Consider the following 105,454-nt stretch of genomic DNA (forward strand, 5'->3'; position numbering starts at 1 on the left):
AACTAAAAAACAAATAGTGGGTAAGGTCACCCGTCGATGACCTTACCCACTAATCTTAGTATGTTTTTTATTTAACCGGTCATTCTCCAATAAAAATCGTAAAATGCCAGGAGAAATGGAAAAATCTATGAACAAATTCCCTTTTCCACTTTACATTATGTTCCAGATATCCGATATAGTTAGCAGAAGGTCATAGCAAAGAGAAAAGTTAACGAATGGATGACGCACTCGAAAGAAAATGGATGTTGGGGGATTATGATGGATAAGACATCGGTTATTGGTATTATATTGGGAATCATCGCTGTTGGAGTAGGAATGGTCCTGAAGGGGGCTGATATTGCAGCGTTGTTGAATCCTGCCGCCATGCTGATCATTTTTGTTGGAACAGCAGCAGCGGTATTGATTTCTTTTCCAGGACGGACGATCAAGAAGATACCTGCATTATTCAAAATCATTTTTACGAATCAGAAACAAACGGAAATACCTGAATTGATTGTATTATTCACAGAAATGGCTGAGCAGACAAGAAGAGAAGGACTGCTTTCGCTGGAGAAACAAGTGAATGAAATAGATGATTCTTTCCTAAGGCCTGGTATCCAAATGGTTGTGGATGGGCAGGCGCCTGAGTTTATCAAAGAGGTCATGCTTGAGAAAATTGATGCGATGGAACGGCGGCATCAGGAAGGTGCGGCTGTATTTTCCCAAGCAGGTACCTACGCACCGACACTAGGGGTACTAGGTGCTGTTGTCGGGTTGGTGGCAGCATTAAAAGATATGTCAGATATGGCAACGCTTGGGCATGCAATTTCCGCTGCTTTTATCGCAACATTATTCGGTATCTTCACGGGGTATGTGTTATGGCACCCATTTGCCAGCAAACTGAAGGAGAAATCCAAAAATGAGGTATTGATCAAGGAGGTCATGCTTGAAGGGATTCTCTCTATCACCAATGGAGATTCCGCAATTGTGGTACGGGACAAGTTGAGTTCATTTCTATCTGAAAAAGAATTAGTCAGGTTGGAGGGAAACAGGGATGCGACGGAAGAAGAAGCAATCTGAACAACACACAGATGAATCCTGGCTCCTTCCTTATTCAGATCTGTTGACTTTGCTTTTGGCGCTGTTTATTGTACTTTTTGCCATGAGTGAAGTGGACGTACAAAAATACAAGGAACTTTCTGCTGTCTTTAAGAGCGAGTTTTCCGGCGGAGGACAGGGGATATTGGACAAAAGTGCCAATAACCATGAGATTGAAGTGCCTATACAAGAAAAAGAGGAAAAAGACAAGGATGAGAACATCGATAAAAATAAAGAAAAACATGAGGATAAACAAACTCGTAAGCAGTTGGAAATGGAAGAACTGGGCCGTATCCAAAAGCAAATTGACACTTACATACACAAAAATGATTTATCCCGCTCCATTGGCACTGAATTGACAGATGAGGGACTGCTCGTGACGATATTGAATGACATCACATTCCATTCTGGAAGTGCGGTTGTCAACAAAGAAGGCAGAAAAGTAGCCAACGAAGTATCCTCTTTTCTGGATACGGATCCGCCGCACCAGATTGTTATTAGCGGCCATGCCGATGACCGGCCGGTACATAATTCGCAATATAGATCCAATTGGGAGCTGAGTGTCATGCGGGCTGTCAATTTTATGCAATTGGTACTGGATAATGATTCACTTGATCCGGCTAAATTCAGTGCGAAGGGGTACGGTGACCAGCACCCGATCGTACCAAATAACTCTGAAATGAATATGGCGAAAAACCGTCGTGTTGAAGTAATGATCTTACCGAATTATGACGATGCAGAAAAATGAAATAATAAATGTTGAAAATGGCTTCCTGTCTTTAAACAGGAAGTTTTTTTATTAGAAAAACATAATATTTTCCTGATGGATGAACCTCACTGATGTACGCATGATGATATGGAGGGGTTTTCAATTGGCGGCAGGTTAGAATGAGATTTCCCTATTCTGACCCGCCGCATCAATGAATGAAAGCAATTGTTGTTACCGGTTGGCTGATTTTTCAGATCAATCTGTTTACATCTTTTTCATATAGGCAGTCTCTATGATATATTGAGTTCATACAAAGAGAAGGCAGGAGAGCTTATGAGAGAAAAATTGAAATGGGATCATGCGGATAAATTATATCGTGCTGCAGTATTTTTGGGCATTATCGTGCTAGCGTTGAATTTACGTCCTGCCATTACTTCAGTGGGCCCATTAATTGGTATTATCAGGGATGATATCGGTCTGTCCAATTGGAGTGCAGGGATGCTGACAAGTCTGCCATTAATCGCCTTTGCCGTCATGTCTCCTATCGTACCGTGGCTTCGACATCGTTTGTCAAATGAATGGGCTATGTTAGTTGGGCTATTTTTACTTTCTGGCGGAATCGGGATTCGTTCCATGCCGCTCGCATGGCTTTTATTTGCCGGTACATTGCTGATAGGATTCGGCATCGCTGTGCTGAACGTGCTTATCCCGAGTGTCATCAAGGAGAAATTTCCATTAAGGGTTGGCTTGATGACAAGTATATATTCGACAGCCATGGGAGTTTTGGCTGCTTTGGCTTCCGGGCTGAGTGTGCCGATTGCCAGTAACTTGCATTTGGGATGGGAGGCGGCGCTTTTCGTTTGGATTTTACCAGCGGTGGTTGGGGTCGGCATATGGGTGTATTTAGCTTTGAAAAGAGACAAGAACAATTCTGTTGCGATAGCAGGGCATCATTCGCAAGCAAATGCGGGGAATCAGCAGATAATGCGTTCGCCTCTTGCTTGGCAGGTTGCATTATTTATGGGGATGCAATCGATGCTTTTCTATGTAAGTATTGCCTGGCTGCCAGAGATACTACTTGATTATGGCGTCAGCAAGGCAACTGCTGGGTGGATGCTTTCTTTCACACAGTTTATCGGATTGCCAGCAAGCTTCCTTGTGCCAGTGATCGCAGAAAAATCTTCATCACAGCGGAGAATCGTATTTGTCTTGACGATATGTGCTATTGGCGGATATAGCGGACTATTGCTGGGAAGTTCTTATACCACCATGGTGGTCAGTGTCATTTTCATCGGCATTAGTCTAGCTGGTAATTTCGCATTGGCATTGACATTTCTCAGTATGCGGGCAAGGAACGCGAAGCAAGCGGCTGAATTATCAGGTATGGCGCAATCGCTTGGTTATATACTTGCAGCTGTGGGCCCCATTTTAATTGGTTACATGTTTGATTTCACTGAAGCATGGACAGTGCCACTGCTGACAATTATGGGTGTATCCTTACTTGTTTTATTTTTTGGTATTGGAGCTGGCCGGAATAAACATGTGCTGGATTAGTATGGCTTTTTGAAATGCCAGGCGGCAAGATTTCCTCCTCTGTGAAAGTAAGTTGGAGGTGAACCGCCTGGGAATCTGGATTACATACTAATAAATAACCGACAGATACGTAGTGTCCTGGAATTCCCTCGCTTCATATTCCGCAAGACTTGTTAAGTGGGGGAGTGAGTGCATTCGCTGATAGGAAGGGGATTATATGAAACAGCCCTATGGAATAAAGGATATTCATTTTTGGAGGATAACACTCTCATTAGCACTGGCTTCATTTTTCATTTTCGCTACGATGTATGGAACCCAGCCTTTATTGACAGTGTTTGTTGGCGAATTTGGTGTTACTGTTTCTACAGCAAGTTTGTCCATGTCTTTGACAATCATTGGTTTGATTGTCGGATTACTTCTCTTTGGATTTCTTTCCGATAGATATGGCAGGACATCGTTTATTAAGTTATCATTGCTAGGTTCAACGATTCCTTTTTTGATCATGCCATGGTTTTCTCCGTTTCCAGTTCTGCTTGTTCTGCGTTTTTTGCAGGGCATTGCATTGGCAGGCCTGCCTGCGGCTGCACTTGCTTATTTGAGCGAGGAGATTAATTCACGCAGTATAGGTACTGCAACAGCACTTTACATTTCCAGCAATGCACTCGGAGGAATGGCCGGACGTGTGGCAGCAGGGTATATCACAGACATGTTTTCGTGGGAGACTACGTTTTATGCACTGGCTGTGCTGGGCATCATCGTGTTCATTTTGGTGTTGGTTCTGTTGCCGCAATCCCGTTTATTTTATCCTAGCAATCTTTCGTTTAAAAAAGATATTGCTGCGTTTTTGTATCACTTGAAAAATCCGGCGTTATTACTTGTCTTCGGTCTCGGAATCATTCTCCAATTTTCTTTTACCGGGATATGGACATATTTACCGTTTCATTTACAGGGTCATCCTTATTCTCTTTCATTACAGACCATTTCAAATACATATTTTGCATATGGATTAGGCGTAGTTGGTTCTCCAGTTGCTGGTTGGTTCGCTGGAAAATTTGGATGGCAGAAACTTCGGCTGCTCGGGATCATTATTCTGGCAGCGGGAATTTGGATGACGCTGTCGACTTCCTTCATCATAATTGTCATCGGACTGTGTATTACTTGTCTCGGTTTTTTCACAGCACATGCTTTGACAGCTACATCTGTCAGTGAAACTGCCACGCATCATAAAGGCAGTGCCTCCAGTCTGTATTTGGTTTCGTATTATATAGGTGTTTCTTTTGGCAGTACAGCGGCTGCTCCAATATGGGGAAAGGGTGGTTGGACCGGATTAGTTATGTTTGCTGCTTTGCTGCCTGTAATGTACATTTTGCTGGTAGAGTGGCTGGCCAGAAAATAATAAGATTCGCTCAGGGTTTCCATTTCTTCTGGCTGGCATAAAGATGAAGAACAGCATGTGGATTTGAGTAACACATGCTGTTCTGTTAAACCTTTGCATATATCTTTATTTAAAATCTGCTGGCATATGCATGATATCTATTCCCCATACGAGTGGAATGAAGAAATATACGGCAGCTGTGACTAAGATGATTCCAACGATGTTCAAGGCGAATCCCGCTTTGGCCATATCTGGTATACGTAAATAGCCGGAACCGAAGACAACTGCGTTGGGTGGTGTGGCTACTGGAAGCATGAAAGCACAGGATGCTGCCACTCCTGCCGCAATCATCACGGAAAACGGATGTATACCTAAAGCTGCAGCAAGTGCGGCCATAATCGGATACATCATATTTGCAGTTGCTGTATTAGATGTGATTTCCGTCAAGAAAATAACAAGCCCCGTAACAATGAGCAATACGAAAATGATATTCATGCCCTGGAGTGATGCCAACTGTTTTCCAATCCACTCGGATAACCCAGAATCTGTAAAACCAGCTGCGATGGCAAGCCCGCCTCCGAACAAAAGTAAAATGCCCCAAGGCAGCTTAACCGCGGTATTCCAGTCGAGCAAGAAGTCACCTTTTTTATTTTTGGCCGGGATGATAAATAAAATGATCGCAGCTGTCATAGCGATAATCGCATCATCAATGTTCGGATTTATTTTGACAAGGATGAATGAACGTGTGATCCATGCCATGGCCGTAAGAGCGAAAATGATAAACACCGCTTTTTCTTCGTAGGATGAAGAGCCAAGCTTCTTTTGCTCCGATTGAATAATCTGCTTGCCGCCTGGCAGTTTTTTCACCTTTTGCGGGTAAGCGATCTTGACCAAATAAAACCAAGCGATCAAGATGAAGATCCATGCGACAGGTACACCAAATAACATCCAGCCGGCGAATGACAGATCGACATGATACATTTTTTTGATTACGCCAGCTAGTGCTGCGTTCGGAGGTGTACCTATCAAAGTCGCTATCCCTCCCAACGATGCAGAGTAGGCGATTCCAAGCATGAGTGATTTTCCGAAACCGAAATTTCCTTCTGACGTATCAATTGAAGGGTCGCTTTTTAACGCATCAGCCACTTGATAGGTAATGGCAAGCCCAATTGGAACCATCATCATCGCAGTGGCAGTATTAGATATCCACATGGAAAGAAACCCGGTGGCGACCATGAACCCCAGAACGATAAGATTCATGTTTGTTCCAATAAAAGAGATGATGGCAAGAGCGATGCGTTTATGTAAATTCCATTTTTCCATAGCGAGCGCTACCATGAAACCTCCCATAAATAAAAAAATGGTGTCACTGCCATAGGATGATGTGGTCGCGCCCAAGTCAAGCCCGTTTGTCAACGGAAACAGGATGATGGGCATCAATGAGGTAGCTGGAATAGGAATTGCCTCTGTCATCCACCAGATGGCAATCCATATCGTGCTCGCCAAAACAGCCAGACCCGGTTTTGAAAGCCCTTCCGGTGAAAAAAATAAAAGTGTGATGATAAAGAATACCGGTCCAGCTATCAGGCCAATCCATTGTACTGTGGAGTAACTGCGGTTTCCCTTGTTTCCGCCCCCATGATGATTATTGTCATTCCCTTGCTGGCTTTTAATATGCTCGATTTTACTCCCTTCGCCTTTGGCTAGTGAAGAACTGTTCGTTTTCGTAAAAAATCGAAACAAATCTTTCACCTCATCATGTTTGTCCCAAAGCCAATTCCACGTAGAAATTATCATGACCTTTCCCCCTTTAAGTTTGAATAAACCAAATATATAATGAAATGTGAATATAGTATAACATATTGTATATTGCCGCGGTTGTATTACTGAATATGGTAAATCCAATAAACTGGCTTTGGAGACTGATATTGTGTATCATGTGGGTGTGGCGACATATAAGAGCAGTTGCAGTTATTTTTGCTATATAAAAATGTATAAATAAAATGTTATTGGGGTGGTAAAATGAAAAAGTTATTATTGACTGGTTTTGAACCATTCTTAGACAATCCAATCAACCCGACTGCCGAAATAGCCGAAAAACTACATAGCAGTAATATAAAGGATTTTCAAATCGTTGGGGAAGTGCTCCCAGTGTCTTTTAAAAACTCCGGGTTGAAACTCGTGGAATTGCTTGATAAGCATAAGCCGGATGCCGTCATATCTCTTGGATTGGCAGCTGGCCGAAACTGTGTCACACCGGAAAGGATTGCGATCAACTGTAATGATGGGGTTCCGGATAACCATGGCAGTAAACCGGAAGATGAACGAATTTGTCCTGACGGGCCGGACGGCTATTTTTCAACCCTGCCAATTCGTAAAATAGTCAACATGTTGGAGGAAGCAGGCTTGCCAGCGACGATTTCGAATACGGCAGGTACATACTTATGCAATCATGTCATGTACCATGGACTCCATTATTTCAATGAAAAAGGAAAGCACGCCCAAGCGGGATTCATCCATTTGCCAGCTTCACATGCGCTGGCGGTCAAGAAAAAAATGCCTAGCTGGTCTCAAGCTGATTTACAAAAAGCAGTGGAAATTTCGATTGCTTGCTTAGTGGATTGAATGAATGGTTATGTTGAAAACATCGATCATACAATCCTGAATATGCGCGAAATTTCCCCAAAGCGAAGGAATTTATTTGCCCTCACCTGATTTCAATAGTTGCTGGATGAAGTGATGTTTGTTTTTAAAGCGGAAGGAGATGGCTATGGGCAGTCACCCGAAAATAGAAGTGAAAGCCTCTTTTTTGGAAAAAGTTTGTCATACGCTGTCAGTCATTTTCATTTTAGTCACATCCATCTCGGCCATGCATACATACGCATCCGTCCCTGCTAAGGTACCGATACATTTTGATTCTGACCACCTGCCTGATGGCTGGGGAAGCAGTTTGTATATTTTCATCCTGCCGGTTGCGGCTGTATTCATTTTCATTATGTTTTATTTTCTTGGCAGGAAACCTCATATCCATCGTTATCCAGTAAAGGTGACAGCGGAAAATGCACCTGTGCTATACCGTCTTTCACGTTTAATGGCGGCAGTAATGGGTGTCGAAATTACATTGTTGCTGGCTGTTATCACACTGGAATTCGGTGTTGAGACGGCAGGACACCCATTCAGTATCGTACCAGTGATTATTAGTTTAATACTTGTAGCAGTATCGCCAATATTATTTATTATTGCGATGTGGAGAAGAAGATGATTATTTATACTTCGTGTAAGAAATTATATCTGCTGAATAGCGAAGGGACATTGTTTCTGAGGTTGCGTCAGCAAAGTTTCAAACAGCGGTTAAATCGGTCAAAAAATTAGTCTTTTCGCCCTGAATTGCTGTAGAATGGGGAGTGAAGTTACCGATTCGGATCATGATCATGTGAATGCTGCTTGTTTGACATGATCAGCACAATATCTTTCGTCGTGAACACCATGAGACCATGATCCAGAAATGAGAGTTGATGGAAATGCCTAAGCAAATCTGGCTGTTGGTCATTGGAACGACAATCAATGTGACCGGTGGCTCTTTTTTATGGCCGTTGAACACAATATATATGCACAATGAACTAGGAAAAAGTTTGGCGTTCGCCGGACTCATTTTAATGTTCAATCAGGGGGCGACTATCGCTGGGAATTTGGTTGGCGGGGTTTTGTTCGATAAATTCAGCCCGTATAAGACAATTGTATTCGCAACCCTGCTGACTACAGCTGCGGCTGTGGTATTGTCATTCAACCATCAGATTTTTGCTTATTCCATCATGCTGATTTTAATCGGCCTTGGCACTGGAGCCACATGGCCCGTGATGTTTGCGATGGCGGGATCGATCTGGCCGGAAGGCGGAAGACGTGCATTCAATGCGATATATGTCGCACAAAATTTGGGGGTTGCTTTAGGGGCTACTATCGGAGGATTTGTGGCAAGTATCTCTTTTAACTACATTTTTATTGCAAATGCCTCTCTCTTTTTTGTATTCCTGGCGCTCGTGCTGTTTACATTCAAGGGGATGGACAAGGAACGAGACAGACAAATGCACACCTCCATTCTTGAACAAAGCGGTAAAATAAAAAACAAATCTATTTTCACTGCATTGATCATTTTATGTATCGGCTTTTTCATTTCATGGCTGGCATACAGCCAATGGCAGTCAACAATAGCTTCGCATACACAGGACTTGCATATTCCACTGGGACAATACAGTACACTGTGGGCGATTAATGGCTTCTTGATTGTAGGTGCGCAGCCATTATTGAAACTTCTGAAATGGAAGTCGCAAAAAACATATATATTGACAGGGACCGCCATTTTCATCGTGTCTTATTTGATTGCAATGATTGCAGAAGAATTTACTTTATTTGCCGTAGCTATGGTTATTTTGACAATTGGAGAAATGCTTGTGTGGCCGGCAATACCTACGATAGCTGACAAGATGGCTCCGAAAGGGAGAGCAGGTTTTTATCAGGGATTTATCAATAGTGTGGCAGCAGCCGGCCGTATGCTGGGGCCGATACTTGGGGGACTGGTCGTAGATCATTACAACATACATGTACTGTTTTATCTATTGATCGGACTCATGTTGATACCATTTGTAACAACTGCACTGTTCGATCGCGGCCTAAAGTTGAATAATGAATCAAGATTGATGTGAAATTAAAATATTTAAGGTATACAAAGGAGAAGAGCTATGACGAATATAAAACTGATTGCACTTGATATGGATGGCACCTTGTTGGATAAAGAAGACAAGATTTCATCACGCAATAAGCAGGCTATAAAACAGGCGCAAGAACAAGGGGTGACCGTTGTACTAAGCACTGGCCGATTTCTGAAAACATGTTTTCCTTACGCAGAGGAACTGGGGTTATCTTCTTATTTGGTAACAAGCAACGGCGGACAGATTTGGACTATGGACCAAGAATTGGTAGAAGAGCACATATTGGAAACAAAAAGCATTGAAAAAATGTATGCAATAGGAAAAGAAGCCGACATAGCAATGTGGCTGGTTTCCGCAGAAGATGTATACCATAATGAATTGCCAGAGGATTATCAGACACGTGAATGGCTGAAATTTGGCTGTGTAACGGATGATCTGGCAAAATTGGACAGCGTGGTTGCGCAGGTTGCCAAGATAGGGGACCTTGAAATAACAAACTCAATGCCTAATAATATGGAAGTGAACCCAATTGGAGTAAACAAAGCCAATGCGCTGAAAACGGTTTGTAAGAAACTTGGCATTACAATGGATCAGGTACTTGCAGCAGGCGACAGCTTAAATGACATCAAAATGATTGAACAGGCCGGACTGGGAGTAGCCATGGGCAATGCACAGGATGCGGTGAAGCAGGCAGCAGATTTTGTAACGGAAGACCATGACCAGGATGGTGTGGCCAAAGCGATTGCACATTATGTACTGCAGGAAGTCAGGCAGAATTAATCTGTCTGGCTTTTTTTCATGAGTTTTTAAGCATTTATACCAATGGACAAAATCGCGAAGGATCTTTTTTTCAGGGAGAGTAATGGCCAGTTTTACAAAGATGAAAAACTAATTCTAACACCGTCTCCTTACATTGCTTTCTGAAAAGGTGTATAATAGAAGTAGAACCTTGAAAGGGGATGCTGAGATGGCTTTTTCACGAGGACCTAAAGAACCGCTGCCGGAAGTTGAAACAAAGGTATGGTCGTGCTCCAATGAGGATTGTAACGGTTGGATGCGCGCATCGTTTAGCTTTGAAGAAGAACCTAAGTGCCCGTTGTGTCATTCTTCTATGCAACATGAAGTACGCATGCTGCCTGATCTGGAGTAGTCCAACTAAATAATCAAAGTTTTTAAAGCGTTGGTGGTCCAGCGTATTTTTTATAATCTCATATAGCTCGAGGAAACCGCAAGGCAAATGGTTGCTTTTGCGGTTTTATTTTAGGAAGTGCAGCTTTAGCAGGGGCTGTTTGGCGGGAGTGTTGCTGATCTATACAAAGAATATCAAGTTAAGGTGAAAAAAGCGACTCATGAGTATTTTTCCAGTTGCCATGCGGGAGGAGGTCCTGCGTATTCCCGTATGGCATTTACACTTTGTGAAGTACAAAGACATTGTGCTTGGTATAGCAAGAACAATTATCAACTAAAAATTCAATTTGTTCGAATAGTTGGCATGATTTCGTACAAGTTGTTATAATTTAGTATAAGCGTAAGTTTTGCAAAACATATTTTGTAAACGTTTACTATTATTTGGGGGAGGAATGCAAAATGAGATATGCAAATCCGAACACAGAAGGGGCAATTGTTTCATTCAAGAGAAAATATGATAATTTTATTGGTGGAAAGTACCAGCCGCCTGTGAAAGGTCAATATTTTGATAATGTCACACCTGTTACCGGTGAAGTCTTCTGTGAGGTAGCCCGTTCCACCAAAGAAGATGTACAAGCTGCAATTGAAGCGGCACATGCAGCAAAAGATGCATGGGCCGAAACTTCTGTTGCCGAACGTTCCAACATATTGCATAAAATTGCTGATAGAATCGAAGAAAATCTGGAAACGCTGGCAGTTGCTGAAACCTGGGACAATGGGAAAGCTGTCAGAGAGACACTTGCTGCAGATTTGCCGCTCGCAGTAGACCACTTTCGTTATTTTGCGGGTGTCATACGGGCACAAGAAGGCGGTGTAAGCCAAATTGACAATGATACAGTAGCATATCATTTTCATGAACCTCTTGGGGTTGTAGGGCAAATCATCCCTTGGAATTTCCCGTTGCTGATGGCAACCTGGAAGCTGGCACCCGCACTCGCGGCAGGCAACTGTGTCGTTCTTAAGCCTGCAGAACAGACGCCTGCTTCCATTCATGTTCTGCTTGAGCTGATACAGGATTTGATTCCCGCTGGGGTGGTCAATGTCGTCAACGGCTTCGGGGTAGAGGCTGGGAAACCGCTGGCCACCAACCCAGGAATTTCCAAAGTAGCATTTACCGGTGAAACGACTACAGGCCGTCTGATCATGCAATATGCTTCTGAAAACATCATTCCGGTGACATTGGAATTGGGTGGTAAATCACCAAATATCTTTTTCGCAGATGTGGCAGATAAGGATGATGCTTTTCTCGATAAGGCCGTGGAAGGGCTTGTCATGTTTGCGCTGAACCAGGGAGAAGTGTGCACATGTCCATCACGTGCGTTAGTCCATGAATCCATCTACGATACATTCATGGAAAAAGCGGTTGCTCGTGTGAAGCAGATAAAAATTGGTCATCCGCTTGACACAGAAACAATGATGGGTGCCCAGGCATCCCAGGAGCAGATGGAAAAAATATCGTCCTATCTTGATGTTGGGAAGCAGGAAGGTGCCGAGGTGTTGATTGGCGGCAATCTCAACCAGTTGGCTGACGAGTTATCGGGCGGCTATTATGTGGAACCGACCATTTTCAAAGGTGACAATAAGATGCGTATTTTCCAGGAAGAAATTTTTGGCCCGGTGCTATCGGTCACCACCTTTAAAGATGATGAAGAAGCGATGGCAATTGCAAATGACACCCTGTATGGCTTGGGAGCTGGCGTGTGGACGAGAAACATCAATACAGCTTATAGATTTGGGAGAGGTATACAAGCAGGGCGTGTATGGACGAATTGTTATCATCAATATCCGGCGCATGCAGCGTTTGGAGGGTATAAGAAATCAGGAATTGGACGTGAAAACCATAAGATGATGCTGGATCATTACCAACAGACGAAAAATTTACTAGTCAGTTACAGTACAGATACTGCTGGATTATTTTAACGGGAAGAACTTGTTTGACATTGGCTGATGACTTGGGGGTGCACTGAATGGTTGATCGAGTTGTTGCGACAGAGGAAGCACTTGGCCTTTTGGAAAAATTAAAAAGTCTGCATGGCGATTTGATGTTCCACCAATCGGGCGGTTGCTGTGATGGCAGTTCCCCAATGTGCTATCAACAAGGTGAATTCCTTGTGGGGGAATCAGATGTATTGCTTGGCAAAATTGGTGAAACACCATTTTACATGTCAAAAGATCAATACGAATACTGGAAGCATACACAAGTGATTATTGATGCAATTGATGGACGAGGAGGTATGTTTTCCCTGGAAGGGCCTGAAGGAAAAAGATTCTTAAGCAGATCCAGAGTTTTTACAGAAAAGGAACGAAAAGAATTAAGTGAATAGGTATGTCTTGGCTGCCAGAATCCAATTTAAATGGATTCTGGCAGTGCTTTTCATTATATGTGTTCTCTGGGATAAGAATACATAGGTCACTTTTTCAAATATTTAACATAAAATTAATCATACCCGCCTATGAAGGAGTGGCACAATGAAAAAAATCGGCTATTATGCTGCCGGGCATACCGGCAAAGGGTTTGTAAATTATTTGCACACAAATTGTGAAGGTTTGAAAAAGATCTATGTACTTAAACATCCTTCCTACCAAGTGAAAACGGGAATCCTTCAACGATTAATTTCGCATTTCGAACAGAATAATGACGTAGAAGTGCTATACAGTTCATATGGAGTTAAATATTTGGATGGATGCATTGTCAGGGGAAGATCGATTGCGTTTATAGACGATACCATTGCTGACAGACTTGAAAACGTGGAAATGATTGAAATTGGGCATCCTAATGCAACCGACTATGCCTCAAATGAACAAATTGGCTTGCATTTACAAGCCGCCTATGACTATTTCTCGAGAGGCTTGAAAATCCATGATAAATTAGAGGATATTTTTGTTCATGAAATGAACTTTGATAAGGCGGATGAGGTGGCTACAACTTTCATTGAGAGGATACTGCAAAATGCAGTCAGACAGGGAAAGAACTCCTATACGTATCACCGCCTTTTTGGAACAAACACTCCAGATGGGGCTGTGAATAAGGTCCGGGAGCTGCTGAATGATTTACAGTATAGTTGTTTTATCAAAGGCAGGGCAGGAACCGGAAAATCCACCTTTATGAAAAAAGTGCTTGCAGCCTGCAAGGAATACGGTTATGATGTCGAACTGTATCATTGCAGTTTCGACCCTGAAAGTGTGGACATGGTACTCGTCCGCGATCTAAACTTTTGCATATTTGACAGTACTGATCCACATGAATTGTATCCCCAGCTTGCTGGTGAGGAAATTATTGATATGTATAAAGAAACAGTTGCCCCAGGTACAGATGAAAAATATGAAAAAGAGATAGCGGCGGTGAATGGTGAGTACAAATCTTATATGAAAAGAGGTCTTCAGGAATTAGAAAAGGCGGGGAAATGGGTTACAAGGATTGACGAAAGGTATCTTTTATCTGAAACAGAATATGAAAAATTATTTGATGGCATCATTTCACAGGCAGAAAAATCATGAGAATACAAAGAACTGCCATATTCAAAATAGCTTGAAATATCCACTGTGTTATTGTAGAATTACTTTACAGAAAATTATAATATTTGCAGGTGTGGGGGTGAAAGGGTATGGTCACAGTTAAAATGCTTAAACCATATTATATCAAAGCCGATGACCGGCATATTCGCATCGTTTTAGCCTATCAATCATTTGCGGTTGTCATCAACAATAAGGTTTATCAATTTATACCAGTAGAATCAAAACAAATTCGCATCAATCGTGTTTCTGGAAAAGTAGAAAATATCGATGCGAAATTTGCCTTCCAAAAAGGGAAAAATGTTATCTATATGTCTATGGCAGAATTGATTTCGACACCTGGTTTTTTAATGCATTTGCATACCATTGCACAGCCCTATTTGAAAGAAGCACCCAATGTAGAAGAAAACGAAGAACTTATTCAAGAACTGGAAATGAAAAATTTGAGATACCTCATTGATCGCGCGCTCGATGAAAGAAATGAAGAAAAATTTGATCAATTAACTAAAATACTGCATAAAGAGATCGATCAACGTAATCGTAAAAAATGAAGGTTAGTAACTACTGAAGGGAAGAGTAAGACAAAACCCCAGGAAATGTAAAAAATTGAGCGGTTCCATGTCAAGATGGCACCGCTCAATTTTTTTATCTGGCTAAGCAATTTCGTTGATTTACACGCCAGGCGCCCCGACAAGGGATGTGCAAGCGTTGGCCGCAAAGGTCGTGCCTTCCTTCATGTATTTTCTAAGAAAATCACTTCCTGCGGGGTCTTCAGACTTGTGCTGGACTGCGATTACGCTTCCCATCGAAAATCATTGTTTCCGCTTGACAAGGAACGCTTCGGCAGCATTCACATCGCGCAGAAAAAGCGAATTTCTTTTTCAAGGAGTCAGCCGCCTTTCGCTCCAACCAACTTGATGTGAAATGGAACTTTATAGCTTTTTTTAGCTGTTTTTGGCTAATTTGGTCCCAGCATCTTCTGTATTTCATTCATATCGCAGGCGATATGATATGAGGATGTGTTATCGCGCTTATTTTTTATCCAACGCTTCAAGAATGTCAGCTACTTTTTTCGCAACAATACTGCTGCCGACTTTTTGGGTCTTTTCTTGCATCATAGCAATGACAATATCTTGTTTTTTTGTTGGATAACCGATAAACCAGCCATTCTCATCTCCGGATTTGTCTTCCTTGCTAGCTTTCAATTCAGCTGTTCCTGTTTTACCGGAAATTGGGAAATCTTTACGTTTTGCTTTTGTTCCGGTTCCCTTCACTACCACATCACGAAGATCTTTTTGAATTTCCTCTGCTTGTTCTTTGGTTAGCAGCCCTTTTTTCCAGACTTGCTTCTTTTTATCACTGGCAAGTAAAAGCGGTTTAAGCATGTCGCCATTATTCAGAAATGTGGTGTAAGCTGTTGCCAAATGCAAGGCACTGAATTGTGCTTCTCCTTGACCATATGACGTATTGGCAAGCAATACTTCATTATCCAATTGGCCATTGTTTGATATCTGTGATTTTTTAATTGGGTATTCAAATGGAAATTTTTCACCAAGACCGAAATGATGCAGGCCTTTGACAAATTTATCACTGCCCATTTTCACTGCTTGCATTGCAAAATAGATGTTGTCAGAACGATTTAACGCGTCATTTAAATCGACTGGACTATTTGTTCCCGAAACACGATGGACTTTATAGTCTCCCCATCCCTTTCCATTACTCCACTCAAGGCCGTTAATAGTCAAGCCTTCATCCGGTTTGATGGTGCCGTTTTTAAGTCCGATTGCGGCAGTTATTGGCTTGATCACCGAGCCGGAAGCATAGGTAGAGCTGAATCGATTTAACATGGGCTGTTTCGGATTATCTGCCATTTCCTTCCATTGATCTTGTGAAATACCGTAAGACATGAGATTTGGGTCATATGCAGGGCTGCTGACCAGTGCAAGTGTTTCTCCGGTTTTCGGATTGATTGCAGCAGCGGTTCCTGCCTCTCCGTCGTATGAATTATAGATTTTTTCCTGTACATTGACATCGATTGTCAGTTGGACAGTCTCTCCATTCTTGACAGGTTTTTCAGCAATAACTTTTTCCGTCGTTTCGCCGTCGACATCATTTTTTGTCACATAAATCTTGCTTCCTTGTTGTCCGCGCAATTTTTTTTCATACAATTCTTCCAGCCCTGATTTCCCGACCACATCATTGGCGCTGTAGGATTTACCGTCAAGCTTTTTTAAGTCTTCTGCTGTGACCGTGCCGATATAGCCAGTCAAATGTGCGGCAGCTTTTCCCAAAGGATAAACACGTCCTGAAACTTCCTGGCCGGCTACACCTTCAATTGCCCATAACTGGTCAACCGCTGAATCGGATTTTTGCAATTTTTTCAATGGAACGAATAAATCCGGTTTGACCCAGCTGGCATTTAGCTTGGAGTCTATTTCTTCCGTCGACATATGCAGCAATTTTCCAATTTGACTTTTTGCCGCGTCTGATTGCAATTTGTTTGGTACAACCCCAATTTGCCAAACCGTGTCATTCATTGCGAGCGGCATTTTATTCCGGTCCACAATTTCACCGCGCTGCGGTTCTTCCGTATCGATGTGTATATCTCCGCCATCTTTGATCTCAGGAAAAATGAACCCCGGATCCCAGGAGATATACCAGTTTTCATTCTCTTCTTTATCTTCTTTTCTTTCCAGTTTTGCCTTGTAGTCAAAACTGATCGGACCCGCCACGCTGTCCATCTTCACAGTGAAGGGAATGGTTGCTGTACCTTTATCCATTGCACGATTGAGGTCATCTTTTTGCAGTTTTTTAAAAGATATTTTCAAATCGTGAATATTCAAATCCTTATAAACTTTTGCGTATCGATCGATGAATTTTTCAGGCGGGAATTTTTTCTTTGTATCCGCCAGCAGATAGTCATACATTTTATCGAATTTCTGACTGTTCCAAAGTTTGACATAGTCATTAAAACGATCGTTTGGCGTGATGGCATCCTTGTTTGAACAAGCTGTTAAAAAAACGAACATACAAGCCAAGGCTGCGATAAGTAAAAAACGTTTCATGGGAACCCCCTCGATTTCTCCAAGTATGTCACTGTTATTATAGCATGAATGCGCAGATTTGACGCATCAGATTATTAGAAAAACTGATAGCGGTAAAGCCAGGAGAATCTCTTAATATAGTTATAGGTGAAGAATTGAATTTTTAAAGAAACTATTGGTTTCATGTAGTTGTTTGTAAGTTTCTGCAGAAACCTCTGCATGGCCTTACTTTGTACGTTAAGAAAAAGTCACGCTGTTTGGAAGAACAGGTGACTCTTTCTATTTGTCAAGTGTTGAATTATTTTGCTTCCATATGCTTCTTGATTTCCGTTGTGATACGATTGAATTCGTTATCGTTGACAACATAGTACCAAACTTTATTGATAATTTGGCCCTGGCCGGAAATCTCTATGGTTTTGATATGTTTTCTTGTATCGCGATAACCAGAAAACAAGGACTTTATTCGCTTCATGTTCAGATCAGTTTCGGCGTTATTGCCCAGAATTTCAAGCATATCGTCGAACTTAGTAATGCTCCCGACACTTGCAACCTTGTTCATCGCCGCGGATATGACGTTTCGTTGCCGTTCGTTACGCCCTAAGTCGCCTCGGGCATCCTGTTTCCGCATACGGATGTACTTTAATGCATCGCTGCCATTGAGTGTGATTTCTCCAGTTGGGAATTGTTTGCCGTCCTGGGTGAATGCTTGCTTGTTATTGATAGTCACTCCACCGATAGCATCAATTCCTTGTTTGAAGCCTTCCATGTTGACTTTGGCATAAAAGTGAACTGGTAAATCAAAAGCGCCCTCTACGGTTTTTACAGACAGTTCTGTGCCTCCATATGCATAAGCATGGTTGATTTTGTCTTTTCCGCGGTTCGGTATGTCCACATATGTATCACGTGGAATACTTAGCATAATCATGGAATCTGTTTTAGGATTGAGCGACATTAAAATCATTGTATCAGACCGGCCACGATCACCTTCTCGCTCATCCACACCAAGCAAGAGAATATTGATCGATTTTTTATTTTTAAATACGGATTCAAGTTCTTTTTGCCTTCCGGGATCTTCATCTCTTGATAGCGGACTGTGGATGCTGTCAACCGTATCACTGAATTTACTCCATAAATAAAATAGATATCCTCCTCCCAGTAGGATGACAGCAACAATGATAATCGCAAACCATTTAAAAAAGCCGCGTTTTTTCTTTTTTGATTCTTTGCGTGTAGCCATTATATTTTCTCCCCCATCTGATAAACCATTTCAAGCTGTTACATTTTATTGCAAAAAACTGCAAATTTTTACATTCTGGTTAAAATTATAGCGAATATTGGTATCTTCGTCCACATCTTTTAGAAATATATTACCAACCTATCAGTGAAAATTATCTGGTTCGTCTAAGGGAGACTATCTGTGGGGGAGCCGGCTATCTAACCTGACAATGGATGAAGCAAATCATACCCATCAGGAAGTGGGTATCGGGTATCGCGGGCTATTCTTTAGTCTGAGGATGTTGACTATATCAATATAAGGAAGAAGTTGCTATTGGAAGATGGAGGCTGATTTCATCAAACAAAAAATTGAAAAGTTACGTCAGGTGAAGAGAATGAGAGATAATCAAAGTTTTTTGTTCATTATATAGAACAATAGAAAGAATTCGCTAGTTTGTAAACTGGGTAAAATGATCTATTATATATTAATAAAGTTCTTAATAAAGAAATTGAAGAGGGGAGTGAAAAAGTCGTTGTGATTTGCTTTGCTGGTTTATTTTTGAGAGCGCATAGGTGACAGCTCACGCCCTTCCAGCCCTGTGGGACCTAAAGGCCGGGAAAGCTGGCTGCAGACTGAAGTGAACCAAATTATGCTGAGACGCTGTACAAAATAAAACAGTTGAAACAGTACGTACAGGAATTAACGGCAGAAAATGCAGAGAAGCGGAGTGGAAACACAACCGTTTAGAACAGGAGGAGTGCAATCATGCATTTGAAGAAGGGGAATAGTTAGAAAGTCTGCAAGTCAGTGAATCAGACACTTAAATAAGTAACAGCTTGCAGAGGGAAACACACACCAAAAACTTAATAAGAATGAAGAAAGCGAAGGCGATGGAAACCTGTCAGCAGCATCAAGAAAAAGTTGTGTACCAAATCATGCGGCGGAGTAATCGACAAAATACAGCTGGTTTATAACAAAACTAGTTTATAAATGACAAAAATACCCCGTTCAAAATACACGGTTCATACCTTATAATGAAAAAGAAAACCGACAAACACCATAGAAATAGATTTCGTACATATACGCACCATTGATATTACATGACCAAGTAATTGGAATATAGTAATAGGGGGCTAAATTTTGTTTAATAGGGGAGAAAGGCAATTTTTAGACAATGAGTGGGTGGAATTAATTACAGAAGCAAAAGAGGCGGGGATGACAGCGGATCAGGTCAAACAAGTTCTAAAAATCCTGCAAATGGATACCAATCAGCAACACTTGGCTTAATGTATGTTAAATAGAACTTTTCGCGCTCTTTTATGATATAATCTGGATAGAAGAGGGTGAGAATGATGATTGGTGAAAAAATAAAGCGTTTGAGAAAAATAAAAAATATGTCCATCTCTGAACTGGCTGAACGCGCAAACGTTGCCAAGTCGTATTTAAGTTCGATCGAGCGCAACATCCAGACGAACCCTTCTATCCAATTCATTGAAAAAATAAGTGCAGTGCTTGGTATATCCGTAAATGATTTAATAGATCGTCCTGAAGAGGATGAAAATAAACTTGATGATGAATGGATGATGATTGTCAGAGAGGCCATGGAATCGGGTGTTTCCAAGGAACAATTCAAGGAGTACCTTGAATTTACGAAATGGAGAAGCAAACAAAATAAGTCAATGTGAAAACCGGCTGAATCTCAGCCGGTTTTTTGTTTGGGAAAGAAAATAGCTGTTCATCAGAAAAATTCAACTAAAGGAAAAAAGGTGTTTTCGCTGGCGAAAACGAGGGTAACTAATACACGTACAGAATTCTTAACGGAAAATGCTTTGTATAGAACAGTCAGGAGGATACGTATCGTGGATGATAACCCCGATAAAAAACACAAAAAAAGCGTGCATTTAAATAAGAAAAAGAAAAAACATTTGAAAAAGGATGACGTAACCCTAGTAGATACCCAAGTTGCGCGAAAGGCTGTCTTTGCAGCTGGGGTAGGAAACGCAATGGAATGGTTTGATTTTGGGATTTATTCATACTTAGTGACTATTTTAGGAAAAGTTTTTTTTCCTTCAATGACAGGACCTACCCAATTAGTTTATACATTTGCAACCTTCGCTGTAGCATTTTTAGTCAGACCGATCGGCGGCATGTTTTTCGGTATGCTTGGGGACCGGCTGGGAAGAAAGAAAATACTGGCTATCACCTTGGTGATGATGGCACTTGCAACCTTAAGCATCGGCCTTATTCCCAGCTATGAGTCCATTGGTGCCACCGCATCCATATTGCTGCTGGCGGCAAGGCTAGTGCAGGGTTTTTCCACCGGCGGAGAGTATTCGGGGGCCATGACATATATTGCGGAATCGACGCCTGATAAAAAACGAGGGTTCATGTCCAGCGGACTTGAAGTGGGTACTTTAGCCGGCTATATTCTTGGTTCCGGACTCGTGACGCTGTTGACGTTCATCCTGGGTGATGAAAAGATGCTGGCATGGGGCTGGAGAATCCCATTCCTGATTGCTGCTCCAATCGGTATTATCGGATTGTATCTGCGGACGCATTTGGAAGAGTCACCGGCTTTTCAAAAGATGGAAGAAGAGAAAGAGGCAGAAAAAGACCATGTCTCTATGAAAGAAATTCTTGTTTATCACAAAAAGCCATTATTAATCGGCATGATTTTAGTGTTGTTTTATAATGTAGTAGATTATATGGTTCTGTCTTATATGCCATCACATCTAAGCTCTGTGCTCGGTTATGGTGATACAAAGGGCCTGCTGTTAATCTTGATCGTGATGTTCATCATGATTCCGATTGTTCTGGCTATGGGCTATATCAGTGATCGTATTGGTACAAAAAGGATTATATTGAGCGGATTGATCGGCTTGCTTATATTATCTGTCCCCTCGTTCATGCTTATCGGAACTGGTAACAATTGGCTTGTTTTCTTGGGTCTGATGATTCTGGCAGTCTTTTTAGCTTCCTTCCAGGGAACAATGCCTTCTGTATTGCCCTCTCTTTTTTTCACAGAGGTAAGATATGGGGCGTTGGCAATCACTTATAACGTAGCAGCATCTTTGTTCGGCGGAACGACCCCTTTGGTCATTTCCTGGTTAATTAGTGAAACGATGTCTCATATGGTTCCAGCCTATTATTTGATAGCAGTCTCGATTATTGGCATTGTAGTCGTTTCTCTTTTCGTAAAAGAAACATCAGGAAAACCGTTGCGCGGGTCTGCGCCTGCAGTGGAAGAAAAACATGAAATTGCCGAGGTGCTGGAGGATCAGGAGGAGGCAACTTGGTGGAGAGAAGAACAACAGGAAATTAAGGGACGGCAGAATAGTTAACGCCTTGTCTGATACGCTTTCCTCTATCTATTGATCGCAGGGTCAATAGATATTTTTTCGTTTATTTCTTGAAAGAATCTATTTTTGGTGCAGTTTTCTTATTTTAAAAATGGTCAGCTTCAAGCAGTTCCAATGTGGTCAATGCTGCATAAAATGAACAGAGAAATTGGCTAAAGCAAAGCAGGGACATACATTTTGTCATCTGCTGCCAATATAAGACAGCAGACGACAATATTTTTTGAAAAAATGACTGTTCCGTATTGTAAATTATGGTATGATACGAATAGATTTAATTTTGCAAGAAAAAGTCCTGGAAATGATTTGATTGTGTAAAACATAGCTTTTTCAGTTATGATATCCACACAGTCACCAAGTTTCACAGAGCATTGACGGCCAGGAACCACGAAGGTAAGGCAAATTGTTTGTCAAAAAATGTCAAAGCGGGTGGAAAAATGAATGAGCGAGAAACATTAAAACATATGCTGAAACAAATAATACGTGATACCGAGAATAATAAAATTAAAACAACGGATGAAGTTATCCAAACGTTGGTTGATGAAATGACAAGATATCGGTCAAATTCCTTGTCGGAAACGAATATGTCTATTGCACCTCCTTTGTATCGTTAAACAAGACCATACTTCCAGTTATCATGCCGGCAGGTGTTTCGCGCATGTTCATCATTTGGTGAAATCGGGTCAGTGTATAAAAGCCTGGTTTTTCAGATGACCAAACATTTTATTTTGTATGTGAAGGATATTTCTTTTGCCTCCAGAATGCTGGAAAGAATTATTCTGCCCAGTATCGGTTTTCTTCTGGCAGGGCTGAGAGTGAGCGGCAGAAAGCCGTAAAAAACGTCTCGCGCCAGCATACCTTATGGCGGGGCGTTTTTTATAGTATCCGCATTTGGGAAGCTGTAAGATACACGCAACGATTAAAGGAACTTTTTCGGCAGACTTGGCTAATGCCAACTTTTCTAATACAATAGTGATGGACAGAAAATAAATGATGAAAGCTTTTACCATAACACACTTAATAGATACAATCGAAAGGGCTGAATATCATGGGAGATGCATCGCTTTTCATTAAAGATGTGAAGATTTTCACAGAAACAGAAACGATAAATAACGGCAGTGTTATGCTGGAAAACGGTAAAATAACAAAAATTTATGCCGAAGGAGAGAAACCGGCCAGCTATCCATCCCGATTTAAGATTATCGATGGAAAGGGCCTGAACCTAATCCCTGGATTTATCGATGGCCATATTCATGGAGCAAACGGTGCAGATGTCATGGATGCGACAGAGGCTGCGCTGGATACTATGGCGAGTGTACTTCCAGCTGAAGGAACTACAAGCTTTTTAGCAACAACTATTACACAGTCACCGGAAAATATTAAGAAGGCCTTACAAAATGTTGCCCATTATAAAAATAAACCGGCGCAGGCAGAAATCATTGGTGTTCATTTAGAAGGCCCATTCATTGAAAAAAGCAAAAAAGGTGCTCAGCCATTAGAATATATTCTGGAGCCAGATACCGCTATTTTCGATGAATGGCAGCAGCTTTCCGGCAATATGATCAAAACAATCACAATGGCACCAGAACATGATCCGGATGGCAAGTTTATCGGGTACTTGGCTGACAAAGGAATCAATGTTTCCGCAGGTCACACGTCAGCTAATTTCGCTGACATTAAAAAAGCTGTTTCTCAAGGGGTAAGTCAGCTGACACACTTATGCAATGCCATGGCTGGAATTCATCACCGCGATATTGGTGTCGTTGGTGCAGCATTCCAGCTGGAAAGATTGCGTGCGGAGCTCATCGCTGATGGTATTCATGTTTCACCGGAAATGCTGGAAATCATTTACCGGAATGTTGGCAGTGAACGGTTGATATTGATTACGGATGCGATGCGAGCTAAATGTATGCAGCCAGGTGATTATGAACTTGGCGGCCAGCCGGTACGTGTTTCAGAAGATAGAGCTGTTTTGGAAGACGGTACACTGGCAGGAAGTATTTTGAAAATGTACCAAGGGGCCCAGCAAATGCTCCAGCTCAGTGAAGTAACGATTCGAGATGTTGTTGAAATGGCAGCGGCGAATCCGGCTAAGCAAATTAATGTGTACGATCGCAAGGGAAGTATTGCAGTTGGCAAAGATGCTGACGTGCTGCTTGTGGATGACAAACTGCAAATTCGCCAGACGATTTGTCGCGGTGCTATAGCTTATGAAGGAGGAAATTGACAATGGAAGTAATCAAAGTGAAAAATTATGACGAATTAAGTGAGAAAGCAAGTGAATTGATCGCTGAAAAACTGCAAAAATTAGCGAAGCCTGTTCTCGGGTTAGCCACAGGTTCTACCCCGGAAGGTCTGTATCAAAAACTTATTGAGAAATACAAGTGTGGAGATATTTCGTTCAAGCATGCGCAATCGTTCAATTTGGACGAATACGTCGGTTTGAAAAAAGAGGATCCGAACAGTTATCGTTATTATATGAACGAAAAATTGTTCCAGCATGTTGATATCTCTCCGGAACAGACTTATGTACCGGCAGGGGATGCTGCTGCTCCGGAAAAGGCATGTAAAGAATATGAAGAAAAAATCAAGGCAGCCGGCAATATCGATATTCAGATACTTGGAATTGGTTTGAACGGGCACATCGGTTTTAATGAGCCGCACACTCCTTTCACCGCTGAAACACATATAGTAGATTTGGATGCATCGACAAGACAAGCGAATGCCAGGTTTTTCGACTCGCTTGCAGATGTTCCTACCCAAGCGATGACAATGGGGATCGCGACTATTATGAAAAGCAAAGAAATACTGTTGCTAGTTTCTGGGGAGAAAAAAGCGGATACACTTGCACAAGTGATCCAGGGAGAGGTATCTGAAGCGTTGCCTGCTTCTGTTTTGCAAAATCATCCACACGTAACGATTATTGCAGATGAAGCAGCATTATCGTCACTGAAAAATTAACATTACTAATACGATAGAGGCTGGTCGTTCAGACAGCCTCATTTTTCTTTCGTTGATTCAACAGGAATTTCCAGGTATTTAGTATTTAATTCCTTTATATCCGCCTGCGCACTTGTCAATTCCGTAACCCACTTTTTGAATATTTCTTTCTCACCAATTTGAATATAGACATGAAGCATGACTTTTTCCAAGTATTGAATATTTTCTAGTAGATACACCGAATTTCTCAATGCATTCTCAAGTTTGCCGAGCAATGTATAGTCAATGGTAATTGTGTATCCCTGCATGAGCTGACGTTTGACGATACCAGTCGTTTTTATTGCCTTGCTGGCAGTTGAGCCATAGGCGCGTATCAACCCCCCTGCTCCAAGCTTAATGCCGCCAAAATATCTTGTCACTACAATAGCCGTATCTTTCAGATGCTGCTTTTTAATCACTTCTAATATTGGCACACCGGCCGTGCCGCTTGGCTCACCATCATCATTCGCTTTTTGGATCTGGTCATGTTCGCCAATGATGTAAGCGGAGCAGTTATGTGTCGCATCATGATATTTTTTCTTCATTTCCTGAATGAAAGTTTGTGCCTCTGCCTCGGTTTCTGTTCTTTTTACGGTACCGATAAAGCGTGACTTTTGTATGAGTATCTCATCAAATCCAGTCGATTGTGTGGTATAATATTGGGAAAGCATATAATTCCTCCTATGGAAGCAAAAAATATTGTATAATAGATGGTATTAAAATAGGTAGTCGATACCATCGGCTGCAAAGCCTCGGGCAGTGCAGCACACTGTCCTGACAGAACGCCTGGGCTGCAGTTAAAATAATTCGTTTACATATGAGTATATCATAGGCTGGTGTTAAAAATGATAGCCAACACAGATGAAAAGAATTTGGACAACGTCATCGATGAAATGGTCGATGCTGTTGAAAAAAGCAAAGATGAAATTTTCACAATCAGTGAAGGAGCTCGAAAAGAGCATGAACTGCTTTTGCGAGAATTGCAAATGACGATAGAAAAGGTGCACAGCTTCATCGAAGGTGGAGACCAGTTGGAAAGAAAAGTCCAACTTTCCAAACAAAGGCTTTCTCAGGTGAATAAATATTTTGATCGCTATTCAGAAGATGAAATCAAGGAAGTCTATGAGAATACGCATGGATTGCAAACCCAGCTCGCTATGATGAGAACGGAAGAAAAGAATCTGAGACAAAAACGTGATGAATTGGAAAGAAGGCTCATCAATCTGGATCATACGATTGAAAGAGCTGAGGGGCTAGCAGGTAAAGTGTCGGTTGTCCTCAATTATTTGAACGATGATTTTCGTAAAGTCAACGATATGTTGACAGAAGCACAAGAAAAAGAAGCGTTCGGATTGAAAATCATCGAAGCCCAAGAAGAAGAGCGAAGGAAGATATCGAGAGAAATTCATGATGGGCCGGCTCAAATGCTTGCCAATATTCTGCTCCGTTCAGAAATTGTCGACCGCACATTCCGTTCTGGAAGACCTGAAGAAGCTTTACTTGAAATAAAAAGTGTTCGGAAAATGATTCGTTCCTCATTATATGAAGTCAGAAGGATCATTTATGATCTGCGGCCAATGGCGCTGGATGATCTGGGGTTGATCCCAACATTGACGAAGTATTTGTCGACTACGGAAGACTATAATAATGTGGAGATTGAATTTTCGACTTTTGGTGAAGAAAGCAGACTTAATTCCAAATATGAAGTAGCATTTTTCCGGCTGATTCAAGAGGGCGTCCAAAATGCGATCAAACACGCAGAGCCGACACTGATCAAAGTGAAGCTGGAAATTCATAAACAGTGTTTGAATGTTTCTATTCAGGACAATGGTAAAGGATTCGACCCAGCTATTAAACGTGAAAAATCTTTTGGACTAATAGGCATGAAAGAACGCGTCGAAATGTTTGACGGCACATTGCAAATCGATTCTGCCATTGGCAGAGGAACGACCATACGAATTCAGGTCCCTTATGTTTAAGCGGCAGAGACATTTCACTTTGATGGTTTGTTACCGATAAAAAGCTATAGAGAAATAAAAAGAAATAGAAAAATTATCATACTGTAACGGGAAAGTATGCTAATAAGGAACTCATACAGGAGGAAACAACAGTGCAAATGGATAAACAAAAGAAAAAAGTAAAAATCGTTTTGATTGATGACCATAAGTTATTTCGCGAAGGTGTGAAAAGAATTCTGGATTTTGAGCCATCCTTCCAAATCGTTGCTGAGGGTGATGATGGTGAAATGGCTCCAACACTTGTGAAAAAATATCGCCCTGACGTAGTGATTATGGATATCAACATGCCGCGTATCAATGGCATACAGGCTACTGCAGACCTGATCAGGCTCTTTCCGAAATCGCGTGTCATCATCTTATCCATCCATGATGACGAAGCGTATGTTACCCATGCACTCAAAACAGGTGCGCAAGGTTATTTGTTGAAAGAAATGGATTCGAATTCATTGATAGAAGCTATCAAAGTGGTCAGTGAAGGGGGATCTTACCTGCATCCAAAGGTTACACATAATCTTGTCAGGGAATACAGGCGATTGTCCAAGGATCCGCAATCAGGTAAAAAAAGTTCACAAATCATTTTCCAAAAGCCGCTGCACATACTGACAAAAAGGGAGTGCCAAGTGCTCCAATTGGTTGCGGAAGGCAAAAGCAATAAGGCTGTTGCCGACGCGTTGTATATCAGTGAAAAAACCGTCAAGAACCATGTGAGTAACATTTTGCAGAAAATGGATGTTGCAGACCGCACCCAGGCTGTTGTTTCCGCTATCCGGAATGGATGGGTAGAGGTGGTATAATTTCACTGATGCCAAAGGAATCTTCAGCTGGGATGAAAGTCCCGGCACTGTATCCTTCTATAATTTCAACCTCTGTACAATGCAGTATAGTACAGGGGTTATTTATTTGCTATAAATTGGTACAGCATTTAATAATTTACACGCAATACAACTGTGGAAAAATAATGTATGATGGTTAATGCTTTTTTAGAGGAATTTTAGTAGAATAGTAATAGATTATTCTGGTGCGTATTGGCAAAACAAAGCGATAGCACCGAAAGGACGGTAATAGCCATGAAAGTCGCGGTGATGACAGACAGCACTGCATACATACCGGAACAAACAAGGGAAAAAAATAACATTCATATGGTTCCGCTAAGTGTTGTATTTGAGGATGAGGCTTATCGTGAAGAAGTAGATATATCTACAGGAGAATTTTACCAAAAAATGAAAAGTGTACAAGAACTGCCGAAAACTTCCCAGCCATCTATCGGAGTTATCACACAAAAATTAGAGGAGCTTGCTAAGGAATATGATGCTGTCGTCTCGGTACATCTATCCAGCGGGATCAGCGGCACGTGTCAGGCTGTTCAAAGTGCCGGAGATATGGTTGAAGGGATCGATGTCTATGCGTATGATTCGGAATTGAGCTGTATGGGACAGGGGTTTTATGTACTTGAGGCTGTACGTATGGCTGCATCGGGGAAAAAACCGGAAGAGATACTTGCGCGATTTGATCAGATAAAGCAAAGTATACGGGCTTACTTTATGGTCGACGACCTGACCAATTTGCAGCGTGGTGGAAGACTGAGTGGAGCCCAGGCATTGTTAGGCAGCTTGCTGCAGGTAAAGCCGATTCTGCATTTTGTAGATAAATTGATTGTTCCTTTTGAAAAAATAAGAACTAGAAAGAAGGCGATCAACCGTATCATGGGCATGCTCAAAGAAGATGCGGAACAGACCCAGGAATTACGTGTAGTTTTCATCCATGCAAATCGTGAGGAAGCTGCAAAGGAGCTGGAATCAGCCTTCAAGGAAGAATTCCCTGAAGTAGAAACAACCATAGGTTATTTCGGTCCTGTCATTGGTACCCATTTGGGCGAAGGAGCAATAGGAGTCTGCTGGTACCGAAAATAAACATTTTTCCGATCGAATCAGCGTGAGCTTTGTACCTTATAATCAGTGGGGAGCTATCCCCATTGATTTAGACAAAATTCTCATTCATGTACCACTCCAAATCGTATATCATGAACTGATCTGGTGAAAGATATACGCCATCCAAGCAGATGAATCCCCTTATCTGACCTGCAAACTATCCAAATCGAAAGCACTAATCTATATAAAGAAATATTGAATTAACTATCCGAAGGAGTGTTAAAAGCGATGAGCCCTCGAAATGGCCCTGTCGAAACGTTTGGCGGAACGAATGATCTGAGAACGTCTTTTAAGAATGGTGATCCAGACGTAGATGAACTGGAGAACCTTGCTTTGCAATACGCAGGCAGGTTATTGCTTCGCCAAGAAATCCCGCTTGACGATATCACCTTCAAAAAGCTTCTGTCCAGAAAGGCATTCACTCCCCAGCCATCCATGAAGAAGATATATAACCGTGTGAAATGCCTGCGATGCGGGAATCAAACAAAGCATTTATTTGCAGAAATGCCTTGTCAAATTTGCCGTAAAAATTGTCTGTATTGCCGTAAGTGTATTGAAATGGGACGTGTCATGGCATGCCAGCCTCTGTATGCATGGACGGGAATCCAGCCCGACTGGCCAACTGCAAGCGATTGTCTCACTTGGGATGGACAGTTGACGACAGAACAGCAGCATGCCTCCAATCAGCTGCTGAGAACTTTGCATGCAAAAGATGACATGCTCGTATGGGCAGTTTGCGGATCTGGTAAAACAGAGATGCTGTTTGCTTGTATCAACGAGGCACTTTCGCATGGCCAGCGAGTATGTATCGCTACACCAAGAGCGGATGTGGTAAGAGAATTGCTGCCAAGACTTGAACAAGCCTTTTCTGCTACAGTCATACAAGCATTGTATGGGGGAAGTGTGACCCGCATGCCTACTGCTCCCTTCATCATATCCACTACACATCAATTATTACGCTTCCAGGATGCATTTGATTTAATGATTATTGATGAAATAGATGCTTTCCCGTTTCATAAAGATCCTTCTCTCCCGTATGCAGCGAAACGCGCTGTGAAAAGAAGCCACACTTCCATTTATTTGACAGCCACACCAAGAAAAGAACAGCAAAGACTGATCAAGGAAAAAAAACTTCCGCATGTATTCGTCCCCAAAAGATTTCACGGCCATCCGCTCCCTGTTCCTAAATGCTGTATGTGTTTTGATTTACGCCGTGCTTTAAAACAATTCCTGGTGCCGAAAAAAATGATCAAATGGGTTAAAAACCGTAAAAACCCTGACAGACAATTGCTTGTATTCGTACCAACAATTCAAATGGCAGAGGAAGTTGGCAACAGGCTTTCGCAGCAGTTGGAGATAAATAAAATGATAATGACTGGTAATAATTTACAGTTTGTTCATGCGAAAGACCCCCATCGTAAAGAACTGGTAAAACAGTTTCGTGATAAAAAAATTGACATATTAATCACGACGACAATTTTGGAACGTGGAGTTACTTTTCCTTCGGTTGATGTAGCAGTTGTAGATGGGGGGCACGAGGTATTTGATCAGGCTGCGCTCGTGCAAATTGCCGGGAGAGCGGGAAGAAGTCCTGCTGACCCTGACGGAGAGGTTGTGTTTTTCCACGATGGCAAAACAAAGGCTATGTCACAAGCGATAAAAGCAATCATAATGATGAACAAGAAAGCAGGTTTTTGAATATGCATTGTCTTTTTTGCAATCAATCCATAACTATTGATTTGAATTGGGAAAATCTGTTTCTTCCACGTACCATGAATGGGTTGTGCAGCCAATGTGAAAATGGGATGGAAAAGATTACTGGGCAGCGATGCAGATATTGCAGCAGAATGTCACCTGATACAGTTTGCCGGGATTGTATATTGTGGCAAAGAAAATTTGATGGTGATGATCCGCTGACAGAGAATTATGCCATTTTCACATACGGGGAATTGATGCAAGCAATGATTGCGAAATGGAAGTATCGAGGAGATTATGCAGTAGGACACGCTTTTCGGTACGCCTTCCTTCAAGGCTTTCAGAAAAAATTCGGGAAGTGCAAAGACTTTGTCGCAGTCCCCATCCCACTTAGTGCTGACAGATATAAGGAACGGGGATTCAATCAGGCACAGATGCTTGCATCATTTCTTCCAGCAAATGTAAGCGAGGCGCTTTCACGCGTATCTGGAGAGAAACAATCAAAAAAAACACGAAAACAGAGACTATCTGCCCAAAATCCATTTCGAGTCAATAGTCCTATAAACAAACCGGTTATTCTTGTCGATGATATATATACAACAGGCACTACGCTGCGGCACGCAGCAGCCATTCTGAAAAAGCAAGGCTGCCCAACAGTTTCATCGTATACATTGGTCAGAGGTTGAAAAACAATACCATTTCCCGTGATCAATTTCCGGTGGGCATAGTGCCAAGCAATGGATATGCTATAATTAGAGAAGTTAGGGGATGGATAATATGGCTGAATTGGCGAATTGCACCAGGTGTAATAAAGTGTTTGCGAAACAGTTCCGCGATATTTGCCAAGACTGCTATAAGCAGGAAGAAAAAGATTTTCAAACCGTATATACTTATTTAAAAACTTGCAGAAATAGAGAAGCGACTTTACAGGAAGTAGTGGAACATACGAATGTTGATGAAGAAACCGTCATCAAATTCATAAAAGAGAAAAGGCTCCGCACTTCCCAGTTTCCAAAACTAGCGTACCCTTGCAGCCGCTGTGGCCGTGATATCTTGTCTGGCAGAATCTGTGAAACCTGCCAAGACGAAATGAACTTGGACCTTGAACGACACCGTATAAATGAGAGCTTCAAACAGTCTAATGAAGAAAAAGATAATCCCGTTTACTTTTCAATCAATCAAAAGAAATAGCTTCATATTTTCTTGCATTAGTCGATATTACTTGTAGATCAGATATATTGAAAATAGATGTATCGTTTGTGCTTAAAGTAGATACAGAACTTTATGATGTAAAAAAGAATACATTTTGAAGGTATGCACGAAAAGGTTTGCCGGATAAAAATATGCTTAATATAGAGCGTTTTAACATGAAATGGAGTGGGGGTAGCGAAATGAAGATCAATGGCCCAAATCAGTCTCATATCAATCTATATCAAAAACAAATGCAAAAACAAACCGCATCCAACCAAATCAATCATAGGCAACAAGATAAATTGCAAATTTCCGATAAAGCGAAAATCATGCAGGAATCATCTGCTGCGGACGCAAGTCGCAAAGCACGTGTGGAAAAAATAAAACAGGATATCACATCGGGGGAATACCAAATCAATTATGAAGAAACTGCGGAGAAAATGCTGGATTTCTGGAAAGGTAAATAATTTGCCAGGAAACTGCAGCAGGGAGGTAAGCACGTGCATATCAAGTTGATCATTGAAGATGTCAAACAACTAACAGTGATTCATCAGCAATTATATCAGCAATCTTTGAAAAAAATGGAAGCGATCAAGTCCAATGATACGGAACAGTTGCAGAAAATGATTATTTCTGAGCAAAAATTGGCTCGTCAGTTAGACAAAATTGAAAATCAGCGTATACAAAACGTTTCCAAATTTGCAAAAGAGCAGCAAATAAAAAATAGTGAAACTGCCCTTTCCGACATTTTGCAAATAGTAGCTGATGTGAATGATAAGCAGGAATTGGAGCAAGCTGCCATTTCTCTAAGCGAGTCTGTTCTTCACTTAAGAGAACAGGAACAATTGAACCAGGAATTAATCAGGCAATCTTTGAAATTTGTGGATATGTCGCTCGAAATGCTTCAGCCATCAATCAGTTCGATGAATTATGGCAATCATCAGCATAGCGCATCCTCGAAAAAATCGGTGTTTGATTCAAAAGCATAATAAGTTACGAAAGGTGAAGAAAAATGAGTACATTTCATGGTTTGGAAATGGCCAAACAAGCCCTTTTCGCACAACAAGCAGCACTATATACGACAGGAAATAATATTTCTAATGCCAATACGGAAGGATACACGAGACAGCGGGTCAATTTTGAAACAATGTCTCCCTATCCAAGTGCATCGAGAAATCGTCCGGAAATGCCTGGACAAATGGGGACAGGAGTTAGAGCAGGGACGATTGAACGAGTGCGGAATGAGTATCTTGATACACAATACCGCGGTGAAAACAGTAAAGCAGGCTATTGGCAGACAAAATCCGATGCATTAAGCCGAATGGAGTCTCTGTTGAACGAGCCTTCGGAAAATGGATTGTCCAATACGATGGACAAATTTTGGCAATCTTTACAGGACTTAGCAAGCAATCCAGAAAACTCTGGAGCCAGATCTGTAGTTGCACAACGCGGGGAAGCGCTTGCTGATACATTCAACTATTTGCAGAGTTCTCTTTCTACCATACGCTCCGATCTCAGTAATCAGATGGATGTTACCGTAAGCAATGCCAACTCCATATTGAAGCAAATCAACAATATTAATGCACAAGTGAAAGAAATTGAGCCGCATGGATATCTTGCCAACGATTTGTATGATGAAAGGGATCGCCTGATTGACCAACTGTCTTCTATAGTCAACGTTAAAGTGAGCTACAGTAAAAGCGGCGATGGTGCCCTGGAAAGCGCGCCAGGTCTGGCGACAGTTGAACTGGTAAATGACAGCGGAAAATCATTCGACCCTAAAATGACATTGGTAGATGGTACAAAAACCGGTGATGAAGCAATCAACCGATTTGAATTTAATGGAGATGAAGACTCTGCTTCCGTGTCCATTGAAGGAAAAACGCTTCCACTATCGGGTGTCAGTCAAACAGGTGCCTTGAACGCTTTGATTCATTCATATAATAATGACTATCCAGATATGCAGAAACAATTGGAAGATATGGCCATTGCTTTCAAGAATGAGTTTAATAAAGTACATAGTCTAGGCGTTGATAAGAACGGCGAACCAGGAATTGAGTTTTTTGAAATAGACAATGACGGCAAGATGAAAGTCAACGCTGATATTTTGAAAAATAAGGACCTGATTGCTGCAAGTACTGATAAAACCATGAATGGTGATAATGCTAAAAACCTGGCTGACATATTTCAAAAAAACGATCTCGAAATTGGAGGAAGCAAAACCTCCGTGAAAAGTTATTTCCAATCCATCATTGGCGATATGGGGGTCAAGGCACAGGAAGCGAATAAGCAGGCGAAAAATACCGACATATTGCGAAGTCAGGTTGAAAACCAGCGCAGCTCAGTGTCTTCGGTTTCTTTAGATGAAGAAATCTCCAATCTGATAAAATTCCAGCAGGCTTATAACGCAGCTGCCCGCAGTATGACCACTGTAGATGAAATGATTGACCGGATCATCAATAATTTGGGTCTGGTAGGAAGGTAGGTACTAACCATGCGTGTGACACAAAGTATGCTTTCACAAAATATGCTTAGGCATTTATCCGATAACTATTCTAATATGGGCAAATACATGGACCAGCTCAATACGGGAAAAAAGGTGAATCTGCCTTCAGACGACCCGGTCGTGGCGATGAAGGGGATTGGTTATCGCAGTCAGGTTACCCGTATCGAACAATATACACGAAACACCGGTGAAGTAAGAAACTGGATGGATAATTCCGACGCCGCCCTGGATAAGGCGACAAAAGCATTGCAGAAACTGCGTGAACTCGCAGTCGAGGCAAGCACTGATACATTGGGAGAAGCAGAGCGAAAAAATATTAAAGAAGAAGCTGAGCAGCTCAAAGAACATTTGGTGGATATAGCCAATACAAATGTAAACGGAAAATATATATTCAATGGCACGAATATTACCGAAAAACCCTTTTCAATTGATGATGGAAAAGTTTCAGCAACTGGTCTAAACACTAGCGGTGTTGAAATCGAAGTCGCGGAAGGTACGAAATTACAAGCAAACGTGAATCCTGAAGCTGTTTTTGGAAAGTTCGAGGGCGACTCGGCTGAAAATATGTTTGCCAAAATTGATGATTTCATCCATGCGTTGGATTCCAACGATGCTGATCTGATTGATGATAGCATCGGTAAGCTGGATGAGCAAATTGATAATGTCATCAATGCCAGGGCAGATTTGGGTGCACGTTCAAATCGCCTTGACTTGATTGAGGATCGCTTGAGCGAGCAGGAAATCGTCGCAACGAACATGATGTCAAAAAATGAAGATATTGACTATGAGCAAGTCATCACCCAGCTGATTTCCCAAGAAAGTATCCTGCGTGCTTCCCTGTCAGCTGGTTCACGCATCATTCAGCCTACTTTACTGGATTTTCTCAGATAATCGTTTAGCCAGGCTTTGTTTAAACCAGGCAAATCATAATAGCAAGACGAGCTGGGGGGAAGAAGATGCATTTTCCACGATTACGGATGACATCTCAAATGGGAAAAATCCAGATCAAGCAGCTTCCTGCAATCCAGGAAATAAGACAGCCAAAAGCGGAATTGTCGATTCGCCAGCCTAAGGCAGAAGTGACTATGCACACGACGCCATCCAAATTGACGATTGATCAGACGCAGGCATTTGAAGATATGAACTTGATGAACATTTTACGGCGTACAGAAAAGAATGCCATGGAAGGTCAGCAAGCATTCATAGAGGGTATTGGAAGAAGAGCAGAGCAAGGAAAACAGCTGATGGAAATCGAAAAGAAGGGCAATCCAATTTCCAGTCAGGCCATCGCAAACAGCGAACCTGCGGATAATGGTTTGGGTATCACTTTTATCCCTTCACATTTTTCTGTCAAAATAGATTATGCACCGGCCAAGCTACATATGGATGTAAAAACAACGCAGCCTGAAATCCAGGCAACGCCGCATCCAGTAGAACAAGTATATAAACCAGGATCAGTAGATATGGGTATGATGCAGTATCCTTCCTTGGAAATTGAAGTAGAAGGTCTGTGATTCAACAAAAAAGGGTGAATAGTTGTGGAAGTGGAAACAAAATATTTTGGCAAGCTGTCAGTGGATAATGAAAAAGTAATTCATTTCCCGCATGGGATACCAGGCTTTTTGGATGAAAAACAATTCGTGCTACTTGATTTGCCGGGAAATCCTGTTTTTCAGGTGCTACAATCTGTCCATACAAGAACAATAGCTTTCGTGGTGACAAATCCGTACCATTTTTATGAAGGGTATGAATTTGAGCTTGATGATAGTATACTAAACCAGCTTCAATTGAAGGAAAAGCAGGATATTGTCATTTATAGCATTGTGACATTGCAAAATAAGCTGGCAGACAGTACATTGAACCTTCGGGCTCCGATTATTGTCAGCGCAAAAAATAGATTAGCAAAACAATATATTATTGATGACGGCAATCATCCAGTCAAAGCTCCCCTGAAAAATGTCAAAACAGACAATGGGAAAGGGGTATAGCTATGCTCGTTCTGAACAGAAAGCGTCATGAGGCAATTCAAATCGGAGACAATATCGAAGTAAAAGTGCTGGCAGTTGAAGGGGAACAGGTTAAGATCGGTATATCTGCCCCGAAAAATGTTGGCATTTATCGTAAAGAAATCTATTTGGATATAAAAAATCAAAATGCCGAAGCAGCAAACATAACAACAGATGTAATTGCAATGCTGCAGCAAAATGCGGACGATTGAGTCCGCTTTTTGTTGCAGAGAAATAAAAGGTAAATGTAATCATTCAGTTCGTTTTTCTTTCGTCTTTTTCCTTTAAAAGAAACATATTTATTCCGATATATAAGAAAAGACAAGGAGCTACATATCATGAGAATAGATGGTATAGCCACTGGATTACAAGGGATTCAATCTGCCGCTGGCAGTGAATCAGAAAAGGTAGAAAAAAATGTTGGTCTTATTGCTGAAGGCCAAGATAATGAAAACGCCATTAAACAGAAGAAATTGCTGAAGAATGCTATCTCCGAAATCAACAGCAAAATTGAGTTACTCCATACAGATTTGAAATTTAAACTGCATGAAGAACTTAATGAATATTATGCTGTCGTAGTCAACCCATTGACAGATGAAGTGATCAAGGAAATACCTCCCAAAAAAATGCTGGATAAATATGCCGCGATGGCAGAATTTATGGGAATTATCACAGACGAAAAAATTTAAACAGAGAGGAAGATCCATATGCGTATTGGTGGTTTAGCCACAGGAATGGACATTGATGAGTTGGTTAATAAACTGATGACGGCTGAAAGAGTGCCTTTGAATAAAATGCAGCAGAATCAGACGACTTTAACATGGCAGCGTGATGCATTCCGTGATGTGAATAAGACATTGAAAGAACTCGATGATATGATGCTCGATATGAAATTGAGTAAAGCATATAACACCAAAAAAGTTAATTCTACCAATGACTCAGCAGTAACTGCAACAGGCGATGCCGGAACAGCGAACGGGTCATACAAAATTTCTGTGGAGCAGTTAGCGACATCCGAGATGAAGGTAGGCAAGGTCGCAAAAGAAATTGATTTTGAGAAACCATTAGGAAAGGCTTATAATTTTAGTATCACAACCTATGATAAAGATGGAAAAGCACAGGAACATTCCTTTCAAGTAAGTAAGGATGAAACACTAAAAGATGTATTTAAACGTGTGAATAGCGAAGCAGAAGGCATGCGCTTGTTTTACGATGAACAGTCTGGTCAAGTAGTAATGGAAACCACCTATACAGGAATACGCCATAAAGACGAAGCGGGCAACCAGGCAAGTGAAATGGAATTTGAAATGGACAACCCATTTTTTTCAGAGGTTTTAAATATTGATGCGACACAAGGTAAGAAAGCTCAAAATGCCCAATTTACATATAATGACAATTTAAAACTCGAGTCCCAGGAGAACAGCTATAAATTGAATGGCATCACCTATGAATTCAAAAATACAACGCCAGAAGGGCCTGTAACACTTACAGTTACGAATGATGTTGATTCTGCATTTGACAAAATCAAGGCATTCGTTGACAAATATAATGAAGTCGTCGAAAAACTGAATGGCACACAAACAGAAGATAAATACCGCAACTATCAGCCGTTAACTGAAGAACAGAAAAAAGAAATGTCTGAGAAAGAAATTGAGCTTTGGGAAGAAAAGGCGAAAAGCGGTATCATCAAAGGCGAATCGATCATTTCTAATGGACTTTTCTCCATGCGTCAAGGCTGGTATGCTCCCGTTAAAAATGATGGGCCGTTTACATCGCTGACAGAAATTGGTATTAAAACAACGAGCAACTATCTCGATGGCGGAAAATTGGAAATCAATGAAGATAAATTAAAAGAGATGCTCCGCGAAGACCCGGCTGCTGTACAGAAATTGTTTTCCAATAGTTCAGAAGGAGAAGGAAGAGGACTTGTCAATCGTTTGGAGGACGCTCTCGAGTCCACTATCAAAAACATCGAAAACCGTGCCGGAAAAAGTACCAGTACAATGGAAAACTATACAATTGGAAAAAGCATGAAGGATTTGAATGCCAGAATTTCCGATTTTCAAAAACGGCTCCAGGACATCGAAACGAGATATTGGAACCAATTTACTGCGATGGAGAAAGCCATTTCCAACATGAACTCACAGGCTAACCAATTGATGTCGCAATTTGGTCAGTAATAATCCATGCTAAAAAAGGAAGTGTGCAGATATAATGGGAAAGAATGCATATGAAACGTACCAAATGAACTCGGTGAATACTGCATCTGGCAGTGAGTTGACCCTGATGCTTTATAATGGTTGTATTAAATTTATTAAGCAATCAAAAAAAGACATGGAAGCAGGCAACCATGAAGGGAAAAATAGAAATATCCAAAAAACGCAAAACGTCATCCAGGAATTGATGCTGACTTTAAACAGGGATATTCCAATAGCTCAGGAAATGCTGCCGCTTTATGAATATATGCACCACCGTTTGACACAAGCCAATCTAAAAAATGAAGCGCCTATTCTGGATGAAGTACTGGAGTATGCGGTTGAATTCCGTGATACGTGGAAACAGGTTATTCTGCTCAATCGCCAGAGAGAATTTCCAGAAGGTGCTCAAATCTGATGAACAGATTACAAGCACTATACCAGCAAACGGAAAATATAGAAAAACTACTGACAAGCCGGATATCCAGTGCCAATCGTCAGGAAATCATCGACCAATTAAATGTCCTTATTGAAAAAAGAAGTGAATTGACTTTTTCCATGAAGCCTCCTTATACCGAGGAAGAGATGAATATTGGAAAACAAGTCTTGTCTATGAACGAAGCTATCGAAAAAAAGATGGAGCAATTATTTGCCGATTTAAAGATGGAAATGAAACAAATTCAACAGCAAAAAAAATCTAATCAATCCTACATCAATCCATATAAACATGTTCAAACAATGGACGGAATGTACATGGATAAGAAAAAATAGCCAGCAAGGCTATTTTTTTCGTTATATTTCGTTGCGGCAATCGTATGACATCAACCTTATGAAAAAGGAAGGAAATTCTTGTCTGTTCCCCGTGAAAAACGTCCTTTAAGGACTAATTGACTGCAGGAAAAATATTAAATGGGTTTATGAAGGATTTTTACAGGGAAACATTGTATAATATAGATAGCAAGATTAATAGAATACAAGGGAGGACACTTTTATGAAGTTTAACATTCGTGGCGAAAATATCGAAGTAACCGGTTCAATGCGTGATTACGTGGAAAAGAAAATCAGCAAATTGGAAAGATATTTCGATGCGCCACTGACCTCTGAAGTTCATGTGAATTTAAGTGTCTACAATGACGAGCAAAGAATCGAAGTTACCATTCCAATGACAAATCTTTTGCTTCGCGCTGAAGACCAAAATTTAGACATGTATGCTGCAATTGATCTTGTCGTGGATAAGCTTGAAAGACAAATACGTAAATATAAAACAAAAGTAAATCGAAAATTCCGCCAGGAGGGTTCTCCAAAACATGTTTTTGCGGAGCTTGAAAAAGAAGCAAATAGTTCCGTAATCACGGAAGATGATGATGAACTCGAAGTTGTCCGTACCAAACGTTTCAATTTGAAACCGATGGATTCTGAAGAAGCAATTTTGCAAATGGATATGCTTGGCCACAGCTTCTTTGTTTTTACAAATGCCGCTTCTGGTGACACGAATGTTGTCTATCGCCGTAACGACGGCAGATATGGTCTCATTGAACCGAACAGCTAATGATTAAAATGAAATAGATATATGTAAAAACACTGTCTTCTATGGCAGTGTTTTTACATGACAGAAGAGGAAAATCTATTCCTTTATCGAAAAATGTCGACGTATATGCCATTATTAAATTTTGCATACCGCTTTTTGCGCTGAAACATAGAGAATCGACACATTTATTGTCGAATTACGGTAGTTTTGAATAAATTCCTGTCGAAAGAATGACAGAAATTGAAAAACTGCAATTAGTCAATTAGTCCCGAAAGTGTTATAAATGGATCAAGATAGAAAGGGAGGCTGAATTGCAGATGGATCATAAGAATGTGTCCGATTTGGAAGCCATCATTAAGCAGCATGAGAACATAATTTTGCAATTAATCCAGATGACCGCTGCTAACAATCATCACATTTCAGAATTAAGTGCAGCAGTCCGGCACAAGTCTTCGTAGAACCGGCATCTTAGGTAATGTTCGAAATTACTTTAGTGAAGTCATGCAGTAAAAAATGGCGTTCCTTTTTCCTTCTCTCGGAAAAAAGAGACCTGCTTACATGATGTTTATCCTCGTATGTCGCTTCTATTTGCCTCATATTTTCCCCATTTTCCTCTGAGCAAGGACAGGTTCCCAGACCTGTCCTTGCTTCTTTCAATTGCTGTTTTCGTATAATATATCGTATGGTCTCGGCTAAGAGTGTGGGACAGAACTAGCCAAAAACAGCTAAAAATAAGCTATAAAGTGCCATTTCACATCTAGTTGATTGGAGCGAAAGGCGGCTGACTCCTTGAAAAAAAAATTCGCTTTTTCTGCGTGCGATGTGAATTGCTGCCGCAGCGTTCCTTCTCGTGCGGGAACAATGGTTTTCGATGGGAAGCGTAATCGCAGTCCCAGCACGAGTCTGAAGACCCCGGAGGAAGTGATTTTCTTAGAAAGTACATGAAAAAAGGCAAGCTACATACAGCCTTTGCGGCCAACGCTTGTACACCCCATGCCGGGCGCCCGCTAAAAAGCAGTCGCCTGGCGTGCAAATCAACGAAATTGCTACGCTAGATAAAAAAGCCGGGCGGTTTCATGTCAAGATGGTACCGCTCAACTTTTTACATTTCCTGGGGTTATGTCCCACCCTCAGGTTTTCTAAGTAGATAAGGTACCTTTGATTGCAGATAACGATGCCTTTCAAAGCAGTTGTCATGCATGTTATAATAGTGTTATGATAAAGTGAAACTTCATTATTAGCGTTTTGTAAGGAGAACAAAGCCGATACAATGTTGTTTCAGAAAAAACTGTTACAAGACCATATATCAGGAAAGTAATGGTATTCAATGAAGGTATGTTTCATTCATATATGTAGCACTATTTATCACGGAATGAATGCACCAATCTGCCCGGTTAAAAGGCAGGCAGTGCGTTGTACATTATAGATAGAGGAGCGTTTTTCGATGGCGGGGTTATTGAAGAAAATCTTCGGCGATGGTACGCAAAAAGAATTCAAGAAAATACGATCTTTAGTGGAAAGAATTGAACAGATTGAGCCTGAAATGGAACAATTAAGTGATGAGGCTTTGAAAGCAAAAACGGATGAGTTCAAGCAACGATATCAAAATGGTGAGACATTGGATGATATGCTTGTAGAAGCATATGCAGTCGTTCGCGAGGCTGCGAAGCGTGTATTAAAAATGCGTCCTTTTTCAGTGCAGTTGATGGGTGCGGTAGCACTCCACCAAGGTAATATTGCGGAAATGAAGACTGGTGAAGGTAAAACCCTGGCTTCGACAATGCCTGCATATTTGAATGCTTTGTCTGGAGAAGGCGTCCACATCGTCACAGTCAACGATTACCTTGCGCAACGTGATGCAGGTGAAATGGGAGAACTATTCCAGTTTTTGGGGTTAACAGTAGGACTAAATGGGAATGGTTTGTCCAAGGAAGAAAAGCGTGAAGCATACGCGGCGGATATCACATATGGCACAAATAATGAGTATGGCTTCGATTACTTGCGTGATAACATGGTGCTGTACAAAGAACAGATGGTACAGCGGCCACTGAATTTTGCCATTATCGACGAAGTGGACTCTATTTTAATTGATGAGGCACGTACACCTTTGATTATTTCAGGAACTGCCGAAAAATCGACGACGCTTTATATTCAAGCCAATGCATTTGTCAATACGTTGAAAAAAGATGATGATTATACGTATGATGAAAAGACAAAAGGTGTTTTGCTGACGGAAGAAGGAACGAATAAAGCTGAACGCTACTTTGCTATCGAAAATTTATTCGATTTAAAACATGTCACATTGACACACCACATCAACCAGGCATTAAAAGCACATGTCGCGATGCATCGGGATACAGATTATGTAATCGAGGATGACGAAGTAATCATCGTCGACCAGTTTACAGGACGCCTCATGAAAGGCCGTCGTTATAGCGAGGGGCTTCACCAGGCAATTGAAGCAAAAGAAGCATTGCCGATTCAAAATGAGAGTATGACACTTGCTTCCATCACATTCCAAAACTACTTTCGTATGTACAATAAGCTCTCAGGTATGACTGGTACAGCTAAAACGGAAGAAGAGGAATTTCGCAATATATACAATATGGATGTCATTGTCATCCCGACAAACAAACCGATTGCCCGTAATGACAGGGCCGATTTGATTTATAAATCGATGGAAGGCAAATTTAAAGCAGTGGTTGAGGATATCAAGGAACGTCATGAAACTGGACAACCAGTGCTAGTTGGTACAGTAGCTGTCGAAACTTCTGAATTAATATCCCAAATGCTAAAAAAAGCAGGTGTGCCGCATAATGTACTGAATGCGAAAAATCACTACCGCGAAGCTGAAATTATTGAACAAGCTGGTCAAAAAGGCTCTGTGACCATTGCAACGAACATGGCTGGACGTGGGACGGATATCAAATTGGGTGAAGGCGTAGTAGAACTTGGTGGACTGGCTGTCATCGGAACAGAACGCCACGAATCACGCCGAATTGATAATCAGCTGCGTGGACGATCCGGGCGGCAAGGAGATCCCGGGATGTCACTTTTCTTCTTGTCAATGGAGGATGAGTTGATGCGCCGTTTCGGATCAGACAATCTGAAATCGATGATGGAACGCCTTGGCATGGATGATACACAACCGATCGAGAGTAAAATGGTTTCCAGAGCGGTCGAGTCTGCACAAAAACGTGTAGAAGGAAATAACTTCGATGCTCGTAAAACGGTACTTTCCTACGATGATGTGTTACGGGAACAGCGGGAAATCATTTACAAACAACGTTTTGAAGTGATTGACGCCAGTGGAGATGAACTTCGCGAAATCATTGAGCAAATGATTGCTTCATCCATCAAGCGTGTCATCAATACCCACACACGGGATGATGATGAAGACAACTGGGACTTGAAGGCTTTGGCAGATTACGTCCAAGCAAACCTGTTATATCCAGAGGACGTGACTGAACAAGATTTGCGGGGCAAGGAACCGGAAGAAATGGCCGAAGTGGTTATGAACAAAGTGAAAATGCGCTACGATGAAAAAGCGGAGGAACTTGGTTCTGAACAAATGCGTGAATTTGAAAAAGTTATTCTGCTTCGGACTGTGGATACGAAATGGATGGACCACATCGATCAAATGGACCAGCTGCGCCAAGGGATTCATTTGCGGGCATACGGACAGGATGACCCACTGCAGCAGTACCAGATGGAAGGTTTCGCGATGTTTGAAGAAATGGTCACAAGTATCGAAGAAGAAGTTTCTCAGTACATCATGAAAGCACAAATCAGAGAAAACCTGCAACGTGAAGAGGTAGTCAAAGAAACTCAAGCTGTTTCCGGAGATACCGATGGAGATGAGAAACAGAAAAAACGCAAACCGTTTGTAAAAAAACAGAATATCGGCAGGAATGATCCATGTCCTTGCGGCAGTGGGAAAAAATATAAAAATTGCCACGGAAAATAAGTGTACGTTGATACAGAATAAGGAGCTATTATTATTTGCTCTGACTATGGGAAAAATCGGCTCTCAGGCCGATTTTCCTTTCCTTCATAAGATTAATGTGCGAAAACAAAAGCACATAGCAACGTATTATTTAATCATTATCTTGAGGTGAGTAAAATGGAATTAGCTGAAATGAAACATGAATTGGAACATATGAATACGCGAATCGCGCAATTTAGGGGGTCTCTTTGACTTAGATAACAAAAAAGAACGTATTAAAGAACTGGAATTGCAAATGACTGAACCAGGATTTTGGGATGATCAGCAGACCGCACAAAAAGTCATTGATGAGGCGAATGGCTTGAAGCAACTAGTCGATGGTTACCAAAAAATGGCTGACCTTTTGGAAGATATGGAAGTATCGTATGAACTTGGCAAAGAAGAGAATGATCCCGAATTACTTGCGGAATTGGAAGAAGATATTACCAGTCTTCGCGAGGAAATGAATGCTTTTGAGTTGCAAATGCTACTGAGTGAACCTTATGATGCCAACAATGCCATTTTGGAACTGCACCCCGGTGCAGGTGGGACAGAGTCGCAGGATTGGGCCAGTATGCTTTTGCGGATGTATCAGCGTTGGGCGGAAGATAAAAATTTCACTGTAGAAACGATGGATTATCTTCCCGGTGAAGAAGCAGGTGTCAAAAGTGTGACATTGCTTATTAAGGGACATAACGCATACGGGTACCTGAAAGCTGAAAAAGGCGTTCACCGTCTAGTACGTATCTCTCCATTCGATTCCTCCGGCAGAAGACACACTTCTTTCGTTTCTTGTGATGTAACACCTGAAATGACGGATGATGTGGATATCGAGATCAAACCTGACGAGTTGAAAATTGATACGTACCGATCAAGTGGTGCTGGCGGACAGCATGTCAATACAACGGATTCCGCAGTCAGGATCACACATATCCCCACCAATACGGTGGTGACTTGCCAAAATGAGCGGTCTCAAATCAAGAACCGGGAAGCAGCAATGAAAATGCTGAAATCCAAGTTATATCAGCAGGAGTTGGAGAAACAGCAGGAGGAAATTGCAGCGATCCGCGGTGAGCAGAAGGAAATTGGCTGGGGAAGCCAAATCCGTTCTTATGTCTTCCATCCTTATTCCATGGTGAAGGACCACAGGACGAACATGGAGGTAGGAAATACACAAAGTGTGATGGACGGCAATATTGATCCGTTTATCGATGCGTATTTGCGTGAACATATCGGTGATGCTCAATAGGAAATGAAAGGGGTCTGGTTCCTTGATAAGGGAACAGATCCTTTTGTATTTTATACTATTATTACAGTGCTTATAGTGAAAATGAATTCGATAATTCGCCACAAATTACCAACGTATTGATATAGCAGGAGTTACCAGTTTTTAGCATCTTTTTTTCTGAATTCCTTCATGTAGTTTCCCGTTTTAATATGGAAGATATGGGTTATAATAAAGTATGATAGTTGTACTATATTTTGGTTAGGGGGATTCACATGAAGAAATTGTTAATGACAGTACTATTTGGATCAGCCATTGTGCTTGGTGCTTGTGGCGGCGGTGGTGACAACGCCGACAAAAACAAAGGCGGAGAAAGCGGCGGTACTGAAAATGCTTCTGCAGCAGAAGATATCTTTCAAAGCAACTGTTCTTCCTGCCACGGTTCCGACCTTTCTGGCGGAGCAGGCCCTGACTTAACTAAAGTCGGTAAAAAACATGATGCTAAAGAAATTGAAGACATCATCCACAATGGTAAAGACGGCATGCCTGCACAGACACAAGTATCCGACAAGGATGCTAAAACTGTTGCTGAATGGCTTGCTAGCAAAAAGTGATTTTTATTGAAGGATTCGAAAAAAGACCCATTCTGTATTATTTTACAGAATGGGTCTTTTTTTTGCGGAGAGAGTCAGCTTTTTCCCGTCACGAAAAGCCGACTCTCTGAAATATAAATGTAATATAATTGTGTCTAAAAAAATTGTCGATAGATGTTATAATGTAGAAGTATTACACGAGCCTTGGGCTGACCGTGTGAACACAAGCTTAAATGACATGAAAATGACTGAAGAGAAGATGAAGCAAAAGGATGTAAATAAATTTTCATCAGCTGAAAATCCTGCCTTCAACTATAAACGCGACATAATTCGAGAAGATGTGTCGAAACCTATAGGGGTATAGCGCAAAAGAAGCTAAAGGGCGATTTTTTAAAGCAATAATGGAATGTGAGGAATAATTTATACCCTTTTGAAGCATCCATTTAAAATTGAATTCAAAGGTGATACATACATGATTACAATGAAGGATATATACAAGACATACAGCAATGGTGTCACAGCACTTAACGGCGTGACAATCGATATTGACCAGGGGGAATTCGTATATATTGTCGGACCAAGTGGAGCCGGCAAATCCTCTTTTATTAAATTGATATACCGGGAAGTAAAACCGACAAGCGGGACAATCGCTATTGGAAATAAGGATTTAAGCAAGCTAAAGGAAAGAAAAGTCCCATTTCTAAGACGTGATGTGGGAGTCGTATTTCAGGATTTCAAACTGCTTCCCAAACTGACAATCTACGAAAATATCGCATTCGCATTGGAAGTTATTGAACAATCTCCACGCATTATCCGCAAACGTGTCATGGAAGTGCTTGACTTGGTCGATTTGAAAAGCAAAGCCAGGTCATTCCCTGATGAACTTTCGGGCGGGGAACAGCAGCGCGTTTCCATTGCCAGAGCCATTGTCAACCATCCCAAAATTGTTATTGCAGATGAACCTACAGGAAACCTTGATCCGGAAACTTCGTGGGAAATCATGCGTGTATTTGAAGAGATTAATTCCCGTGGAACAACAATGATCATGGCCACACACAGCAAAGAAATTGTCAACACGATTAAAAAAAGAGTCATTGCAATAGAAAGTGGCCGAATTATAAGGGACGAGTATCGGGGTGAATACGGTTATGAAGGCTAGAACAGTTAAACGCCATCTCCGGGAAGGAATAAAAAATATATTTCGGAATGGCTGGATGACAATTGCTTCTGTAGGCGCAGTTACTGTCACGTTGCTTTTAGTAGCTGCCTTCCTGGCAGTCATTCTCAATCTAAGCCATATGGCGGATAAAGTAGAAAACGATGTGGAATTGAAGGTACTGATCGATCTGACAGCTGATGCCAATCAGATTCAGGAATTGGGACAGAAAATAGAAAAAATGGATAAAGTCGATACAGTCGTTTTCTCCTCTAAAGAAGATGAATTGGAAAATTTAATCAAAAGTATGGGCGAAGAAGGGAAATCCTGGAAACTTTTTAAGCAGGATAACCCTTTGAATCCGGCTTATAAAGTAAAGGCAAAAAATCCGCAGGACACCGCGGCAGTGGCGAATGAAATTAAAGCAATGCCGGGTGTACACCAGGTGAATTACGGTAAAGAAGTCGTAAAACGCCTGTTCGGATTTATCAAATATGCAAGAATTGTCGGTATTGTGCTCATTGCCGGGTTGGTGTTTACGGCCATATTCCTGATTTCCAATACAATCAAGCTGACAATTATGGCCCGCAGCAGAGAAATCGGCATTATGAAACTTGTAGGAGCAACAAATGGATTCATCAGATGGCCGTTTTTCATTGAAGGATTGCTGTTAGGAGTGCTTGGATCCATTGTCCCAATCGCGGTATTGATGACAGGGTATCATTATTTGATTCGCTATGTTATTCAAAAAGTGACACTGCCGTTTTTCGAATTGCTGCCATTCAATCCATTTGCATGGCAATTATCGTTGCTCGTCTTGGCAATCGGAGCAATTATCGGGATCTGGGGAAGTGTGATGAGTGTACGTAAGTTCCTGAAAGTTTAATAGACAAGTTTGTACAGTGAGTGGCCTGATGGCTGCTCATTGTCTACAAGAAGGCAGATTTATGAAGTTTTTCATGTCTTGATATGTTCAAGTATTTCCGATCATACGGCTAGATGATAGAAAATGGGGAGGAATTATCATTGAAGAAAATGGCACATTGTGCACTGGCGGCAACATTGGTTCTTTCTATCGGCACTTTGGACTTGACCAAAGCAGAGGCAAAAACAGTAGATGATGTGAACGGACAATTAAATGATTTGGATAAGAAACAGGAAAGCATCAACAAGAAAAAAGGTGGCATTGATGCGGATAAAAATGAAACGCAGGGTAAAATAGACAAAAATCTTGATAAGCAAGATGCTGTTCAGAAGGAAATGGACAAGCTTGATAAAAAATTGAATGTAACACAGAAAAAGGTACAGAAAAAGGAATCTGAAATTGCTGCTACCAATAAGCAAATAAACGATCTGGAAAATAAAATTGCTGATTTGAACGCACAAATAGATAAGCTGAAAAAAGAAATTACAGCTTTGAAAAAAAGTATAAAAAAACGGGAAGCTATCCTGAAAGACAGACTGAGAGCGGTCCAGACTAGCGGCGGGAACATGAAATACATAGAAGTGCTTCTCGGATCCAAAAGTTTCAGTGACTTCATCAGCAGGACTTCTGCAGTGAACACTATCATGGACCAGGATAAATCGATCATGGATGACCTGGAAGCGGACAAGCAAAAAATGCAGCAAAAAATGCAAGAAGTCAAAACCAAGAAAAAACAAGTTGAAGCGAATAAAAGAGAAGTCGAAGATAAAAAAGCGAAATTAGAAGATCAAAAGAAATCCCTGCAGTCCTTAAAAAATGACCTTGATGGCCAAATGAACAAAAAGAACAAACTGCAGAAGAAACTGAAAAAAGATCATGCCCATTTGGAGGATCACAAAATCAGTTTAGAAGAACAGCAAGAAATCCTTCGTAAGCAAGAAGCTTCGATTGCGCGGGCAAAAGAACTTGCGAACCAGGAAAAACAGCGTATGGAAGAAGAACAACGCAAAGCTGAGGAACGTGCCGCGGCTGCTAAAAAAGCAGAGTCTAACGCTACAAGCGAGAGCAGCAGTTCCAGCAGTGCTTCAACCAGTGGTCCAACGCACCGAACAGCAGCTGCAGATCCGGCACCACAGGGTGGTGGAATGCTAAGCTATCCTGTAAATGCACCGATTACGTCCGGCTATGAAGCACGCTGGGGCACTTTCCATTATGGTATCGACTTTGGTGTACCGGTGGGAACACCGATTCATGCCGCGGCATCCGGTGTTGTATTCATGACAAGTACGGAAAATGACGGTATGATGAACGGCTACGGGAATGTCGTTCTCGTAACGCATGTCATTAATGGCAAAACATATACTACATTGTATGCGCATCTCAACAGCATCGATGTTAGTGAGGGACAAACTGTTAGCAGAGGACAGGTCATCGCCCATTCAGGTAACACAGGTGAGTCAACTGGCCCGCATATGCACTTCGAAGTTCATAACGGTAACTGGAGCTACCACGGTGCGGTAAATCCGATGCCGTACCTACAATAAAAAGGGCCGAGAGAGACATCACGCCAATTAGGTGTGATGTCTTTTACATCATTAGAATATATATAGGAAACATGGTAAACTGATATTATTATCTTCACATTGTCTGCACATATTGAGCAAATAAAATGGTATCTGTCATCTTTGTCAAGCACTGCTCGTTTAGAAGTTGCACCTTATATTGTTTTCCGTAACAAAAAAAGCAACTTGGAGTCATATTGATCTCCAAATGCGTATGTGCTATTGTTGCCGTTCTGGTCATATGAGGCAGTAAGTGCAGTATACTTTCATAGCGGGTAAATGTACGAATAAGCTTTTCAACGTTATGTTTCAACTGTGGATCAAAACGCTGTAATTTACCAAAGACCTCCTATGAAAGCAGTTATTTTAATGACATGTACAGGGAACACTCCATCAAAATGATGTCATGTTTTGCAGCAAATCTAAATGTGTGGAATAGAAGTTACATAAAGGGGTGAAACAGGATGAAATTCAATAAAATACAAATTGCCGTACTCCTCGTGGTTGTCATTGCGCTTGGGTTCACTGGCGCTTATTTCGGCGTGCATTTCGCTCAAAAGAATGGAACGGCACAGACACAGTCAGCTCTGTCCAAAACGGAGGATCCTGTCACAGAAGAAGAAGTACAAGCACCTGAAGAATTACAAAAAGTAGCGCAAGCATATTCATTGATAAAGAAACATTATGTTAAAAAGGTTGATGACGACAAGCTGATGGAAGGCGCTATCAAGGGAATGTTATCTACATTGGACGATCCTTATAGTACATATATGGACAAAGATACAATGGAACAGTTCAATGAACAGATTGAGTCATCTTTTGAAGGAATCGGTGCAGAAGTAAGCATGAAAAACGGGAAAGTGACTATTGTTTCGCCGATTAAAGACTCACCTGCAGAAAAAGCCGGCCTAAGGCCAAATGACCAAGTCCTCAAAGTGGATGGTAAATCGCTTGATGGTCTTGATTTAAATGAAGCAGTTGCAAAGATTCGCGGTAAAAAGGGAACAACTGTCAAATTGGATATTAAAAGACCCGGTTCATCGGATACGATGAAATTCAATGTTAAACGTGATACGATACCGGTTGAAACTGTCTATTCCGAAGTGAAAAATCAAGGTGGTAAGAAAACTGGTGTCATCCAGTTGACGAGTTTTTCGGAACATACAGCTGATGAGTTTAAAGACCAGCTGACCAAACTGGAGAAACAGGGTATCGATGGTTTGGTCATCGATGTGCGCGGCAATCCAGGAGGCTTGCTGGATGCAGTTGGCGAGATTTTAAACAATTTTATTCCTAGTGATTCACCGTATGTTCAAATAGAGAACAGAGAAGGACAGAAAGAAAAAATGTATACAGAACTGGATAAAAAGAAACCTTATCCAATTGATGTCCTTATTGATGAAGGAAGTGCTTCCGCTTCGGAAATTTTAGCAATAGCGATGAAAGAGAATGGCTATCAGACTGTCGGAACGAAAAGCTTTGGAAAAGGGACAGTACAGCAGGCTGTACCGATGGGAGATGGCAGCACGGTCAAGCTGACATTTTTTAAATGGCTTTCTCCAAAAGGGAATTGGATTCATAAAAAAGGTGTCAGTCCGAGTTTAAAAGTAGAACAGCCGGCATACTATTTTGCAAATCCGATTGAAGCGAAGAAGCCACTTACCTATGACCAAACCAGTGAGAAAATAAAGAACGCCCAGATTATGTTATCAGGATTGGGCTATACGACTGATCGCCAGGATGGTTACTTTGACAAACAAACAGCGCAAGCGGTAAAAGCCTTTCAGAAAAAGCATAAGCTGACGCAAACAGGTAAAATCGATGAAAAAACAGCTGGGCTACTGCAAACAGACATCATTGAAAAAATTCGCAGCAAGAAAGATGATAAACAACTGCAAAAAGCATTGCAGCTCGTTTACAGTAAATAATTGCATGATATGGTCTCTGGTAAAAAAGATAAAAGAATAGTTATATGGCAGAGCTGAAATTTCTTGTTTGATTGTCGTAAAAAATATAGAGGAAGCTTCACTTTATGCCGCGGAATATATCCGCGGCATCATTTATTTGTTAAAATGAAGGTACTACATACAACCTGGAAAAGGGGTGTTCTTTTGCTGGAAAAAATTTTTTTGGAGATGGCAGCAAGTATTGGGAAAATGTTCATCAACCCATTATTTTACTGGAGTTTTATTCTGGTGATCATCACAGGCATCGTACGCATTAAACGAGAACGAATGCTTTTTGGCATAAAAGTTGATGATATATTCTCTGAATGGCGACATACGTGGTGGATTTCATTCGTATTCGGCTGCTTACTGTCGCTCATCATGGTTGGTGCAGGGATTATTTTTACTCCTTCGATGATTCTGCTGATCAGTGTGCTGACGATCCTGCTCAGTATCCATTTTCGTTTCACATGGCTGTCTCCAGTGTACACAATTGGGATTTCATTTTTGCTGTTGCTGATCCTGCCTCCATTATTCCATCAGCAAAGTATCGTTGCCAGCTCTTTATTCGATCACGTCAATTATGCGGGCTTGGCGATCTTACTAGGTCTGCTCCTGTTCGTACAAGCTATTTTGCTGTACACGATTAGAAAAAAAGATACGTTTGCTGAACTATTAAAAAGCAAGCGCGGCGTTTGGACGGGCGTGCATCACTTGAAAAAAATGGCTGTCATTCCATTTTTCATCCCTATTCCTAAAGGGTGGCTCCCTCCTTTATTTGATTTTTGGCCGTACCTTCCTATCGGACAAGCTACCACAGACGGTACGTATGGGTTGATGCTGCTGCCCATGTTGATTGGTTTCCATTTTCGAGTAGCGGGTTTTGAATCACAGCAAGCAAAACAATGGCTCGGCCGTAGGATACTGGGATTGGCTGTTGTTGTTTTAATTGCTGGAGTGGCTTCGGTGTATATTGGCTGGCTGTCAATTGCTGCTATCGCTCTTGGCGTATTGGGCTGGGAATTTATCCACTATCGCCAGCGTTCCAGAGATGTATTGAAGGCACCATATTTCAGCCAAACGGATAGTGGTTTGCGAATTTTAACGGTTATTCCGGGAACAACCGCAGATAAATTGGGGATTTTGCCTGGTGAAATCATATCGAAAGCGAATGGGAAAAAAGTACACAGCGAGTCTTCTTTTTACCAGGCCTTGCAGGAGAACGGCTCCTTTGTCAAATTATCAGTACTTGATGAAGCAGGAGAGGTGCGTTTTGTTCAGGGAGCTTTATACGAAGGCGGCCATCATGAACTAGGACTAGTATTTGTAGGCAGAGCTTTTCGTGAAAATAAATCTTCTTGAATGGAAATACCTATTTCATAAGGCAACTTCTTAAATGGTTACCGTTTTTTGGGGAAATCTGTGGTATGTTACAAGCAATTAGCTGAAAAGTATCACTAGCAAAAAGGTTTATCTTACTTGCAGTCCAATATGTGTAAGTGAAACGTATACAGGGCAGACCAAGTCTATCACACCTCGGCAAGTTGGCGCCATCGTCAACATCTGCTTGCCGAGGTGTTTTTTATAGTAAACATTTTCACAGTATAGTTGAATTATTTAGCCTGTTGAAATTAGGCTTGGTTGGATCATAAAATAAAATTATTGAATTTGGAATAAATGGATTATTACAAATTACAGTTTTCACATGTTATTTGAAATCAGCTTATGTTTAAAAGCTATTTTACACTATATGAACTGTAAAAATCATAGTTTATATGGATATATTCCACGTCACATCTTGTTCATTATTGAACATGAATCAAGTGACGCAAATCACGTGTAATCTTCACCTCGCCATTTACACTGGACTTGTAGATAAGTAAAACATCTATGAGTGATCATTCCGTACGAAACAGATATCTACAACTAAAAGACTAGTAGGCTGATTTTACCACGTGCTAAGATTTTCAAAAAAACACGGGAGTGAGGAAAATGAGGGCATCTCAAAGATTTCTTATTGTTTTTGCATTAGGTATCTCTGTGTTGCTGGCAGGTTGTGGAATAAGCAGCGATGTTGATGCGCAAACCAAAATGGCTGCTAAACAAGCTGCACAAGTTAAATCAAAATCAGAAGTAATTACACCACACAAAGATTTAAATCAAAAACCGGTACCCTTAAAAGTTAACCGTATTGGAGAACATGAAGTGAATATTGAAATGACTACACAAATCACTGACATTGAAATTGCTCCGAATGAGGTTTACAAGGCCTGGACTTTCAATGGTGAAGCACCAGGTCCATTAATCGTTGTAAACGAAGGAGATACGATGAATGTAACATTGAAAAACATGGACCCGCAGATCCCGCACAGTGTAGATTTTCACGCAGTTGAAACATCTCCATCGAAAAACTTTACAGATGTCGGACCAGGTAAAAGTGGAACATTCTCGTATACAGCTAATAGACCGGGAGTATTTATGTACCATTGTGCCACAGATCCAGTACTGTCACATATTGCAAATGGCATGCATGGCATCGTGGTTGTTAAACCGGCAAAAGGTTTTCCAACGGATGACAAGGTGGATAAAGAGTTCGCGGTTATTCAAAACGAATGGTACAACTACAATGATTTGGAAGACTTTGCAAATGGAGAACCGAAACATGTTGTGTTTTCTGCGAAAGCGTTGACAAAAGGAGACCGTAATACAAACGGGGACACATTTTCATTAAAAGATGAGCCGCTTTTAGCAAAAGCAGGCGATCGAATCCGACTCTATATCAATAATGTAGGGCCGAATGAAGTTAGCTCTTTCCACGTCATAGGTGCCCAGATGGATGTAGTTTATCTGGAAGGAAACCCCGAAAATCAGTTGAAGGGTATGCAAACCATACAATTACCAGCAAGTGGCGGAGCAGTTGTTGAATTTGAAGTAAAGGAGGAAGGAAGCTACTCTTTCGTAACCCATCAATTTAATCATGTTCAAAAAGGGGCTTCTGCCATTATCAAAGTTACTGCTGATGGAGAAGACGATGACAGTGCAACAATGAGTCACTAGTCATAAAGCAGAAGGGGGGCCTTATCCTGCTTTATGTATATCTGTTATAGACTTTCGTTTGAAAGAAAAGTAATGAAGAGGTGAAATTCATGAGATATACGTTCATTATTTTTCTATTAATTTGGTTCATCAATCAGAATGTCGCAACGTGTTATCAATTTTTCTAATGAAACATTGCAAATAGTAAGGACTGGAAAAAGTCAAAGGGAAATACTTGGAATTTTGAAGCGAATATAGAGAAGATTGTTTAATCATTTTAACGACAAATAAGCCTGCTTATTCCGGGGCTTATTTGTTTTTTATGTTCGATATATTCCATATGGCTTTTATTTTTGAAAATATACGTGCAAAAACAATCTTTGCTGATTCGATAATAAGGTTAATGGGTAAATTAATAAAGGTAACTTTTATGCATAAAAATAGAATATTTGTTCGTTGATGTGTTATAATGACGATACAGAAATCTATATTGTTTACAATTTTAAAGCAGCACGAGCATACTGCTTTTTATATATTTAAATGGGGAAAGGAATGGAGGAAGTCAGTTGGAAAATAACAAGTTTAACCTTATTTCTAAGTATGAACCTGATGGAGACCAGCCAAAGGCCATAGCAGAGCTGGTCAAGAAAGTGCTGGCCGGGCAGCGGCATCAGACACTGCTTGGTGCAACAGGGACAGGCAAAACATTCACTGTTTCAAATGTCGTGAAGGAAATCAACCGGCCAACCCTTGTCATCGCCCATAACAAGACTTTAGCGGGCCAGTTGTACAGTGAGTTCAAAGAATTTTTTCCTAACAATGCAGTTGAATATTTTGTCAGCTTCTATGATTATTATCAGCCGGAAGCATATGTCCCTTCTACAGATACGTTCATCGAAAAAGATGCCAGTATTAATGACGAGATTGATAAATTGCGGCACTCGGCAACCTCGTCCTTGTTTGAGCGGAATGATGTGTTGATTGTAGCAAGTGTTTCCAGCATCTTTGGCCTCGGTTCTCCTATAGAATACGGCAGCCAGGTCGTATCACTAAGAATTGGCATGGAAAAAGAACGTGATGACCTGTTGCGGGATTTTGTGAATATCCAATATGCTCGCAATGATATTGATTTTAAGCGTGGTACATTTCGCGTACGCGGTGACTCCGTTGAAGTAATTCCAGCTTCGAGAGAAAAAAACTGTATCCGTATTGAGTTTTTTGGCGATGAGATCGACCGAATTCGCGAAGTGGATGCACTAACAGGGGAAATTATCGGGGACCGTGAGCATGTCGCCATTTTTCCTGCTTCACACTATGTGACACGGGAGGAAAAATTGAAACTGGCTATTGAAAGAATAGAAGCAGAGTTAGAAGAACGCTTGAAAGAATTGCATGACCAGAATAAATTGTTGGAAGCACAGCGTTTACAGCAGCGTACGAATTATGATATCGAGATGATGAAGGAAATGGGATTTTGCTCGGGTATCGAAAATTATTCCCGCCATTTGAATTTAAAGGAAAAAGGAGCAACTCCATATACATTGTTCGATTATTTTCCGGAGGATTTTCTGGTGATTGTGGATGAATCACATGTCACACTGCCGCAAGTACGCGGAATGTACAATGGTGACAGAGCTAGAAAACAAGTGTTGGTCGATCATGGTTTCCGCCTTCCTTCGGCACTGGACAACAGACCGTTGAGATTTGAAGAGTTTGAGCAAAAAACAAAACAGCTTATCTATGTTTCTGCAACTCCAGGCCCCTATGAATTGGAACATGCACCTGATGTAACAGAACAGATTATCCGCCCGACAGGTCTGCTGGATCCTGAAGTGGAAGTCAGGCCGATCAAGGGTCAAATCGATGACTTGATTGCAGAGATTAATAAAAGAGTTGAAAAAAACGAGCGGGTGCTTGTCACAACGCTGACAAAGAAGATGTCAGAGGATTTGACTGACTACTTAAAAGAAATCGGGATTAAAGTGACATACTTGCACTCTGAAATCAAAACCCTGGAACGTACAGAAATTATCCGGGAGCTGCGGCTTGGAAAACATGATGTGCTGGTTGGGATTAATCTGTTGCGGGAAGGCTTGGATATCCCGGAAGTCTCACTGGTCGCTATATTGGATGCGGATAAAGAAGGATTTTTGCGGTCGGAACGTTCGTTGGTACAGACGATGGGCCGGGCCGCGCGTAATGAAAACGGAAAAGTTGTCATGTACGCAGATACCATCACGAATTCCATGAAGGCTGCAATTGACGAAACAAATCGCCGCCGTGAAATACAGATGGCTTATAATGAAAAACACCATATCGTTCCGAAAACGATTAAAAAAGAAGTGCATGAATCTATCAGAGCGACTGTTGCTGCAGAAACCGGCGAGGATTATGTAACAGATAAGAAACTCAAAAAAATGCCAACTGAAGAGAAGGAAAAAGTGATTGAAAAGATGGAAAAGGAAATGCGGGAAGCTGCAAAAGAACTCGATTTCGAGCGTGCGGCGGAGCTGCGTGATGTGCTTTTCCAATTGAAGACCGATGTTTAATATAGTCATGCAGGGAGGGGAAGAAGGAATTCACCTTCCGAAAAAGGTTCACACTTCCGTATATCAAGAATCAGCAGTCTTTCCAAGTGATGGACATTCGTTCTAAAAAACAACTACCATAAAAATTACTAAATACAGTTTCACTTTGTATCGTTAAATTCAAATTGTGGAAGGAAGATTCGTTCATGCCAAGCAAGTCAATCAAGATTCAAGGTGCTAGAGCGCATAATTTGAAAAACATCAGCATCAATATCCCAAAAAACAAATTAGTTGTGGTAACCGGGTTGTCGGGTTCAGGAAAATCTTCGCTAGCTTTTGATACGATTTATGCTGAAGGACAACGCAGATATGTTGAATCACTTTCAGCATATGCACGCCAATTTTTAGGTCAAATGGATAAACCGGATGTGGATTCAATTGAAGGCTTGTCACCGGCGATTTCCATAGATCAAAAAACAACCAGCCGCAATCCGCGCTCGACTGTCGGTACGGTTACTGAAATATATGATTATCTCAGGCTTCTTTATGCCCGTATAGGAAGGCCTACATGCCCAAAACATGGTATAGAAATCAGTTCGCAAACCATTCAGCAGATGGTCGACCGTATTTTAGAATACCCGGAACGCACAAAGATGCAAATACTTGCACCAGTTGTTTCTGGCCGCAAGGGTGAACATGTCAAGGTTTTGGAAAAGCTTAAACAAGAAGGATATGTTCGCGTTCGTGTAGATAAAGAAATGCGTGAAGTGACGGAAGAAATCAAGCTGGAGAAAAATAAAAAACATTCGATTGAAGTTGTGATAGACAGAATTGTTGTGAAAGAGGGAATTAGTACACGGCTTAGCGATTCATTGGAAACAGCTCTTTCGCTGGCAGATGGGCATGTGATCGTAGATGTGATCGGAGAAGAAGAACTGCTGTTCAGTGAACATTTTGCGTGTCCAATTTGTGGATTCTCCGTTGGTGAATTGGAGCCGCGTCTGTTTTCCTTCAATAGCCCGTTTGGTGCTTGCCCGACGTGTGATGGACTCGGAACAAGACAGGAAGTCGATCTTGATTTGGTTATTCCAGACTGGAATAAATCCTTGAAGGAAAATGCTATTGCGGCATGGGAGCCAATCAGCTCGCAATATTATCCGCAGCTGCTCAAAAGTGTGTGTGAGCACTATGGCATTGATATGACGGTACCTGTGAAAGACATTCCAAAACAGCAGATGGATAAAATTTTATATGGCAGTGGCAAGGAAAAAATACGTTTTTACTATATGAATGACTTTGGCAGAGCCAAGGATGACCATATTATGTTTGAAGGCGTGATCCATAATATTTCCCGACGCTTCAGAGAGACATCGTCAGACTTTGTCCGTGAAACGTTAGAAAAATATATGACCCAAACAAAGTGTCCGACCTGTAAAGGATATCGTCTAAAAGAGGAAGCGCTCGCCGTTTTGATCAATGGTCAACATATCAGTCAGATTACGGACTATTCGATTACAGAGGCAAAGAACTTTTTCGGTTCACTTGATTTGACGGAAAAGGAAGCGAAAATCGCGAACTTGATATTGAAAGAAATTTCCAGCCGTCTGGAATTTCTGAATAATGTCGGTCTTGATTATTTGACGATGTCAAGAGCAGCGGGAACACTATCCGGTGGAGAAGCACAGCGCATCAGACTCGCTACGCAAATCGGATCTGCATTGACGGGTGTCTTGTATGTGCTTGATGAGCCCTCGATTGGACTGCATCAGCGAGATAATGACCGTTTGATAGCAACGTTGAAAAGCATGCGTGACTTAGACAATACGCTAATTGTAGTCGAGCATGATGAGGATACGATGGTTGCTGCCGATTGGCTGATCGATATCGGACCAGGAGCAGGGGAGCACGGAGGGCATATTGTTGCAAGTGGGACCCCGCAAAAAGTAATGAATACAAAAAAATCTCTCACAGGACAATATTTATCTGGAAATAAATATATTCCGCTCCCTGCTGAACGGAGGAAGAGTGACAAACGGTTTATCGAAGTGGTCGGCGGAGCAGCGAACAACTTGAAAAACGTACATGCCAAATTTCCCCTGGGAATGATGACTGTTGTAACAGGAGTATCTGGCTCTGGTAAAAGTACCCTTGTCAACGAAATATTATATAAGTCATTGGCTAAGGAACTCTATGCGGGAAAACACCGGCCCGGAAAACATAAAGAGGTTAAAGGCATCAGTCAAATTGAAAAAGTGATTGATATCGACCAGTCTCCAATCGGCCGGACACCACGTTCTAATCCAGCGACATATACTGGCGTATTTGATGATATCCGCGATGTGTTTGCATCAACGAATGAGGCAAAGGTGCGCGGATATAAGAAAGGCCGCTTCAGTTTCAATGTTAAAGGCGGACGCTGTGAGGCCTGCAGAGGGGACGGTATCATCAAAATCGAAATGCATTTCCTTCCGGACGTCTACGTTCCTTGTGAAGTTTGTCACGGCAAACGTTATAACCGCGAAACGCTTGAAGTTAAATATAAAGGGAAAAGCATTGCCGATGTATTAGATATGACTATCGAGGAGGCATTGAAATTCTTTGCTAACGTTCCAAAAATCAAGCGCAAGCTGCAGACCATATACGATGTCGGCCTTGGTTATGTAAAGCTGGGACAGCCGGCGACTACGTTATCCGGTGGAGAAGCACAGCGGGTTAAATTGGCGAGTGAACTCCATCGAAGATCGAACGGGAAGTCATTTTATATTCTGGATGAACCGACAACCGGTCTGCATGTAGATGACATTAAACGTTTACTGACCGTTCTCCAGCGGCTTGTAGATAACGGAGATACAGTGTTGATTATTGAACATAATCTGGACGTGATTAAAACAGCCGATAATATCATCGATCTCGGTCCTGAGGGCGGGGATCGCGGAGGACAAATCATTGCGACTGGAACGCCAGAGCAAATCGCTGATAACGAAAAATCATATACCGGTCATTACCTGAAGCCGGTTCTGGAACGAGACAGAAAACGCATGGAAACAGAATTGGCCTCAAAAGAGAAAATAGCATCCGGCAGCAATTAATGGATGGTAAACAAGATGTAGCAGTTTCAGTGAAAAAATGGTTACTGAAAAATCTTTGATAAATAGACGGCACCCCTGCTTTGATATGCTCCCCCTATAGTAGACAGTAAAAAGAAAGCACGTTAATCTGTCTACTATAGGGGGATTTTTTGTGGGGAAGAAACGAAAAACTTATAATATTGACTTTAAGAAGAAAGTTGTTAACCTTCATCTTAAAGATGGGATGGGTTAAAACACAATAGCTAGAGAAATGAACATTGATAAAAATCGAGTAAAAAGATGGGTAAACCATTTTAATACTGAGGGAACAAAGGGACTTGAGGAAAAACGACGGTGTAAGCTCTTTTGCAAAGATGCCAGCATGAAGTTGCCTTATCGACGATGACTGGTCGGGTTTTCTATTCGTTTTTTTTAAGCGCAAGCTTTGACGATTGCTGATTATTTCTGTAATGTTAAATTCATAGGCAGGGAGGACAAAACATGAAATCGATTGAAATAGAACAAGTGCAAAATGTATTGGAAGGTTTTATCAATAAAGAAGTTTATATTCATTTAGAAACGACAAATGGAGCGTATACCGGTCACTTCAACAAGGCGTTAAACGCAGGAGTGTATATCCGTAATGCGCAAGTATCTTTTTCCCAAGCGAAAATTGTTCCTGCGGAAATCGGATACCGTATTGGCCTGAAAATGAATTTAGGGTGGATTTATGCAGAAGGTTTGACTGACTGGGAGATGTTTGAAGATACAAAGCTGTTGATGGCTGGACATGATGAAGACGGGCGGCTGATGGTCGCCTTGGAAATCAGCGAAACACCTTTTAGCTTTTGAAATCATAAAAGAGATTAAATGTTGTACGCTTACTATAAGGCAGCAAAGGACTGATGAAGAATGGATAAACACGTTGTAATCATTTTTCCCCATCCGGATGACGAGTCATTTGGTACCGCAGGCACAATTGCCAAATTTCGATCAGAAGGTGTGCCGGTAACCTACCTATGTGGTACGTTGGGAGAAATGGGGAGGAATATGGGCTTACCAATCATAGCAAATCGGGAAACAATGCCGGAAATCCGTAAACAAGAGCTGATAAATGCTTGTAAAGAGCTTGATGTGGATCTTCAGATGCTTGGATATCGGGATAAGACATTAGAGTTTGAAGACAGGGGTGAAGTAGCCACCCGTTTAAAAGGTCTTTTAGAGGAATTGAATCCTCATCTTGTAATCACCCATTATCCAGGTCATGGTGTACACCCTGACCATAATGCGTTAGGAGCGGCGGCTATCCAGGCAGTTGGCAGTATGGCTCCTGATAAAAGACCCGTCGTCTGGGCAAGTGCTATCACGACGAACAGATACGAAGTTTTGGGCAATCCCGACATTGAAGTGGATATCAGTAACTTCTTTGATGAAAAGCTGAAAGCGATCATGGCTCACGAAACACAGGCCAAAGGTATTATCGGAAACTTTAGGGGCCGAAAACCTTCCCAAGAGGATTTCAAGGCCATCGCTAAAGAGGCTCTTGGAAAAGAAGCATTTTATACGTGGCAATTTTAAGATGATCACACTGCAGGAGCACAATTCTTGCAGGGTGATTTTTTACTGATTGACAAGTTTCTTTGCTGTAGGGAAGATACAAATTTCACTATCCCTTTTTCTTCCATGAAAAAAGTGGTATCATCGTATTCCAACCGCTGTAATCATCTTAAATACAAGAGAGGAATGTCTTGCAGGACTTTGAGATTGCTTTCAAAAAGGGTTATAATGAAGGGAGTCATTCGAATGGTGGCAAACAGCCAGAAAAAGTTGATATTAAATTCGAAATGATATAAGATTATAATGAGAATAAATTGAGAATGATATTTTCTCATCAAAATATAATGAAGTATTTGGAGGTATTGATATGGCAGGATCTACGCTAGAAATCAAGGACTTACATGTATCCATCGAGGGTAAGGAAATTTTAAAAGGTGTGAACCTTACAATAAATGGCGGGGAATTCCACGCAATTATGGGACCTAATGGTACAGGGAAATCGACATTGGCATCTGCGATCATGGGCCATCCAAAATATGAAGTAACACAAGGAAGCATTTTGATGGATGGTGAAGATGTATTGGAAATGGAAGTCGATGAACGTGCACGTGCCGGTTTGTTCCTGGCAATGCAATATCCAAGTGAAATCACTGGTGTGACCACTTCTGACTTCTTGCGTTCGTCTATTAATTCCCGTCGCGAGGAAGGCGATGAAATCCCGTTGATGAAATTCATCAAGGAAATGGATAATACATTGGACTTTCTTGATATCGATAAAAACATGGCACAGCGTTATCTGAACGAAGGTTTCTCCGGTGGGGAGAAAAAACGTAATGAAATTCTGCAATTGATGCTTTTGAAGCCTGAAATTGCCATTCTGGATGAAATCGACTCTGGATTGGATATCGATGCGTTAAAAGTCGTTTCTAAAGGTATCAATAAGATGCGGAACGATAATTTCGGCTGCCTGATCATCACACACTACCAGCGACTGTTGAACTATATTACTCCTGACTATGTGCATGTCATGATGCAAGGTAAAGTCGTCAAATCTGGCGGTCCTGAACTGGCTCAACGTCTGGAAGCTGAGGGCTATGAATGGTTGAACGACGAATTGGGAATTGAAGTTGTTGAAGATGAGGAAACAGCAGAACAAAATGCATAATGGTTAGGAGGGGTAATATGGCTGTTGAAACGAAATTGCCGTACGATAAAGATTACATTGAACAGTTTTCAAAAAACCGGCAAGAACCAGAGTGGATGAAAGATTTGCGACTTGACGCAATCAGACAATCTGAACATCTGCCAATGCCGGAGCCTGATAAAACGAAAATTACAAAATGGAATTTGACACAGTTTGAGCATGATTATGGAACAGGTGCCGAAATTTCTTCATTAGGGGATTTGCCGGCGGAAATCAAAGACTTCTTTGATAAGGATAACCTGCCGCAAAACCTGCTGATTCAGCGTAATCAGTCTGTTGCCTTTGCTGCTTTGAGCGAAGAATTGAAAGAAAAAGGTGTTATCTTCACTGATATTTTTACAGCGATGAAAGAACATGAAAGCCTGGTGAAACGCTACTATATGAAAGATGCCGTGTCTGTCGATGAACATCGCTTGACTGCTTTGCATGCGGCCTTGATGAATGGCGGCGTATTCGTTTATGTTCCTAAAAATGTTGAAGTGGAAGTTCCTTTGCAAGTGGTATTCTGGGATGAAAACCCGGAAATCGCCTATGTAAACCATGTACTCGTTGTTGCTGACGATAATAGTTCGCTTACTTATGTCGAGAATTACATTTCGAATAACGAGGAACAAGAATCGGTTGCAAATATTGTAACAGAAGTAATTGCACATAATAATGCAAAAATCTTGTTTGGTGCAGTTGATAATTTTGCGAAAGGGACCACTGCGTACATTAACCGCCGCGGCATTGCTTATCGTGATGCTAATATCGAATGGGCACTTGGTCAAATGAATGATGGAAATACCGTCTCTGAAAATATCACCAATCTGCTTGGTGACAATTCCAATGCTTTTGCTAAAACAGTTACTGTTGGACGCGGCAAACAGACGCAAAACATTACTGCCAAAGTTGTTAACTGGGGCAAAAACACAGAGGGACATATTCTGCAGCATGGTGTCATGAAAGACGCCGCAACCAATATTTTTAATGGTATTGGTAAAATCGAGAATGGTGCTTCCGGAGCGAACGCAGAGCAAACTTCCCGCGTGCTGATGCTTAGTGAAAAAGCAAGAGGTGACGCTAACCCGATATTGCTGATCGAAGAGGATGATGTTATGGCTGGTCATGCCGCATCTGTCGGACGTGTCGATCCATTGCAGCTTTACTACTTGATGAGCCGGGGAATTTCACAGGCTGAGGCAGAGCGTTTGATCATTCATGGTTTCCTTGCACCGGTTGTCGGTCAGTTGCCGATTGAATCAGTCAAAGAACAATTGACACAAGTGATTGAAAGGAAGGTTTACTGATGGATGCAGCAGCCATTCGGCAAATGTTTCCAGCTTTAAATCAGGAAGTAAATGGGCATCCATTGGTTTATCTTGATTCATCTGCAACATCACAGAAGCCACAGCAGGTGATTGATGCCGTCGCGAATTATTATACGTACGACAATTCCAATGTGCACCGTGGTGTGCATACGCTTGGTAACCGGGCGACGGAAGCGTATGAAGGTGCTCGTGAAAAAGTTCGACGCTTTATACATGCGAAAAGTGCCGCGGAGATCATTTTTACTCGCGGTACGACCACTTCCATCAATACGGTTGCGTATAGCTATGCCCGCGCGAACCTGCAAGCTGGCGATGAAATTGTCATCACGCAAATGGAACATCATAGCAACCTGATTCCCTGGCAACAAGCAGCAAAAGCTACTGGAGCGACATTGAAATACATGCCACTTCAAGATGATGGTACTGTTTCTTTAGAGGATGCCAGAGCAACCATCACCGGCAATACTAAGATCGTTGCTATTACGCATGTATCAAATGTGCTAGGCACCATTAATCCGGTTAAAGAAATTGCTAAAATCGCTCATGATAATGATGCAGTGATCCTGGTTGACGGTGCACAGGGTGCACCGCATATGCAGGTCGATGTACAGGATATCGATTGCGATTTTTATGCTTTTTCCGGACATAAGATGTGTGCGCCTACAGGCATCGGGGTACTGTACGGTAAAAGAGCATTGCTTGAAGAAATGGAGCCGGTCGAATTTGGCGGAGAGATGATCGACTTTGTGAATCTGTATGATTCTACCTGGAAAGAACTGCCTTGGAAATTCGAAGGGGGAACACCCATCATCGCCGGTGCTATCGGCCTTGGTGCTGCAATTGATTTTCTTACCGAAATCGGAATGGATGCTATTCACCGGCATGAAGAAGAATTAATCGCTTATGCAGTAGATAGATTGCACGAAGTAGATGATTTGATTATCTATGGGCCCAAAAAACGCGCTGGGTTGATCACCTTCAATATGAGAGATGTTCATCCGCATGATGCTGCAACGGTTCTGGATGCGGAAGGTATTGCAGTAAGGGCAGGGCATCATTGTGCACAGCCGCTCATGAAAGAACTTGGTGTTAATGCGACTGCCAGAGCAAGTTTCTATCTTTATAATACAATGGAAGATGTGGACAAATTGACAGAAGGACTCTTGAAAACGAAGGAGTATTTCGGAAATGTCTTTAAATAACCTTGACACGCTCTATAGACAAGTCATCATGGATCATTACAAGAATCCTAAAAACAAAGGTGAGCTAGAGGGAGACGCACTGACCATCGATATGAACAATCCAACATGCGGCGATCGTATTCAACTGCAGCTGCAAATTGAAGATGGCATGGTGAAAGATGCCAAATTCACGGGGGAAGGATGTTCTATCAGTATGTCTTCCGCATCGATGATGACACAGGCAATAAAAGGAAAAAAAGTATCCGAAGCTTTGCAAATGTCGAGTAGTTTTTCAAATATGATGCTAGGTGAAGATGAAGAATTTGAAGATGATATCCAGGCATTGCAAGGTGTATCCAAGTTCCCAGCAAGAATCAAATGTGCAACACTTGCTTGGAAAGCAATGGAAAAGGCAGTAAAAGAATAGTTTTTATATGCTAGAATGAGTAAAAACCATAAGGAGGTTTTATTCGATGGCAAAGAAAATGCCTGAAATGGAAGAATATAAATATGGTTTCCGTGATAAAGACGTCTCCATTTTCCGTACTGAAAAAGGGTTGACGCCTAGAATCGTTGAAGAAATTTCCAAAATGAAAGAAGAACCTCAATGGATGCTTGATTACCGCTTGAAAGCGTTGGATCATTTTTATAAGCGTCCAATGCCGCAATGGGGCGGTGACCTTTCAGAATTGGATTTTGATGAAATAGTTTATTATGTCAAACCTTCTGAGAGACAAGGGAAAACATGGGACGAAGTGCCCGATGAAATCAAGCAGACATTCGATAAATTGGGTATTCCGGAAGCAGAGCAAAAATATCTTGCTGGCGTATCTGCGCAATATGAATCTGAGGTTGTCTACCACAGCCTGAAGGAAGATCTGCAAAAGCTTGGCATTATCTTCCTTGATACTGATACAGCTTTAAAAGAACATGAAGAATTATTCAAGCAGTACTTTGGCAAGGTCATTCCGCCAACGGATAATAAGTTTGCCGCACTGAACTCAGCGGTTTGGTCAGGCGGATCATTTATCTATGTTCCGAAGGGTGTTAAAGCAACAACACCACTGCAGGCATATTTCCGTATCAACTCGGAAAACATGGGACAGTTTGAACGTACCTTGATTATTGTTGATGAAGGGGCATCCGTCCATTATGTAGAAGGATGTACTGCACCAGTCTACACAACAAATTCATTGCACAGTGCGGTTGTTGAAATCTTCGTTCATAAAGATGCGTATTGCCGTTATACAACCATTCAAAACTGGGCTAACAATGTTTACAACCTGGTTACGAAGCGTGCAACGGTTGATGCAAATGGAACGATGGAATGGATCGATGGTAATATCGGATCTAAACTGACGATGAAATATCCTGCTATCTTGCTAAAAGGGGAAGGATCTCGCGGTAATACATTATCCATTGCCATTGCAGGTAAAGGTCAGGTGCAGGATGCTGGTGCAAAAATGCATCACCTGGCGCCAAACACATCTTCTACTATCGTTTCGAAATCGATTTCTAAGCATGGCGGCAAAGTGAACTATCGCGGCCTGGTCCACTTCGGAAGAAAAGCCGAAAACGCCCGCGCTAACGTAGAATGCGATACATTGATCATGGATAATCAATCTACTTCAGATACGATTCCATACAATGAAGTGAACAATAACAACATCTCGTTGGAACACGAGGCAAAAGTTTCAAAAGTTTCTGAGGAGCAGCTTTTCTATCTGATGAGCCGCGGTTTATCAGAACAGGAAGCGACAGAAATGATTGTTATGGGCTTTATCGAACCATTTACGAAAGAACTGCCAATGGAATATGCTGTTGAAATGAACAGATTGATCAAGTTCGAAATGGAAGGTTCCATCGGATAAAACCCTAGAACCCTTGTCACTACTTCATTAGTGGCGAGGGTTCATTTTATTATGTCTTCTTTTTGCCACAGCATTTTCATGTTGTGAAAACAATACGTGCCTCTCGCTCGGATGACTTCATACCACAATGAATAGTGTCACACACGCTGGATCCATTGATTTGATTTTTTTCAGTTGCATTCATATGTCCCACAGCATAGGATTTCCATTCCCATTCCGAGAAACTTCCAGCTTGTTGATGAAATCAAAACTATGCATGTTGTCATTCGGCTTATTTATTAATACATCAGTTGGCTGGTTATAGACTACATCATAATTGGCATACATTTTCAATGGCAATGATGACAGTGTATTAGATAGCCGGTAATAACCGAAAATATGGTTTCATTATCTGACCAGTTTGCTGTTATTGATTCCCCGAAACGTACAGCCAAACTAATTGGTTAAATCATACGTTTTATCCTTCTCCCGGCACTCCACAACAATGCTTAGACATGATAAATAAAAATCGATTTCGTAAAGATGGCAAGATTAAAAGTACACCATACGTTTGAGATAGATTGATTGAGGCGGGTATGACAAATGCCAAGGACCCTCACATGCGAATGACACGTGAACAGTTTGGAACGATGTTGGGCAGGTTGATAGACGCTGGAATAATTTCAAATAATTAATTCAGCTTTCACTCATGGAAGGGCTAAGTAGATATAACTATGACTTTTTTGATTTGTCCAATAAACATTATTGTGGTAAAACTAAATAAGGTTTCTATTAATGGGCCTGATTGTTGAATAGAGAAATTTAGCAAGTATGTGTGCTAAACCTGACTTTGCCAATGACGTTAATAATTCTTTCAATGTAAACAAAAGGAGAACTGAAAATGAGAAAACTCGTTCTATTTCTGCATGCATCGCTTGACGGTTTTGTAGAAGGGCCAAACGGTGAAATGGACATTGGCTGGGTTTCCTATGATTCCAATTTGGAAGAACATGCGAAAGAAATTCTTAGTACCGCCGACACTGTCATTTGGGGACGTGGGACTTACCAGATGATGCACAGTTACTGGCCAACTGTGCCTTCGAACCCATCAGCTTCTCCATATGAACGGAATCATGCCGAATGGATTGAAAAGGCAGCCAAAATCGTTTTTTCCACGACGCTGGAGAAAGTCGAATGGAACAATTCCAGATTGGTGAAAGAAGAGGTCGAGAAAGAGATCAAGAACCTCAAACAGCAGCCAGGCAAGGATATGGTAATCCTAGGCAGTCCAAGATTCGCACATTACCTTATGCAGCTTGATTTAATTGATGAGTATAAAATTACGGTTTCTCCTGTCGTGGTTGGCAGCGGGTTGCCGTTGTTCCAAGGTCTTAAGGAGAAGATCAATCTTAAACTTATCGAAAACAAAACATTCGATTCTGGAGCTGTAGGTCTTGTTTACCAGACGATGAGATAACCTTGTTACCTAAAGTGGATTGCGCTGACGAATACGTTCGCACAATAAAAGCAGTGGCAGTCTAGGCCTTTCGAGTTCCTGGTCCGTCATTGCTTTTTTTACGAGTTGTCAAATTCAAGTTGTCTGGTGATCGTTTTTAAACCAACCCCTTTTTTTATTTCAAGTAAAAGAGGAACAATAAAAGATAGTTGTATGATCTTGAAATCAAGTCTTCCCTATAAGAGCGTGATTCCTGCTATGGGTTAAGTAAATAAAAACAGCCCCGCTCCTAATTGGATAGGGAATTGTTCTATTTCCTGGCTTCGGAGGTGAACCAATGGATTATTATGATACCTTGCTATTAATATCCGATGATCGTCCTGTATCTGAAAGGTTTAAATCCTGTATCTTCTAAACGTCATAACACTTTTGAAAATGAATTAGACTTTGTGCATGTTATTTCAGAAATAATTACCCCGAAGAACAAAAGTAAAAATTTTCATATAGTCTAAGTTTCTCATTCAATCACCAAATGGCATATTCCTATGCTATTTTAGAGAACGGGAAAATTAAACGCATTTTCGTAAATTGTGAGCTACCTTATTGTGCTTACAAATGTATTGACGAGAGATTGATTACAAATAAAAGGTTACCTTGTAATCAAGGTCTTACTGTATTTCCAAATGTTAGAGTAAAAATCTAACATTCGGATACAGTACCTGACTGTGGGGTTTATTTGTCCTTAACCCGTATTCTGATTTGTTCCCTTTTTATGAGAGTATATTGTTATACTAATTTTACTACAAAATACCTATGTGTATACTAGGAGATGAGATATACTTTTTCTACATATATTTTCCGGTATAAATCCATTAGCTTTCTGTGCCCATAAAGAGAGAGCTGCTAATTTCTGTTAGCTCTTTTTCTGTTCTCTCTCTAGATTGATCTTCCACTTGATTCATTACATAAAAATGGAACTAGATATAGAACTATATAGTCAATAAAATGTTTTCCTATTCTATAATTCATTTCAATACTGCTAGTTCATAGTTACTATCCTCTGTTTGAGTCTTCTTTTTTCATTGTAACCAATTGTCCTTGTTATTTACTACATCCTTAATTTCCACCCCGAAATTTACGAAATTGAATATTTTTTCAATGGCTAAAGGGCCTGTAAATTTGGAAATGGTATGTAAAACCTAGCAATTTTTAATCACTGTGGAACAGTAGCCTGATGCTTTAAATGTTCAATTTTACAGCGAAAGTCCTGTCCCCTAAATGATCCAGAAAGAACATAGTGGGTTAGTATTTACACTTACTTTGCGTGTTTTTTCTTGTAATCTAAGTAGCCTCTTACTATCTTCCAAAAAGAAGATGAATGACAACCAGATATAAGTCTTCATAACCATATTTGATAAATGAATAAAAAAAGTTTCGTTTTTCAAAGAAATAAGGAGCATCCCTAGGCATTGTAGCCTAAATGTTGAAAAGTAATATATTTTTAGAAAAAGGAAAGAGCAGGACTAAGTTATCATTTGGTAAAAAATACAGGAAATATCTTGATTTTTCTTTTCAGAGATCCTATCATAAACGGTAGCAATTGATAATGAAAATCATTCTCAATAAAAGAATGGTGAATCAAATAAATGTTTGGAAAGGAGCGCTGGTGTGAAAAAGAATGAACTTGCAGGAAAAATTGCAGTTGTTACAGGTGCTGCTGGAGGTATGGGGCAGATCATTGCAAAACAGCTTGCGGAGCATGGAGCGGTGATAGCTGCGATAGATCAGAATGAAAATGAACTTGTCAATAGCACGAAAATATGGCGGGAAAAAGGGTACCATGTTACAGCTTTCCCGGCAGATATCAGTGATTCTGCTGCTGTAGAAGAAGTTATTTCTAAAGTTGAATCGGACTTGGGCCCTATAGAGATATTAGTAAATATAGCTGGTGTACTTCGGTTGGGAACGATAGAAACCCTGAGTGAAACAGACTGGGATATTAGTTTCGCTGTAAATGCGACAGGTGTATTTCATGTTTCCAGAATAGTTAGCAAATATATGGTCTCGCGCAGGAGCGGCTCTATTGTCACTGTCAGTTCCAATGCCAGCCATATGCCAAGGATGGCAATGGCAGCCTATAGTGCTTCAAAGGCTGCAGCAACGATGTTTACTAAATGTTTAGGCTTGGAATTGGCGCAACATCATATTCGCTGCAACATCGTATCTCCCGGCTCAACGGACACGAAAATGCTAAGAAAGCTTTGGAAAGATGAGAATGGCGCACAACAAACGATAGATGGGCAACTTGAAGCGTATCGCGTCGGGATTCCGTTAGGAAAAATTGGCAGTCCTTCCGAGATTGCGGATGCGGTGCTGTTTTTAGTTTCAGATCATGCCTCCCATATAACGATGCAAGATATGGTTGTTGATGGTGGAGCTACTTTAGGAGTCTAACAAAAAGGAGGTTATCAGAAATTGGATAAATCAACTGTTTTAAAAACACAATCCATCTTGGATGAATATGAGTCGGGTGATTTCTTTTTAGCATCACCGCAACGGACCATAGTGGGAAAAGGTGTTTTTTCAGTTATCGAAGAGGCCTGGAAAACAAAAAATCAAATTTTCAGCCTGCCATCCCGTGTTGATGCAGCACTTGCAGCGGCGAAGCAAGCTGGTCATCCTTGTCCCATAGCTGTGGGAGCTGTTCCTTTTGATCACTCCGATGCTGCGGAAATTATAATTCCTGAAGAAGTAGACTTGTCAGGTCCATTGAATATGAAAACTGAACAGGAAGCGGATGCTCCGCCAATGATTTTTTATGAGATGGAGCCTGTGCCGGAACCAGAAATTTACATGGAAGGTGTCAACCAGGCTTTGGAGAAGATTGCGACGGAATCTATTGACAAAATTGTCGTTTCCAGAGCTTTAGATTTCAAAACCAAAGAGCAAGTCGATGTGAAACAGCTTTTAAAAAATTTGGCTCGGCACAACCGGCAAGGCTATACATTTGCAGTTGATTTGCCGAAGAAAAAAAGTTTGCGTAGTAGGGAGATGCCTTTAAAAAATAAACGTACGCTGATTGGGGCAAGCCCCGAACTACTTGTTGCTAAAAACGGCAATACATTATTCGCAAATCCACTGGCGGGTTCTCGACCCCGCTGTGATGACCCAGCGGAGGATCAACGGCGAGCTCTGGAGCTGCTCGATTCTGAAAAGGATTTGTACGAGCATGCTGTTGTGGTAGATATGGTAAAAGAAGCATTGGCTCCTTTTTGTAGAACGATAGAAGTACCAAACACACCGACTTTAACGAAGACGGAGGCGATGTGGCACTTATCTACGGAAATATATGGGACGTTGAAGCATACAGCCACCTCTTCATTGGAACTGGCGACTGCATTGCACCCTACCCCGGCTGTTTGCGGCTATCCGACAGTGTTGGCACGTGATGCAATCTATGAGATTGAACCCTTTGATCGAGGCTTTTTTACCGGTATGGTCGGTTGGTGTGATGAAACCGGCGATGGCGAATGGATTGTAACGATTCGCTGTGCGGAAGTACAAGAGCGTTCTCTGCGTCTATTTGCCGGGGCAGGAGTTGTAGCCGGATCGAAAGCTGCAGAAGAATTGCATGAAACAGGAGCGAAGTTTAGAACGATGTTGCATGCAATGGGCATGAAAGATGGAGAGATGAATGAAACTATTGATAAATAAACAGGGAGGAATACATTGTGCTGGATGGATGTCAACCATGGCCTCATGAAGTGGCGGAATTTTATCGCGAAAAGAATTGCTGGCGCGGTGAAACTTTTGGACAAATACTTCGGGAAAGAGCAAAGACTTATAGTGATAACATCGCACTAATAAGTGGGGAAGAAAGCGTGAGCTATGCCATGTTGGATGAAAGGGTAGATCGACTGGCTGCGGGTTTTCAGAGAATAGGATTAAAAAAAGAGGACCGGGTTGTCATACAAATCCCAAATAGAATAGAATTTTTCGAAGTATGTTTTGCGCTTTTTCGATTAGGAGTACTGCCAGTTTTCGCACTACCGTCACATCGCTATAAAGAGATTCAATATTTCTGTGAATTTTCGGAAGCCAAAGCCTATATTATGCCAGAAAGATTTTCTGGATTCGATTATCATCCGTTAGCTAAAAAGGTCAAGGAAAATACGCCTTCATTAAAGCATATTATCACGCTTGGCAAGTCTGCGGAATTAGAACAATTAATGGATTTATATATCGCGGCTGATTATGTACAGCCTGAAGTATACCCGGATGATATTGCCTTTTTACAACTATCTGGTGGAAGTACAGGGCTTTCAAAATTGATCCCTCGAACACATGATGAATATATCTACAGTTTGCGGCGGAGCAATGAAATATGTGGATTGAACGAGTACAGTGTTTATTTGGCTGTTTTGCCGATCGCACATAATTATCCGCTGAGTTCACCAGGTGTGCTGGGGGCACTTTATGCAGGAGCCAAAGTCGTTCTCTCGTCCGGGCCGAGCCCTGACGAAGCATTTCCATTAATTGAAAAAGAAAAAGTCACCATTACAGCGTTGGTGCCGCCTGTAGCGATTATATGGCTGGAGGCGGTGAAGACTCGCTCGTATGATTTCACAAGTCTGCAAATCATACAAGTTGGAGGTGCACATTCCAGTCCAGAAATTAACTGCCGTATACCGTCGGCATTTGAATGTAAATTACAACAAGTGTACGGAATGGCAGAAGGTTTGGTTAATTACACAAGATTGGGGGATCCGGAAGAAATTGTCTTCTATACACAAGGAAGACCAATGTCCCCCTATGATGAGATACGCATTGTTGATGAGGAAGACAGGGAAGTTGCACCAGGAGAAGCCGGTGAACTCTTGACCAGGGGACCATATACCATTCGCGGATATTATAAAGCGAAAAGCCATAATGCCAAAGCATTTACTTCAGATGGCTTTTACCGTACCGGAGATCTTGTCAGCCTGAATAAAACAGGCAACATTGTCATGGAAGGACGCGCGAAAGACCAAATTAACCGTGGTGGCGAAAAATTCGCTGCCGAGGAAGTAGAAGATCATATTATTGTCCATCCTAACGTATTCGATGTCGCCATCGTTTCTATGCCTGATAAATTCTTAGGTGAGCGCTCATGTGCCTTCATTATCCCTTATGAGGAAGCACCTTCCAAAGCGGAAATAAGGGCGTTTTTGACAAAAAGAGGTATTGCGGATTATAAGCTGCCAGATCGTGTGGAGATCGTTGATGCTTTCCCACAGACACCTTTTGGCAAGGTCAGTAAAAAATCTTTACGCGAAATGATTTCAATTAAACTGGCGGAATCAAAATAAATAAAATGAAGGACGTGATGAAATGGGTATTCCTACTATCCAGGCTTATACAATGCCAAAAGAGTCAGATTTTCCAGCCAATAAAGTATCTTGGCAGATTGATCCGGACAGAGCAGTTTTGCTTATCCATGACATGCAGCATTACTTCTTGAATTTCTATGATAAAGAACAATCTCCGATTACTGAATTAATACATCATACTGAAATGTTGAAACGACAATGTAAAACGCAGCGTATACCGGTTGTCTATACAGCACAGCCAGGGGATCAGAATCCTGGAGACAGAGCACTGCTTACTGACTTCTGGGGTGAAGGGCTTTCGGATGATCCTGCCCAAACCGGCATTACCGATGCTCTAGCACCAGAACTGGACGATCTTATTCTGACAAAATGGCGATACAGTGCTTTTAAAAAGACGGATTTTCTGCATATCTTACAGGAGCAAGGGCGTGACCAGCTGATCATTTGCGGGATTTATGCACATATTGGATGCTTGATAACAGCTGCTGAAGCATTCATGTATGATATAAAGCCTTTTCTCGTAGGTGACGCAGTAGCAGATTTTTCGCCAGACGACCATAGAATGGCAATGGAATATGCAGCTAAACGTTGTGCGTTTACTATTTCTACAGAGGAGGTAATACAAGCATTGCAAATGGAAAAACAGATGGATAAGGCGGAAGAACCTGTTGCGACAGACACGATCACATTGGAAGCGATCCGAAAACAAGTTGCTGAAATCTTGGATATGCAGGCAGAAGCACTTTCTGATACAGATGATTTATTCAGTTTGGGACTAGATTCCATCCGTTTGATGAGCATGGTTGAATTATGGAGACAAGACGGATTGGAAGTGAATTTTATGGATTTGGCTGAAAAAAACACATTATCCGAATGGTGGAGTTTAATAAATAAAGCAAAAGAAAAAGTATGAAAAAGCAGCGGGAGCAGGAGGTGACGAAAATGATAGCTAGAAAGCAGCCATTAACTGGTGCGCAAGCTGGCATTTGGTACGCGCAGCAGCTGGAACCGGATAATCCCATTTATAATACGGCTGAGTATGTCGAAATAAATGGAAAGTTGCATCTGGAACGTTTTGAACAAGCACTGCGGCAGGCGATTGAAGAAGCAGATTCACTTCATACCAAATTTGGAGATGATGCATCAGGACCTTGGCAGGTGATTCGTGAAAAGAAAGATTTTTCACTGCATTTTATAGATGTGACTAGTGAATCCCACCCCAGTCAGGCAGCTGAAATATGGATGAAGGCGGACATTGGCCGACCAATAGATCTGAAAGAGGAGCAGCTGTTTAAGCAGGCGCTGTTTAAAGTAAGTAAGGATAGGTATTTATGGTATCAGCGCATTCATCATATTGCAGCGGATGCTTTTGGATTTTCCCTCATTGTGCAACGAGTTGCGCACATTTATACATCACTCGTAGAGCATGGAGCTGTAACTGGAGACAGGCTGGGGGATTTCCAGGATATCCTGGATGAACATGAGACATATGTGACATCTAATAAATACAAGCAAGATCGTACATTTTGGTTGGAACGTTTCAGTGATCATCCAGATGTAGTGAGCTTGGCTGACACGTCGTCACAGTTATCCAAAAAAATTATCCATCGGACCGGTTATTTGTCGATGGATACAATGGGTCATTTGAAAGAAACCGCACGTTCTTACAAGGGGAACTGGTATGAGATTGTTGTGGCAGCTGTTGCAATGTATATGCAAAAAATAACTGGGAATGAAGATATTGTACTTTGTTTACCCATGATGTGTCGTATGGGAACGTCTTCGGTAAGGGTTCCGGCAATGGTAATGAATTTATTGCCGTTGCGCATTCCAGTACGTCCGGATATGCGTTTGTCGGAGTTGATGAAGGAAGTACAACTGGAGATGAGACGAGTCCGGTCCCATCAGCATTACAGACATGAGACGTTACGTCGGGATCTGCGGCTGCTGGGAGAGCATCAACGCCTGTTTGGACCGCAAATTAACATGATGCCATTTGATTATGGAGTTAATTTTGCAGGAATAAACGGTACGACCCACAAACTTCATACAGGACCTGTTGATGATCTGTCCCTGAATATTTATGATCAACGAGATGGTAAAGGTATCAGAATCGACCTGGATGCTAACGCTGATATTTATCAAAAACAGGAAACAGAACTGCATCTGCAGCGTATGCTGCACCTCCTGGAAAATGTCGCTAAAGCCGATCAAGATGTAAAAATTGCTGATATAGGGACTATTTTACCGGAAGAATACGTTACTGTAATCGATCATTGGAACCATACCCCTCAGGAATTGTACGATACAAGCTTGCTGGGGATGTTCTCCCGGCAAGTGAAAGGTACACCACTGGCCGCAGCGTTGGAATTTGACGGCAACACACTTTCATATGAAGCGTTAAATGAGCGAGTGAATCAACTTGCCCATTTGCTTGAACAACAAGGATTAGGGCCAGAAAAATTTGCTGCTCTGGTATTGCCGCGATCGGAACATATGGTCATTGCCATGTTAGCCGTTATGAAAACTGGAGCAGCCTATTTACCAATCGATCCGGATTATCCTTCTGACCGCATTGCTTATATGCTCCAGGACGCCCGGCCGATTTGCATATTGACGAATGCAGAGGCGCAACATCGTTTACCGGAGAGTGAAATTCCGATCCTGCTGTTGGATAATCCAGCTATATGCGAAGCATTAGCCGCCTATGCCAATACCGATTTCCCTTGTAAACAGACGGCGGCGCAACATCCGGCATATATGATCTATACTTCTGGCTCTACTGGGCGTCCGAAAGGGGTGGTGGTTACAGCGGAAGGCCTGACCAACTTTCTCCTTTCTATGCAAAATAGATTTACGTTAGATGGGCGGGATCGGTTGTTAGCTGTAACGACAATTGCTTTCGATATATCAGCATTGGAAATATTTCTTCCATTAATCAGCGGGGCATGTTGTGTCGTTGCTCAGAGGGAAGTAATTAAAGACCCGTTCGCATTAGCCCAATTAATTGAAGAAAATCGAATTTCAATCATGCAAGCGACTCCGTCACATTGGCATGCACTCGTTTCAACGCATCCAGAAAAGATACGGGGACTTCATGTACTGGTTGGCGGAGAAGCTCTTGCAGCCAATTTAGTTGGAGCATTGCAGGAATTGGATTGTGAAGTAACAAATCTTTATGGTCCCACTGAAACAACCATTTGGTCCACGTCTATTACATTGCAGCCGAAACAAACCGGCATCCCTTCCATCGGCTCCCCGATTGGAAACACACAAGTTTTCATCCTGGATGGCGGGTTACAGCCTGTTCCCCCGGGAATGAATGGAGACTTGTATATTGCTGGCAACGGTCTGGCACGCGGGTATTTCAATCGCCCGGATTTAACTGCTGAACATTTCATAGCGAATCCGTATGGGGCACCAGGAGAGCGGATGTATCGCACTGGCGACATTGCACGCTGGAATATGGATGGCACGCTGGCGTATATCGGCAGATCGGACCATCAGGTTAAAATTCGCGGTTTTAGAATTGAGCTTGGAGAAGTTGAGACAGTTCTGACAAAAGATTCTGCAGTTGCCCAGGCTGTGGCTGTCGCCAGAGAATTTCACCCAGGAGATAAGCGTTTAGTTGCATACCTTGTGTCAGAGGAAGGGGCAGTTATCGATCTTCATAAACTCCGACAAACTGTGCAAGATCGGCTGCCAGCCTATATGGTTCCGTCCACCTTCGTGAAGATGGATACGCTGCCCCTGACACCAAACAAGAAAATTGACCGTAAAGCACTGCCGGATCCGGATTTTGAAAAGGGTGCATACAGTCGGGAACCACGAACACCGCAGGAAGAAATTTTATGTGATTTATTTAAACAAGTGCTGGATGTATCGCAAATCGGAATTGATGACAGTTTCTTTGATATTGGCGGTCATTCATTGCTCGCTGCCCAATTAATGAACCGTATTCGTGACGTTTTTGAAGTCGAACTTGGCATTGGGAAGCTTTTTGAGACACCTACAGTTTCTGGTCTCGTCAAACAGTTAAAAAGAGGTAAGCAAGTGAGGCCACCCGTACAAAAGGCAGAAAAGCAAGATAAGATTCCATTGTCATTTGCACAGCGGCGGTTATGGTTCCTTTACCAGTTGGAAGGGCCAAGCCCGACGTACAATATTCCAATCGTCGTCCGTCTAACAGGAGAATTGAAACAGGATGTGTTACAGAAAGCAATCATGGATGTGGTTGCCCGACATGAATCCTTAAGGACGATTTTTCCGGAGCAAGGCGGCAATGCACGGCAACAGGTATTGGATGTGGCTGTCGCCAAACCAAACTTGTATGTGCAACGAATACAAGAATCACAATTGACTGAACAATTAGACCGAGCTGTAAGATACTGCTTTCATTTATCTGAAGAGCCTGCATTTCGTGTGGAGCTTTTTGAAGTAGGAACGGGGAATTTCGTCCTCGTATTGCTGCTGCATCATATTATTGGTGATGGCTGGTCTTTGACTCCTTTAACAAAGGATTTGAGAGAAGCATATTTAAGCCGCTTGCAAGGAGAAGCGCCTCAGTGGACGGACTTACTCGTGCAATATGCTGATTATGCCTATTGGCAGCAAGAGCTTCTGGAAAATAAAGCGGATGGTAAAAGTCTGGCAGATGCGCAGCTTGATTACTGGGTAGAAACATTAGCTGATTTGCCGGAACATTTGGCAATACCGACGGACTATCCGCGTCCATTAGCGTCCAGTTATCAAGGAAAAACGTATCACTTTACAATGGACGCAAAAATTCATCATCAACTGTTGCAGATCTCCGCACAAAATGGGGTCAGCTTGTTTATGACATTACAAGCAGGGCTTGCCGCTTTGCTTACACGGCTGGGGGCTGGCACTGACATACCTTTGGGAAGCCCTGTTGCGGGCAGAAATGACGATGCCTTGACTGATCTTGTGGGGTTATTTATAAATACCTTGGTATTGCGAACAGATACTTCTGGTGATCCAAGCTTTAATGAGCTGCTTGATAGGGTTAAGAAGGTGAACATGAATGCTTATGAAAATCAGGAACTGCCTTTCGAACGATTAGTGGAAGTGCTTAATCCAGCACGTTCAAGGTCAAAACATCCATTATTCCAGATCATGTTAGCATTACAAAACACTCCAAAGCCGAAACTCGAGCTGCCTGAATTGAAGAGTGACCTGTCTATTTACAGCGTTGGCTCAGCTAAATTCGATTTCACCTTGGAATTTCGTGAACACTTGACTGCGTCAGGAGAGGCTGGTGGTTTGCATGGTTTTCTGGAATACAGCACAGATTTGTTCAAGGAAGAAACAATCATTTCGATGGTAAACCGCCTTATTCGTTTACTGACTTCTGCAGTAATGAATCCCGATCAGCCAATTGGACAGCTGGAGATATTGGAACAGAAAGAAAAACAAAAACTGCTTATGCACGGAAATATGGGAGAGACAATTGCAGAAGCATGCTTACCATCACAATTTGAGAAACAAGCAGTGCTTGCGCCGAAAAATATCGCTCTTACCTTTGGGAATGAACAAATGACTTATCAATCATTGAATGAGAGAGCGAACCAACTTGCACACTTATTAATTAAAAATGGCGTTGGGCCAGAACAATTTGTAGCTTTGGCCTTGCCAAGATCATTTGAAATGGTTATCGGTTTGCTTGGCATTCTAAAGACAGGAGCGGGCTATGTCCCCCTTGATCCGAATTATCCTAGTGAACGAATTGCGTTTATGGTAGAAGATGCAAAGCCGGTATTGGTTATTACGAATGAAGATTTTATGGACAAAATAACGGATAGTGATTCCATACCATCTCTCATTTTAGATGCAAAGGAAACAAATGAAAAATTAAGCAGACAAAAGAATATTAATCCGACAGATGCAGAACGAACGCAACCATTGAAGCCACTCCATCCAGCTTATATTATCTATACTTCCGGATCTACCGGTCTACCAAAAGGTGTGGTTATTCCCCATCAAAACGTGAATCGCCTGCTTGGGTCGACTGACCATTGGTTCGGGTTTAATCAGGAAGATGTATGGACGTTTTTCCACTCCTATGCATTTGATTTTTCGGTATGGGAAATTTGGGGTGCCCTGCTGTACGGCGGAAGACTTGTTATCGTACCGCATGAAATCAGTCGTTCACCTGTGGCTTTTTTACAGCTGCTTGGGAGCGAAGGTATTACTGTTCTGAACCAGACCCCTTCAGCTTTTTATCAATTAATGCAAGCAGATAGAGAGAACCAAGAGTTTGGACAGAAGCTGAAGTTAAGATACGTCATTTTTGGCGGAGAAGCGCTTGAACAAGGTCGTCTAGAAGATTGGTATACAAGACATGCGGAGGATATGCCAAAATTGGTCAATATGTATGGTATTACCGAAACGACAGTACATGTTACTTACATGGAACTGGATAAAAGGTCAGTTTCTTCCCGTACAAACAGTGTCATTGGACAAGGTATACCGGATCTGGATGTATATGTTTTGGATAAGTATCTGCAGCCAGTACCTATTGGTGTGGTAGGTGAAATGTATGTAGCTGGTGATGGATTAGCACGAGGTTATCTCAGAAGGCACGATCTGACTGCGGAACGATTCGTTGCAAACCCTTATGGTGAAAGTGGATCAAGGATGTATCGCACAGGTGATTTAGCCTGCTGGAATGACTATGGAACGTTAGATTACATTGGGCGGTCTGACCAGCAAGTCAAAATCAGAGGGTTTAGGATTGAATTAGGTGAAATTGAATATGTCCTTTCCGAACACCGGGACATAGATCAGGTAACCGTGATAAGCAGAGAAGACCACCCTGGGGATCAGCGGCTTGTCGCCTACATTATCCTGCAGGCAAATAAAAATGAAGAGGAAATTTTCGATTTGCGACGCTGGGCAGCGAAGCGTTTACCTGATTACATGGTGCCTTCCGCATTTGTGAGGGTTGATGCATTTCCATTAACACCAAACGGAAAGCTGGATCACAAGGCATTCCCTCAGCCGGATTATGCAGCCGTAGCGAGTGAACGCGCACCAAGAACACCAAAAGAAGAGATGTTGCGTGACTTGTTTATGGAAGTACTGAATCTGCCACACGTAGGAATTGATGATGAGTTCTTCCATTTAGGTGGCCATTCATTGCTTGCTGTACAGCTGATGACGCGCATTAAAGAATCATTCGGCGTTAATCTGAGTATCGGTAATCTTTTTGAATCTCCTACTGTTGCAGGGCTTGCTGAACGATTGGAGAGCGGTAACAGGCATAGTGCACTTGATGTCATATTACCATTGCGAACAAGTGGACACTTTCCGCCGCTATTCTGTGTCCACCCGGCTGGGGGCCTTAGTTGGTGTTATGCTGGGCTAATGAAAGAATTAAATAAAGATTATCCGATTTATGGTCTCCAGGCACGGGGCATTTCACAGCCGGATAGAATACCGCACTCATTGGATGATATGGCAGCAGATTATATTGAACAGCTACAATGCATACAACCCAAAGGGCCTTATTACCTTCTGGGCTGGTCATTGGGAGGAAATATCATTCAGGCAATGGCAACAAAGCTTCAGAAGCAAGGAGAAGAGGTCGCATTAGTCGCGATGCTAGACGCATATCCAAATCATTTTCTTCCAATTAAGGATGTCCCGGATGAGGAGGAAGCACTTATTGCTTTGCTTGCTTTGGGAGGCTATGACCCCGAAAGTCTAAGTCAGGAACCTCTCGATCTTGAACATGCACTCGAATTGCTGAGAAAAGACGGCAGTGCATTATCAAACCTGGATGATGTAACGATAACGAACTTAAAGGAAACATATGTGCAATCTGTTCATCATCTTAGCGCATTCAAACCAGAAACATTCTCTGGCGATATTCTATTTTTCCGTTCGACTATTATACCTGAATGGTTCGATCCTATTTCTGCCAGCACATGGAAACCATATATTCACGGCTGCATTGAAACATACGATATTCATTGCCGGCATAAAGACATGTGTCAGCCTGAGCCATTGTCAGAAATTGGCGGCATCCTATCAAATAAATTAGCTAAACTGCATCACGCTACTTGAATAGACTTATAGGAGGAGAGAGATAATGAGCAATCCATTTGAAAATCCGGAAGGATCTTATTTTGTTTTAGTTAATGAGGAAGGCCAGCATTCTCTTTGGCCGTCATTTATCAACGTTCCCCATGGTTGGAAAAAAATTTACGGAGCAGCGGATCGTCAAGCATGCTTAGCCTATATAAGAGATCATTGGCATAATTTGATGCCGAATAGTTTGAAACCAACTGCAAGTATCGGTAACGGGAAATAGCAATGAATAGAGAACTACATGTCAAGGTCGCTGTATGCATCGTTTATGTACTGGCTATGTTTATGTCTGCCTTGGATAGTACGATTGTTAATGTGGCTTTACCGGCGATAGGGGGAGCATTCCATGTTCCTCCTGCAGCCATGGGTACGATAAATATCGGCTATTTGATCAGTCTGGTAATGTTTCTTCCGGTAGCGGGTTGGATGGGTGACCGCTTTGGGACAAAGCGTATATTTTTGCTTGCGCTAAGTATATTTACCCTTGCTTCGGCTTTATGCGGATTATCCCAGAATATGAACATGTTGAATCTATTCAGGATTTTCCAGGGCGTTGGTGCAGGTTTTATCACCCCTGTAGGAATGGCCATTTTATTCAGGACGTTTACGCATGAAGAGCGGCCGAAACTTTCAAGAATGCTCATTGTGCCAATTGCGCTTGCACCCGCACTTGGGCCGGTAATTGGTGGGTTTTTAGTAGATATGCTTTCTTGGAGGTGGATATTTTACTTGAACATTCCAATCGGCCTGTTCGCTTTGTGTATAGGAAAAGTATATTTGGCAGAGCATGTGGAACCCGAAGCGGGAAAATTTGATTATAAGGGATTCATATTATCTCTAACCGGTTTTTTCTTGTCGGTTTATGCACTGGCACAGGCAGCTTTAAAAGGGGGGGCATCCCCTGGAATCCTCATGTCAGGCCTTGTTGGGCTATGTTTGTTGGCGCTGCTTATTATTGTAGAACTTTATGTGGAGAAACCGATGATTGATTTAAGACTATTCAAAGACAATATGTTCCGGACAATGAGTTTAATCGGACTGTGTTCTGCAGCCGGTTTGTTAGGAATGCTCTATGCCTTTCCGCTTATGTATCAAAATGTCCTGCATATGAGCGCATTACATACAGGGTTGACGACATTTCTGGAAGCGGTAGGATTAATGGTCGCTTCCCAGTTGATGCCATGGACATTGCAGAGACTTGGCTTGCAGCGTTTGCTAGTCTATTCCCTTATGGGTGCCATTACTGTATTTATATTGATTACATTATTCGTTGCATCCAATCCATGGCTGCTCAGGTTATTCATGTTTGGTGTTGGTTTCTTTCTTGGCCAAACAGTCGGTGCTGCGCAAATTTCAGCTTTTAAATATATAAAACCTGCTTCGATGGCCAGGGCTACAACATTATTTCAAATGGAGAATAGACTTGGCTCTGTTCTTGGCGTAGCTATTTTGGCTAGTATTTTGGGGACACAAAATACCCCAGCAGGAGAACCAGTTCAGTTATTGACCTATCAATACGCCTTGTTCGGCGCTGCAATATTTCTGGTCGTTGCTTGCTTGATAGCTTTTCGGCTGAAAGATTCGACAGATCATGGGCTCCGTCTAAAAATGGACCGTGCTGAAAGAGCAGAGTGATTGGTATTTTTGTTCCGTTGTGCATTGTTTGCCCATAAAAATGAGGAAAGAAGGGATCGAGATGGTTGAAGTTTATATTTGTCAATTGCCTGAAAAAAAGAGCCAAGCAGAGTTGGAAATGTTATCTGAACGGGTACCTGATGAAAGACAAAAACGCATACGGCAATTTTTCCATCTTGAAGATGCATATCGAGCAATGATAGGTGATCTTTTATTAAATCATGTTCTTCAGGAAAAGACAGGCACAGGTCTGAAAGATACTGTCATAGAGAAAAATGTGTATGGTAAACCATTTTTGTACGATTATCCAGCTTTTCAATATAATATTTCCCACTCTGGCAAGTATGTCGTTTGTGCCCTGCACGACCAGCCAGTAGGTATTGATGTCGAGAAAGTACAATCATTTGATTTACGTATAGCCAAACATCTTTTTACGGGGTTTGAATATCGGGATATCATCCATTCAAGAAATAAAAATCTTGCCTGCTTTGAGATTTGGACGCTGAAAGAAAGTTATTTGAAAGCGGTAGGTAAAGGATTAGCAATTCCGCTCCATTCCTTTCGGGTAAAAAATATGGACAATAACCAGATAGAGATCGTGGATATGGAGAAAAATGAAAAGGTCGATTTTATCTGCAAACAATATACTATTGCAGCGGATTACAAACTTGCGGTGTGTGCAAAGAGGGCGAAAAAAAATGACTTTGCGGAATACCCCGCCGAGATATGTTTTGATGAATTACGTAGAAGTATAGGAGATGAATACTGTGGATAATTCATTGGAAGCTTTAAGAAAAAGCAGTCTCTCCACATACTATGAACTGAAATGCTATAAAACGAGCGAACCAACTTGACAACTCGCTCGTTCAGTACGGTCCATTTGGTGCCTGATCAAATCTGATTTCATTCCAAATTACTGCCGAAAATACCATTTCCATAAAGATAAACCTATCAAAATCATTATCCCGATGAATCCGTATAACCAGATGGATAGCATCGTATTAACAAACATGATATACAACCCCTTTTTATTTTATTTTCATCTTAGCCGCTATTTGATTTGCAGCTGCCTGCTTTGGCAAGGTTAACGTTTTAGCAAATAGAAACATCGTTCCAATGCCAATCAGCGTTGCCCATGCACCAGCAGCCATTGTACTTTTTTCCATGCCGCTGAAATAAAGTAACAAGTATGAAAAGAGACCGAACCCCATGGATAATTCCGCTGCGCGCGGAGCTGCCTGTTTTTTAGCATATACTGCATATAAAATCGGTCCGACAGTACCCGCCGCAACACCGGAAACACCAATCCACAAGACGTCACCAAGATATTTAGGCGGCTGTTTAACAATGAGATAAGCGATGAATCCAATAACAACCACCGATATCCTGCCTATTCTCAGGGCAATCCGCTCAGCGGTAGCTGTATCGGCTTTGACAAGCTTGCGTTTGACCAATACCTTTAGAAAAATATCATTTGCAAATACGGTAGAGATGGCGACGAATATCCCATCAGTTGTAGACATCGCGGCTGCCAGAATAACGATCCCCATCAGAGCTGCAATCAAGGGAGAAAATAGATAAACCGCATATTCCATCAAGGCTAAGTCAGTTGTATGGACGGTGTCTCCCAGTGCGGCACGGCTATAGACCCCGCCGAAGAGTACAATTAAACAAAGCGATGCAGTAATCACATAGACAACGATCATTTTCCCCACATCTTTTTCCTTTTTTAGCCCGATAACTTTATTGAATAGTTGCGGAGAAGAAGCAAATGCACATTGAATAATAATCGCACCAACAATTGCAGGAACAGAATGAAAGTACGCAGAGTGAGAATTGAACACTTGGGTCAAAGCTTGATCTTGGGCGGCTAAATTTTCAGTAATGTTGGCAAATGTTCCATGTACACTGCCTTTCCAAAAATGAATAATGCCGGATAAAAACACGACAATCCCTGCTAAAGCCATCAGGATGGCTTGAATGGCATCCGTGTATACATCTGCTAGAGCACCACCGGCGAATACATAGCAAATCAATGTGGCTGCAATAACGATCAATCCTGTATCATAAGACATACCAAGTAAATATTCAAAAACGAGTGCTCCGGCTGCAAATTGCGAGGCAATATAAAAAATATTAAATAACAGGATGAATGCACTTCCTGTCCGCAGGATATCACTCTTGTAAAAATCACCAAGCCAGTCTGGCAAGGATAGGGATTTTTGTGTAGTATTGATTGCACGTGCTCTTTTGGCAACCATGAGCACACCAATCGGACCTCCGCCTATGATAGCCAAAAATAACCATAGATTAGCATAACCCCATTCGTGGGACCAGCCGACGTATCCCAAAAATGTAGCGGCGCTTAGATAGGTAGCGGCAAAGGAAAGCCCAAGCAAGTATGGGCCAAGTTTTCCTCCGCCGATAGCAAAATCACTGATGCTTTTTGTTTTACCTCCGGAAACAAAACCAATACCGATCATGACGATGACAAAAATAACGAAACCTATCCATGTGTATAGCCTGATTGTCTCCATGTCCTCAACTCTCTCTTATTGTGGTTAAAGTTTTATTGCCTGTTGAAATGCGGGTTTTCTTTGCTGGGTGACTAGATGGCAGATGGACTGAACCTTTACCATATAGATTTTCCCGTAATGTACCAGCTTCATATTCAGTCCGGTAAATTCCGCGTTTTTGCAGTTCGGGCACGACATGGTCCACGAATTCTTGGAAGGTCCCTGGAGAATATGCTTGGGCAATATTAAAGCCATCTGCATCCCCCTCATCAGCCCACTGTTCTATTTGATCGGCAATTTGTTCTGGTGTGCCGATAAATTTTACAGTACCATTGCCAAGTCCGTGATTTTTAACTGCTTCTTGTAATGTCCATCTTTTTTTCGGATCTTTTGCATATAAATCCAAATTTCCTTGTACTGCTTCTGTTTTCATTTCTTCGATGTACTGATTTGGGTCATATGTTGAAAAATCAATGCCGGTATGTCCCGATAAAAGCGCTAGCGTACCTTCATAGCTGACATGGTTTGTCAGTTCTTCATATTTTTCGTAGGCCTCTTTTTCTGTGGAACCGACAATTGGCAGGATCATGGGGAATATCTTGATGTCTTCAGGCTGCCTGCCTTGCCTGCGGGTACGTTGCCTAAGATCGGCAGTATACGCTTTGACCGCCTCCAAAGAGTGATTTTTAATGAAGACACCCTCTGCGTGTTTTGCCGCGAAATCTCTTCCCCGTGGTGATGCACCGGCCTGGAATAGAACCGGTGTCCGTTGTGGGGAGGGCTCAACCAGGTGGGGGCCAGGTACATGAAAGAACTCTCCTTCATGATGTATTGCATGAATTTTTTCGGGATCGGCAAATGTATCGCTTTCCTGATCCAGTATGATTGCGCCGTCTTCCCAACTCTGTTCCCATAATTTGTATACTACTTCAAGAAATTCGTCAGCACGATCATAACGTAAATCATGGGGGAGACGTTGCGGCAATCCCAGGTTAGTAGCCTCACTTTCCAAATAAGAAGTCACGATATTCCATGCAATTCGCCCCTTGGATAGGTGATCAAGTGTAGACAACTGCCTTGCAAGAGCATATGGTTGTGCATAGGTAGCTGATATCGTTACTGCAAAACCAAGATTTTCTGTAACTGCAGCCATTGCAGAAATAGGTAAAACCGGATCGTGGGCAGGAAATTGCACAGCATGCTGGGCCGCGGGTTTGAAGCTGTTTTGATAGACGCTGTATGTGCCGAGAACATCAGCAATAAACATGGCGTCGAACTTTCCTTTTTCGAGAATTTGAGCCGCTTCTGTCCAATAAGAAATACGATGATGGTTTGTTCCTTGATCCTTTGGATGTTTCCACAATCCAGTCGAATGTGGGGAAGGGGAATGTTGGATAAAACCGTTTAAATGAATTTGTTTAGTCATTATGCAAGACTCCTTTATTTTTGATTAAATATATAGGTTTAGTTGGTTTAATACTGTGGTTAGCCACAATGATGATGATGCATCGTTGTTAATAGGTTGGATGTTCTACGATAACCTGGGATGCTTTTAATGCAACCGGATTGGCAAGTGTATCACCTACAGGGCAATGAGTCTCGATAAACTCTTGATAAGCACTGATTTTTTCTGCTGGTGCCTCTGTATCAATATGAAAAATGTAACGAATGTTAGAGAAACCCGGTCTGACATTCGATTTATTCAGAAATCCGTCCGTATCCAGATCACCTTCAACTGTTACCCTGAAGCCTTTCAAGTCAATACCGAATTGTGAGGCGTAAGTCCGAGCCACGATGGCCTGGCAGGCGCCTAAGGCTGATAAGACTACTTCTACAGGATTCATTCCTTTGTCTGAGCCTCCGAGCTCTTGTGGTTCATCGATGAGAATGCGGTGTCCCCGTGATTCGGTTTCTACTAATAGATTCTCCTTCCAGGTTGCTGTTGCGGTGAATGTTTGTTTTGCCATACTGTTTTCTTCTCCTTTCAATTTGCGAAACTTTTACTTTTTCCTACTCTTCGTGACATTGCTAGGCGTACAGCTAGTGAACAGGGTGAAGCTTAAATTCTTTTCTTGTACCAAAAAGACCCTTCTCCGCATTGGAAAAGGGTCCACAAAAATAATTTCTTTTTGCGCAAACCTTCTCATCTGCGAAATGCTGGGCATTTCTCTGAATTTGGCACCGTAATCTGTTGTGAGATTCGGTTGCCGAGAGTTCACAGGGTCAGTCCCTCCCTCTCTCTTGATAAGAAGCAAATATGTGCTATTTAATTGATTATAAGCAATCTTATCACAAAAAAAATAACTGTCAACCAATTTTGAAAAAAATGTAAAGCTACACCTTCCATTTTCCACACTGGAGATGCAAACAAGATTTAGTCCAGTTTCACTTTTTTCAGTCTGAGTGCGTTCAATACGACGGTGACAGAACTGCACGCCATCGCGGCGGCGGCAATCCATGGTGGCATAACCCCGACAATTGCCAAGGGGATCATCAGGATATTGTAGAGAAAGGCCCAAGTGAAATTTTGTTTAATGTTCTTCATTGTTTTTTTACTGATAGCAACAGCGTCTGTCAGCTGCAGTAAATCATCATTGACTATCGTGACCCCGCCCGCATCCAGGGCAATGTCTGAACCTGCTCCAATGGCAATGCCAACATCAGCAACTGCAAGTGCCGGCGAGTCATTCATCCCATCTCCAACCATTGCAACAGTGTGTCCTTCCTTTTGCAGCTGTTTGATTACGGCAGACTTTTCCTGTGGTGTCATTTCAGCCTGGAAATGTCTAATACCTGTTTTGCCCGCGACCTGTTTTGCGGCAAACTGATTATCGCCAGTCAACATGATGACGGGGAACTTCCTTTTACTTAACGTTGACACTATTTTGGCTGCGTGAGGTCTTATCTGATCTGTGACAGCGATGAATCCAACAAATTTTTCATCCATAAAACAGACCATGACAGTTTTTCCTTCATGCTCCAGTTTTTTCAGTAAATCAGCTTCTGTTTTAGAAAATCGCTGTTTTTCCTGTAAATGTCGCCGATTTGCTATGAAAACTGGCTTACTCAAAACGTATCCTTTTATTCCTGCACCTGGGAGCATTGAGACAGCTGTGGCATCTGGCAGACGCATGTGATGTTTTCTTGCTTCTGACACGACTGCGTTGGCAAGTGGATGGTTTGCTGCATTCTCCAGTGCTCCCATATAAAGAAGCAGTTGATTGTTAGTTATCCCATTTACGTAGATATCACTCACTTCCGGTGTGCCCTGGGTGAGTGTGCCGGTCTTATCAAACAGGAACACATCACATGAAGCAAGACGTTCCAGAAATTGACCTTCTTTGAACAAAATACCGTGCTGGGCTGCACGTCCACTTCCAACCATCACAGATGTCGGGGTAGCAAGTCCTAAAGCACATGGACAGGCAATGATCAATACCGCAATAGTTCTTTCTAAAGCGATATTGAACTGTCCTGTTTCCAGCACGATATACCAAGTGATAAAAGTGCAGGAAGCGAGGAATAGAACAATAGGCACGAAGATGCCGGTAATTCTATCTGCAATATGCTGGATCGGCGCTTTCTCAGATTGCGCTTCTTCCACAATATGGATAATTTGTGCCAGCGCTGTATCAGCTTTGGCTTTCGTTACAATTATTTTCAATGAGCCATGATGGTTGATAGTGCCGGCATATACATACTTTCCAGCATCCTTTTCAGTAGGCAGGCTCTCACCTGTCAGCAGTGACTCATCCACAGTGGAACTCCCGGAAAGAACTTGTCCGTCAATAGGAATTCTTTCCCCGGGTTTCACTAAAATGATATTTCCGGGCTCTAAAATCGAAACCTCCATACGTTTTTCCATGCCGTTGCTGAGCACCGTTGCCATATTGGTTTGTAATTCGTATAGTTTTTTGATGGATGCTGTCGTCTTTGCCTTTGTACTGGCTTCTAATCGTTTTCCTAATAAAATAAAGGTAAATATAAAAGCACTTGTTTCGTAATAGAGAACGATATTTTGGGATGAATGGTCTGTATAAAACGAGGTGAATGTGAGATAGTGGCTGTAAAAGAAGGCAGCAGAGGTGCTCAGTACAACTAAAACATCCATGTTTGCACTCTTGTGCTGCAAGGCTTTCCAAGCCCGGTCATAAAAAGGTCGTCCAATAATGAATTGGATAGGCATAGTGATCATCAATTGGAAGATCGGATCGTTGAACAAAACAGGGACATAAATGCTTCCTTGCGTTAAATGAGAACACATAGACCAGGCTAAAGGGATAGTCAATAATAATGATAATGTGAAATGCCATTTGAGACGCCATAATTCTTTTTCTTTTTCCTGCTCAGATGAAACCCGGTCATCATTTGCTTTTCTTGCGCTAAAACCGATTTTTTCTATTCTGCCAATGATATGGTCAAGATTTGTACGATTGTCTTCAAAAGTGACACTGCCTTTTTCTGTCGCTAAATTCACTTGTATATTAGATACGCCGTCTATCTTGGCTACTGTTTTTTCGATCCGCATCGCACATGCGGCACAATGCATGCCTGATACATCCAATTGTTGTGTTTTTTCCATGGGAATCTCTCCAGCTTATCGTTGTATTGAAACCATTTTATGATAACTGTCTTTTTTTAGAACCGTGGTTTGTTTTTATAAACTTCGCCCATTTTTGCCGTTAGCATGATGGCGAATTTATGGAAGAGCAGCATGATCAGCCCTGCGATAAATTGATCAAGGGCAGTGTTGAAAGGGGGAGGAAGGGGCTGAATGTTCATATCTGCAGGCATGCAAAGCATAGCAGACAATTGAGTCAGCATCGGGTTATTGCCTGCACCCATGAAAGCAGCCAAAATGAAGACCATACATGAAGGCATTAATAGGGCACCGTTAAGGAAGGCATATCTTTTCTTGTTAATGTATGAAGGAAGAACGAGTGGCCACCACATGAGTAATGCCAATAATAACAGTAAGTATTCATACAAAGACCGGATACTCGCATATTTGGACATGAAAATCATTACATATGGAATATGATACAGGAGGAAACATACTGCGAATAAATATAAGGCTATTTTGCAAAGAAGTACTGTTTTTTTGCCATTGGCGAACTGTGTGACAATGTGTGGAAGGCTCATCAAAATAAGAGGAGGGCCGAAGAAGTACAAGATGCTCATGTATGTCATGTGGAAACTGAATGATAGGTGACTGATCGTTTTAAGTGGGCTGCCCAAAAGCAAATAGAATAATCCGGCGGCGATGATGAACAGGGAAATGTGAAGTGTGTGTATTCCTGAATAGTCCCAGTATCTGGCGCAGTAAATATATGCAAGTACAATGACGAGCAGACAGATAAGCATTGGCATGTTCCAGGTCAGTTGTCCAACAAGCAATGCTTCAATCATACCATCCCTCCAGTTTGGTTATTTCTAGTCAGAAGATATGTATATGCAGCCCCAAGTGATATTATGATGTGTTTGTAAGGGGGAAAGGGTGGTTATTTCTCCCTATAATTTTAGCCATAGTTGTGAGCTAATTCCCCGCTTCTGGTAACCTATCATCTTTACAAGGCTCGCTTGCCGCCTGGTGCACAGGAAAATTGCGTTAATGATAGATAACATGCAACAAATGAAAAAACATCCGACATGCACTTGAGCATGCCGGATGGGGGAGTATCTCTTTTTCTTACAATTACTCTCAATCAGAGCGGCGATAGGGGAAACATCGATCTTGAAACTTAAGATGTTTTTTTACGGAACAAACTGATCAAAGACAATAATATGGCCACAGAAGCGAGGACGATTGGCAACCAGTTAACAGATGTATCACTATCATTTGATGGGGTATCACTATCCGAATTATTTTCCGCGGCACTCTCATCTTTTGTTGCATGGTGGTCCCCATGCGGCGCCGCCTGGTCGCCTTTGGCGATGGTAGTTACAGAAGCAGGTTCTTCTGCATTTTGCGGTCCGACCCACTCGACGACAGATCCATCAGCATATTTTTGTAATGCTTTCCAGCTGATTTTGCCTGGCTCGCTTGGATTGGCAGCAATAAAAGAGAATTCAATGAATTCATTTGGCCCGATTCCGCCTTTTTTAGCCCTCCAAATCACAGAAGAGATATCACCATCTTTATTTTTTTTCAGGGTATAATCCCAGTCATTCATTGGCAGTACAGATACCAGACTCACTTTTTTTGGGACCTGCAGTGTCACTTCTGTTGTATTGTTATCCTTTTCGACTGGCACACGTACAGTATATTTCTCATATGCATTTGTCGTACTTTCAGATGGGTGTACAGTTACATGTGCATCTGCGGCATGTGCCACTGCGAAAATAAAGCAAAAAGACAATAACGAAACTAACCATTTTTTAGTCATATCGATTCTACCTCCAGTAATAAGCGGGGAATCCCCCAGATTTTTATATCATTGAAAGATCGCTGCTATCTCCTGTCATTTGACGCCCATAATAAATAATTTATCTGACCAGTTAAGCTGGGTTCCATCAGGATATGTCGCCTGAATATGGATGTGCCATGTACCTGCCATTGTAAAAGGCAGCTTCGTATGATAACGGCCAGATTGTGATTTTTTTGGCATTAACTGTCCGGAGTCCATATCGTGTTCCGGCATGGTGATTTCAGCCGTGACATGTTCGGCATCCTGTCCTCCGGACTTAGGTAGATTAACTGTCATCTTCCTATCACCGGCTTGCAGTTTTTCAATATGGACATGCGCGTCCATTTGATGAGAGACTAACGTTTTTTCATAAGTTTTGATAGGAATTGGATATGCAGATTGACTCATCCATACACCAAGTACAATCACGATTAAACCGATTATCCATTCAGTGCGGACCAGTTTGTTTGTAGTAAAAACCCGCCGTGATTTCCATTTTAATGTTTGATAGGCCGCCAGAATTAGCATAAGCAATGTTAGTGCAATCTTGACAACCAGTAATGCGTTCCAAGGCATCCAATCTTTAATCAGAGCAGTCCATCCAGTTTGCATGTAAACCATGCTGATTCCGGATAACACGACCAGTCCAGCCATGACCAACATTTTATTGACAAAAAATGGTCTAAAAAGCTGCCATGGTACATCATCTTGTGCTTCTTTTCGATTCCAAACGGTCAAGAGCAAGACATAGCATAATGCACCAAGCCAAACAGCAATTGAAAGTTCATGGATAATTCTTGGAATCAAGGCTGCAATCGTATACTCCATTCCCCACACATGCCCGCCGAATGCCGGGATGGCAGCCAGGATAAGCCATAGAGCGACGTACCATGTCCGGACCATGCCAGGTATCACTAACAACAGCAGGACTAATAATTGTGCAAATAGCATCAGAATGAATGGAAACTGTTTCAAAAGTTCCCATCTGCCGCTCAGTAAGGTTTGTATCAATCCGGAAGGCAGGGATATGGCGTATGCAGCCAGTTCAATGATTGTTCCGATAAATAAAATTGGAAAGATGATGTTTCTTTTTTTAAAAAGTTTGCCGAGACTGGGATACTGTTTCCTAGCAGCCAGCCAGGAAAATATATATAGCCCTGCGCTGATGAGCAATAAACCTTGTACGATCGAACGGCTGACAATTAGAGGGGTGACTGAATCGTCCGTATTTCCGACCGATTTGATACCATTTTTTGTTGCTTCACCAACTGCAAACGTGTAAGAACCTCCGACGGGGTGGCCATCCAGTGAAATGACATGCCACTTGACAGTATAGCTGCCCTGCTTCAGTTTAGGCAGCGAGAATTTCAATAAAGCAGACCGTTCCTTACCACTGTCCGGCTTTCCGGAAAAAACGGGTTTGGCGTTCCAATCGTAAATGGTCACAGATGCCAAGTCCTGTTCAACAGGTTCGTTGAAACGTAATTTCAGGACAGGCGGAGATTTTTCGACCACTACCTTTTCCGCTGGAGTCATCTCCAGCAGGGAAGAATGAGCTTCTGCAGTTAATGAAGGCGAAAATACATAAAGCAACCCCAACATGAGTACGAGTATAGACGAAAAAAGATTTTTCGGGTGAAAAGATGTTTTATCAGACATTTTATAACTTCCTTTTTGACAGTAACAAAGGGTGAAAACATTTTCTTTACTGCCTAATTACAACGAAAATTTAAGTTTGGCGCATGCCGAGTTTAATTATTTATCGGCAACATCGATGGACTTTTTCGGCATAGTGTGCAGATCTCTTGCTGTTGTATGTGCATATAATTCATATGTTCCTGTTTCATCAAAAGAAACATTTGCCGTATAAGTACCATCCTTGTTGTTTTTGGATGCGACTTTAGTACTGTTGTCTTTTTCATCTTTTTTCCAATATTCGAAGGTTACATCATCGGCATCTTTTACTTTCTCATCGCCGTATGTAACAATTGCTTTCAATTCGATCTGTTCCTTTATTTTAGCAGTATCGGGCAATTTAAATTCGACTTTCAGCATCGGCGTTTGTTCGCTTTGCATGTCTTTTTCTCCGTCCTGACCACTGCATGCAGCTAATATCGCTGTTAAACAGAAAATGATTGTAACGAGCCATAATCTTTTCATTTAAATTTATACCCTCCAATCCAGTTTACAGATTTATGGATGTCCTTTTTGATGACAGCTGCAAGGGTCACCATGCATCTGAAGAAAGACGTTTTCCATCGCTTCTTGGAATGAATGCAGCTCTCCACCAAACCCCTTGACGAATCTCTCGGCATGATTTTTTGATTCGAACGTCAGCACTTGAGGTTTACAGCAGCCGATATGTACGGATGTATCCATGACATACCATGCAGCAACGGAACTGATGGTTGTTTGTGTCAAAAAATCTGTACAGATCGCTTGGATTACTTTTTCTTTTATCTGACGATGACGAAGCAGGCCACAATGCGCACAGCAAGCAGTTTCAATTTCATTATTTTGCAGAATGAGCCGGTAAGTCAGACGTTCATTAATACTTTTCCTGCAAAAAACACATTCGTGATTTGCCGGCGCTGTTGGAGGGTCCAGTTCATTTGCCAAAGTCACTCCACCAAATGTTTTCATGATTTCACCTGTCTCAATCAAAGGTTTCAAGTCGCGGTGAATCGTCATTTCAGAAACGTTCAATAGTTCGCTAAGCGCCGAGATTTTGATACTTTTCTTTTGGTAAATCAGTTCCTTGATACGCTTCTGTCTTTCCAAAGGGAGCATCGTTTTTCCTCCTTTCGTTAGATGATGATTTATAACAAAGTAAAACAACTTCTAACAGTATTATACTGTTATTACGCTGCAATTCAAATGAACAATTTGTGAAAACGATGTGAGATTTTAGTAATTTAATTTGCATACACATCTTTCGACAAAAAAAGCACCCGCATGGGTGCCTTTGTATTAACGTAATGCTTTGTCCAACGTCTGCAGATTTTTATGCATCAAACTAAAATAATCTTCCCCATCAGCAATCTCTTGATCTGTTAAAACCGCTAGGTTATGAATATGGAGCGGCTCGGCTTTGATTTCCTTACGTATGATTTCAGCTACCTTTGGAGTGACATTTTGTTCGAAAATAACATATTTAATATGTTCTTTTTTAGCAAGTGAAATGATATTTTTCAAATCTTTTTGTGCTGGTTCTTCACTTGGAGAGAGGCCGGCAATTGGGATTTGTTCAATACCATAACGGCTTTGCCAATAGCCGTAAGCAGCATGTGAAACGATCATTTCCGGATGATGCTTGGTTGCAGCTAATTTTTGAAAATCTTTATCAAGATTTTGTAATTTTGCTTTCAAAGTTTGAAAGTTTTTTTCATATGTTTTTTCACTTTCCGGATGAATTTTAATCAAAGCGTGTTTAATGTTGTCTGCCATCGTGATTGCTCTCACCGGATCAAGCCAGATATGTGGATCCATATCACCATGATTGTGTCCATCGGCATCATGATCATGTTCTTTTTCTTTCATGACCTTGACGTGTTTGGAAGCTTCCACCACAGCGACATTCTCATGCTCGAGGGAATCGGAAATTTTTTCGGCGTAGCTTTCCATACCAAGCCCGTTGTAAATGAAGGCGTCTGCTTTTGCAATATGGACGACTTCTTTTGATGTTGGTTCGAAGGTATGAGCGTCGGCTCCGGGAGGGAGGATACTTTCAACTTCAACATCCTTACCGCCGATCATGCTTGTGAAATCTGCAAGCGGGGCAATCGTTGTATAAATTTTTAATGGAAGCTTTGCCTTATGTGATTTGGTTGTATCACTGCCGCATCCTGTTGCAATAATGGTAATGAACACGAATAGGGTGATAACCATCCCTTTTAATTTTAAGTTTGCTTGCATGTTTTTTTCCTCCTGTACTGGAAAATGTCCTCTCGTATTATAGCGTAATCGTTACGAGTTGTAAATAGTAATGGTTACGTTTAATCTTGGGAAAAAGTAGTGCAGGCCGGAGTCTGGGGATTTGATCTCATTCTTTTTCATTGTAAATATATCCATGCACAGGTATATTGACGGTAAGAGTAATTTTATTTCAATCTATTGTTCCCAAAATGTGAATCTGAAGCAAGGGAGATTATATATATGCTTGAAAAGTTTTATTTCTATTATACGAATGACCTGCATAGCCATTTTGCGCAATGGCCGCGTGTTGTTCGTTTCTTGAAAGATAAAAAAGACGAAGCAGAAAGAAAAAAAGAAACCTGCTGGCTGGCGGATATTGGGGACCATGTTGATCGTGTTCATCCGATTTCGGAGGCGTTTATGGGGAAAGCAAATGTGTCACTGCTTAATGATGCTGGATATGATTTTGCAACTTTTGGAAATAACGAGGGTATAACGCTTGCACATGAAGATCTGCTTCATCTATATGATAATGCAGCATTTGAAGTGGTGTGTGCCAATATGCAAGGTGAGCAACTGCCTGCTTGGTTGCATGCTTCAGTTATCAGAACATCAAAAAGCGGTATCAAAATCGGCGTGCTCGGCTTGACAGCACCATTCAATGATTATTATGATTTGCTCGGCTGGCATATGGATACTCCATGGGAAGCTTTGGCAGCGCATTTGCCGGCTTTAAGGCAGGAGGTCGATATTGTCGTGCTGCTATCGCATTTAGGCATCAGCGAAGACAGGGAAATTGCTCGGAGATTCCCCGAAATAGATGTGATTATTGGAGGCCATACCCACCACTTGCTTAAAACCGGGGAATATGAAAACAATGCCGTCATTACCGCGGCGGGTAAATATTGTACGCATATTGGTGAAGTGATTCTGACATGGGATCACGAACGGAAGAAGCTTGTGAAAAAAGAAGCGTATGCAACAGACATAACTGACCACAAGATAGATGTGGAGGCGGAAAAAAGAATAATTAATCTGGAGAAAATGGCCAATGAGAAGCTGCAAAAAAAATTAGCTCACCTTGAAGTTCCCTTGCAGGTGGATTGGTTTCAAAGGACAGAATTGATCCAGAGGCTGACAGACACTGTCTTGGATTGGACAAATGCAGATTGCGCTATGCTGACTGCAGGCCTGCTCCTTGATGGGCTGCCAGCAGGTGATATTACCTATAAAGATGTTCACAGGATATGTCCTCATCCAATAAATCCTTGTGTGGTGGAATTAACCGGCAGTGAACTGTTGGAAGTAGTGCGAGCTGCCTTATCCGAAGAATTCACGCATTTTCATCTGAAAGGGTTTGGTTTTCGCGGCGTCGTACTTGGAGAAATGGTTTATTCTGGATTGAAGATAAAAATCGGCAGTCATCAAAATGGGCATCGATATGTGAAAGAAATATATGTACATGAAAAACCGCTTGAAATGGAAAAAATATATGATATCGCAACAGCCGATACATTTACTTTTGGCAGAATGCTTCCTGAAATAGCGAAAGCATCTGTGAAACATTATTTCGTTCCAGAGCTCTTGCGAGATTTACTGGCTGAAACATTGCAGCGAGAGGTAGCCTCCGAAACTTGGAAATGATGACCTGTTTTGATCATATCCCCGAAAAAGGTGAACAGTCAGCCTACATTCGCATAGACATAATGCGAAAGGGCAAAAATGTTTTGCTTAACTAAGCTTGACTGTTTGGACTCGAAAGGAAAGGGGAGGGGTTTTTTAATGATCGAAACTGGTTCACTTGAAATTGCCGGAGAAGCGTTCACAACTGTTTCGGTAGCACTGCCAAAAACTAATCTGTTGATAATTACGAATGAGACGGGATACATTATGTGCGCTGCACTCGATGTGGATCTACTTAATGAAAAACTGGCGGATCGCCATGTCATTGCCGGAAGAGCAAATGGCGTGCGGACGATTGACCAGCTGCTGTATGCACCGCTTGAAAAAGTTACTGATGCAGCAAAAGAGGGATTTGGCTGGGAGGTCGGCATGTCCGGCAAGGAAGCGTTATCCAAACTAACGAACTGTACCGCTTAAGATAGATGCTGTTAATTAGTGCTTCTAACCCCTTTGGAACAAGCATAAACTTGTTTCCAAGGGGGTTTTTGCATGCGCCGTAGATTCAAAGTCAAAAAAAGAAGATCACCGCCTCCAACACAGATGATTTTAATTATCACGCTGGTGCTGGTTATTGTGATGACGGCCCTGAGCATTGTTGTGATCGATAAAAAAGTCAAACCAGTATTGATGGAAATAGCCACTCAAAAAACAAGGGAGTTTGCTACCAGAGCAATCAATTCCGCGGTGAAGTTTGCGGAAAATTATACATTTGACGATATTGCTCATATAACGAAAGATGAAAATGGCAATATCAGTGGCGTGGGATGGGATGCTTCTGTGTACAATAAAATTAATCGAGCGGCGACGGACAGAGTAGAAGAGTTCTTCAACAGCATGAATCGGGGTGAGCCGCCGAATTATGAAGACCCTGCAGGTGAGGAAAAAATATATGGAGACAGTGTGAATGAAGTGGCGGACAGAGATCCGACCGTTGTGGAAATTCCGCTTGGCCAGGTGACAGGGAACTCAGTCCTTGCAAACCTTGGGCCGAAAGTCCCTGTTAATCTGGAACTGGTAGGAAGTGTCCAGACAGATTTAGAAGATGATATAAAGTCATATGGCATCAATAATGTATTAATATCGCTGTATGTATATGTAGAAGCCGATGTCCAGATTATCGTGCCATTTACATCGAAAACAAAGAAAGTATCAACGAAAATTTTAATAGATAAAAAATATATTGTTGGTGGAGTACCGGATTATTACGGAGGCAATGGTAATGGACCAGCTATAACTGTCCCGAAAAAAGACTTGCAAGACAAGAAGTAAACTAGTATAGTAATGTAGTAATAAAATTTAATCAAACCTTATCAGATCGGTGAGGTAGAGGAGCAAACAAAAAGAGTAGCCAGTCGGAGGATGACAACAAGGATGATTGGCAAAAGGGTTGTTTGCCGAAGTGTGGTATGGGTCAAACATATTATCGCTGGGGCATTCTTGAACAAGGAATGCACTGTCATGCATGTATGTGTATGGAGAACTACTGATCGAAATGGAGGATAACTATAATTGCAAGGACAATGATGGGTTATTTTCTATCATTGTCTTTTTGTGTTTTTCACCTCCATGTTCGTCCATGCTATCCATGAATTAATTACTCGGAGGGAAAGGGAAATGGTTGGTACGTTTTATTCGATTATTCCGGCGATCATTATGCTTTTGCTTGTCGTTCTGACAAGAAAAGTGTTGTTGTCGCTGGGAGCTGGTATCATTATCGGTGCTTTATTCATTCATCAATTCCATATTGGAGGAACATTAAAGGAAATATGGGCAGTATTTGCAGAAATATTCTATCATGATGGCGCGTGGGATACAGGTAATTTATTGCTTCTTCTCTTTTTACTTTTGCTGGGGGTCATGACAGCACTTCTTCAGGCGACAGGCGGAAGCCGGGCATTTGGTGAGTGGGCTTCCAAACGAATCAAGACACGTACAGGCGCTCAGCTCATGACAGTTGTGCTGGGTGTCATCATCTTCATTGATGACTATTTTAACGCGCTTGCTGTAGGACAAATTGCACGTCCGCTAACAGATAAACATCGGATTTCACGCGCAAAACTGGCGTATTTCATAGACTCTACATCAGCTCCGGTAACGGTATTAGCGCCGATTTCCAGCTGGGGAGCTTATATCATTGGTATCCTGGGCGGACTTTTTGCGGTGAATAACATTACTGATTACAAACCGCTTGAGGCATTTTTAGAAATGATTCCGTATAATTTTTATGCAATAGGTGCGCTTGTCCTAATATTTGTGGTGGCATGTTTTCATTTCGATTTTGGTCCAATGCGAACCCATGAAAGACGTGCATTACATGATGGGAAATTGGTCAGTGATACGGGAAAGAAAATAGCCGGCGATTTGACTGAAGTTTTCATGCCACATAAAAAAGGCAGGGTTTTCCACTTGTTTGTCCCGATCATCATATTGGTGCTTGTGACAATCGTATCCATGTTTGTAACGGGGTATATGGCCAGAGAAGAATGTGCAGGCTTCTTGCAAATATTTGCCAATACGAATGTGAACGTCTCACTTGCAATCGGGGGCTTGGCAGCAGTAGCGTCGGCATTCGCTTTTTATGCTGCATTGCCACGGCCAAAAGCCTCAGCTGGAAAAATTGTTTGGGAAGGAATTAAAACAATGCTTCCTGCCATTTACATCTTGCTATTGGCATGGATGATCGGTGGAATTATCGGTTCGTTAAAAACAGGGGAATATCTGGCACATATCGTGGAAAATGCGAATATCAGTCCAGCGCTCCTTCCATTCATTTTCTTTTTAATTGCAAGTATCATGTCTTTGGCAACAGGAACTTCGTGGGGGACGTTCGGCATTATGCTGCCGATTGCTGTTCAGATTTCGGCAGTGACGGATATAAACCTGCTAATTCCAACTTTGTCTGCAGTATTGGCCGGGTCGGTGTTTGGAGATCATTGTACGCCAATTTCGGATACGACGATTTTGTCATCGACAGGGGCGGGCGCCCATCATATCGACCATGTTATCACACAGCTGCCATATGCATTCATTGCCGCGTTTTCCAGCGCTGTCGGTTACCTGGTTGTTGGTTTCACTGAAAGCCTGATGTTATCATTCGCGTCAGCAATGCTGGCAATCATTGTAATTGTTTTACTGCAAAAGTTTATCAGAAAAACATCACCGGTCATGGAATGATCATGTAATGATAGCGCCTTTACTTCACAGAGGTTATTGAAAAAGCAAAAGCAACTTGGATCTGCAATATCAGATCCAAGTTGCTTTTTTACTGTCGTATTAAACTCGAATAATTTATATAGAGGAAAGCATCGTTGACTTTCACTTTTTAAAATCTTCTGTTTAAGATGATACAATAAACCAGACAGCAGTAACCAATTTTTTAAAATAACTAATTCTACTGAAAAATGGGTCATATGTATGTGTTAATGGCTGCAAAAAGACGCGTAAATTCCAATTAAAGTCCTATTGAAAATGTTTTGACATGTTGCCCAAGTCCAGTTATAATCAAAGAAAATAAATCTGAAAACAGTAAAAATTTAAATATATATATTATACTGTTTTCAAGGGGGAAAGAGGAGGTAAATAGATGGAAAATCGTTCACAATGGGGGACAAGAGCTGGTTTCATCCTCGCGGCAGTGGGGTCGGCAATCGGACTTGGCAATATTTGGCGTTTCCCTTCCGTAGCCTATGAAAATGGCGGCGGTGCGTTTTTCATTCCGTATTTATTCGCTTTATTAACTGCAGGTATTCCTATATTGATCATGGAATTCACGATGGGACATAAATATCGAGGATCAGCACCATTGACATTCAGCAGGCTGCATAAGAAGACGGAATTCATCGGCTGGTGGGGTGTGCTGGTAGCTTTTGTCATATCAACTTATTACTCTGTTATTATTGCCTGGGCGATATCATACTCGGTCTTTTCATTCAAATTGAGCTGGGGAAGCAATACAGAGGGGTTTTTGATTGGTGACTATCTGAAAACGGCCGATCCGGGTGTGATGGGCGGGCTGGTGCCAGGAGTATTGATACCGCTTATCATTGTATGGGTGGTTGCATTGGGAATTCTGTTCAGAGGTGTCAAAAAAGGGATTGAGATTGCAAATCGTATCATGATCCCAACGCTCATTGTCGTCTTTCTGATCATTGTAATCAGAGCCGTGACACTACCAGGAGCGATGGAGGGGCTTGATGCATTTTTCAAACCGGATTTCAGCAAAATAGCCAATCCTGACGTCTGGGTGGCAGCGTACGGTCAAATTTTCTTCAGTTTATCGATTGCATTTGCCATTATGATTACTTATTCCAGTTACTTACCTAAAAAGTCGGATATCACCAATAATGCTTTTATCACAGGATTCGGTAACTCCGGTTTTGAATTGCTGGCGGGTATTGGCGTGTTCTCAGTACTTGGATTCATGGCTGCACAGCAGGGAGTGCCGGTAAACGAAGTAGTAAGCGGCGGAGTCGGTCTCGCCTTTATTGTTTTTCCGGCAATCATCAATGAATTTCCTGCTTTGAATGAGCTATTTGGCTTTTTATTCTTTGCGTCACTTGTGCTGGCTGGCATGACATCGCTTATTTCCATTTGTGAAACATATATCGCCGGTCTGGTTGATAAGTTTAAAATTTCAAGAACGAAGGCTGTCATTTTCGGTGGCGGATTTGCTGCAATTGTTTCCTTGCTGTTTGCGACTCGCGGCGGTTTAAATTTTCTGGATGTCACGGATTATTTCATCAATCAATTCGGGGTGGCTGTACTGGGACTTGTGGAAGTTGTGGTGGTTGCATGGTTATTCCGGAAACTGAAAGAGTATCAGAAGCATGCGAATGAAGTATCTGATATACGGCTCGGTTCCTGGTGGACGATCAGTCTGGGAATCGTCACACCTGTAGTTCTAGGATACATGATTTTCGGTTTATTCAAGCAAAACTTGACGAAGGCGTTTGCTACAGAAAATGGAAACTATGAAGGCTATCCTGACAGTCTTATTAGTTTGGGTTGGACTATAGCTGGGCTTGCTCTTGTGTTTGCTATTGTGATCTCGCTGGTCAAGTGGCGAAAAAGCACGGAACAAAGCGAGAGCATTGACAAAAGGGAGGCGAAGTAAATGTCAGGATCAGCAGTTGTGGTTATGATCATCGGCATTCTTGTTATATGGGGCGGATTGGCAGCAAGTATAGTTCATGCAGTGAAAAAATCCAAGGAGTCCAAATTTGAATAAGATACAAATGAAAAACCAGATCAGCTATTGATTTGGTTTTTCATTTGGAAGGAGAAAATTTTAGAGATATCCGTTACCATCTCGAAGACTCATGCCGCAGCAGCTTTAATCAGTGAGAAAGCTTATTATTTCTATTTTTGCTTCACCATTCTTTCCCATTTTCGTAGGTATGGATATGGATCGAATGACCATTCACTCGTTCCGTTATCTTTATACATCCCATAATGCAAATGTGGCGGGAATTTTCCAGAGGTGCCAGGGGGACCATATCCTGTCGATCCGACATAACCGATAACATCACCGGGCTTGACTACCTTACCCGTTTTCACATTTTTGGCAAAATTGCTAAGGTGGGCGTAATAATGGTAAATATTGAATATATCTCTGATACCGATACGCCAGCCGCCGTACGTATTCCAGCCCTTCATTTCAACAACACCGTAAGTGGTGACCTTAACAGGAGTCTGGTAATCAGCAAAAATATCCGTTCCTTCATGGATGCGCAGACCACCGAAACCGCGCCTGTCTCCCCAAGTGCTGCGATAGCTGTAGTTATATTCAGTCGCCACCGGGAAATCACGTTTCGTCAGATGGATATCCTGGAATTTTTTGAAAACCTTGGCGGTTTGTTTAATGGTTTGGACGGCTAGTTCTCTTTTATAGAAATGCCATAAACCAATTTTAATATCATCTTCTGTAGGACCATAACTTGCTACCTCCATGGCTGTGGTATAAAGTACATCTTCCGGATTGGAGGAATCGGCTTTTGCGTCTCCATTACCATCTTTCCCTATACCATTGAAAAGGGAAATCAGTTTTTCATCCTTCACATATGTTGCGTTGCCAGGACCATACCAAATTTCTTTTGGAATCCGGATAGAAACAAGCTGCTCATCGCCTGCACCTTTATCAATTTGTCGTTCGTATTGATCGATTGCAGCGATATAATACCAGGGGAGCTGTGTCAGAGCTTCTGTTTTTTTATAAAGGGCCATGCGTTGCTCATATACAGAGTTACTTTCTTTGGCCATGACGGGCGTTAAAAAAATCAGTAGAAATGATACAGACAAAAAAACGGTGATGGAACAATATACGAACTTTGGAGGCATGCTGACTATCCCCCCTTTCTATGCTAAATTTTATCGGACTCGGTTTTCAATATAATCATCACCCTGCGGAGACTGTTTCATATTAGCAATGATTCTGGCGACCGTGTTGTCATAATTTTTGTTCCGTGTGGTTGAATTATGCAGGCTTTGCAAATCAGCGATCATTGCCGGATTTTCAGACACATAAACATCGAAGTATCGAGGCATGACAGACATTGCTGTTTGCTTTGCAGTAGTTGCTGCCTGATGCGAATCAATGTCATCCTTTTTCTTATAGGCTACCAGCACATGTTTATCTGTCACCAGCGTAGCTACTTGATTGAAGCCTTCCGTCTTCAGGATTGTTCTGGAAATCATATCCGCCATTTTGTTACGGTCAATTGTCACAACCTGCTGTTTTCCAGGGTGATCCTGAAGCTGATCTTCCTTATAACTGACATAACCCAGTCTGTTATTGACCTCTGGATCGCCTGGTGTATGATTATTTTTTTCTGGATTGAGTTCATTTTCCACTTTTTCTCTTTCGTTAACGGTGTGATCAGTTCCATTGCAGCCAGCTGTGATGATGGCTATTGCCAACAAGGCAGCAATTACAATTAGATATTTTCGCATATACAAATACCTCCTTTGTTGTTAGTTTGCTGTAAATGAAATATTTCATGCAGATGTTTTGTACCACAAATGTCCGTAAAAGTAATGATGATCTGAGTATGAAAAATAATGTGAAACAGATACCGATGTGATAAACTAGATGCAAGTGAATGGAGTGGTAAGATGATTGAATTGTTCGGTTCGAACTACGACTTAATTGAAAACGTAAAAGACGGTTATCAGCCGGATTCTCTGGAAAATCGCAGCAGCGAAATATTAAAAAAATATGATTATATTGTCGGTGATTGGGGATATGATCAACTTCGGCTCAAAGGTTTTTACGAAGACACACATACGAAAGCAGCACTGGACGCAAAAATCAGTGCACTTGATGATTATCTGTATGAGTATTGCAATTTTGGCTGTGCGTATTTTGTGTTAAAAAAGATTCCGGAAGAAAAAAAGCAGCAGCCTGAGGGTACCGACCCCCGAAAGTTAGAGTAAAAATCTAATTTTCGGGGGTGTTTTTATGACCAAATATAATG

General features: G+C 41.7%; 89 protein-coding genes and 2 riboswitches. Of the genes, 73 read left to right on the top strand and 16 right to left on the bottom strand.

All coding sequences use genetic code 11. From position 1 onward, the window contains the following. Nucleotides 1-258 precede the first annotated feature (258 nt). The 4 genes from motA to ACFSMW_RS18510 all read left to right on the top strand — a co-directional run bounded on the left by motA (nt 259) and on the right by ACFSMW_RS18510 (nt 4,715). Nucleotides 259-1,059, top strand: coding sequence for a flagellar motor stator protein MotA (gene motA, locus ACFSMW_RS18495; protein ID WP_390357794.1), 801 nt, complete (start codon nt 259-261; stop codon nt 1,057-1,059). Beyond that, nucleotides 1,034-1,825, top strand: a complete 792-nt coding sequence (motB, locus tag ACFSMW_RS18500; RefSeq protein ID WP_390357795.1) for a flagellar motor protein MotB — start codon at nt 1,034-1,036, stop codon at nt 1,823-1,825. The genes motA and motB overlap by 26 nt, the downstream gene beginning before the upstream one ends. A 294-nt stretch (nt 1,826-2,119) precedes the next feature. Beyond that, nucleotides 2,120-3,340, top strand: a complete 1,221-nt coding sequence (locus ACFSMW_RS18505) for a CynX/NimT family MFS transporter (protein ID WP_390357796.1) — start codon at nt 2,120-2,122, stop codon at nt 3,338-3,340. 196 nt (nt 3,341-3,536) lie between these two features. Continuing rightward, complete coding sequence (locus ACFSMW_RS18510) at nt 3,537-4,715, top strand: MFS transporter (RefSeq protein ID WP_390357797.1); 1,179 nt, start codon at nt 3,537-3,539, stop codon at nt 4,713-4,715. Between the two features lie 105 nt (nt 4,716-4,820). Here ACFSMW_RS18510 and ACFSMW_RS18515 read toward each other — a convergent pair whose 3' ends face one another. After that, on the bottom strand, nt 4,821-6,491 hold the full coding sequence (locus tag ACFSMW_RS18515; protein WP_390357798.1) for an SLC13 family permease: 1,671 nt from the start codon (nt 6,489-6,491) through the stop codon (nt 4,821-4,823). Between the two features lie 225 nt (nt 6,492-6,716). Between ACFSMW_RS18515 and pcp the strand changes: the two genes are divergently transcribed. The 9 genes from pcp (at nt 6,717) to ACFSMW_RS18560 (ending at nt 14,652) form a co-directional block, all read left to right on the top strand. Further along, nucleotides 6,717-7,319, top strand: a complete 603-nt coding sequence (pcp, locus tag ACFSMW_RS18520) for a pyroglutamyl-peptidase I (protein ID WP_390357799.1) — start codon at nt 6,717-6,719, stop codon at nt 7,317-7,319. Nucleotides 7,320-7,464: 145 nt separating this feature from the next. Further along, nucleotides 7,465-7,956, top strand: coding sequence for a DUF1648 domain-containing protein (locus tag ACFSMW_RS18525; RefSeq protein WP_390357800.1), 492 nt, complete (start codon nt 7,465-7,467; stop codon nt 7,954-7,956). 259 nt (nt 7,957-8,215) lie between these two features. Continuing rightward, nucleotides 8,216-9,394, top strand: coding sequence for an MDR family MFS transporter (locus ACFSMW_RS18530; RefSeq protein ID WP_390357801.1), 1,179 nt, complete (start codon nt 8,216-8,218; stop codon nt 9,392-9,394). Between the two features lie 36 nt (nt 9,395-9,430). Continuing rightward, on the top strand, nt 9,431-10,180 hold the full coding sequence (locus ACFSMW_RS18535; protein ID WP_390357802.1) for a Cof-type HAD-IIB family hydrolase: 750 nt from the start codon (nt 9,431-9,433) through the stop codon (nt 10,178-10,180). Nucleotides 10,181-10,367: 187 nt separating this feature from the next. Beyond that, nucleotides 10,368-10,550, top strand: coding sequence for a cold-shock protein (locus ACFSMW_RS18540; protein ID WP_390357803.1), 183 nt, complete (start codon nt 10,368-10,370; stop codon nt 10,548-10,550). 437 nt (nt 10,551-10,987) lie between these two features. Next, nucleotides 10,988-12,508 carry an aldehyde dehydrogenase gene (adh, locus tag ACFSMW_RS18545; RefSeq protein ID WP_390357804.1) on the top strand — a complete coding sequence of 507 codons (1,521 nt, stop codon included), beginning with the start codon at nt 10,988-10,990 and terminating at the stop codon, nt 12,506-12,508. Between the two features lie 47 nt (nt 12,509-12,555). Continuing rightward, nucleotides 12,556-12,912 carry a DUF779 domain-containing protein gene (locus ACFSMW_RS18550; protein ID WP_390357805.1) on the top strand — a complete coding sequence of 119 codons (357 nt, stop codon included), beginning with the start codon at nt 12,556-12,558 and terminating at the stop codon, nt 12,910-12,912. Between the two features lie 145 nt (nt 12,913-13,057). Beyond that, on the top strand, nt 13,058-14,086 hold the full coding sequence (locus ACFSMW_RS18555) for a hypothetical protein (RefSeq protein WP_390357806.1): 1,029 nt from the start codon (nt 13,058-13,060) through the stop codon (nt 14,084-14,086). Nucleotides 14,087-14,193: 107 nt separating this feature from the next. Next, entirely contained in the window at nt 14,194-14,652 is a 459-nt protein-coding gene (locus tag ACFSMW_RS18560) for an IDEAL domain-containing protein (protein WP_390357807.1), read from the top strand. Between the two features lie 480 nt (nt 14,653-15,132). Here the strand turns inward: ACFSMW_RS18560 and ACFSMW_RS18565 are convergent, their stop codons facing one another. Both ACFSMW_RS18565 and ACFSMW_RS18570 read right to left on the bottom strand, forming a co-directional pair. Beyond that, on the bottom strand, nt 15,133-17,166 hold the full coding sequence (locus ACFSMW_RS18565; RefSeq protein ID WP_390357808.1) for a penicillin-binding transpeptidase domain-containing protein: 2,034 nt from the start codon (nt 17,164-17,166) through the stop codon (nt 15,133-15,135). A gap of 277 nt (nt 17,167-17,443) precedes the next feature. Continuing rightward, nucleotides 17,444-18,382, bottom strand: a complete 939-nt coding sequence (locus tag ACFSMW_RS18570) for an LCP family glycopolymer transferase (protein ID WP_390357809.1) — start codon at nt 18,380-18,382, stop codon at nt 17,444-17,446. 1,119 nt (nt 18,383-19,501) lie between these two features. On the opposite strand from ACFSMW_RS18570, the gene ACFSMW_RS18575 reads away from it, so the two are divergent. From ACFSMW_RS18575 to nagB, 6 genes are all read left to right on the top strand, one after another. After that, nucleotides 19,502-19,648, top strand: coding sequence for an anti-repressor SinI family protein (locus ACFSMW_RS18575; protein WP_390357810.1), 147 nt, complete (start codon nt 19,502-19,504; stop codon nt 19,646-19,648). A 65-nt stretch (nt 19,649-19,713) separates the two neighbouring features. Beyond that, nucleotides 19,714-20,046, top strand: coding sequence for a helix-turn-helix domain-containing protein (locus ACFSMW_RS18580; protein WP_390357877.1), 333 nt, complete (start codon nt 19,714-19,716; stop codon nt 20,044-20,046). Between the two features lie 240 nt (nt 20,047-20,286). Continuing rightward, nucleotides 20,287-21,702, top strand: coding sequence for an MFS transporter (locus tag ACFSMW_RS18585; RefSeq protein WP_390357878.1), 1,416 nt, complete (start codon nt 20,287-20,289; stop codon nt 21,700-21,702). Nucleotides 21,703-22,154: 452 nt separating this feature from the next. Further along, entirely contained in the window at nt 22,155-22,331 is a 177-nt protein-coding gene (locus ACFSMW_RS18590; protein WP_390357811.1) for a hypothetical protein, read from the top strand. A 434-nt stretch (nt 22,332-22,765) separates the two neighbouring features. Then, nucleotides 22,766-23,944, top strand: coding sequence for an N-acetylglucosamine-6-phosphate deacetylase (gene nagA / locus ACFSMW_RS18595; protein ID WP_390357812.1), 1,179 nt, complete (start codon nt 22,766-22,768; stop codon nt 23,942-23,944). A 2-nt stretch (nt 23,945-23,946) separates the two neighbouring features. Further along, nucleotides 23,947-24,678: a glucosamine-6-phosphate deaminase gene (nagB, locus tag ACFSMW_RS18600; protein WP_390357813.1), complete on the top strand. Its 732-nt coding sequence runs from the start codon at nt 23,947-23,949 to the stop codon at nt 24,676-24,678. A gap of 38 nt (nt 24,679-24,716) precedes the next feature. Here nagB and ACFSMW_RS18605 read toward each other — a convergent pair whose 3' ends face one another. Next, nucleotides 24,717-25,367: a YigZ family protein gene (locus ACFSMW_RS18605; protein ID WP_390357814.1), complete on the bottom strand. Its 651-nt coding sequence runs from the start codon at nt 25,365-25,367 to the stop codon at nt 24,717-24,719. Between the two features lie 174 nt (nt 25,368-25,541). Here ACFSMW_RS18605 and ACFSMW_RS18610 point away from each other — a divergent pair, with 174 nt between their 5' ends. The 47 genes from ACFSMW_RS18610 to ACFSMW_RS18840 all read left to right on the top strand — a co-directional run bounded on the left by ACFSMW_RS18610 (nt 25,542) and on the right by ACFSMW_RS18840 (nt 84,236). Beyond that, complete coding sequence (locus tag ACFSMW_RS18610; protein ID WP_390357815.1) at nt 25,542-26,675, top strand: sensor histidine kinase; 1,134 nt, start codon at nt 25,542-25,544, stop codon at nt 26,673-26,675. A gap of 137 nt (nt 26,676-26,812) precedes the next feature. After that, nucleotides 26,813-27,508 carry a response regulator gene (locus ACFSMW_RS18615; RefSeq protein WP_390357879.1) on the top strand — a complete coding sequence of 232 codons (696 nt, stop codon included), beginning with the start codon at nt 26,813-26,815 and terminating at the stop codon, nt 27,506-27,508. Nucleotides 27,509-27,781: 273 nt separating this feature from the next. After that, complete coding sequence (locus ACFSMW_RS18620) at nt 27,782-28,624, top strand: DegV family protein (protein ID WP_390357816.1); 843 nt, start codon at nt 27,782-27,784, stop codon at nt 28,622-28,624. A gap of 246 nt (nt 28,625-28,870) precedes the next feature. Then, entirely contained in the window at nt 28,871-30,340 is a 1,470-nt protein-coding gene (locus ACFSMW_RS18625) for an ATP-dependent helicase ComFA (RefSeq protein WP_390357817.1), read from the top strand. 2 nt (nt 30,341-30,342) lie between these two features. Further along, nucleotides 30,343-31,023 carry a ComF family protein gene (locus tag ACFSMW_RS18630; RefSeq protein WP_390357818.1) on the top strand — a complete coding sequence of 227 codons (681 nt, stop codon included), beginning with the start codon at nt 30,343-30,345 and terminating at the stop codon, nt 31,021-31,023. Nucleotides 31,024-31,114: 91 nt separating this feature from the next. Next, entirely contained in the window at nt 31,115-31,528 is a 414-nt protein-coding gene (locus ACFSMW_RS18635) for a TIGR03826 family flagellar region protein (RefSeq protein ID WP_390357819.1), read from the top strand. Between the two features lie 200 nt (nt 31,529-31,728). Beyond that, on the top strand, nt 31,729-31,995 hold the full coding sequence (gene flgM / locus ACFSMW_RS18640) for a flagellar biosynthesis anti-sigma factor FlgM (protein WP_390357820.1): 267 nt from the start codon (nt 31,729-31,731) through the stop codon (nt 31,993-31,995). 33 nt (nt 31,996-32,028) lie between these two features. After that, nucleotides 32,029-32,517 (top strand): flagellar protein FlgN, encoded by a 489-nt coding sequence (locus tag ACFSMW_RS18645; RefSeq protein WP_390357821.1) that lies wholly within the window; start codon nt 32,029-32,031, stop codon nt 32,515-32,517. A 23-nt stretch (nt 32,518-32,540) separates the two neighbouring features. Next, nucleotides 32,541-34,013, top strand: coding sequence for a flagellar hook-associated protein FlgK (flgK, locus tag ACFSMW_RS18650; protein ID WP_390357822.1), 1,473 nt, complete (start codon nt 32,541-32,543; stop codon nt 34,011-34,013). Between the two features lie 9 nt (nt 34,014-34,022). Beyond that, nucleotides 34,023-34,925, top strand: coding sequence for a flagellar hook-associated protein FlgL (flgL, locus tag ACFSMW_RS18655; protein WP_390357823.1), 903 nt, complete (start codon nt 34,023-34,025; stop codon nt 34,923-34,925). 65 nt (nt 34,926-34,990) lie between these two features. Continuing rightward, on the top strand, nt 34,991-35,548 hold the full coding sequence (locus ACFSMW_RS18660) for a DUF6470 family protein (protein WP_390357824.1): 558 nt from the start codon (nt 34,991-34,993) through the stop codon (nt 35,546-35,548). A 24-nt stretch (nt 35,549-35,572) separates the two neighbouring features. Continuing rightward, nucleotides 35,573-36,022: a flagellar assembly protein FliW gene (gene fliW, locus ACFSMW_RS18665; RefSeq protein WP_390357825.1), complete on the top strand. Its 450-nt coding sequence runs from the start codon at nt 35,573-35,575 to the stop codon at nt 36,020-36,022. 2 nt (nt 36,023-36,024) lie between these two features. Further along, on the top strand, nt 36,025-36,252 hold the full coding sequence (csrA, locus tag ACFSMW_RS18670; RefSeq protein ID WP_390357826.1) for a carbon storage regulator CsrA: 228 nt from the start codon (nt 36,025-36,027) through the stop codon (nt 36,250-36,252). Between the two features lie 126 nt (nt 36,253-36,378). Then, nucleotides 36,379-36,729 (top strand): flagellar protein FlaG, encoded by a 351-nt coding sequence (locus ACFSMW_RS18675; protein WP_390357827.1) that lies wholly within the window; start codon nt 36,379-36,381, stop codon nt 36,727-36,729. 18 nt (nt 36,730-36,747) lie between these two features. Beyond that, a complete protein-coding gene (locus ACFSMW_RS18680; protein WP_390357828.1) occupies nt 36,748-38,220 on the top strand; it encodes a flagellar hook-associated protein 2 in 1,473 nt (490 codons plus the stop codon). Between the two features lie 31 nt (nt 38,221-38,251). Then, nucleotides 38,252-38,653: a flagellar export chaperone FliS gene (gene fliS, locus ACFSMW_RS18685; protein WP_390357880.1), complete on the top strand. Its 402-nt coding sequence runs from the start codon at nt 38,252-38,254 to the stop codon at nt 38,651-38,653. After that, entirely contained in the window at nt 38,653-39,006 is a 354-nt protein-coding gene (fliT, locus tag ACFSMW_RS18690) for a flagellar protein FliT (RefSeq protein WP_390357829.1), read from the top strand. Before fliS ends, fliT begins: the two co-directional genes overlap by 1 nt. Nucleotides 39,007-39,226: 220 nt before the next feature. Then, the gene (gene hpf, locus ACFSMW_RS18695; RefSeq protein WP_390357830.1) at nt 39,227-39,784 is read left to right on the top strand and encodes a ribosome hibernation-promoting factor, HPF/YfiA family; all 558 of its coding nucleotides are present in this window, start codon (nt 39,227-39,229) and stop codon (nt 39,782-39,784) included. 296 nt (nt 39,785-40,080) lie between these two features. Next, the gene (locus ACFSMW_RS18700; RefSeq protein WP_390357831.1) at nt 40,081-40,221 is read left to right on the top strand and encodes a hypothetical protein; all 141 of its coding nucleotides are present in this window, start codon (nt 40,081-40,083) and stop codon (nt 40,219-40,221) included. A 986-nt stretch (nt 40,222-41,207) separates the two neighbouring features. Beyond that, on the top strand, nt 41,208-43,730 hold the full coding sequence (gene secA, locus ACFSMW_RS18705; RefSeq protein WP_390357832.1) for a preprotein translocase subunit SecA: 2,523 nt from the start codon (nt 41,208-41,210) through the stop codon (nt 43,728-43,730). A 156-nt stretch (nt 43,731-43,886) separates the two neighbouring features. Further along, nucleotides 43,887-44,997, top strand: a protein-coding gene (gene prfB / locus ACFSMW_RS18710; protein ID WP_390357833.1) for a peptide chain release factor 2 whose coding sequence is annotated in 2 segments (ribosomal slippage) — nt 43,887-43,958 and nt 43,960-44,997 — 1,110 coding nt in all. Because the reading frame shifts where the segments join, the coding sequence is not laid out codon by codon here. Nucleotides 44,998-45,248: 251 nt separating this feature from the next. Next, nucleotides 45,249-45,587, top strand: a complete 339-nt coding sequence (cccB, locus tag ACFSMW_RS18715) for a cytochrome c551 (protein ID WP_390357834.1) — start codon at nt 45,249-45,251, stop codon at nt 45,585-45,587. A 451-nt stretch (nt 45,588-46,038) separates the two neighbouring features. Then, nucleotides 46,039-46,725 carry a cell division ATP-binding protein FtsE gene (gene ftsE, locus ACFSMW_RS18720; protein ID WP_390357835.1) on the top strand — a complete coding sequence of 229 codons (687 nt, stop codon included), beginning with the start codon at nt 46,039-46,041 and terminating at the stop codon, nt 46,723-46,725. After that, on the top strand, nt 46,715-47,608 hold the full coding sequence (ftsX, locus tag ACFSMW_RS18725; protein ID WP_390357836.1) for a permease-like cell division protein FtsX: 894 nt from the start codon (nt 46,715-46,717) through the stop codon (nt 47,606-47,608). The genes ftsE and ftsX overlap by 11 nt, the downstream gene beginning before the upstream one ends. Nucleotides 47,609-47,757: 149 nt before the next feature. Next, on the top strand, nt 47,758-49,191 hold the full coding sequence (locus ACFSMW_RS18730) for a murein hydrolase activator EnvC family protein (RefSeq protein WP_390357881.1): 1,434 nt from the start codon (nt 47,758-47,760) through the stop codon (nt 49,189-49,191). A gap of 482 nt (nt 49,192-49,673) precedes the next feature. Beyond that, nucleotides 49,674-51,137, top strand: coding sequence for a S41 family peptidase (locus tag ACFSMW_RS18735; protein WP_390357837.1), 1,464 nt, complete (start codon nt 49,674-49,676; stop codon nt 51,135-51,137). 183 nt (nt 51,138-51,320) lie between these two features. Further along, nucleotides 51,321-52,517, top strand: coding sequence for a PDZ domain-containing protein (locus tag ACFSMW_RS18740; protein ID WP_390357838.1), 1,197 nt, complete (start codon nt 51,321-51,323; stop codon nt 52,515-52,517). Nucleotides 52,518-53,147: 630 nt separating this feature from the next. After that, nucleotides 53,148-54,212 carry a multicopper oxidase domain-containing protein gene (locus ACFSMW_RS18745; protein WP_390357839.1) on the top strand — a complete coding sequence of 355 codons (1,065 nt, stop codon included), beginning with the start codon at nt 53,148-53,150 and terminating at the stop codon, nt 54,210-54,212. Nucleotides 54,213-54,757: 545 nt separating this feature from the next. After that, nucleotides 54,758-56,740 carry an excinuclease ABC subunit UvrB gene (gene uvrB / locus ACFSMW_RS18750; protein WP_390357840.1) on the top strand — a complete coding sequence of 661 codons (1,983 nt, stop codon included), beginning with the start codon at nt 54,758-54,760 and terminating at the stop codon, nt 56,738-56,740. 185 nt (nt 56,741-56,925) lie between these two features. Then, nucleotides 56,926-59,808: an excinuclease ABC subunit UvrA gene (gene uvrA / locus ACFSMW_RS18755; RefSeq protein WP_390357841.1), complete on the top strand. Its 2,883-nt coding sequence runs from the start codon at nt 56,926-56,928 to the stop codon at nt 59,806-59,808. A gap of 250 nt (nt 59,809-60,058) precedes the next feature. After that, nucleotides 60,059-60,193: a hypothetical protein gene (locus ACFSMW_RS18760; protein WP_390357842.1), complete on the top strand. Its 135-nt coding sequence runs from the start codon at nt 60,059-60,061 to the stop codon at nt 60,191-60,193. Between the two features lie 95 nt (nt 60,194-60,288). Next, a complete protein-coding gene (locus ACFSMW_RS18765) occupies nt 60,289-60,639 on the top strand; it encodes a YojF family protein (protein ID WP_390357843.1) in 351 nt (116 codons plus the stop codon). A 60-nt stretch (nt 60,640-60,699) separates the two neighbouring features. Continuing rightward, a complete protein-coding gene (gene bshB2 / locus ACFSMW_RS18770) occupies nt 60,700-61,365 on the top strand; it encodes a bacillithiol biosynthesis deacetylase BshB2 (RefSeq protein WP_390357844.1) in 666 nt (221 codons plus the stop codon). 346 nt (nt 61,366-61,711) lie between these two features. Beyond that, entirely contained in the window at nt 61,712-62,509 is a 798-nt protein-coding gene (gene sufC, locus ACFSMW_RS18775) for a Fe-S cluster assembly ATPase SufC (RefSeq protein ID WP_390357845.1), read from the top strand. A 17-nt stretch (nt 62,510-62,526) separates the two neighbouring features. Beyond that, nucleotides 62,527-63,837: a Fe-S cluster assembly protein SufD gene (gene sufD / locus ACFSMW_RS18780; RefSeq protein WP_390357846.1), complete on the top strand. Its 1,311-nt coding sequence runs from the start codon at nt 62,527-62,529 to the stop codon at nt 63,835-63,837. Beyond that, entirely contained in the window at nt 63,837-65,060 is a 1,224-nt protein-coding gene (locus ACFSMW_RS18785; protein ID WP_390357847.1) for a cysteine desulfurase, read from the top strand. The genes sufD and ACFSMW_RS18785 overlap by 1 nt, the downstream gene beginning before the upstream one ends. Next, entirely contained in the window at nt 65,047-65,466 is a 420-nt protein-coding gene (sufU, locus tag ACFSMW_RS18790; protein WP_390357848.1) for a Fe-S cluster assembly sulfur transfer protein SufU, read from the top strand. Before ACFSMW_RS18785 ends, sufU begins: the two co-directional genes overlap by 14 nt. Nucleotides 65,467-65,512: 46 nt before the next feature. Continuing rightward, nucleotides 65,513-66,910 carry a Fe-S cluster assembly protein SufB gene (sufB, locus tag ACFSMW_RS18795; protein ID WP_390357849.1) on the top strand — a complete coding sequence of 466 codons (1,398 nt, stop codon included), beginning with the start codon at nt 65,513-65,515 and terminating at the stop codon, nt 66,908-66,910. An 880-nt stretch (nt 66,911-67,790) separates the two neighbouring features. Continuing rightward, nucleotides 67,791-68,366: a dihydrofolate reductase family protein gene (locus tag ACFSMW_RS18800; protein WP_390357850.1), complete on the top strand. Its 576-nt coding sequence runs from the start codon at nt 67,791-67,793 to the stop codon at nt 68,364-68,366. Between the two features lie 1,647 nt (nt 68,367-70,013). Next, complete coding sequence (locus tag ACFSMW_RS18805; protein WP_390357851.1) at nt 70,014-70,799, top strand: 2,3-dihydro-2,3-dihydroxybenzoate dehydrogenase; 786 nt, start codon at nt 70,014-70,016, stop codon at nt 70,797-70,799. 21 nt (nt 70,800-70,820) lie between these two features. Then, nucleotides 70,821-72,059: an isochorismate synthase DhbC gene (dhbC, locus tag ACFSMW_RS18810; RefSeq protein WP_390357852.1), complete on the top strand. Its 1,239-nt coding sequence runs from the start codon at nt 70,821-70,823 to the stop codon at nt 72,057-72,059. Nucleotides 72,060-72,076: 17 nt separating this feature from the next. Beyond that, a complete protein-coding gene (locus tag ACFSMW_RS18815) occupies nt 72,077-73,693 on the top strand; it encodes a (2,3-dihydroxybenzoyl)adenylate synthase (protein WP_390357853.1) in 1,617 nt (538 codons plus the stop codon). Nucleotides 73,694-73,715: 22 nt separating this feature from the next. Beyond that, complete coding sequence (locus ACFSMW_RS18820) at nt 73,716-74,627, top strand: isochorismatase (protein ID WP_390357854.1); 912 nt, start codon at nt 73,716-73,718, stop codon at nt 74,625-74,627. 29 nt (nt 74,628-74,656) lie between these two features. Next, complete coding sequence (locus tag ACFSMW_RS18825) at nt 74,657-81,802, top strand: amino acid adenylation domain-containing protein (protein WP_390357855.1); 7,146 nt, start codon at nt 74,657-74,659, stop codon at nt 81,800-81,802. Nucleotides 81,803-81,827: 25 nt separating this feature from the next. Next, nucleotides 81,828-82,049 carry an MbtH family protein gene (locus ACFSMW_RS18830; protein ID WP_390357856.1) on the top strand — a complete coding sequence of 74 codons (222 nt, stop codon included), beginning with the start codon at nt 81,828-81,830 and terminating at the stop codon, nt 82,047-82,049. Between the two features lie 2 nt (nt 82,050-82,051). Continuing rightward, nucleotides 82,052-83,461 (top strand): DHA2 family efflux MFS transporter permease subunit, encoded by a 1,410-nt coding sequence (locus ACFSMW_RS18835; protein WP_390357857.1) that lies wholly within the window; start codon nt 82,052-82,054, stop codon nt 83,459-83,461. A gap of 61 nt (nt 83,462-83,522) precedes the next feature. Then, nucleotides 83,523-84,236, top strand: coding sequence for a 4'-phosphopantetheinyl transferase family protein (locus tag ACFSMW_RS18840; RefSeq protein WP_390357858.1), 714 nt, complete (start codon nt 83,523-83,525; stop codon nt 84,234-84,236). 253 nt (nt 84,237-84,489) lie between these two features. On the opposite strand, the gene ACFSMW_RS18845 is transcribed toward ACFSMW_RS18840, so the two are convergent. The 10 genes from ACFSMW_RS18845 to ACFSMW_RS18890 all read right to left on the bottom strand — a co-directional run bounded on the left by ACFSMW_RS18845 (nt 84,490) and on the right by ACFSMW_RS18890 (nt 96,299). Next, nucleotides 84,490-85,998, bottom strand: a complete 1,509-nt coding sequence (locus tag ACFSMW_RS18845; protein WP_390357859.1) for a sodium:solute symporter family protein — start codon at nt 85,996-85,998, stop codon at nt 84,490-84,492. A 4-nt stretch (nt 85,999-86,002) separates the two neighbouring features. Then, on the bottom strand, nt 86,003-87,406 hold the full coding sequence (locus ACFSMW_RS18850) for an LLM class flavin-dependent oxidoreductase (protein WP_390357882.1): 1,404 nt from the start codon (nt 87,404-87,406) through the stop codon (nt 86,003-86,005). 85 nt (nt 87,407-87,491) lie between these two features. Beyond that, nucleotides 87,492-87,944: an OsmC family protein gene (locus tag ACFSMW_RS18855; RefSeq protein WP_390357860.1), complete on the bottom strand. Its 453-nt coding sequence runs from the start codon at nt 87,942-87,944 to the stop codon at nt 87,492-87,494. 173 nt (nt 87,945-88,117) lie between these two features. Next, a riboswitch (SAM riboswitch) is annotated at nt 88,118-88,228 on the bottom strand. 123 nt (nt 88,229-88,351) lie between these two features. After that, nucleotides 88,352-90,559, bottom strand: a complete 2,208-nt coding sequence (locus tag ACFSMW_RS18860) for a heavy metal translocating P-type ATPase (protein WP_390357861.1) — start codon at nt 90,557-90,559, stop codon at nt 88,352-88,354. A 56-nt stretch (nt 90,560-90,615) separates the two neighbouring features. Continuing rightward, complete coding sequence (locus ACFSMW_RS18865; protein ID WP_390357862.1) at nt 90,616-91,386, bottom strand: cytochrome c oxidase assembly protein; 771 nt, start codon at nt 91,384-91,386, stop codon at nt 90,616-90,618. Between the two features lie 332 nt (nt 91,387-91,718). After that, nucleotides 91,719-92,363, bottom strand: a complete 645-nt coding sequence (locus ACFSMW_RS18870) for a YcnI family copper-binding membrane protein (protein ID WP_390357863.1) — start codon at nt 92,361-92,363, stop codon at nt 91,719-91,721. A gap of 75 nt (nt 92,364-92,438) precedes the next feature. Continuing rightward, nucleotides 92,439-94,043: a copper resistance protein CopC gene (locus ACFSMW_RS18875; protein ID WP_390357864.1), complete on the bottom strand. Its 1,605-nt coding sequence runs from the start codon at nt 94,041-94,043 to the stop codon at nt 92,439-92,441. Between the two features lie 96 nt (nt 94,044-94,139). Then, the gene (locus ACFSMW_RS18880) at nt 94,140-94,544 is read right to left on the bottom strand and encodes a FixH family protein (RefSeq protein WP_390357865.1); all 405 of its coding nucleotides are present in this window, start codon (nt 94,542-94,544) and stop codon (nt 94,140-94,142) included. A gap of 33 nt (nt 94,545-94,577) precedes the next feature. Continuing rightward, complete coding sequence (locus tag ACFSMW_RS18885) at nt 94,578-95,174, bottom strand: DeoR family transcriptional regulator (protein ID WP_390357866.1); 597 nt, start codon at nt 95,172-95,174, stop codon at nt 94,578-94,580. A 180-nt stretch (nt 95,175-95,354) separates the two neighbouring features. Beyond that, on the bottom strand, nt 95,355-96,299 hold the full coding sequence (locus ACFSMW_RS18890) for a metal ABC transporter solute-binding protein, Zn/Mn family (RefSeq protein ID WP_390357867.1): 945 nt from the start codon (nt 96,297-96,299) through the stop codon (nt 95,355-95,357). A gap of 240 nt (nt 96,300-96,539) precedes the next feature. On the opposite strand from ACFSMW_RS18890, the gene ACFSMW_RS18895 reads away from it, so the two are divergent. From ACFSMW_RS18895 to ACFSMW_RS18920, 6 genes are all read left to right on the top strand, one after another. Continuing rightward, nucleotides 96,540-97,943: a bifunctional metallophosphatase/5'-nucleotidase gene (locus tag ACFSMW_RS18895; RefSeq protein ID WP_390357868.1), complete on the top strand. Its 1,404-nt coding sequence runs from the start codon at nt 96,540-96,542 to the stop codon at nt 97,941-97,943. A gap of 138 nt (nt 97,944-98,081) precedes the next feature. Continuing rightward, entirely contained in the window at nt 98,082-98,399 is a 318-nt protein-coding gene (locus ACFSMW_RS18900) for a YunC family protein (protein WP_390357869.1), read from the top strand. A 72-nt stretch (nt 98,400-98,471) separates the two neighbouring features. Then, nucleotides 98,472-99,251, top strand: a complete 780-nt coding sequence (gene yunB / locus ACFSMW_RS18905) for a sporulation protein YunB (protein ID WP_390357870.1) — start codon at nt 98,472-98,474, stop codon at nt 99,249-99,251. A gap of 47 nt (nt 99,252-99,298) precedes the next feature. After that, a riboswitch (Lysine riboswitch) is annotated at nt 99,299-99,473 on the top strand. Nucleotides 99,474-99,596: 123 nt separating this feature from the next. Beyond that, on the top strand, nt 99,597-101,156 hold the full coding sequence (locus ACFSMW_RS18910; protein ID WP_390357871.1) for a Na+/H+ antiporter NhaC family protein: 1,560 nt from the start codon (nt 99,597-99,599) through the stop codon (nt 101,154-101,156). A 409-nt stretch (nt 101,157-101,565) separates the two neighbouring features. Further along, complete coding sequence (locus ACFSMW_RS18915) at nt 101,566-103,095, top strand: sodium-dependent transporter (RefSeq protein WP_390357872.1); 1,530 nt, start codon at nt 101,566-101,568, stop codon at nt 103,093-103,095. Beyond that, nucleotides 103,096-103,209 carry a methionine/alanine import family NSS transporter small subunit gene (locus ACFSMW_RS18920; protein ID WP_390357873.1) on the top strand — a complete coding sequence of 38 codons (114 nt, stop codon included), beginning with the start codon at nt 103,096-103,098 and terminating at the stop codon, nt 103,207-103,209. Nucleotides 103,210-103,340: 131 nt separating this feature from the next. Here the strand turns inward: ACFSMW_RS18920 and ACFSMW_RS18925 are convergent, their stop codons facing one another. Further along, nucleotides 103,341-104,318, bottom strand: coding sequence for a M23 family metallopeptidase (locus ACFSMW_RS18925; RefSeq protein WP_390357874.1), 978 nt, complete (start codon nt 104,316-104,318; stop codon nt 103,341-103,343). 30 nt (nt 104,319-104,348) lie between these two features. Further along, a complete protein-coding gene (locus tag ACFSMW_RS18930; RefSeq protein ID WP_390357875.1) occupies nt 104,349-104,930 on the bottom strand; it encodes a YhcN/YlaJ family sporulation lipoprotein in 582 nt (193 codons plus the stop codon). 162 nt (nt 104,931-105,092) lie between these two features. Between ACFSMW_RS18930 and ACFSMW_RS18935 the strand changes: the two genes are divergently transcribed. Next, nucleotides 105,093-105,413 (top strand): YutD family protein, encoded by a 321-nt coding sequence (locus ACFSMW_RS18935; protein WP_390357876.1) that lies wholly within the window; start codon nt 105,093-105,095, stop codon nt 105,411-105,413. The last annotated feature ends 41 nt before the right edge of the window (nt 105,414-105,454 follow it).

This window comes from Tigheibacillus halophilus (assembly GCF_042683165.1).
Classification (GTDB): domain Bacteria; phylum Bacillota; class Bacilli; order Bacillales; family Amphibacillaceae; genus Tigheibacillus; species Tigheibacillus halophilus.

Bases quoted from the DNA above. Each gene is read 5' to 3' on its own strand.
- ACFSMW_RS18830 (WP_390357856.1), top strand. From the start codon at position 81,828: ATGAGCAATCCATTTGAAAATCCGGAAGGATCTTATTTTGTTTTAGTT.
- ACFSMW_RS18605 (WP_390357814.1), bottom strand. From the start codon at position 25,367: ATGCTTTCCCAATATTATACCACACAATCGACTGGATTTGATGAGATA.
- ACFSMW_RS18765 (WP_390357843.1), top strand. From the start codon at position 60,289: ATGAAATCGATTGAAATAGAACAAGTGCAAAATGTATTGGAAGGTTTT.
- ACFSMW_RS18920 (WP_390357873.1), top strand. From the start codon at position 103,096: ATGTCAGGATCAGCAGTTGTGGTTATGATCATCGGCATTCTTGTTATA.
- ACFSMW_RS18800 (WP_390357850.1), top strand. From the start codon at position 67,791: ATGAGAAAACTCGTTCTATTTCTGCATGCATCGCTTGACGGTTTTGTA.
- ACFSMW_RS18620 (WP_390357816.1), top strand. From the start codon at position 27,782: ATGAAAGTCGCGGTGATGACAGACAGCACTGCATACATACCGGAACAA.
- ACFSMW_RS18700 (WP_390357831.1), top strand. From the start codon at position 40,081: ATGGATCATAAGAATGTGTCCGATTTGGAAGCCATCATTAAGCAGCAT.
- ACFSMW_RS18855 (WP_390357860.1), bottom strand. From the start codon at position 87,944: ATGGCAAAACAAACATTCACCGCAACAGCAACCTGGAAGGAGAATCTA.
- ACFSMW_RS18870 (WP_390357863.1), bottom strand. From the start codon at position 92,363: ATGACTAAAAAATGGTTAGTTTCGTTATTGTCTTTTTGCTTTATTTTC.
- ACFSMW_RS18935 (WP_390357876.1), top strand. From the start codon at position 105,093: ATGATTGAATTGTTCGGTTCGAACTACGACTTAATTGAAAACGTAAAA.
- csrA (WP_390357826.1), top strand. From the start codon at position 36,025: ATGCTCGTTCTGAACAGAAAGCGTCATGAGGCAATTCAAATCGGAGAC.
- ACFSMW_RS18570 (WP_390357809.1), bottom strand. From the start codon at position 18,382: ATGGCTACACGCAAAGAATCAAAAAAGAAAAAACGCGGCTTTTTTAAA.
- ACFSMW_RS18825 (WP_390357855.1), top strand. From the start codon at position 74,657: ATGATAGCTAGAAAGCAGCCATTAACTGGTGCGCAAGCTGGCATTTGG.
- ACFSMW_RS18635 (WP_390357819.1), top strand. From the start codon at position 31,115: ATGGCTGAATTGGCGAATTGCACCAGGTGTAATAAAGTGTTTGCGAAA.
- adh (WP_390357804.1), top strand. From the start codon at position 10,988: ATGAGATATGCAAATCCGAACACAGAAGGGGCAATTGTTTCATTCAAG.
- ACFSMW_RS18580 (WP_390357877.1), top strand. From the start codon at position 19,714: ATGATTGGTGAAAAAATAAAGCGTTTGAGAAAAATAAAAAATATGTCC.
- ACFSMW_RS18535 (WP_390357802.1), top strand. From the start codon at position 9,431: ATGACGAATATAAAACTGATTGCACTTGATATGGATGGCACCTTGTTG.
- ACFSMW_RS18675 (WP_390357827.1), top strand. From the start codon at position 36,379: ATGAGAATAGATGGTATAGCCACTGGATTACAAGGGATTCAATCTGCC.
- ACFSMW_RS18880 (WP_390357865.1), bottom strand. From the start codon at position 94,544: ATGAAAAGATTATGGCTCGTTACAATCATTTTCTGTTTAACAGCGATA.
- fliT (WP_390357829.1), top strand. From the start codon at position 38,653: ATGAACAGATTACAAGCACTATACCAGCAAACGGAAAATATAGAAAAA.
- ACFSMW_RS18760 (WP_390357842.1), top strand. From the start codon at position 60,059: ATGAACATTGATAAAAATCGAGTAAAAAGATGGGTAAACCATTTTAAT.
- ACFSMW_RS18660 (WP_390357824.1), top strand. From the start codon at position 34,991: ATGCATTTTCCACGATTACGGATGACATCTCAAATGGGAAAAATCCAG.
- sufC (WP_390357845.1), top strand. From the start codon at position 61,712: ATGGCAGGATCTACGCTAGAAATCAAGGACTTACATGTATCCATCGAG.
- ACFSMW_RS18525 (WP_390357800.1), top strand. From the start codon at position 7,465: ATGGGCAGTCACCCGAAAATAGAAGTGAAAGCCTCTTTTTTGGAAAAA.
- ACFSMW_RS18550 (WP_390357805.1), top strand. From the start codon at position 12,556: ATGGTTGATCGAGTTGTTGCGACAGAGGAAGCACTTGGCCTTTTGGAA.
- ACFSMW_RS18925 (WP_390357874.1), bottom strand. From the start codon at position 104,318: ATGCCTCCAAAGTTCGTATATTGTTCCATCACCGTTTTTTTGTCTGTA.
- pcp (WP_390357799.1), top strand. From the start codon at position 6,717: ATGAAAAAGTTATTATTGACTGGTTTTGAACCATTCTTAGACAATCCA.
- ACFSMW_RS18930 (WP_390357875.1), bottom strand. From the start codon at position 104,930: ATGCGAAAATATCTAATTGTAATTGCTGCCTTGTTGGCAATAGCCATC.
- flgM (WP_390357820.1), top strand. From the start codon at position 31,729: ATGAAGATCAATGGCCCAAATCAGTCTCATATCAATCTATATCAAAAA.
- ACFSMW_RS18530 (WP_390357801.1), top strand. From the start codon at position 8,216: ATGCCTAAGCAAATCTGGCTGTTGGTCATTGGAACGACAATCAATGTG.
- nagB (WP_390357813.1), top strand. From the start codon at position 23,947: ATGGAAGTAATCAAAGTGAAAAATTATGACGAATTAAGTGAGAAAGCA.
- ACFSMW_RS18745 (WP_390357839.1), top strand. From the start codon at position 53,148: ATGAGGGCATCTCAAAGATTTCTTATTGTTTTTGCATTAGGTATCTCT.
- secA (WP_390357832.1), top strand. From the start codon at position 41,208: ATGGCGGGGTTATTGAAGAAAATCTTCGGCGATGGTACGCAAAAAGAA.
- ACFSMW_RS18680 (WP_390357828.1), top strand. From the start codon at position 36,748: ATGCGTATTGGTGGTTTAGCCACAGGAATGGACATTGATGAGTTGGTT.
- ftsX (WP_390357836.1), top strand. From the start codon at position 46,715: ATGAAGGCTAGAACAGTTAAACGCCATCTCCGGGAAGGAATAAAAAAT.
- cccB (WP_390357834.1), top strand. From the start codon at position 45,249: ATGAAGAAATTGTTAATGACAGTACTATTTGGATCAGCCATTGTGCTT.
- ACFSMW_RS18590 (WP_390357811.1), top strand. From the start codon at position 22,155: ATGAATGAGCGAGAAACATTAAAACATATGCTGAAACAAATAATACGT.
- ACFSMW_RS18505 (WP_390357796.1), top strand. From the start codon at position 2,120: ATGAGAGAAAAATTGAAATGGGATCATGCGGATAAATTATATCGTGCT.
- uvrA (WP_390357841.1), top strand. From the start codon at position 56,926: ATGCCAAGCAAGTCAATCAAGATTCAAGGTGCTAGAGCGCATAATTTG.
- ftsE (WP_390357835.1), top strand. From the start codon at position 46,039: ATGATTACAATGAAGGATATATACAAGACATACAGCAATGGTGTCACA.
- ACFSMW_RS18895 (WP_390357868.1), top strand. From the start codon at position 96,540: ATGCTTGAAAAGTTTTATTTCTATTATACGAATGACCTGCATAGCCAT.
- ACFSMW_RS18860 (WP_390357861.1), bottom strand. From the start codon at position 90,559: ATGGAAAAAACACAACAATTGGATGTATCAGGCATGCATTGTGCCGCA.
- ACFSMW_RS18910 (WP_390357871.1), top strand. From the start codon at position 99,597: ATGGTTGGTACGTTTTATTCGATTATTCCGGCGATCATTATGCTTTTG.
- flgL (WP_390357823.1), top strand. From the start codon at position 34,023: ATGCGTGTGACACAAAGTATGCTTTCACAAAATATGCTTAGGCATTTA.
- ACFSMW_RS18785 (WP_390357847.1), top strand. From the start codon at position 63,837: ATGGATGCAGCAGCCATTCGGCAAATGTTTCCAGCTTTAAATCAGGAA.
- ACFSMW_RS18630 (WP_390357818.1), top strand. From the start codon at position 30,343: ATGCATTGTCTTTTTTGCAATCAATCCATAACTATTGATTTGAATTGG.
- ACFSMW_RS18845 (WP_390357859.1), bottom strand. From the start codon at position 85,998: ATGGAGACAATCAGGCTATACACATGGATAGGTTTCGTTATTTTTGTC.
- ACFSMW_RS18515 (WP_390357798.1), bottom strand. From the start codon at position 6,491: ATGATAATTTCTACGTGGAATTGGCTTTGGGACAAACATGATGAGGTG.
- sufD (WP_390357846.1), top strand. From the start codon at position 62,527: ATGGCTGTTGAAACGAAATTGCCGTACGATAAAGATTACATTGAACAG.
- sufU (WP_390357848.1), top strand. From the start codon at position 65,047: ATGTCTTTAAATAACCTTGACACGCTCTATAGACAAGTCATCATGGAT.
- ACFSMW_RS18875 (WP_390357864.1), bottom strand. From the start codon at position 94,043: ATGTCTGATAAAACATCTTTTCACCCGAAAAATCTTTTTTCGTCTATA.
- hpf (WP_390357830.1), top strand. From the start codon at position 39,227: ATGAAGTTTAACATTCGTGGCGAAAATATCGAAGTAACCGGTTCAATG.
- motA (WP_390357794.1), top strand. From the start codon at position 259: ATGGATAAGACATCGGTTATTGGTATTATATTGGGAATCATCGCTGTT.
- ACFSMW_RS18890 (WP_390357867.1), bottom strand. From the start codon at position 96,299: ATGCAAGCAAACTTAAAATTAAAAGGGATGGTTATCACCCTATTCGTG.
- bshB2 (WP_390357844.1), top strand. From the start codon at position 60,700: ATGGATAAACACGTTGTAATCATTTTTCCCCATCCGGATGACGAGTCA.
- ACFSMW_RS18560 (WP_390357807.1), top strand. From the start codon at position 14,194: ATGGTCACAGTTAAAATGCTTAAACCATATTATATCAAAGCCGATGAC.
- yunB (WP_390357870.1), top strand. From the start codon at position 98,472: ATGCGCCGTAGATTCAAAGTCAAAAAAAGAAGATCACCGCCTCCAACA.
- ACFSMW_RS18915 (WP_390357872.1), top strand. From the start codon at position 101,566: ATGGAAAATCGTTCACAATGGGGGACAAGAGCTGGTTTCATCCTCGCG.
- ACFSMW_RS18615 (WP_390357879.1), top strand. From the start codon at position 26,813: ATGGATAAACAAAAGAAAAAAGTAAAAATCGTTTTGATTGATGACCAT.
- ACFSMW_RS18735 (WP_390357837.1), top strand. From the start codon at position 49,674: ATGAAATTCAATAAAATACAAATTGCCGTACTCCTCGTGGTTGTCATT.
- motB (WP_390357795.1), top strand. From the start codon at position 1,034: ATGCGACGGAAGAAGAAGCAATCTGAACAACACACAGATGAATCCTGG.
- ACFSMW_RS18540 (WP_390357803.1), top strand. From the start codon at position 10,368: ATGGCTTTTTCACGAGGACCTAAAGAACCGCTGCCGGAAGTTGAAACA.
- sufB (WP_390357849.1), top strand. From the start codon at position 65,513: ATGGCAAAGAAAATGCCTGAAATGGAAGAATATAAATATGGTTTCCGT.
- ACFSMW_RS18510 (WP_390357797.1), top strand. From the start codon at position 3,537: ATGAAACAGCCCTATGGAATAAAGGATATTCATTTTTGGAGGATAACA.
- ACFSMW_RS18730 (WP_390357881.1), top strand. From the start codon at position 47,758: ATGGCACATTGTGCACTGGCGGCAACATTGGTTCTTTCTATCGGCACT.
- flgK (WP_390357822.1), top strand. From the start codon at position 32,541: ATGAGTACATTTCATGGTTTGGAAATGGCCAAACAAGCCCTTTTCGCA.
- ACFSMW_RS18625 (WP_390357817.1), top strand. From the start codon at position 28,871: ATGAGCCCTCGAAATGGCCCTGTCGAAACGTTTGGCGGAACGAATGAT.
- ACFSMW_RS18820 (WP_390357854.1), top strand. From the start codon at position 73,716: ATGGGTATTCCTACTATCCAGGCTTATACAATGCCAAAAGAGTCAGAT.
- ACFSMW_RS18900 (WP_390357869.1), top strand. From the start codon at position 98,082: ATGATCGAAACTGGTTCACTTGAAATTGCCGGAGAAGCGTTCACAACT.
- ACFSMW_RS18840 (WP_390357858.1), top strand. From the start codon at position 83,523: ATGGTTGAAGTTTATATTTGTCAATTGCCTGAAAAAAAGAGCCAAGCA.
- ACFSMW_RS18865 (WP_390357862.1), bottom strand. From the start codon at position 91,386: ATGATTGAAGCATTGCTTGTTGGACAACTGACCTGGAACATGCCAATG.
- ACFSMW_RS18610 (WP_390357815.1), top strand. From the start codon at position 25,542: ATGATAGCCAACACAGATGAAAAGAATTTGGACAACGTCATCGATGAA.
- ACFSMW_RS18885 (WP_390357866.1), bottom strand. From the start codon at position 95,174: ATGCTCCCTTTGGAAAGACAGAAGCGTATCAAGGAACTGATTTACCAA.
- ACFSMW_RS18565 (WP_390357808.1), bottom strand. From the start codon at position 17,166: ATGAAACGTTTTTTACTTATCGCAGCCTTGGCTTGTATGTTCGTTTTT.
- nagA (WP_390357812.1), top strand. From the start codon at position 22,766: ATGGGAGATGCATCGCTTTTCATTAAAGATGTGAAGATTTTCACAGAA.
- ACFSMW_RS18555 (WP_390357806.1), top strand. From the start codon at position 13,058: ATGAAAAAAATCGGCTATTATGCTGCCGGGCATACCGGCAAAGGGTTT.
- ACFSMW_RS18835 (WP_390357857.1), top strand. From the start codon at position 82,052: ATGAATAGAGAACTACATGTCAAGGTCGCTGTATGCATCGTTTATGTA.